This is a genomic window from Actinacidiphila sp. bgisy167 (assembly GCF_057707665.1).
Genome location: NZ_JBYIQP010000020.1, coordinates 1 through 91,761 on the forward strand (window position 1 = coordinate 1; position 91,761 = coordinate 91,761).

Annotated in this window: 67 protein-coding genes, 1 tRNA gene and 2 pseudogenes; 48 read left to right on the plus strand and 22 right to left on the minus strand. The window is 72.3% G+C overall.

Features of this window, described 5'->3' with window-relative positions:
• The first annotated feature begins 192 nt into the window (after positions 1 to 192).
• Positions 193 to 1,167: a DegT/DnrJ/EryC1/StrS family aminotransferase gene (locus AC3ET4_RS10630; RefSeq protein WP_431948498.1), complete on the plus strand. Its 975-nt coding sequence runs from the start codon at positions 193 to 195 to the stop codon at positions 1,165 to 1,167.
• Positions 1,168 to 1,248: 81 nt separating this feature from the next.
• Positions 1,249 to 1,321, plus strand: a tRNA-Thr gene (locus AC3ET4_RS10635).
• Positions 1,322 to 1,391: 70 nt separating this feature from the next.
• On the opposite strand, the gene AC3ET4_RS10640 is transcribed toward AC3ET4_RS10635, so the two are convergent.
• Positions 1,392 to 4,007, minus strand: a complete 2,616-nt coding sequence (locus AC3ET4_RS10640) for a SpoIIE family protein phosphatase (RefSeq protein ID WP_431948412.1) — start codon at positions 4,005 to 4,007, stop codon at positions 1,392 to 1,394.
• 446 nt (positions 4,008 to 4,453) lie between these two features.
• On the opposite strand from AC3ET4_RS10640, the gene AC3ET4_RS10645 reads away from it, so the two are divergent.
• From AC3ET4_RS10645 to AC3ET4_RS10690, 10 genes are all read left to right on the plus strand, one after another.
• The gene (locus tag AC3ET4_RS10645) at positions 4,454 to 9,766 is read left to right on the plus strand and encodes a HAMP domain-containing protein (protein ID WP_431948499.1); all 5,313 of its coding nucleotides are present in this window, start codon (positions 4,454 to 4,456) and stop codon (positions 9,764 to 9,766) included.
• A gap of 265 nt (positions 9,767 to 10,031) precedes the next feature.
• On the plus strand, positions 10,032 to 10,703 hold the full coding sequence (locus AC3ET4_RS10650) for a response regulator (RefSeq protein WP_431948414.1): 672 nt from the start codon (positions 10,032 to 10,034) through the stop codon (positions 10,701 to 10,703).
• Positions 10,704 to 10,817: 114 nt separating this feature from the next.
• Positions 10,818 to 13,484 carry a DNA translocase FtsK gene (locus AC3ET4_RS10655; protein ID WP_431948416.1) on the plus strand — a complete coding sequence of 889 codons (2,667 nt, stop codon included), beginning with the start codon at positions 10,818 to 10,820 and terminating at the stop codon, positions 13,482 to 13,484.
• A gap of 220 nt (positions 13,485 to 13,704) precedes the next feature.
• On the plus strand, positions 13,705 to 14,505 hold the full coding sequence (locus AC3ET4_RS10660; RefSeq protein WP_431948418.1) for a helix-turn-helix domain-containing protein: 801 nt from the start codon (positions 13,705 to 13,707) through the stop codon (positions 14,503 to 14,505).
• A gap of 114 nt (positions 14,506 to 14,619) precedes the next feature.
• Complete coding sequence (gene rimO / locus AC3ET4_RS10665) at positions 14,620 to 16,116, plus strand: 30S ribosomal protein S12 methylthiotransferase RimO (protein WP_431948420.1); 1,497 nt, start codon at positions 14,620 to 14,622, stop codon at positions 16,114 to 16,116.
• Positions 16,113 to 16,850: a CDP-diacylglycerol--glycerol-3-phosphate 3-phosphatidyltransferase gene (gene pgsA / locus AC3ET4_RS10670; protein WP_431948422.1), complete on the plus strand. Its 738-nt coding sequence runs from the start codon at positions 16,113 to 16,115 to the stop codon at positions 16,848 to 16,850. Before rimO ends, pgsA begins: the two co-directional genes overlap by 4 nt.
• Complete coding sequence (locus AC3ET4_RS10675) at positions 16,847 to 17,392, plus strand: CinA family protein (RefSeq protein ID WP_431948424.1); 546 nt, start codon at positions 16,847 to 16,849, stop codon at positions 17,390 to 17,392. Before pgsA ends, AC3ET4_RS10675 begins: the two co-directional genes overlap by 4 nt.
• Before the next feature lie 90 nt (positions 17,393 to 17,482).
• Positions 17,483 to 17,866, plus strand: coding sequence for a helix-turn-helix domain-containing protein (locus tag AC3ET4_RS10680; protein WP_089228334.1), 384 nt, complete (start codon positions 17,483 to 17,485; stop codon positions 17,864 to 17,866).
• A 212-nt stretch (positions 17,867 to 18,078) separates the two neighbouring features.
• Positions 18,079 to 18,549 (plus strand): Dps family protein, encoded by a 471-nt coding sequence (locus AC3ET4_RS10685; RefSeq protein WP_431948426.1) that lies wholly within the window; start codon positions 18,079 to 18,081, stop codon positions 18,547 to 18,549.
• A 549-nt stretch (positions 18,550 to 19,098) separates the two neighbouring features.
• Positions 19,099 to 19,458 (plus strand): hypothetical protein, encoded by a 360-nt coding sequence (locus tag AC3ET4_RS10690; protein ID WP_431948428.1) that lies wholly within the window; start codon positions 19,099 to 19,101, stop codon positions 19,456 to 19,458.
• 267 nt (positions 19,459 to 19,725) lie between these two features.
• On the opposite strand, the gene AC3ET4_RS10695 is transcribed toward AC3ET4_RS10690, so the two are convergent.
• Both AC3ET4_RS10695 and AC3ET4_RS10700 read right to left on the minus strand, forming a co-directional pair.
• Positions 19,726 to 20,553, minus strand: a complete 828-nt coding sequence (locus AC3ET4_RS10695) for a DNA-formamidopyrimidine glycosylase family protein (protein ID WP_431948430.1) — start codon at positions 20,551 to 20,553, stop codon at positions 19,726 to 19,728.
• Between the two features lie 27 nt (positions 20,554 to 20,580).
• Positions 20,581 to 25,290 (minus strand): ATP-dependent helicase, encoded by a 4,710-nt coding sequence (locus AC3ET4_RS10700; RefSeq protein ID WP_431948432.1) that lies wholly within the window; start codon positions 25,288 to 25,290, stop codon positions 20,581 to 20,583.
• Positions 25,291 to 25,548: 258 nt separating this feature from the next.
• Between AC3ET4_RS10700 and AC3ET4_RS10705 the strand changes: the two genes are divergently transcribed.
• Positions 25,549 to 26,769 (plus strand): PucR family transcriptional regulator, encoded by a 1,221-nt coding sequence (locus tag AC3ET4_RS10705; protein ID WP_431948433.1) that lies wholly within the window; start codon positions 25,549 to 25,551, stop codon positions 26,767 to 26,769.
• Positions 26,770 to 26,775: 6 nt separating this feature from the next.
• Here the strand turns inward: AC3ET4_RS10705 and AC3ET4_RS10710 are convergent, their stop codons facing one another.
• From AC3ET4_RS10710 to AC3ET4_RS10730, 5 genes are all read right to left on the minus strand, one after another.
• On the minus strand, positions 26,776 to 27,678 hold the full coding sequence (locus tag AC3ET4_RS10710; RefSeq protein ID WP_431948435.1) for a hypothetical protein: 903 nt from the start codon (positions 27,676 to 27,678) through the stop codon (positions 26,776 to 26,778).
• 267 nt (positions 27,679 to 27,945) lie between these two features.
• The gene (locus tag AC3ET4_RS10715) at positions 27,946 to 29,046 is read right to left on the minus strand and encodes a sensor histidine kinase (RefSeq protein ID WP_431948437.1); all 1,101 of its coding nucleotides are present in this window, start codon (positions 29,044 to 29,046) and stop codon (positions 27,946 to 27,948) included.
• Positions 29,043 to 29,708 (minus strand): response regulator, encoded by a 666-nt coding sequence (locus tag AC3ET4_RS10720; protein ID WP_431948439.1) that lies wholly within the window; start codon positions 29,706 to 29,708, stop codon positions 29,043 to 29,045. The genes AC3ET4_RS10715 and AC3ET4_RS10720 overlap by 4 nt, the downstream gene beginning before the upstream one ends.
• 436 nt (positions 29,709 to 30,144) lie before the next feature.
• The gene (locus tag AC3ET4_RS10725) at positions 30,145 to 31,353 is read right to left on the minus strand and encodes a PP2C family protein-serine/threonine phosphatase (protein ID WP_431948441.1); all 1,209 of its coding nucleotides are present in this window, start codon (positions 31,351 to 31,353) and stop codon (positions 30,145 to 30,147) included.
• A 129-nt stretch (positions 31,354 to 31,482) separates the two neighbouring features.
• Positions 31,483 to 32,064 carry a TMEM165/GDT1 family protein gene (locus tag AC3ET4_RS10730; protein ID WP_431948443.1) on the minus strand — a complete coding sequence of 194 codons (582 nt, stop codon included), beginning with the start codon at positions 32,062 to 32,064 and terminating at the stop codon, positions 31,483 to 31,485.
• A 349-nt stretch (positions 32,065 to 32,413) separates the two neighbouring features.
• On the opposite strand from AC3ET4_RS10730, the gene AC3ET4_RS10735 reads away from it, so the two are divergent.
• The 5 genes and pseudogenes from AC3ET4_RS10735 to rny all read left to right on the plus strand — a co-directional run bounded on the left by AC3ET4_RS10735 (position 32,414) and on the right by rny (position 37,425).
• Positions 32,414 to 32,608, plus strand: coding sequence for a DUF3046 domain-containing protein (locus AC3ET4_RS10735; protein WP_431948445.1), 195 nt, complete (start codon positions 32,414 to 32,416; stop codon positions 32,606 to 32,608).
• A gap of 134 nt (positions 32,609 to 32,742) precedes the next feature.
• Positions 32,743 to 33,921 carry an AI-2E family transporter gene (locus AC3ET4_RS10740; RefSeq protein WP_431948447.1) on the plus strand — a complete coding sequence of 393 codons (1,179 nt, stop codon included), beginning with the start codon at positions 32,743 to 32,745 and terminating at the stop codon, positions 33,919 to 33,921.
• 187 nt (positions 33,922 to 34,108) lie between these two features.
• Positions 34,109 to 35,248 (plus strand): recombinase RecA, encoded by a 1,140-nt coding sequence (gene recA, locus AC3ET4_RS10745; RefSeq protein ID WP_431948449.1) that lies wholly within the window; start codon positions 34,109 to 34,111, stop codon positions 35,246 to 35,248.
• A pseudogene (gene recX / locus AC3ET4_RS10750) lies at positions 35,203 to 35,844 on the plus strand (recombination regulator RecX); the annotation flags it as partial. The gene recA and the pseudogene recX, both read left to right, overlap by 46 nt.
• Positions 35,845 to 35,982: 138 nt before the next feature.
• Complete coding sequence (gene rny, locus AC3ET4_RS10755; protein ID WP_431948451.1) at positions 35,983 to 37,425, plus strand: ribonuclease Y; 1,443 nt, start codon at positions 35,983 to 35,985, stop codon at positions 37,423 to 37,425.
• 60 nt (positions 37,426 to 37,485) lie between these two features.
• On the opposite strand, the gene AC3ET4_RS10760 is transcribed toward rny, so the two are convergent.
• The 5 genes from AC3ET4_RS10760 to AC3ET4_RS10780 form a co-directional block, all read right to left on the minus strand.
• Positions 37,486 to 39,141: an FAD-dependent monooxygenase gene (locus AC3ET4_RS10760; protein ID WP_431948453.1), complete on the minus strand. Its 1,656-nt coding sequence runs from the start codon at positions 39,139 to 39,141 to the stop codon at positions 37,486 to 37,488.
• 105 nt (positions 39,142 to 39,246) lie between these two features.
• Positions 39,247 to 40,095, minus strand: a complete 849-nt coding sequence (locus AC3ET4_RS10765; RefSeq protein WP_431948455.1) for an amino acid ABC transporter permease — start codon at positions 40,093 to 40,095, stop codon at positions 39,247 to 39,249.
• Entirely contained in the window at positions 40,092 to 40,739 is a 648-nt protein-coding gene (locus AC3ET4_RS10770) for an amino acid ABC transporter permease (protein WP_431948457.1), read from the minus strand. Before AC3ET4_RS10770 ends, AC3ET4_RS10765 begins: the two co-directional genes overlap by 4 nt.
• Before the next feature lie 111 nt (positions 40,740 to 40,850).
• A complete protein-coding gene (locus AC3ET4_RS10775) occupies positions 40,851 to 41,771 on the minus strand; it encodes a glutamate ABC transporter substrate-binding protein (protein ID WP_431948459.1) in 921 nt (306 codons plus the stop codon).
• Between the two features lie 40 nt (positions 41,772 to 41,811).
• Complete coding sequence (locus AC3ET4_RS10780) at positions 41,812 to 42,588, minus strand: amino acid ABC transporter ATP-binding protein (RefSeq protein WP_431948461.1); 777 nt, start codon at positions 42,586 to 42,588, stop codon at positions 41,812 to 41,814.
• Positions 42,589 to 42,876: 288 nt separating this feature from the next.
• On the opposite strand from AC3ET4_RS10780, the gene AC3ET4_RS10785 reads away from it, so the two are divergent.
• Together AC3ET4_RS10785 and AC3ET4_RS10790 are read left to right on the plus strand one after the other, a co-directional pair.
• Entirely contained in the window at positions 42,877 to 43,584 is a 708-nt protein-coding gene (locus tag AC3ET4_RS10785; protein ID WP_431948463.1) for a response regulator transcription factor, read from the plus strand.
• A gap of 14 nt (positions 43,585 to 43,598) precedes the next feature.
• Entirely contained in the window at positions 43,599 to 44,987 is a 1,389-nt protein-coding gene (locus AC3ET4_RS10790; RefSeq protein WP_431948465.1) for a sensor histidine kinase, read from the plus strand.
• On the opposite strand, the gene AC3ET4_RS10795 is transcribed toward AC3ET4_RS10790, so the two are convergent.
• Positions 44,962 to 45,729 carry a GntR family transcriptional regulator gene (locus AC3ET4_RS10795; RefSeq protein WP_431948466.1) on the minus strand — a complete coding sequence of 256 codons (768 nt, stop codon included), beginning with the start codon at positions 45,727 to 45,729 and terminating at the stop codon, positions 44,962 to 44,964. The two genes, AC3ET4_RS10790 and AC3ET4_RS10795, sit on opposite strands and share 26 nt — an antisense overlap.
• 272 nt (positions 45,730 to 46,001) lie before the next feature.
• Between AC3ET4_RS10795 and AC3ET4_RS10800 the strand changes: the two genes are divergently transcribed.
• From AC3ET4_RS10800 to AC3ET4_RS10820, 5 genes are read left to right on the plus strand one after another with little or no spacing between them, the layout of a single operon-like run.
• Complete coding sequence (locus tag AC3ET4_RS10800) at positions 46,002 to 47,162, plus strand: ABC transporter substrate-binding protein (RefSeq protein ID WP_431948467.1); 1,161 nt, start codon at positions 46,002 to 46,004, stop codon at positions 47,160 to 47,162.
• Positions 47,163 to 47,170: 8 nt separating this feature from the next.
• On the plus strand, positions 47,171 to 48,070 hold the full coding sequence (locus AC3ET4_RS10805; protein WP_431948468.1) for an ABC transporter permease: 900 nt from the start codon (positions 47,171 to 47,173) through the stop codon (positions 48,068 to 48,070).
• Positions 48,058 to 48,894, plus strand: coding sequence for an ABC transporter permease (locus tag AC3ET4_RS10810; protein WP_431948469.1), 837 nt, complete (start codon positions 48,058 to 48,060; stop codon positions 48,892 to 48,894). Before AC3ET4_RS10805 ends, AC3ET4_RS10810 begins: the two co-directional genes overlap by 13 nt.
• A gap of 7 nt (positions 48,895 to 48,901) precedes the next feature.
• Positions 48,902 to 49,993 carry an ABC transporter ATP-binding protein gene (locus tag AC3ET4_RS10815; RefSeq protein ID WP_431948470.1) on the plus strand — a complete coding sequence of 364 codons (1,092 nt, stop codon included), beginning with the start codon at positions 48,902 to 48,904 and terminating at the stop codon, positions 49,991 to 49,993.
• 30 nt (positions 49,994 to 50,023) lie between these two features.
• The gene (locus AC3ET4_RS10820) at positions 50,024 to 51,823 is read left to right on the plus strand and encodes an HAD-IA family hydrolase (protein ID WP_431948471.1); all 1,800 of its coding nucleotides are present in this window, start codon (positions 50,024 to 50,026) and stop codon (positions 51,821 to 51,823) included.
• 32 nt (positions 51,824 to 51,855) lie between these two features.
• Here AC3ET4_RS10820 and AC3ET4_RS10825 read toward each other — a convergent pair whose 3' ends face one another.
• Positions 51,856 to 53,667 (minus strand): bifunctional serine/threonine-protein kinase/glutamate ABC transporter substrate-binding protein, encoded by a 1,812-nt coding sequence (locus AC3ET4_RS10825; protein WP_431948472.1) that lies wholly within the window; start codon positions 53,665 to 53,667, stop codon positions 51,856 to 51,858.
• Between the two features lie 183 nt (positions 53,668 to 53,850).
• Positions 53,851 to 54,834: a TAXI family TRAP transporter solute-binding subunit gene (locus tag AC3ET4_RS10830; protein WP_431948473.1), complete on the minus strand. Its 984-nt coding sequence runs from the start codon at positions 54,832 to 54,834 to the stop codon at positions 53,851 to 53,853.
• Positions 54,835 to 55,155: 321 nt separating this feature from the next.
• Between AC3ET4_RS10830 and miaB the strand changes: the two genes are divergently transcribed.
• The 3 genes from miaB to AC3ET4_RS10845 all read left to right on the plus strand — a co-directional run bounded on the left by miaB (position 55,156) and on the right by AC3ET4_RS10845 (position 57,777).
• Complete coding sequence (gene miaB, locus AC3ET4_RS10835; RefSeq protein ID WP_431948500.1) at positions 55,156 to 56,646, plus strand: tRNA (N6-isopentenyl adenosine(37)-C2)-methylthiotransferase MiaB; 1,491 nt, start codon at positions 55,156 to 55,158, stop codon at positions 56,644 to 56,646.
• Between the two features lie 80 nt (positions 56,647 to 56,726).
• Complete coding sequence (locus AC3ET4_RS10840; protein WP_431948474.1) at positions 56,727 to 57,071, plus strand: hypothetical protein; 345 nt, start codon at positions 56,727 to 56,729, stop codon at positions 57,069 to 57,071.
• A 10-nt stretch (positions 57,072 to 57,081) separates the two neighbouring features.
• Complete coding sequence (locus tag AC3ET4_RS10845; RefSeq protein ID WP_431948475.1) at positions 57,082 to 57,777, plus strand: class III extradiol dioxygenase subunit B-like domain-containing protein; 696 nt, start codon at positions 57,082 to 57,084, stop codon at positions 57,775 to 57,777.
• A 59-nt stretch (positions 57,778 to 57,836) separates the two neighbouring features.
• Here the strand turns inward: AC3ET4_RS10845 and AC3ET4_RS10850 are convergent, their stop codons facing one another.
• Positions 57,837 to 58,076 (minus strand): antitoxin, encoded by a 240-nt coding sequence (locus AC3ET4_RS10850; RefSeq protein WP_431948476.1) that lies wholly within the window; start codon positions 58,074 to 58,076, stop codon positions 57,837 to 57,839.
• 126 nt (positions 58,077 to 58,202) lie between these two features.
• On the opposite strand from AC3ET4_RS10850, the gene miaA reads away from it, so the two are divergent.
• From miaA to hflX, 6 genes are all read left to right on the plus strand, one after another.
• Positions 58,203 to 59,144: a tRNA (adenosine(37)-N6)-dimethylallyltransferase MiaA gene (miaA, locus tag AC3ET4_RS10855; protein WP_431948477.1), complete on the plus strand. Its 942-nt coding sequence runs from the start codon at positions 58,203 to 58,205 to the stop codon at positions 59,142 to 59,144.
• 103 nt (positions 59,145 to 59,247) lie between these two features.
• Positions 59,248 to 59,721, plus strand: a complete 474-nt coding sequence (locus AC3ET4_RS10860; RefSeq protein ID WP_431948501.1) for a hypothetical protein — start codon at positions 59,248 to 59,250, stop codon at positions 59,719 to 59,721.
• A 16-nt stretch (positions 59,722 to 59,737) separates the two neighbouring features.
• Positions 59,738 to 60,622, plus strand: a complete 885-nt coding sequence (gene dapF, locus AC3ET4_RS10865; protein ID WP_431948478.1) for a diaminopimelate epimerase — start codon at positions 59,738 to 59,740, stop codon at positions 60,620 to 60,622.
• Positions 60,623 to 60,770: 148 nt separating this feature from the next.
• The gene (locus AC3ET4_RS10870) at positions 60,771 to 62,903 is read left to right on the plus strand and encodes a RelA/SpoT family protein (RefSeq protein WP_431948479.1); all 2,133 of its coding nucleotides are present in this window, start codon (positions 60,771 to 60,773) and stop codon (positions 62,901 to 62,903) included.
• 72 nt (positions 62,904 to 62,975) lie between these two features.
• Positions 62,976 to 64,460 carry a M1 family metallopeptidase gene (locus AC3ET4_RS10875; RefSeq protein ID WP_431948480.1) on the plus strand — a complete coding sequence of 495 codons (1,485 nt, stop codon included), beginning with the start codon at positions 62,976 to 62,978 and terminating at the stop codon, positions 64,458 to 64,460.
• 141 nt (positions 64,461 to 64,601) lie between these two features.
• Positions 64,602 to 66,113: a GTPase HflX gene (gene hflX, locus AC3ET4_RS10880; RefSeq protein WP_431948481.1), complete on the plus strand. Its 1,512-nt coding sequence runs from the start codon at positions 64,602 to 64,604 to the stop codon at positions 66,111 to 66,113.
• 60 nt (positions 66,114 to 66,173) lie between these two features.
• Here the strand turns inward: hflX and AC3ET4_RS10885 are convergent, their stop codons facing one another.
• Positions 66,174 to 67,331, minus strand: a complete 1,158-nt coding sequence (locus tag AC3ET4_RS10885; protein WP_431948482.1) for a trypsin-like serine peptidase — start codon at positions 67,329 to 67,331, stop codon at positions 66,174 to 66,176.
• Between the two features lie 384 nt (positions 67,332 to 67,715).
• Between AC3ET4_RS10885 and AC3ET4_RS10890 the strand changes: the two genes are divergently transcribed.
• From AC3ET4_RS10890 to AC3ET4_RS10905, 4 genes are all read left to right on the plus strand, one after another.
• Positions 67,716 to 69,098 (plus strand): diaminobutyrate--2-oxoglutarate transaminase family protein, encoded by a 1,383-nt coding sequence (locus tag AC3ET4_RS10890; RefSeq protein ID WP_431948502.1) that lies wholly within the window; start codon positions 67,716 to 67,718, stop codon positions 69,096 to 69,098.
• Positions 69,099 to 69,171: 73 nt separating this feature from the next.
• On the plus strand, positions 69,172 to 71,088 hold the full coding sequence (locus tag AC3ET4_RS10895; protein WP_431948483.1) for an IucA/IucC family protein: 1,917 nt from the start codon (positions 69,172 to 69,174) through the stop codon (positions 71,086 to 71,088).
• Between the two features lie 21 nt (positions 71,089 to 71,109).
• A complete protein-coding gene (locus AC3ET4_RS10900; protein ID WP_431948484.1) occupies positions 71,110 to 71,829 on the plus strand; it encodes a GNAT family N-acetyltransferase in 720 nt (239 codons plus the stop codon).
• Positions 71,830 to 71,908: 79 nt separating this feature from the next.
• Complete coding sequence (locus AC3ET4_RS10905) at positions 71,909 to 73,906, plus strand: ATP-dependent DNA helicase (RefSeq protein ID WP_431948485.1); 1,998 nt, start codon at positions 71,909 to 71,911, stop codon at positions 73,904 to 73,906.
• A gap of 178 nt (positions 73,907 to 74,084) precedes the next feature.
• On the opposite strand, the gene lexA is transcribed toward AC3ET4_RS10905, so the two are convergent.
• Positions 74,085 to 74,855, minus strand: a complete 771-nt coding sequence (gene lexA / locus AC3ET4_RS10910) for a transcriptional repressor LexA (protein ID WP_431948486.1) — start codon at positions 74,853 to 74,855, stop codon at positions 74,085 to 74,087.
• 537 nt (positions 74,856 to 75,392) lie between these two features.
• Here lexA and nrdR point away from each other — a divergent pair.
• From nrdR to AC3ET4_RS10925, 3 genes are all read left to right on the plus strand, one after another.
• Positions 75,393 to 75,908, plus strand: coding sequence for a transcriptional regulator NrdR (nrdR, locus tag AC3ET4_RS10915; protein ID WP_431948487.1), 516 nt, complete (start codon positions 75,393 to 75,395; stop codon positions 75,906 to 75,908).
• A 126-nt stretch (positions 75,909 to 76,034) separates the two neighbouring features.
• A complete protein-coding gene (locus AC3ET4_RS10920) occupies positions 76,035 to 78,950 on the plus strand; it encodes a vitamin B12-dependent ribonucleotide reductase (RefSeq protein ID WP_431948488.1) in 2,916 nt (971 codons plus the stop codon).
• Between the two features lie 219 nt (positions 78,951 to 79,169).
• A complete protein-coding gene (locus tag AC3ET4_RS10925; protein ID WP_431948489.1) occupies positions 79,170 to 79,778 on the plus strand; it encodes a YdbC family protein in 609 nt (202 codons plus the stop codon).
• A 36-nt stretch (positions 79,779 to 79,814) separates the two neighbouring features.
• Here AC3ET4_RS10925 and AC3ET4_RS10930 read toward each other — a convergent pair whose 3' ends face one another.
• Entirely contained in the window at positions 79,815 to 80,606 is a 792-nt protein-coding gene (locus tag AC3ET4_RS10930) for a VOC family protein (protein WP_431948490.1), read from the minus strand.
• Between the two features lie 245 nt (positions 80,607 to 80,851).
• On the opposite strand from AC3ET4_RS10930, the gene AC3ET4_RS10935 reads away from it, so the two are divergent.
• The 5 genes from AC3ET4_RS10935 to AC3ET4_RS10955 all read left to right on the plus strand — a co-directional run bounded on the left by AC3ET4_RS10935 (position 80,852) and on the right by AC3ET4_RS10955 (position 86,212).
• On the plus strand, positions 80,852 to 81,517 hold the full coding sequence (locus AC3ET4_RS10935) for a phosphoglycerate mutase family protein (protein ID WP_431948491.1): 666 nt from the start codon (positions 80,852 to 80,854) through the stop codon (positions 81,515 to 81,517).
• Between the two features lie 55 nt (positions 81,518 to 81,572).
• Complete coding sequence (locus AC3ET4_RS10940; RefSeq protein WP_431948492.1) at positions 81,573 to 82,475, plus strand: ADP-ribosylglycohydrolase family protein; 903 nt, start codon at positions 81,573 to 81,575, stop codon at positions 82,473 to 82,475.
• Positions 82,476 to 82,875: 400 nt separating this feature from the next.
• Positions 82,876 to 84,366 carry a DUF4153 domain-containing protein gene (locus AC3ET4_RS10945; protein ID WP_431948493.1) on the plus strand — a complete coding sequence of 497 codons (1,491 nt, stop codon included), beginning with the start codon at positions 82,876 to 82,878 and terminating at the stop codon, positions 84,364 to 84,366.
• A gap of 437 nt (positions 84,367 to 84,803) precedes the next feature.
• Complete coding sequence (gene rnhB / locus AC3ET4_RS10950) at positions 84,804 to 85,499, plus strand: ribonuclease HII (protein ID WP_431948494.1); 696 nt, start codon at positions 84,804 to 84,806, stop codon at positions 85,497 to 85,499.
• 59 nt (positions 85,500 to 85,558) lie between these two features.
• Positions 85,559 to 86,212, plus strand: coding sequence for a hypothetical protein (locus AC3ET4_RS10955; protein ID WP_431948495.1), 654 nt, complete (start codon positions 85,559 to 85,561; stop codon positions 86,210 to 86,212).
• Here AC3ET4_RS10955 and AC3ET4_RS10960 read toward each other — a convergent pair whose 3' ends face one another.
• The gene (locus AC3ET4_RS10960; protein ID WP_431948496.1) at positions 86,213 to 86,812 is read right to left on the minus strand and encodes a hypothetical protein; all 600 of its coding nucleotides are present in this window, start codon (positions 86,810 to 86,812) and stop codon (positions 86,213 to 86,215) included. It abuts the gene before it with no gap.
• Positions 86,813 to 87,009: 197 nt separating this feature from the next.
• Positions 87,010 to 88,785: pseudogene (locus AC3ET4_RS10965) on the minus strand (helicase-related protein); the annotation flags it as partial.
• A 197-nt stretch (positions 88,786 to 88,982) separates the two neighbouring features.
• On the opposite strand from AC3ET4_RS10965, the gene AC3ET4_RS10970 reads away from it, so the two are divergent.
• Together AC3ET4_RS10970 and AC3ET4_RS10975 are read left to right on the plus strand one after the other, a co-directional pair.
• Positions 88,983 to 91,136 (plus strand): RecQ family ATP-dependent DNA helicase, encoded by a 2,154-nt coding sequence (locus tag AC3ET4_RS10970; protein WP_431948497.1) that lies wholly within the window; start codon positions 88,983 to 88,985, stop codon positions 91,134 to 91,136.
• A gap of 133 nt (positions 91,137 to 91,269) precedes the next feature.
• On the plus strand, positions 91,270 to 91,761 hold a 492-nt coding region (locus AC3ET4_RS10975), incomplete at its 3' end, for a cytochrome P450 family protein (protein WP_488175932.1).

The following is a 91,761-nucleotide window of genomic DNA, read 5'->3' on the forward strand; positions in this document are numbered from 1 at the left end:
CCTTTCAGCGCCGATGGTACTGCAGGGGGGACCCTGTGGGAGAGTAGGACGCCGCCGAACAATCATTGAAAGCGGTGCCCCCGGACCTGGTCCGGGGGCACCGCTTTTTGGCGTATCCACACCCTCTGTTCATGTGCAGATCAGGAGCGCATCATCCGCTGCGGCAATCCTTGCCGGACCGGGTACGTGGAGGTGAGCCTGATGCAGCAGTCTCTGGTTCGGGGTGCGGAAGTGGCCGCGCTGGAGGACGAGTTCTCAGCCGCGGTGGACGGGCGTCATGCCGTTGCCGTGGATTCCACCACCTCCGCTCTGAGGCTGGCGCTGGTGTCGCTCGGCATCGGTGCCGGCGAGGAAGTGATCCTGCCGTCGTTCGCGCCGGTGGAGACCGCGGCAGCGGTGCGGCAGGCCGGTGCGGTGCCGGTCTTCGCCGACATCGACCCGCAAACGTTCTGCCTCGACCCGGAGGCTGTCGCCGCGGTGACCTCCCCCCTCACGGCGGCGATCCTGCCAGTGCACCTCTTCGGACACCCCGCGGCCGTGGACCAGATCGTCGACGTCGCGGCTCGGCACGGTCTGGCGATCGTCGAGGACGCCACGCAGGCCCAGGCGGCGACACTGGCCGGACGGCGGGTGGGCACCTACGGCGCGCTGAGCGTGTTCGCCGTCGAGGAGGGCGCCGTGGTGACCACGGAGCACCCCGAACTGGCCGGCGCGGTCAAGCGGCTCCGGGACACCGTGCACATGAGGGCCAGGATGACCGACGCCAAGGCGGCTTCCGGCCGGGGGTCGTTGGCGAAGCTCCCCGGGGCCGTGGCCAGGCAGCGGGCCAACTGCCGGTACCTGGACTCGGCGCTCACCGGCGTCCTCGTGCCGTATGTGGAGCCCGGAGCCCACCACGTCTACCACCGGTACACGGTCCGCATACCGGGCAACGGAAGGCCGGACCGGGACGCGTTCGCCATGGCTCTGGCCGGCCGGGGCGTGCGGGCGGACGTCAGTATCCGGACGCCCCTGCACCGTATGCCGGAGTACCGGTCGAGCTCGTATCTGCCCAGGACGGAGAAGGCGGCCGGCGAGACGCTGTCGCTGCCCGTCCACCCGGGGCTGACGGAGAAGGAGTTGGAGCGGTTGGCCACGGCGTGCAACACGCTCGGCGGTCTGCTCTGAGCCGTGGCCTTCGGGCCGGCCGCGCGTCGAGCGGATTTCCGGACCAGGGCGTGCATGGGTTAAGATCCTTCACGTCGACGCGCCCCAATAGCTCAGTCGGCAGAGCGTCTCCATGGTAAGGAGAAGGTCTACGGTTCGATTCCGTATTGGGGCTCTGAAGAGGAAAGGCCCCCGCCCGATGGCGGGGGCCTTTCCTGTTTCCGTGCGCTGTGGGACCGGCCCCGTCAAACCGGCAGTTCCGGGACGCGCATCGCCAGGATGGCCATGTCGTCCGAGGGCGCGTCCGACGCGAAGCGCTCCACGGCCCGCTGGATGCGGGCGGCGACGGCTCCGGCGGTGAGGCCGGTGCAGGTCGCGAGGACGTCGGCGAGACCGTCGTCGCCGAGCATACGGGCGCCCTCGCGGCGTTCGGTGACGCCGTCGGTGACGCAGAGCAGGACGTCGCCGGGGTCGAGGGTCACACTCTGCTCGACGAGTTCGAGGTCCTCGATGACGCCCAGCAGCGGCTGCGGTTCCGCGGCGGGTTCCACGACGCCGTTCTGCCGCAGTCGCAGCGGCAGCGGGTGACCGGCGCAGACGACCTTCAGGAGGGCGCTGCCGTCGCTCTGCGGCCACATCTCGCCGTAGAGCAAGGTGAGGAAGCGGCTTCGTGCCCCCTCGTCCAGAATGGCCGCGTTGAGTCGCTCCAGCACCGAAGGGCCGCTGAAGCCCTCACGGGCGAGCAGACGCAGCGCGTGCCGGGCGAGACCGGTCACGGCCGCGGCCTCGGGGCCCGTGCCGCACACGTCGCCGATGGCGAAGCCCCAGCAGCCGTCCCTGATGGGGAACACGTCGTAGAAGTCGCCGCCGACCTCGTTGCCCTCACCGGCCGCGCGATAGACGACCTCGACCTCGACGCCGGGGATCGCCGGCACGCCGGGCGGCAGCAGGCTGCGCTGGAGGGACTGGCTGATGGCCGTGCGCTCGCTGTAGAGGCGGGCGTTGTCCAGGGCGAGGGCGGCGCGGCGGGAGAGGTCCTCGGCGAGTTCGAGGATCTCCTGTCGGAAGCGTTCGTCGGCGGACTTGCCGAGTGTGAGCATGCCGATGACGCGGTTGCGGGCCACCAGCGGCAGGACGACCGTCTCGCCGCCGACGGCGGCAGCGGTGGCCAGGGCCGTGCCGGGCCCTGAAGCGGGCCGCCCGGCCTCGCCGAGGCCGAGGCTGCGCAGGGAGGCGCGCAGGGCCGTGGAGTGGGCGGCGTCGGTGGGGGCCGTCCACGTCCGGGCCCCGGGGGTGGGGTCGGGCTCCGGAGGGGCGAGGCGGGAGAGCAGGGCCTTGATGCCGTCGATGCGGTCCTCGTCCTCGTGGAGGACGAAGGCGAGCTCGGGCTCCGAGGACTGGTCGGCGATCGTGTACACGGCACACCAGTTGGCGAGGGTGGGCACCGTCATCTGGGCCATCAGGGCCAGCGTCTGGTCGCGTTCCAAGGTGCCCGCCAGCAGGTCGGAGGCCTCGACCAGGAAGGACAGCGAGCCGCGGCGCAGCCGTTCGAGCTCGGTGAGGCGGGCGCTCTCCACCGCGAGCGCGATGCGGTCGGCGGCGAACTGCAGTCGCAACGCCTCCTCGTTGGTGTAGCGGCCGGGGCTTTCCGCGGCCACGCCGAGCGAGCCGGTGAGGCGGCCCTCGACCTTGAGGGGGACGGTGACCACGGAGCGCATGCCGGTGCCGGCGAGCAGCGGGACGGCCCCGGGCACCGCTGTGAGGTCCTCGTGGACGGCGGGCATGCGGGCGCTGCCGTAGCGACCGGTGCCGGCCTCGACGGGGACGCGTGCGAAGCGCTGCCGGGCGGACGGGAGGCCGGTGGAGGCCCGCACCTCCAACTCGGTCTCGTCGTCGGTGGCGAGCAGCAGGTAGGCGGCGTCGCCGTCGAGCATGTCGCGGGCGCGCTCGACCGTGCGCTGCAGCAGCCCGTCGAGGTCGTCGGGCGCGGGGGAGCCGATGAAGGACTCGAAAGGGTCCACGGCCTTGCCGCGTTCGACGCCGCCCTCGACGGCGACCATGCCGCGCCCCGGGTTCTGCAGGACGGCGCGCTCGCCCTCGCGCACCAGCAGGCACACGGTGGACGGATCTCCGGAGGAGTCGCGCACCCGCAGGTGCGTGCCGTAGACGGGGAGGATCCGGCCGTCGGCATCGCGGACGCCGTAGCTGCCCTCCCAGCGGGACAGCCGCAGTGCCTCCGCGATGCCGTGTCCGGTGCCCGGGGTCTGCGGCCAGGCGGCGAAGTCGCCGAGGGGCTTGCCGGTGACCTGGTCGCCGGGGTGGCCGAAGAGTTCCGCGGCGTCCTGGTTCCAGCGGGTGATGATGCCGTCCCGGTCGACCTGGACGACGGCGACGCGGACCCGTTCGTCGGCCAGCGGCAGCGCCTGGACCGGCAGGGCCGGTCCGGCCGAGCGGGTTCCCGCGGGGCGCCGGGGGAGGTCGAGGCGGAACCAGACCTGCTTGTCGGCCGAGGTGTACTCCACGCCCCAGCGGCTTGCCAGCGCCGAGCACAGGAGCAGCCCGCGGCCGCCCTCGTGGTCGGGGTGGACCTGCTTCTTGGCGTCGTGGAGCGGGAGCTCGCGTTCGGGGTAGCGGTCGGCGACCTCGATCCGTACGGCGGACTCGAAGCGCAGACACCGGACGTCCGCCGCGGTGCCGGCGTGGACGACGGCGTTGGTGACGAGTTCACTGGTGAGGACGACGGCGTCGTCGACCACCTCGGAGAAGCCCCATCCCTGGAGGGTGTCCCGGACGAACGCGCGTGCGGTGGCGACCGAGCGTCCCACGGGTTCGAAGGTGGCCGCCGCGCGCGCCGTGATCACTGATCTCCTTGTTTGTCCCGGGACGTCACCGTTTGTCGTCCGCTGTACTGTCACCACCGGCCCCCACTTCGAGGTGTACGCCCGGCCCAAGGTGGGCAACCGCATGCCAGGTTACTTACCCCCGGCGACCGCATGTGTGCCGGTTGGGCGTGTTCCTGCCCCGATCGTGACGCCGGTCATATGCGATGCTGCCGAACTGTTATGGCCGGGCCCGGGCATGGTGAAACACTGGTCATGCCTGAACGAGGCACCTGCAGGTCGGTCGACCCTCCGGGAGGGACACGGTGGAGTCTGGCGCATCGGCGCGAGGCGGCGCGGCATCCGCGGCGAAGCGGGGCGGTACCGCACGGGTCAAGAACGTGCGGTCGCGTCCGAGCGGGGCCGGCGCGGGGACGGTGGAGGTCGACTCGGCGGCCCTGCACCGGTTGCTGTCCGCGCTCGAATCCATGCGGGACGGCAACTTCCGCAAGAGGCTGACGGTCACCGGCGACGGGCTCATGGCGGAGATCTCCGCGGTGTTCAACGAGGTGGCCGACCGCAACCAGCACCTGACGGGGGAGCTGGCGCGGGTGAGGCGGGTCGTGGGCCGCGAGGGCAAGCTCGCCGAGCGCCTGGAGACGGGAACGTGCGAGGGCGCCTGGGCGGCGGCCATCGACGCCTCCAACGCGCTCGTCGACGATCTCGTACGCCCGGTGTCCGAGGTCGGCCGGGTGCTGTCGGCGGTCGCGGAGGGCGACCTCGAGCAGCGGATGGACCTGCGCTCGCAGGGCGCCGACGGGTCCGGGCACCCGCTGCGCGGAGAGTTCCTCAAGGTGGGCCGCACCGTCAACGGGCTGGTGGACCAGCTCTCCACGTTCACCGACGAGGTGACCCGGGTGGCGAGCGAGGTCGGCACCGAGGGCAAGCTGGGCGGTCAGGCGCGGGTGCGTGGCATGTCCGGTTCCTGGAAGGACCTCACCGACTCGGTCAACACCATGGCGTCCCGTCTGACGGCGCAGGTCCGCGACATCGCTCTCGTCACGACGGCGGTCGCCAAGGGCGACCTGTCGCGCAAGGTCACCGTGCACGTGGACGGCGAGATGCTCGAGCTGAAGAACACCGTCAACACGATGGTCGACCAGCTCTCCTCCTTCGCCGCCGAGGTGACCCGCGTCGCGCGCGAGGTGGGCACCGAGGGGCAGCTGGGCGGGCAGGCCAAGGTGGCCGGCGTCGACGGGGTGTGGAAGGACCTCACGGACTCCGTCAACCTGATGGCCGGCAATCTCACCGCCCAGGTGCGCGACATCGCGCAGGTGACCACCGCGGTCGCCAACGGCGACCTGTCGCAGAAGATCACCATCGGCGCGCGCGGCGAGGTCGCGCAGCTCGCCGAGACCGTCAACGCGATGACCGAGACCTTGCGCACCTTCGCCGACGAGGTGACCCGGGTCGCGGGCGAGGTCGGCGCGGAGGGCCGGCTCGGCGGTCAGGCGCAGGTGCCCGGTGCCGCCGGCACCTGGAAGGACCTGACGGACTCGGTGAACACCGCGTTCCGCAATCTGACCGGCCAGGTGCGCGACATCGCGCAGGTGACGACGGCGGTAGCCAACGGCGACCTGTCGCAGAAGGTCACGGTGGACGTCTCCGGCGAGATGCTGGAGCTGAAGAACACCGTCAACACGATGGTCGACCAGCTGTCGGCTTTCGGCGCCGAAGTGACCAGGGTGGCGCGTGAGGTCGGTGTCGAAGGTGAGCTGGGCGGTCAGGCGCAGGTGCCGGGTGCGGCGGGTCTGTGGAAGGACCTGACGGACTCGGTGAACACCGCGTTCCGCAATCTGACCGGCCAGGTCCGCAACATCGCGCAGGTGACGACGGCGGTCGCCAACGGCGACCTGTCGCAGAAGGTCACGGTCGACGTCTCCGGCGAGATGCTGGAGCTGAAGAACACCGTGAACCGCATGGTGGACCAGCTGTCCTCCTTCGCCGGACAGGTCACGCGCATGGCCCGGGACGTGGGCACGGAGGGCCGCCTCGGCGGTCAGGCCCGCGTCGACGGCGTGAGCGGGGTGTGGAAGGAGCTCACGGACTCCGTCAACTTCATGGCGGGCAACCTCACCTCGCAGGTCCGCCAGATCGCCCAGGTGACGACAGCGGTGGCGCGCGGCGATCTGTCGCAGAAGGTCGACGTCGACGCGCGCGGCGAGATCCTGGAGCTGAAGAACACCATCAACACGATGGTCGACCAGCTGTCCTCCTTCGCCGAGCAGGTGACCCGGGTGGCCCGCGAGGTCGGCACCGAGGGCCGGCTCGGAGGCCAGGCGCAGGTGCCGGGCGTGGCCGGCGTGTGGCGCGACCTCACCGATTCCGTGAACGGCATGGCGGGCAACCTGACCGCGCAGGTCCGCAACATCGCCCAGGTGGCCACGGCGGTGGCCCGCGGCGATCTGTCGCAGAAGATCGACGTCGACGCGCGCGGCGAGATCCTGGAGCTCAAGAACGTCCTCAACACCATGGTCGACCAGCTGTCGGCCTTCGGCGACGAGGTGACCCGGGTGGCCCGCGAGGTCGGCACCGAGGGCATCCTGGGCGGTCAGGCCGAGGTGAAGGGCGTGTCGGGCACCTGGAAGGACCTGACGCAGTCCGTCAACTTCATGGCGAACAACCTCACGATGCAGGTGCGCAACATCGCCGAGGTCACCACCGCCGTCGCCCAGGGCGACCTGTCCAAGAAGATCACCGTCGACGCCAAGGGCGAGATCCTCGCCCTGGTCACCACCGTCAATACGATGGTCGACCAGCTCTCCGCGTTCGCCGACGAGGTGACCCGGGTGGCCCGCGAGGTGGGCACCGAGGGCCAACTGGGCGGCCAGGCGCGGGTGCGGGACGTCTCCGGCATCTGGAAGGACCTCACCGACAACGTCAACCTGATGGCCAACAACCTGACCAGCCAGGTGCGTTCGATCTCCTCCGTCGCCACCGCCGTCGCCAACGGCGACCTCACCAAGAAGATCACCGTCGAGGCACGCGGCGAGGTGGCCCAGCTCGCCGAGACCATCAACACGATGGTCGACACGCTCTCCGCCTTCGGCGACGAGGTGACCCGGGTGGCCCGCGAGGTGGGCACCGACGGCATCCTCGGCGGTCAGGCGCGGGTGCCGGGCGTGTCCGGCTCGTGGAAGGACCTCACCGAGTCGGTGAACAACATGGCCTCCAACCTGACCGGCCAGGTCCGCAACATCGCCATGGTCACCACGGCGGTCGCCCGCGGCGACCTGTCCAAGAAGATCGACGTCGACGCGCACGGCGAGATCCTGGAGCTGAAGACGACCATCAACACGATGGTCGACCAGCTGTCGGCCTTCGGCGACCAGGTGACCCGGGTGGCCCGCGAGGTGGGCACGGAGGGCCGCCTGGGCGGTCAGGCGCGGGTGCCGGGCGTGTCCGGCATCTGGAAGGACCTCACCGAGTCGGTGAACCTGATGGCGAACAACCTGACCCGTCAGGTGCGCAACATCGCCCAGGTGGCCACCGCCGTGACCCGCGGCGACCTCAACATCCGCACGGACGTGGACGCGGCGGGCGAGATCCTGGAGCTGCAGGACTACATCAACACCATGATCGTCCGACTCCGCGAGACCACGCTCGCCAACAAGGAGCAGGACTGGCTCAAGGGCAACCTCGCCCGCATCTCCGGCCTGATGCAGGGCCGCCGGGATCTCAACGACGTGGCGGCGCTCATCATGAGCGAGCTGACGCCGGTGGTCTCCGCCCAGCACGGGGCCTTCTTCATCGCGGAGGAGCCGGCCGGCGGGGAGGAGCACGAGGAGGGCTACGAGCTGAGGCTGTGCGGCTCGTACGGCTTCTCCAAGCGGACGATGCCGACGGTGTTCCTGCCGGGGGAGGGGCTGATCGGCACGGCGGCGATCGAGAAGCGCTCGATCCTGGTGGAGGACGTGCCGCCGGGCTATCTGAAGATCACCTCGGGTCTCGGCGAGGCGTCGCCGGCGCATGTCATCGTGCTGCCGGTGGTCTTCGAGGACCGGGTGCTCGGGGTGATCGAGCTGGCCTCCTTCCAGCCGTTCACGCAGATCCAGAAGGACTTCCTGGGCCAGATCACCGACATGATCGCGGTCAGCGTGAACACCATCAGCGTGAACACCAAGACCGAGTACCTGCTGGAGCAGTCGCAGGAGCTGACCGAGCAGCTGCGCGAGCGCTCGGCGGAGCTGGAGAACCGGCAGAAGCAGCTGGAGATGTCCAACACGGAGCTGGAGGAGAAGGCGGAGCTGCTGGCCCGCCAGAACCGGGACATCGAGGTGAAGAACACGGAGATCGAGGAGGCGCGGCAGGTCCTGGAGGAGCGCGCCGAGCAGCTGGCGGTCTCGATGCGCTACAAGTCCGAGTTCCTGGCCAACATGTCGCACGAGCTGCGCACCCCGCTCAACTCGCTGCTGATCCTGGCGAAGCTGCTCGCGGACAACGCCGAGGGCAACCTCTCGCCCAAGCAGGTCGAGTTCGCCGAGACCATCCATGGCGCCGGTTCCGACCTGCTGCAGCTCATCAACGACATCCTGGACCTGTCCAAGGTCGAGGCGGGCAAGATGGACGTCAGCCCGACCCGTATCGCCCTGGTCCAGCTGGTCGACTACGTGGAGGCCACCTTCCGCCCGCTCACCGCGGAGAAGGGCCTGGACTTCTCGGTGCGGGTCTCCCCCGAGCTTCCCGCGACGCTCCACACCGACGAGCAGCGGCTGCTGCAGGTGCTGCGCAACCTGTTGTCGAACGCGGTGAAGTTCACCGACAGCGGTTCGGTCGAGTTGGTCATCCGCCCCGCCGGCCCCGACGTGCCGCAGGCGATCCGGGAGCAGTTGCTGGAGTCCGGTTCGCTGCGGGACGCGGACGAGCCGCTGGTCGCCTTCTCGGTGACCGACACGGGCATCGGCATCGCGGCGAGCAAGATGCGGGTCATCTTCGAGGCGTTCAAGCAGGCGGACGGCACCACCAGCCGCAAGTACGGCGGTACGGGCCTGGGCCTGTCGATCAGCCGGGAGATCGCCCGGCTGCTCGGCGGCGAGATCCACGCCGACAGCCAGCCCGGCCGTGGCTCGACCTTCACCCTGTATCTGCCGCTCAACACCACCGATCTGCCGCCGCAGGGCTACCCGCAACTCCCCTCCGCCGAGGCCGAGGACGTCGAGGGGGCGCCGGCCGAGTCGCTGCCCGTCCCGGCGCACGGCCACATGGCGGTGCGCGGCCGGGGCGCGGGCAGCAGCCTGGCCAGGCTGCGCCGGCGTTCGGCGGCGCAGCGGCCCGCGGCGGCCGGCCCGGCGGAGCGCCACGCGCTGTCCGAGCCGTGGGCGGAGGGCGCGCACAGCGACGCCTACACCGGCTTCGCGGGCGGCTTCAGCGGCGAGAAGGTGCTCATCGTCGATGACGACGTCCGCAATGTGTTCGCCCTCACCAGCGTGCTGGAACAGCACGGACTGACCGTGCTGTACGCAGAGAACGGCCGGGAGGGGATCGAGGTCCTGGAGCAGCACGACGACGTCGCGGTGGTCCTGATGGACATCATGATGCCCGAGATGGACGGCTACGCGACGACGGCGGCGATCCGCAGGATGCCCCAGTTCGCCGGGCTGCCGATCATCGCGCTGACGGCGAAGGCGATGAAGGGAGACCGGGAGAAGAGCATCGAGTCGGGGGCGTCCGACTACGTGGCCAAGCCGGTGGACACCGATCACCTGCTGGCGAAGATGGAGCAGTGGATGCGGTCCAGGTGACGCCGCCCCGTCACCTCCCGGCGACCGGGCGGCGACGGGCGGTGAGCCGCCCCTGAGCCGTGTGTGCGGACAGGTGTGGAAGTGCGTGAGTCCGGGAACCTTCTGGACTCCGCTTTCGTTTCGGCTACGTGCGCAGTGACATGGCGGTGACAGGGTGTGGCGGACGCGGGGTACGGCTACCATGACCGGCACAAGGACGGACGGCGCTCAGGAGTCGTCCATGGGGGCGGCGACCGGTGCAGTGCCGGGGCGAGGAGGGCGGGCCATGGTGCAGAAGGCCAAGATCCTCCTGGTCGATGACCGGCCGGAGAATCTGCTGGCGCTGGAGGCCATCCTCTCCGCGCTCGATCAGATGCTGGTGCGGGCATCGTCCGGGGAGGAGGCGCTCAAGGCGCTGCTCACCGACGACTTCGCGGTGATCCTGCTCGATGTCCAGATGCCGGGCATGGACGGGTTCGAGACCGCGGCGCACATCAAGCGGCGAGAGCGTACCCGGGACATCCCGATCATCTTCCTCACCGCCATCAACCACGGTCCGCACCACACCTTTCGCGGCTATGCGGCCGGCGCGGTGGACTACATCTCCAAGCCTTTCGACCCGTGGGTGCTGCGCGCCAAGGTCTCGGTCTTCGTCGACCTCTACAAGAAGAACTGCCAGTTGCGGGAGCAGGCGGGCCTGCTGCGGCTGCAACTGGAACAGGGCGCGGGGTCCGGCGGCGGCAAGGAGTCCGTGGGCCTGCTGGTGGAGCTCTCCTCACGGCTGTCCGCCGTGGAGGAGCAGGCGGAGGCGCTGTCCAAGCAGCTGGACGAGTCCGCGGACGCCGCGGCGGTGGCCACGGCGGCCCACTTGGAGCGCAAGCTGACCGGGCTGCGCCGCGCGCTGGACGCGCTGAAGCCGGGCGCCGGCGGCGACAAGAAGATTCCCCCGCAAGAGTGAAGCGGATGCGCCATATGATGCAAAGTCATCCTTGGCGCGCCAGAGGCACGACACGAATGGCGGTACGCGTGGTCCCACGTGTCGTGCGCGGGACGGAGCGGTAACCTCACCGTCATGGCCTCACGTACGTCCGGCACCGCCAAGAAGGCTGCCGCCACACCTGCGGCCAGGCCCGCGGGGAAGAAGGCCCCCGTGAAGAAGGCGGCGGCCAAGAAGCCTCCTGCCAAGAAGCCGCCGGCCAAGGCGGCGCCGAAACCGGCGGCCAAGCCCGCGCCCTCCCCGACGGGGGGCGTGTACCGGGTCGCCCGGGCGCTGTGGCTCGGCCTGGCGCACACCGTGGGCGCCCTCTTTCGCGGCGTCGGGCGCGGCGCACGCGGACTGGACCCGGCGCACCGCAAGGACGGCCTGGCGCTGCTGCTGCTCGGCCTCGCGCTGGTCGTGGCCACCGGCACCTGGTCGGATCTGCGCGGCCCGGTGGGCGAGCTGGTCGAGATACTGGTCACCGGGCTGTTCGGGCGGCTGGACCTGCTCGTGCCGTTCCTCGTCGGCGCCGTGGTGTGGCGGCTGATGCGCCATCCGCAGAGGACCGACGCCAACGGGCGCATCGTCATCGGCCTGACCGCCCTCAGCGTCGGTGTGCTGGGCCTGGTGCACATCGGCTGCGGTTCCCCGGGCCGCAGCCAGGGCACCGAGGCGATCCGCGACGCGGGCGGGCTGATCGGCTGGGCCGCGTCCGCGCCCCTCGACTACACCGTCGGGGCGCCGCTGGCGGTGGCGCTGCTGGCGCTGCTGGCCTTCTTCGGACTGCTGGTCACCACCGCGACCCCGGTCAACGCCATCCCTCGCCGACTGCGCGAACTCGGCATCCGGCTGGGCCTGGTGGAGCAGGAGGGCGCCGCCGAGGCCGAGGAGGACGCGGTGCCCTTCAGCGACCTGCTGGAGGAGGGGAGCGGCTCCCCGGAGGCCGCCGACAAGCCGCGCCGCCGCTCCAGGCGCCGCCAGGAGCAGACGGACCTGCCCGATCTGACGCCCAGCGACGGACTGGGCGCCGTCGACCTCGCCTACGGGGTGGCCGCGGACCTCGACGGCGCCCTCACCTACGGAGTGCCCGGCTCGTCGGTCGTCGCGGACCTCGTCAGCCACTCCCTGCCGCAGATCCGGGGCACCGCTGAGGCGGACGCGTCCGAGGCCGCCCCGGGCGCCGCCGAGGCGTCGGGGCCGGCCGTGCCCGACCTCACCAAGGCCGCCCCGCCCGAGCGGGGCGCGGCGCTGCCGCCGCGTGCTGAGCAGCTCCAGTTGTCCGGGGACATCACCTATGCCCTGCCGTCCCTGGACCTGCTGGAGCGCGGTGGTCCCGGACGTACCCGCAGCGCCGCCAACGACGCCGTGGTCGAGTCGCTGACGAGCGTCTTCTCGCAGTTCAAGGTCGACGCGCGGGTCACCGGTTTCACCCGCGGACCGACGGTGACCCGCTACGAGGTGGAGCTGGGCCAGGCCGTCAAGGTCGAGCGGATCACGGCCCTCGCCAAGAACATCGCGTACGCCGTGGCCAGTCCGGACGTGCGGATCATCAGCCCGATCCCCGGCAAGTCGGCGGTCGGCATCGAGATCCCCAACAGCGACCGGGAGATGGTCAACCTCGGCGACGTGCTGCGCTCGGCGGAGGCCGCCGGCGAGGAGCACCCGATGACGGTGGGTCTCGGCAAGGACGTCGAGGGCGGCTACGTCATGGCCAACCTCGCGCGCATGCCGCACATCCTCGTCGCGGGCGCCACGGGGTCGGGCAAGTCGTCCTGCATCAACTGCCTGATCACCTCCGTCCTGGCACGCTCCACACCCGACGAGGTGCGGATGGTGCTCGTCGACCCCAAGCGCGTCGAGCTCACCGCGTACGAGGGCATCCCGCACCTGATCACCCCGATCATCACCAACCCCAAGCGGGCCGCCGAGGCGCTGCAGTGGGTCGTGCGCGAGATGGACCTGCGCTACGACGACCTGGCCGCCTACGGCTTCCGGCACATCGACGACTTCAACGCGGCCGTGCGCGGCGGCAAGGTGAAGCCGCCGGAGGGCAGCGAGCGGGAACTGGCGCCCTACCCCTACCTGCTGGTGATCGTTGACGAGCTCGCGGACCTGATGATGGTGGCGCCGCGCGACGTGGAGGACGCGATCGTGCGCATCACCCAGCTCGCCCGGGCCGCCGGCATCCACCTCGTCCTGGCCACCCAGCGGCCCAGCGTCGACGTCGTCACGGGTCTGATCAAGGCCAACGTGCCTTCCCGGCTTGCCTTCGCGACCTCCTCCCTGGCCGACAGCCGGGTCATCCTCGACCAGGCCGGCGCCGAGAAGCTGATCGGAAAGGGTGACGGTCTGTTCCTGCCGATGGGCGCGAACAAGCCGGTCCGCATGCAGGGCGCCTTCATCACGGAGGAGGAGATCCACGCCGTCGTCGCCCACTGCAAGGCGCAGTTGACCCCTTCCTACCGTGAGGACGTGGTCGTCGGCTCGGGACCGAAGAAGGAGATCGACGAGGAGATCGGCGACGACCTGGACCTGCTGTGCCAGGCCGCGGAGCTGGTCGTCTCCACGCAGTTCGGCTCGACCTCGATGCTCCAGCGCAAACTGCGTGTCGGCTTCGCGAAAGCGGGAAGGCTCATGGACCTGATGGAATCGCGCGGGATCGTCGGCCCCAGCGAGGGGTCGAAGGCCCGGGATGTTCTGGTCAAGCCGGACGAGATGGACTCCGTGCTCGCGGTGCTCCGCGGCGAGGCCGGTTCGTAGCCGTTCCGTGGCTCACTCGTAAGTGGGTCGCGCGCAACCGTTGCTCCTGCCCGCACGTCAAGTTATTGCAGGAGGAAGGCGTATGGCCGACTGCCATCGGCGCCGGTGAGGACGGCAATCCTGATGGCCGACAAACCACGCCCGCCCGCTTGCCCGTCCGTTTGCACACCCCCCTAGACTGGGTCTCCAGCAGGTGGCTAGACGCTCGAAAGGCGCCCCCGTGTCCATCGGCAACCCGCCCCCCGACGACCGGATCCCGGTCGGTCGTGCCCTCGCACAGGCCCGCGTCGCCGCGGGCCTGACCGTCGAGGAGGTCAGTACCACAACGCGTGTACGCGCGCCCATCGTGCACGCGATCGAGCAGGACGACTTCTCCCGCTGCGGCGGCGACGTGTACGCCCGCGGCCACATTCGTGCGATCGCGCGCGCCGTGGGCCTCGATCCCGAGGCCCTGGTCGAGCAGTTCACGGCGGAGCACGGCGGTGCGCCCGCCCCGACGCCCGTGGCCCCGTTGTACGAGGCGGAGCGGATGCGTCCCGAGCCGCGCCGCCCCAACTGGACCGCCGCCATGGTGGCGGCGATCGTCGGCGTCGTCGGCTTCGTCGGCTTCACCCTCTTCAACGGCGGCGAGGAAGGCGGCAAGGAGCCCGTGGCGGGCAAGCCGAGCGTGGCGAGCCCGGCGGCCACGACGCCCGGCAACACCACGAGCACCACACCGAGGCCCGAGGAGTCCGACAGCGCGATCGCCGCCGCGCCGGCCGACAAGGTCACCGTCAAGCTCACCGCCACGAACGCCAAGAGCTGGATCCAGGCGGTGGGCAGCAACGGGAAGCAGCTCTACCAGGGCAGTCTGGAGCCGGGCGACTCCAAGACCTTCACCGACAAGAGCAAGATCAACCTGATCATCGGCAACGCGGGCGCGGTCGACCTCTTCGTCAACGGCAAGGACCTCGGGCCGGCGGGCGACCCCGGTCAGGTCCAGCGCCTCGCCTTCACCCCCGGCGATCCGGAAGCAGGGTGACGCCCCCTTCCACGGGCGCGCACGGACACCGCGGCGCCCGGCGCAGGACACCCGTCCCGGCGCCGGGCGCCGCTGCGCGTCGGAGCCCCGTCGGGGACAAAGTAGGCTGAGCCTATGTCCGAACCCCGTACCGTCGCTCTTGTCACGCTCGGCTGCGCCCGTAACGAGGTGGATTCCGAGGAGCTCGCCGGCCGGCTGGCGGCGGACGGGTGGCAGCTCGTCGACGACGCCGCCGCCGCCGACGTCGCCGTCGTGAACACCTGCGGCTTCGTCGAGGCCGCCAAGAAGGACTCCGTCGACGCCCTGCTGGAAGCCAACGACCTCAAGGCCCATGGCCGTACCCAGGCCGTGGTCGCGGTCGGCTGCATGGCCGAGCGCTACGGCAAGGAGCTGGCCGAGGCCCTTCCCGAGGCGGACGGCGTGCTCGGCTTTGACGACTACGCGAACATCTCCGACCGCCTGCAGACGATTCTCTCCGGCGGCATCCACGCCTCGCACACCCCGCGCGACCGCCGCAAGCTGCTTCCGATCAGCCCGTCCGACCGGCAGGCAGCGAGTGAGGTGGCGCTGCCCGGCCACGCGCAGGCCGCCCCCGAGCCCGCTTCCGCCCCGCAGGACCTGCCCGAGGACCTGCCCGAGGGGCTCGCACCCGCCTCCGGACCGCGCGCCCCGCTGCGCCGCCGCCTGGACGACAGCCCGGTCGCCTCGGTGAAGCTGGCCTCCGGCTGCGACCGCCGCTGCTCCTTCTGCGCCATCCCTTCCTTCCGGGGCTCGTTCATCTCCCGCCGCCCCTCCGACGTGCTCGGAGAGACGCGCTGGCTGGCCGAGCAGGGCGTCAAGGAGATCATGCTGGTCAGCGAGAACAACACCTCGTACGGCAAGGACCTCGGCGACATCCGGCTGCTGGAGACGCTGCTGCCCGAACTGGCCGCCGTCGACGGCATCGAGCGCGTGCGCGTCAGCTATCTGCAGCCCGCCGAGATGCGCCCCGGCCTGATCGACGTGCTCACCTCGACGCCGAAGGTCGCGCCCTACTTCGACCTGTCCTTCCAGCACTCCGCTCCCGGGGTGCTGCGCGCGATGCGCCGCTTCGGCGACACCGAGCACTTCCTGGAGCTGCTGGAGACCATCCGCTCCAAGGCGCCGGAGGCCGGGGTCCGCTCCAACTTCATCGTCGGCTTCCCGGGGGAGTCGGAGGCCGACCTCGAGGAGCTGGAGCGTTTCCTGGGCGCGGCCAGGCTGGACGCCATCGGCGTCTTCGGCTACTCCGACGAGGAGGGCACGGAGGCGGCCGGCTACGCGGACAAGCTCGACGAGGACGTGGTGGCCGAACGGCTGGCCCGGGTGTCCCGGCTGGCCGAGGAGCTGACCGCGCAGCGCGCCGAGGAGCGGCTCGGCTCCACGGTGCACGTGCTGGTCGAGTCCGTGGACGAGGAGGAGGGCGCGGTCGGCCGCGCCGCCCACCAGGCGCCGGAGACCGACGGCCAGGTCGTCCTGACCTCACAGGAGGGCCTGGCGCCCGGTACGTTCGCCGCGGCGAAGGTGGTGGACACCGAAGGCGTCGACCTGGTCGCGGAGCCGCTTGGCACGACGGAGGAGGCCCGCAGATGACGGGAGTCCCGGCGTCCGCCGCCGGCGATCACGGGACCGCGCCCGCCGTCCAGGCGGCCGCGGCCCGGCGGCCCTCGCTGTGGAACATCGCCAACGTCCTGACGATGGTGCGGCTGCTCCTGGTGCCGGGCTTCGTCGTGCTGCTGGTGCACGACGACGGGCACGACCCGGCGTGGCGCTCCTTCGCATGGGCGGCGTTCGCCATCGCGATGATCACCGACCTCTTCGACGGCGAGCTGGCCCGGCGCTACGGGCTGGTCACCGACTTCGGTAAGATCGCCGACCCCATCGCGGACAAGGCGATCATGGGCGCGGCGCTGATCGGGCTGTCCGCCCTCGGCGACCTGCCCTGGTGGGTCACCGCGGTGATCCTCTTCCGCGAGCTGGGCATCACCCTGATGCGGTTCTGGGTGATCCGCTGGGGCGTCATCCCGGCCAGCCGCGGCGGCAAGCTGAAGACGCTCACCCAGGGCGTCGCCGTCGGCATGTACATCCTCGTCCTCACCGGGCCGCTGGCGACGTCGCGGGCGGTGCTGATGGGCGCCGCGGTGGTGCTCACCGTCGTGACGGGCCTGGACTACGTGCGCCAGGCGGTCGTCATGCGCCGGGCCGGACGGGCCGCGCAGCGCGCGGACGCCGCGCGCCGGGCGCACGAGCGGGCGACCGGGACGGAGGGGAGGCTCGCGCAGGACACGCCGCTGGAGCTCCCGGAGGAGCAGGGAACGGGCGCGTGAACACCGCCGCCGACGTCCTGGGCCTGCTGCAGGCGCGGCAGGAGTCGCTGGCCGTCGCCGAGTCGCTGACCGGCGGCCTGGTGGCGGCCGAGTTGACCTCGGTGCCGGGCGCCTCCCGGTGCTTCCGCGGCTCGGTCACCGCCTACGCCACCGAACTGAAGCGGGACGTCCTGGGCGTGGACGGCACGCTGCTGGCCGAACGTGGGGCCGTCGACCCCGAGGTCGCGCGAGAGATGGCGGTGGGTGTGCGGGGCGTGCTGCGCGCCGACTGGGGGCTGGCGACCACCGGTGTCGCCGGACCCGATCCGCAGGACGGGCAGCCGGTCGGAACGGTCTATGTGGCGGTCGCCGGGCCGGCCGGCACGCGGTGCGAGGGACTGCGGTTGGACGGCGACCGCGCCACCATCCGTGCCACCACGGTGAACGCCGCTCTGACCCTCCTGCGGCAGACGCTTGTGAAGGGCCGGGATACCCCCGACGGATCCGCGGCGGCGAGGGTAGGGAAGACGGCGGGGGGAAGGGATGTTTGCAGCCCTGAGTGAACACGTCATCGCTCCCCGCACGGCCGGTGCCGGAGGCGGTACGGTGGGGCGAGAAGGTTGCGAATTCGCGGTCCGAGGAGGGAGCCACCGATGATTCTGCTCCGTCGCCTGCTCGGTGACGTGCTGCGTCGGCAGCGCCAGCGTCAGGGCCGCACCCTGCGTGAGGTCTCCTCATCCGCCCGGGTCTCCCTGGGCTATCTGTCGGAGGTCGAACGAGGGCAGAAGGAGGCTTCCTCCGAACTGCTCTCCGCGATCTGTGACGCCTTGGACGTCCCGATGTCCGAGGTGATGCGGGAGGTCAGCGACGATCTGGCGCTTGCCGAGCTTGCCGAGTCGGCTGCTGTCGAGTCGGCAGCCGCGCCTATGCGGCCGCTGCTGGGCGCGGTTCCGTCCGTACCGTCCGGTCCGGACGAGCGGGTCACCATCAAGGCGCCGAAGGCGCCCACCGAGGCCGTGGACGTCGTCGCGGCCTGAGCGACACCAAGCGGTTCCGAACCATGGCCCCGGCCGGTGGACCACCGGCCGGGGCCATGGTGTGTCCGGGGGCGGCGGGCGGCGGTGTCGGTCGGTCCGTCGGTGTCGGTGGGTCGGCGGCGTTTGGTTCGCGGATCCGGGGAAGGCGCTCATATGACGGGTTCCGCCGAGAGGCGGTCCCGCTACGTGAGCAATTCCCGAGGAGGAGCGGCATGACATTCGTGAAGAGCACGCTGCCCGAGGCCGACCGCCGGATCGTGGGCGAGGCGCTCCAGCACACCCTCAGCGACCTCATTGACTTGTCGCTCGTCGCCAAGCAGGTGCACTGGAACGTTGTGGGGGCGCGGTTCCGGTCCATCCACCTTCAGCTCGACGACGTGGTGACCACCGCGCGGACCTACGCCGACACCGTCGCGGAACGGGCGGCCGCCATCGGCGTCACGCCCGACGGGCGTGCCGGGACGGTGTCCAAGGGCAGCAGGATCGACGAGGTGTCGGACGGCTGGATCAAGGACGACAAGGTGGTCGCGGTCATGATCGCCGCACTGGACGCCGTGATCAGGCGGGTGCGCGCGGGGATCGAGGCGACGGAGAAGCCCGATCCGGTGACCCAGGACATCCTGATCGGCCTGGCCGCCGATCTCGAGAAGCACCACTGGATGTTCCAGGCGGAGAACGTGTGACCCGATCAGGGCCTCGCACGTGACTCACACGTGTCTGAACTGCGGAAACGACGGTTTCGAGGTGTGCCGGCGCGTCTCACGGCGTGCCGTGGGTTATCGGGTAGCGGAAGGATCCCGGAATCCTTCCGGCCGGCCGGAACGCGACCGGAAGACGGGTGGAGCGTTCCGCTCACACCCCCGTGCCGGCGTTGCTGTCCTTTTCGGGCGTGCCGTGGTGGGGGCGGACGGGCGGCGGCACCGGCCGGGTCTTCGGGGTACGGGCCGCACGGGCGTCGACGGGTCGGCTGAGCGACGAGACCGGCGGGGGCCCGGAGGTCACCCCGGGGCTAAGGGCAGGCTAAGGGCGTCGTCGCCCTGGGTCGCCGTCCGCCGCAAAATGTCGCAGGTAGTAGCGGTATGCGTCCTCCGTTCGAGTGAACGCGGTCCGAGGCCTACCGGCGGAGGTCTAGAGATCTTGCCGGCAGGGGATCGCACCTGTGTACGGGGAAAGCCCGGGACTGGGTCCTTGGTGATTCCCGCCGCAACCTCGGGGCTCCGAAGGAGGCGGCCATGTATGTTCTCCGCCTGTTTCACGAGCTGTGGGCCCAGCGGGCGGTCCGCTGGGCGATCGCTTTCGTCGCGGGTGTGGTGTGGTGGTGGGCCCTGCTGAGGCTCGTCGCCCAGCCCGCACAGGCAGGCTCCTTCGAGGGCCTGGTCGTCGCCGGTGGCTGGGGGCTCAGCATCGTCCCCCTGCACACGGCGAGGTGGTCACGGGGATCATCGTCCGCCGCCCGGGCGGCCGTCCGCGAGGTTGAGGGCCCGGTGCCGGGAGGGCTTCCGGGAAGAGTGCCGGGACCCCGGAGCACGTCACGGCTCGGCCATGACGACGCCCCCGTCAGGGCGCGGGGTGCGGCCGGTCGGCAGGGCTGACACGGGGCACGGGTGACCGGTTGTGGAAGCCGGTGCGAACGCGGGTGCCCGCGCCCGGGCCCTCTCGCGGTCCTCGGGCGCGGCGCACACCGGTGCCTGCGGCACCTCGCACCTCGCACCTCGCACCTCGCACCGAGCCCCCGAGACGGGCGCGGGACGGGGCTGGATGACGGAAGCCCTCGGTGACGCCGCCACCGGTGTGCGGGGTGACGGCCGGGCGAGGGCCTCCGCCGTCGGAGCCGACGGGGCCGGTCACGCCGATTGTCCTCAGCGGGACCGCGGCGCCGGCCGGGAGGATGGCGTCGGTGCCGGCCCCCGCTGGCAGTGCGGGCACCAGTACGTCACCCGGGGCTGCCCGGGCGGTCCCAGTTCGGCGACGCGGATCTGCGTGCCGCAGCGCAGGCAGCCGTGCCGGTCGCGGCCGTACACCCAGTGGGTACGGCCGCGCCGGGTGTCGCCGGTGGTGATGTGGCCGTGCCGGGTCTTGTTGGCCTGCAGCAACTTTCTGGCGAGTGCGACGACCCGTTCCGGTTCGGGGACGTCGCCGACCGGCGTCCAGGGCGTGACGCCTCGCAGGAAGCACACCTCGCACTTGTAGACGTTGCCTATGCCGGCGAGATTGCGCTGGTCCAGCAACGCGTCACCGACCGGCCTTGCCGGGTCGGCGGTCAGCCGGCGCACCGCCTCCACCGGATCCCAGTCCGGGCCGAGCAGATCCGGCCCGAGATGGCCGACCGCCCGATCCTCCTCGGCAGACCGCAGCAGCTCCAGCACGGGCAGCCGGTAACCGACCGCGACCCGTTCGGCATGGGCGAGGACCGCCCGGACCTGGTGGTCGGGGCCGCCCCGCCAGCGCTCGCCGGGTGCGTACACCTGCCAGGAACCGTCCATGCGCAGATGTGAGTGGAGGGTCAACCCGCCCTCGATCCGGATCAGCAGGTGCTTGCCTCGGGCCACGACCTCCTGCACGTGGCGTCCCGACAGGTCGGTCGTGGCCAGCCGCGGCACGCGCAGGTCCGCGCGGAGCAGGACGTGGCCCGCCAGCGCCCGGTGCAGCCGGTGCGCGGCCAGCCAGATCGTGTCGCCCTCGGGCACGGCTCCCCCTGTTCCCGTCGTGTGCGTTCAGGACCGCAGCCGCAGGCCGCGGGGTGTCGCGTGGAAACCGGCCGCCTCCAGGGCGCGGCCGAGCGCCGAGGTGAGAGCCGACTCGCCGTTGGTGCGCTCCACGGTGAGCCGGCCGAGCGCCCCGTCCCGCACAGCCAGGGCGAGTGCGTCGGCGGCCGCCTGCAACCGCTCCTCGTCCGCGCCGCCGCCCTCTCGGCCGTCGGCCGCCGCCCCGGCGGGCCCGGGCCAGGCCAGCAGTGTCTTCCCGCCGCGCTCCACGTACAGCGTGAGCTCGCCGTCGACCAGGACGACCAGCGCCCCCGCCTTGCGTCCCGGCCGGTGGGTCACCCCCGCGGGCTGTTCGGGCCACGGCAGGGCGGCCCCATAGGCGTTGGCCGGGTCGGCTGCGGCCAGCACAACGGTGCGCGCCTTGTCGTGCCGGGCCTCCTCGCGCTCCCGCGCGTTGCTGATGGCCCGCAGCCGGTCCACGGCGCCGTCCATGGCGAACTGCGCCGCGCCCAGGCCCTCGACGACGTAGCCGCGGCGCGCCTGGCCGGTCTCCTCGAAGGCCGAGAGCACCCGGTACGCGGCCGAGAAACCGCCCTCCACACCCTCGGCGGCCACCGCGCCGCGGGTCACCACGCCGTGCCGGTCGAGCAGGGTGTGGGTGAGTGCGTGCGCCCGGTGCGTCGCGTCGGGCTCCACGGCCGGCACCAGGGACCAGCGGCCGGCGGTCGTCGGCGGGCCGCTCCGCGAGGCCGTCGCCCTTGGCGAGGGCCGGCCGGTACGGGCCGTGAAGGCGCCGTAGCGGCCTCGGGGCACCGCACGCGGTGCCCGGTGCGCGGTGGAGCCGGCCGTGCGGCCGGAGCCGAGCAGGGCGCGCAGCGGCGCGAGCGTGTCATTGGTCAGCCGGCCCGACCAGGCCAGCTCCCAGAGCACCTCGGCGAGTTCGGGATCGGACACCTCGTGCCCGGCGGCGCGGACCTGCTCGCAGATCTGGCGGAAGAACAGCCCGTAGCCCCCCGAGAGGCCGTCAAGGACCGCGCGGTGGACCGGGGAGAGCTCCAAGGGCTGCGGCTGCGGCAGCAGCAGTGGTGCGGAGTCGGCGAGATACAGCGACACCCAGCCGTCCTTGCCCTGCAGGGCGCCGGCCCCCGCCCACACGATCTCGCCGGCCGACGTGAGCTCGTCCAGCATCGCCGGGGTGTAGTCCGCCACGCGGGCCGGCAGGACCAGCTTCTCCAGGGCCGAGGCGGGCACCGCGGCGCCCTGGAGCTGCTCCACGGCCCGCACCAGGCCGTCGAGACCGCGCAGACTGTGCGTGCCCACGTGCTGCCACTGCGGCAGGAAGGCGGCCAGGGTGGTCGGCGGCACGGGTTCCAGTTCCTGCCGCAGCGCCGCCAGCGAGCGCCGTCGCAGCCGCCGCAGCACTCCGGCGTCGCACCACTCGTGGCCCGCGCCGCCCGGCCGGAACTCACCCTGCACGATCCTGCCGGACGCGGCGAGCCGGTGCAGGGTGCCGTCCGCGACGGCGGTGCCCAGGCCGAAGCGCTGGGCGGCCTCGGCCGAGGTGAACGGGCCGTGGGTACGCGCGTACCGGGCCAGCAGATCCGCCAAGGGGTCCCGGACGGGCTCGGTGAAGGCCTCCGGCACGCCGACCGGCAGCGCGGTGCCGAGCGCGTCCCGCAGCCGCCCGGCGTCCTCCACGGCGGCCCAGCGGTCCGCGCCCGCGACACGGACCCTGATCACCCGGCGCGCGCCCTCCAGCCCGGCCGCCCACCCCGGCTCCGCTCCGCGGGCGGCCAGCTCGGCGTCGTCCAGCGGGCCGAGCAGCCGCAGCACGTCGGCGACGCCCTCGGGATCCTTGATCCGCCGGTCCTCGGTGAGCCACTGCAGCTCGCGCTCCAGCTCCACCATGACGTCGGCGTCCAGCAGTTCCCGCAGCTCCGCCTGGCCCAGGAGCTCCGACAGCAGCCGGGAGTCCAGCGAGAGGGCCGCGGCGCGCCGCTCGGCCAGCGGCGAGTCGCCCTCGTAGAGGAACTGCGCCACATAGCCGAAGAGCAGCGACTTGGCGAACGGCGACGGCTCGGGTGTCGTCACCTCGACCAGCCGTACCTTGCGGGACTCGATGTCGCCCATCAGCTCGACCAGCCCGGGGACGTCGAAGACGTCCTGCAGGCACTCGCGGACGGCCTCCAGCACGATGGGGAAGGAACCGAACTCCGAGGCCACCTGGAGCAGCTGGGCGGCCCGCTGGCGCTGCTGCCACAGCGGGGTGCGCCGGCCAGGATCGCGGCGGGGCAGCAGCAGCGCGCGGGCCGCGCACTCCCGGAACCGCGACGCGAACAGGGCGGAACCGCCGACCTGGTCGGTGACGAGCTGTTCGACCTCGCCCTTGTCGAAGACGACGTCGGCGGCGCCCACCGGTGACCGGTCGGCGTCGTACTCGGCGCCCTGCCGGGCGGGCTCCGCGTCCAGCAGCTCGAGGCCCATCAGGTCCGCGTCCGGAAGGCGCAGCACGATGCCGTCGTCGGCGTGCATCACCTGCGCGTCGAAGCCGTACCGCTCACCGAGCCGGGCGCCCAGCGCGAGCGCCCACGGGGCGTGGACCTGGGCGCCGAAGGGGGAGTGGACGACCACCCGCCAGTCGCCCAGTTCGTCCCGGAAGCGCTCGACCACGATGGTACGGTCGTCCGGCACATGGCCGCAGGCCTTGCGCTGCTCCTCCAGGTAGGCCAGCACATTGTCGACAGCCCAGGGGTCCAGGCCCGCGGCGGCCAGCCGAGCCCGTCCCTTTCGCGGATCGAGGGCGGCGACCTCCCGGAGGAAGGCGCCGAGCGCGCGCCCCAGCTCGAGTGGACGGCCGAGCTGGTCGCCCTTCCAGAACGGCAGCCGCCCCGGCACACCTGGGGCAGGGGAGACCAGCACCCGGTCGCGGGTGATGTCCTCGATCCGCCAGGAGGTCGTGCCCAGGGTGAAGACGTCGCCCACCCGTGACTCGTAGACCATCTCCTCGTCCAGTTCGCCGACTCGGCCGCCGCCCTTCTTCGGGTCGGCGCCGGCCAGGAACACCCCGAACAGCCCGCGGTCGGGGATGGTGCCGCCCGAGGTCACCGCCAGACGCTGCGCGCCCGGCCGGCCCGTCACGGTGTTCGCCACCCGGTCCCACACCACGCGCGGGCGCAGCTCCGCGAAGGCGTCGGAGGGGTAGCGCCCGGCCAGCATGTCGAGCACCGCGGTGTACGCCGAGTGCGGAAGCGCCGCGAAGGGCGCCGCTCGGCGCACCACCGCCAGCAGTTCGTCGACGTCCCAGGTGTCCAGCGCCGTCATCGCGACGAGTTGCTGCGCCAGCACGTCCAGGGGATTGGCCGGGACGCGCAGCGCCTCGATCGCCCCCTCCCGCATCCGCTCGGTGACGACCGCCGACTGCACCAGGTCGCCGCGGTACTTGGGGAAGACCACTCCCGTCGAGACGGCGCCCACCTGGTGTCCGGCCCGGCCCACGCGCTGCAGTCCGGACGCCACCGAGGGCGGGGACTCCACCTGCACGACCAGGTCGACCGCGCCCATGTCGATGCCCAGCTCCAGGCTGGACGTGGCGACGACGGCCGGCAGCCGGCCGGCCTTGAGATCCTCCTCCACCAGGGCGCGCTGCTCCTTGGAGACCGATCCGTGGTGGGCCCTGGCCAGCAGTGGGGGTGCCCCCTGCGCCGCCCCGGACTGCGCCATGATCTGCGCGGGCGGCGCTCCCTCAGGCAGGGGTGCGCCCATGGCCCGCTCGTACGCGATCTCGTTGAGCCGGTTGCACAACCGCTCGGCCAGACGGCGGGAGTTGGCGAAGACGATGGTCGAGCGGTGGTCCTGCACCAGGTCGGCGATGCGCTCCTCGACGTGCGGCCAGATCGACGGCCTCGGGTCGTCGCCCTCGGTGGCCGGAGAGCCGCCGAGCTCGCCCAGATCCTCGACGGGGACGACCACCGACAGGTGGAACTCCTTCTGCGACGGGGGCTGGACGACCGTCACCTTGCGCCGCGGCGACAGGAAGCGCGCCACCTCGTCCACCGGGCGGACCGTCGCCGACAGCCCGATGCGCCGCGCGGGGCGCTCCAGCAACTCGTCCAGCCGCTCCAGCGACAGCGCCAGGTGCGCGCCGCGCTTGGTGCCCGCCACGGCGTGCACCTCGTCCAGGATCACGGTCTCGACGCCGCGCAGCGACTCCCTGGCCGAGGAGGTGAGCATCAGGAACAGCGACTCGGGGGTCGTGATCAGGATGTCCGGTGGCCGGGTCGCGAGCGCGCGCCGCTCGGCGGCCGGGGTGTCGCCCGAGCGGATCCCCACCCGCACCTGCGGCTCCGGCAGCCCCAGCCGCACGGACTCGTGCCGCAGACCGGTCAGCGGGCTGCGCAGATTGCGCTCCACGTCGACGGCGAGTGCCTTCAGCGGCGACACGTACAGCACGCGGCAACGACGCTTTGCCTCGGCCGGCGGCGGCGTCGACGCCAGCCGGTCCAGGGCCGCCAGGAACGCCGCGAGCGTCTTGCCGGAGCCGGTGGGGGCGACCACGAGCACGTCCGAACCGCCGGCGATCGCCCGCCACGCTCCCGCCTGGGCGGCCGTGGGCGCGCTGAAGGCCCCCGTGAACCACGCGCGGGTGGCGGGGGCGAACGCGTCGAGGGCCCCCGCGGGATCCGGCTCCTGCGGGGTGCGCCCAGTGCTCCGTGGCGACATGTCATCCATCCTGCCTCGCCGCACTGACAAAGCGCCCTCGCCTCGGGCCCGTGCCCCTCTCACCGGCCGGGACGGGCGGGGAGGCGACGGCCTGGATTCGGCTCCCGCGACGGCCCGGATTCGGCTCCGGTACCGGGGCGCGATCCTTGGCGCCGGCCGTCGCCGTGGCCGCGGAGGTGACCGCAGGACAGCGCAACGTCACCGGGTGACGGGTTAATGTGACCCGTCACAACAGGCGCGTACGTGAGGGGTGGGACGATGGCGGCCGACACCCTGCCGCTCCTGTCCGACGCGGCCCGCGCCCTCGCCGCGCGCTGCGAGCGCAAGGTGAACGAGATCGCCCGCTCCATGACGACGGGCGCCCCCTCCACCGATCTCAGCGGTCACGCCGAGCCGCCCGCCGGCGCCGAGGACGGGGAGATCGCCGCCACCGCGCGCGACTGCCTGCGGCTCTTTCTGGGCCGGGGCGCCGAGGGCGGCCCCACCGAGCGGCCGGAGCCCGCCGGCGTCGACCGTTTCAGGGAATGCGCCGCGCGGTATGCCGAGGAAGGGGCGCCCCCGCACCTCGTGCTGCGGAGCCGTCTGCGCGGCACCGCCGTGCTCTGGCGGGCGCTGCGCGCGGTGGCCCGCCCCGGGGAGGAGGCCGCGCTCGCCGAACTCGCCGACGTCCTCATCCATGTCCAGGAGGGCATCGTCGGCGCCGTCTGCGAGACGTATCCGGACGAGCGGAGCACCCGTGCCAGCGAGCGCCGTGAGGAACGCCGCGCCCTGGTGCGGGCGCTGCTGGACGGCTTCCTGCCCCCGGAACGCTTCCCCGCCGGGCTGTTGGGCCTGACCGGCGGCGCCCTTGTGCTGGCCCTCCACTTCCCGGCCGAGGGCTCCGACGCACGCCCCCCGGCCGCCGCGTACCGCAGGCCCCGCCGCGTCCAGGCCGCGCTGGACCGCGCATTCGGCATCGAGGTCCCGGCTCTGCTCGACGAATGCGGCGGCCACGCCGTCGTGCCCGCCCGCCTGGCCCCGTCCGCTGACGACGCGCTGCTCGCCGCGCTGCGCCGCGCCTGCTCCCCGGACATACGGCTGGCCGCCGTCCGGGCGGCCGGCCCCGAAGAGATCCCGGGCGCTGCCCGCACGGCCTCGGAAGTGCTGCGGGTGGCCCGCGCGGGCGGGCTGCCGCCGGGGCTTCACCGGCTCGACGACGTACTGCTCGAGTACCACCTGTCGCGGCGTGACGAGAGCAGCGGACGCATAGCCGCCCTGCTCGACCCGATCGCGCACCGCGAGGATCTGGTCGAGACGCTGCGGACCTACCTCGGCTGCCGCCAGGAACGGCGCAGCACGGCCCGGCAGTTGGGACTGCACCCCAATACCGTCGACAACCGGCTCGCACGGATCGGCGAGCTCACCGGGCTCGACCTCGCCGCGCCGCACGGTACGACCCTGGCGCTGGCCGCGCTGCTGCTGCGCGACGCCGCCGGTTGAGCGGGTTCAGGCGAGACGCCCGTACGCCCGCAGGGTGAGCAGCGCGTCGAGGGTGGCCAGGGGCCGCCACTCCAGGGACGACGCGGGTGTCCATCCGGGCCGGCGCGCGGGCCAGCCGCCGTCCTCGTGCTGGCATGCCGCCAGGTGGTCGAGAGCGCGGTCCATCTCGGCGTCCGTGAACCATTCCCGCGCCAGGGACTGGGGAGTACGGGCGTAGTCGTACGCGCAGCGCGGCGAGCCGCCGGGGGAGCCCGTTCGTGACGCGCGCTCCGTGGGCCGGCCGGGGTCCAGCGCGACGAGCCGCTGCTCGCGCACGATCCGTCCCAGCCGCGCCGCCGCGTCATGGGCCCGCGCGTGGTCGGGCGCGTGGTCCAGGAAGGCCATCGCGGCCACGGCCTCGCCGGGGTGGGTCTTGTCGAGGGTCTCGACCGTCGCCCAGCAGAAGTCCGTCGCGCGGAACAGCCAGGCGTGCCACACCTGGTTGCGGTGCAGGGTGCCCACCACGGGCCCGGTCGCCAGCAGGTCGCCCGGAGGACTCTCGACCGGAGTCAGCCACGGGGCGGCCGGGAAACCGCGCAGGGAGGGGTGGAGGGCGGGCAGCGCGCCCTCCGGGGTCGATGCGGCCGTCACATAGCGGCAGATCTGTTCCGCGCGCCGGCCACCGCACCTGCCGATCTCGTCGAGCACGCGCAGTGCGTGGACCACGTGCCGCGGTTGGCTGGCCGTGCCGCGCAGGTCGGGGTCGAGGGCGTGGCCGTAGCCCTCGTCGGCGTTGCGGTAGGCGGACAACGCGGTCTCCACCGCGTCCGCCGGGCCGTTCCGGAAGTGGTACGCGAACCTGTGCTGCTCGAGAACCCGTGCGGTCAACCACACGAAGTGCTCGGCGCGATCTAGCGGGTTGGCTGGCATGTGCGCACAGTAGGCCTCCGTGAGCGGCCCGCACGCGCAGGTGCGCAGGGAGCACCCGGGTGTGCGACCGCGCGCCCCCGGTACGGGTCACGGGCCGCCTGCGCCGTTGACGACCCCGCCGCTCCCCCAACGCAGCACGCGGCGCCGCTGGCGGCTGCGCGCCGTGCGGGGCCCTGGTCGTACCGGCGAGGCCCCGTGCGGGGCCCGGGCGCCGTGTCGGGGCACGGCCGGCGGCGCTCGTTCGGGCCAGGCGGCGGTGGCGCCGCTTCAGGCGCCCGCGGCGGGCAGCTCCAGCCTCAGCTCGTAGCCGCCGTCGGCTGTCGGGCCCGAGGTGACGGTGCCGCCGAGCAGCGCCGCGCGCTGCCGCAGGCCGACCAGGCCGTAGTGGGCGCTGGGCAGCGGGAGCGCCGGCCGGGTGGGCGCGGTGTTGGTGACGGTGACCCGGACGGTGCCGCCCTGGTGGTTGATCCGGACCCGCGCCGAGGCCCCGGGCGCGTGCTTGCGCACGTTGGTCAGCGCCTCCTGCACGGTGCGGTAGACCGCGCGCTGCACTGTCGGCGGCAGCCCGCCCGGCAGGTCCGGCTGGAGGTCGGCCTCGATCCCGCTGCCGCTCACCAGCCGTTCCAGGTCGGCCAGCGAGGGCTGCGGGGTGAGCTCCGTGGGTCGGCCGCCGGCGGCGCGCAGCACGCTGACCATGTGCCGGAGCTCGTCCAGGGTCTGCACGCTCAGCCGCCGGATCGTCGCCGCGGCCTCCTTGACCTCGGCGTCCCGCGTGCCGACCTGGAGCGCACCGGCCCGTACGGCGATCAGGCTGACCTGGTGGGAGACCACGTCGTGCATCTCCCGGGCGAGCTGCGCGCGTTCCTTGGCGAGGACCGTCTGCGCGGTGAGCAGCCGCTCGTGGTCGCGGGCCTCCGAGATCTCGGCGAGCCGCAGCGACAGGTCTCGCCGGGCCTGGACCAGCTGGCCGAGGAAGACCGGGGCCGCGGCCGTCGCCGCCGTGTAAGTCAAGGTGATCAGCGTCGACGGCTCCAGCAGGTCGACCTTCGGCGCGGGCCACGGCACCATGTCCGCGATGGTGAAGCACAGCGCGCACACCGCCAGCAGCCACCGGCGGCGGGTGAGCGAGGCGAGGGTGTAGAGCGCGGCCAGCGTGGCGAAGGCCGCGTCCGAGACCAGCACGGCGGGCACCGTCAGGACGAAGGTGACCAGCGGCACGCGGCGGCGCAGCATCAGGGCGACGGCGCCGCCGAGGGCGCAGCCGAAGCGCACCGACTCCTCGGGGTCGACGTTGGCCCAGATGTCGAACAGCGAGACCGCGACGACGGCGAGGTCCATCGCCACGGGCGACGGACGCCGGAATCTCATGCGCCCTCACCGTCCTGCGGCCGTCTGAGCAGCCCCGCGCGCTCGGCGAGCAGCGCCGCCTGCACCCGGCTGCCCACCTGCAGTTTGGTCAGGATGGCGCTCACATGGTCCTTGACCGTGCCCGTTCCCAGGTGCATCCGCCCGGCGATGTCCGCGTTCGACAGCCCCTCGGCGACCAGGAGCAGGACGGCGCGCTCGCGCTCGGTCAATCGGGCCACGCCGCGGGCGGCCGATTCCTGCGGGCCCGCGCCCAGGTACCCGTCCACGACCGTCCGGGTGACCTTGGACGACAGTACGGCGCCGCCGCCCGCCAGGCTGCGCACCAGGAACGGCAGTTCCTCGGGGTCCGTGTCCTTCAGCAGGAAGCCGGCAGCGCCGGAACGCAGCGCCGTGGCCACGTACTCGTCCATGTCGAAGGTCGTCAGCATCGCCACCACCGGAGGACGCGGCAGCCGCCGGAGCCCGGCCAGCACGGTCAGCCCGTCCACGTCGGGCATCCGGATGTCCAGCAGGACGACGTCGGGCTGGGTCTCCTGCGCGGTGCGGATCGCCTGCCCGCCGGGCACAGTGGCCACGACCTCGATGTCGTCCGCCGCATCCAGGATGCGCTGGAAGCCCGTACGGATCAGCGCCTCGTCGTCGACCACCAGTACCCGGATCACGCGTGCTCCACTCGCCACCGGACCCCTGCCCGATTCCTACCATGCCTCGGGCCGTCCGGCGCGCGGAGCAGGGCGTCCGGCCGGGGCGGGGAGGGCGCCGCGAGCGGAAGGCGGTCGCGGGCGACCGGGACGGGACCCGGGCGGTTCGCATGCGCACGGTGACCGCTCCGGCCGTCGCGACCCCGGCGGTCGGCGCCCCGGCGCCGGGCGTTCACGACCGCAAGGAGACGACGTGGAGGTCTACCGCCGTCCCACCGTCCGCGGCCGCCAGGCCGTGGGACGCTGCCGGCCGCCTGGGCGACGTCCGTGCCCGCGCCCACCTCCGGTTCCGCAGGAGCCCCGCCCGCGGCCGGTACGGCGGCCTCCCGGGCAACGGGGCGCTGTCGGCGGTCGGCTGGCCGACACCGGTCGGGCAAGGGCCCATCCGCCCGGTCCCTCAGGAGGTGAGCAGCCGATCGCCGGACGTGGCCGGGGAGGCCGGGCGGTACCCGTCGCCGTACTGCACCGCGATCATGGCGATGTCGTCCTCGAGCGTGATGTCGCCGCCCACGTGCGCGGAAAGTCCGTCGAACACGTGCTGGATCAGCTCCTCCGGCTGGGAACCGGGCCAGGCGGCCACGGTCGCGGCCAGGTCGTAGAACTGACCCTCGCCGTTGCGGGCCTCGAGGGCGCCGTCGGTGTAGAGCAGCAGCGTCGGCCCGCTGCCGAAGGGGAAGGTGTCGACGACGTAGTCCTCGGCGTTCAGGCTGCCCAGGCCGAGTGGGGGAGAGGGCTCGGCCGGGGAGAGCAGCCGGGTGCGGGACCGGTGCGCCATGTAGGGCGGGGGGTGCCCGCAGCTGACCATGTGGATCTCGGCGCAGTCGTCGGGAACCTCCAGGACCAGTGCGGTGATGAACCGCTCCAAGGCGTTGGCGTCGGTCCGGCCGCTCTCCTCGAAATGGCCGCGCACCGTGTGCTCCAGGTCGGCCACCAGTTCCGGGAGCGAGTCGATCCTGCGGGCGGCCCCCCGGAACGCCCCGAGCAGGGCCTCCGCGTCCTCGACCGCGGTCAGCCCCTTGCCCCTGACGTCCCCGATGAGGAAGCGCACCCCAGTCGCGCTCCGGGCCACGGCGTACAGGTCCCCGCCGATCTGTGCGTAGGGATGGGAGGCGTGGTACGCCGCCCGCACGAGCAGCGGCCCGATGCGCGGAGGCAGCGGGCGCAGCAGGACGCGCTGGATGGTGTCGGACACGATCCGTACCTCCATCAGCTCCCGGACGCTGCGGTCACGGATGTTGCGGGAGGCGATGACGAACGCCGAGACGAGGAGGATCTCCAACTGGTGCACGGCGGGGATGGTCGTGCCCAGCAGGTTGTCGTGGACGTCCAGCACAAAGGCGGCGACGCACGACAGGGCGGCGCTCAGGGCCGTCGTCCAGGCCCCCGCCAGCACGGCCGTGGTGGCGGGGACCACCACCATCAGCGAGGCCAGGTGCTCGGTGGGCGGCAGGATGAAGCCGGCGGCGACGATGGAGCCGATCATGAACAGGGCCAGACCCAGCGGCCCGTGGCCCTGGGTCAACAACGTCACCCATGAGGTGCCGGTCCGCGCGCCGGGCGGGGCCGCCCGGCGCCGGGGCAGCCGCCGTAGGATGCCGCCCTTCATCGCGGCTCCGGGCCCCCGGCGGGAGCCGAAGCACGGAGGTCGCCCTCCAGCGCCGGCGGTCGCATAAACCGAATGTACGCCCTGCAACATCACCGGTCATCACGCTGCTCGACAGGGCCGTCGGGAACGTCAGCCCGTGAACGCCTCGACCAGGGTCCAGACGGCCAGGCCCGCCATGCAGACGCCTCCGGCGCGCTGGATGGTCTGCAGGGGGACCTTCTTCGCGATGAAGCGGCCCACCACCAGGGCGAGGGCGGAAACCGCCATCAGGGCGGCGGCCGATCCGATCGCGGTCGGCAGCCAGCCGTTGGTGGCGGCGAGGTTGGCGGTGGTGATCTGCGTGAGATCGCCCCACTCGCCGATGAAGACGGCCGTGAACGCGGTGGAGTACACCGGCCAGAACCCGGACACGGTCCTGCCGGCCTCGTCGTGATCGTCGTCGCCCCCGCCCCGCAGCAGTACCACGGCGCCGAAGGCGAACAAGGCGGCGGAGACCAGTTTCACCGCCATGCTCGGCAGCAGGCTGATCAGGCTGCCGGCGCCCACCGCGATGGCCACGTGCACGATGAAGGCGGTCGAGGTCCCGAACCAGACGTACAGCGGGCGCATGCGCGTGCCCATCGCCAGCGAGGCGAACATCGTCTTGTCCGGGAGTTCGGCGAGGAAGATCAGCCCGAAGGCGGTGACGAGCGCCAGGGGGTCGAAGGTCATTCCGGTGCTTTCTGCTGGGGCCGGACCGCAGACTCGACGGCACCCAGAGGGCGACGGGAAGCGCCAACGGCCCGGCACGACGGAGTGGCCCGCACACTGGTGCGGGCCAGGTCTTGCCTTGGCCGAAGGTCTCGTCCACCCCGCACCCGGTGCGGCGGCCCGGCGGCCGGGACGTCCACGGACGTCCAGTATGTCGACCAGCCGGTATTGCGGGACTACTCCCCTTCGCTGCGCCCAGTCTACCCGAGGCGCCGACGGGCCCCCGCGGGTGCGGCGGGCCTGGTAGCCGGCGCCTGCGCCTCAGTGCGACGCCCGCCCGTTCGGTCGGTGGCGCGCGATAATGGGGCACATGAAGCTGACGGTGTTCTGGGAACGGATGCGCGCGCACTTCGGCGAGGCGTACGCCGACTCCTTCGCGCGCGACCACGTGATGTCCGAGCTCGGCGGCCGGACCGTGCACCAGGCACTGGACGAGGGCTGGGAGACCAAGGACGTGTGGCGGGCGGTGTGCGCGGCCGTCGACGTTCCGGCGTCCCGCCGCTGAGCCGGGGTGGGGCTGACGCCGTGGCGGGAAGAGACGAGACGATAGCCGGGGCGAGCGAGGGGACGCGGTCGCCGGGGGAGCCCGGGGATCCGGGACGGGGGACGGGGGCGGGGGAGGGCGCCGGGGGTTCCGGTATGCCGCGCTGGCTGCCGAAGGCGATGCTGCTGGCTTTCGCGCTGCTGGCCGTCTTCCAACTGGCGAACTGGGCATTCCACCAGGTCATCGGTTTGCTGGTGAACATCCTGCTGGCCTTCTTCGGAGCCCTGGCGATCGAGCCGGCGGTGGACTGGATGGCCGCGCGCGGTATGCGCAGGGGATGGGCGACCGGGCTGGTCTTCCTGCTCGTGCTGGCCGCCGGCGGGATCTTCGTGGTGCTGCTCGGCTCCCTGCTGGTGGACCAGATCACCACGATCGGCCGCAACCTGCCGGAGTACGTCGACGACGTGGTCGTGTGGATCAACCAGACCTTCGGCACCGACTTGTCCGTGGGCAAGCTGCAGGAGAACGTGCTGCACTCCGACTGGCTGCGCACTTACGTGCAGCGGCAGGCCGGCAACGTGTGGGGACTGTCGGCGACGGTGCTCGGCGGGGTCTTCCAGGTGCTGACGATCAGCCTCTTCACCTTCTACTTCGCCGCCGACGGCCCCCGGATGCGCCGTGCGGTGTGCTCGGTGCTGCCGCCCGCCCGGCAGGCCGAGGTGCTGCGGGCCTGGGAGATCGCGGTGGCCAAGACCGGCGGCTACCTGTACTCGCGGGCGCTGATGGCGCTGATCTCGGGCACCGCCCACTACGTGCTGTTCGTGGTCGTCGGGGTGCCGTACGCGCCGGCGCTGGCGGTCTGGGTCGGCGTGGTCTCGCAGTTCGTGCCGACGGTCGGCACCTACCTGGCAGGGGCGCTGCCGATGCTGATCGCCTTCACGCAGGACCCTTGGGACGCGGTGTGGGTGCTCGGCTTCGTGGTGCTCTACCAGCAGTTCGAGAACTATGTGCTGCAGCCGCGGATCACCGCGCGCACCGTCGACATCCACCCCGCGGTGGCCTTCGGATCGGTGATCGCCGGCGCCGCGCTCCTTGGCGCGGTGGGCGCTTTGGTGGCGATCCCGGCGACGGCGACACTGCAGGGCTTCCTCGGGGCGTACGTGAAGCGGTACGCCGTGACGGATCCGCGCGCGCACGGGCCGCAGCGGCGGCCGCTGTTTCGCCGGCGATCGCACGAAGGCGGTCCGGGCGGGGCGGACGGCGGAAGCGAGGACGGCGACACCGGCGGGGCCGCCGGGACCGGCCGTGGCGGGGCGGACGGCGGGGGCGCCTGAGGCCGGGTCGCTTGACATGAAAATCGAACATCCATTCTCATGGATGTCCGGGCCCGGTTTCCCAAGGGCTTCCACGGACTCCCGTGGGGTTGTCCACAGGCCGGGGCGGCGTCGGGGCGCATTGTCAGTGGCAGGCAGTAGCGTCATGGACGTGAAGCGAACGACTCAGACACCCAGGGTGGAACCCATGGCAGGAACCGACCGCGACAAGGCGCTCGACGCCGCGCTCGCACAGATTGAACGACAGTTCGGCAAGGGTGCTGTCATGCGCCTCGGTGATCGGCCGAACGAGCCCATCGAGGTCATCTCGACGGGGTCCACCGCCCTGGACGTCGCCCTCGGTGTCGGCGGTCTCCCGCGCGGTCGTGTGGTGGAGGTGTACGGCCCGGAGTCCTCCGGAAAGACGACCCTGACCCTGCACGCGGTGGCCAACGCCCAGCGAGCCGGCGGCAAGGTCGCCTTCGTGGACGCCGAGCACGCCCTCGACCCGGAGTACGCCCGCCGCCTCGGCGTGGACGTGGACTCGCTGCTGCTGTCCCAGCCGGACAACGGTGAGCAGGCCCTCGAGATCACCGACATGCTGATCCGCTCCGGCGCGCTGGACCTCATCGTGATCGACTCCGTGGCTGCCCTCGTGCCGCGCGCCGAGATCGAGGGCGAGATGGGCGACTCGCACGTGGGTCTGCAGGCCCGTCTGATGAGCCAGGCGCTGCGCAAGATCACCGGTGCGCTGAGCCAGTCCAAGACCACCGCGATCTTCATCAACCAGCTCCGTGAGAAGGTCGGCGTGATGTTCGGCTCCCCGGAGACGACGACCGGTGGCCGGGCGCTGAAGTTCTACGCCTCCGTGCGTCTGGACATCCGCCGCATCGAGACCCTCAAGGACGGCACCGAGGCGGTGGGCAACCGCACCCGTGTGAAGATCGTCAAGAACAAGGTCGCGCCGCCCTTCAAGCAGGCCGAGTTCGACATCCTGTACGGCCAGGGCATCAGCCGCGAGGGCGGGCTGATCGACATGGGTGTGGAGCACGGCTTCATCCGCAAGTCCGGCGCCTGGTACACGTACGAGGGCGACCAGCTCGGTCAGGGCAAGGAGAACGCGCGGAACTTCCTGCGTGACAACCCCGACCTCGCCGACGAGATCGAGAGGAAGATCAAGGAGAAGCTCGGCATCGGCGTCCGGCCCGAGGCCCTGGCCGAGGAGTCCGGCACCGCCGCGGGCGCTCCCGCCGACGCAGCGGCGGCTGACCCGGCCAAGGCCGATGCAACGACCATCCCGGCGCTCAAGGCCACCAAGGCCACCAAGGCCGCGGCCGTCAAGGCCTGACGGTGGCGTCCGGGCACAAGGGTCGCGGAGCCTTCTCTCCCTCCTCGCCTGCCTTCGGGCAGGAGAGGCCCGGGGTCGAGCCGGAGCGCCCGCTGGACCCCGTGGAGCAGGCGCGGGCGCTCTGCTTGCGCCTGCTCACCGGGACCCCGCGTACTCGCAAGCAGCTTGCGGACGCCATGCGCCGCCGGGAGATTCCGGAGGAGGCGGCGGAGCATGTGCTGGAGAGGTTCGAGGACGTCGGGCTGATCGACGACCAGGCGTTCGCCAACGCCTGGGTGGAGTCCCGGCACCACGGCCGGGGCCTGGCCCGACGCGCCCTCGCCCAGGAACTGCGCACCCGGGGGGTGGACGCCGAGGCGATCGGTCACGCGGTGGGGCAGCTCGACGCGGAGCAGGAGGAGGAGACGGCGCGCGCTCTCGTCGACCGCAAGCTCCGAGCCACTCGCGGCCTGGAGAGGGAGAAGCGGATCCGCCGGCTCGCCGGGATGCTGGCCCGCAAGGGGTATGCCGAAGGGCTCGCCCTGAGAGTGGTCCGCCGCGCCCTGGAGGAGGAGGGCGAGGATGCGGAATCGCTGGCGCAGTACCTGCCCGACTGAACCTCCGTTGAGGTTCCTTGACCGTACCTGTGTGTCCACTTAGCCTCACAACGGGTGAGGGATTGGGGCCTCGCAGATACGGGAGTTGGTGCCATGGGCATCGCGCTGGGGACCGAATCCGTTTTCACGGTCGTGGCCGTGGCTGTCACCGTGTCCGTCGCCGTCCTCGCGGGCGTGCTGCTCCAACGGCTCCATGCGGAGCGTGAGCGGCTCAGGGCGGCCGCCGAGCGCGAGGCCCGGGAGATCCGGGCCACCGCGAAGGAGGAAGTCCGCGAGATCCGGGCCGACTTGGAACGGCGCGAGCAGCGGCTCGCAGACCGGGAGTCCCGTATCGACGCCGAGTCGGAGCAACTCCACCGGCGGCGCCGCGAACTGGCCGAGGAACGCGAGGAACTGGAGCACCGCCGCGCCGAGCTCAACCGGCTGGAGGACGAGCGGCGCGAGGTCCTGGAGCGCGTGGCCGCCTATACCGCCGCCGAGGCCCGCGCCGACCTTGTGCGCTCCGCCGAGCAACAGGCCAAGCGTGAGGCGGCGGTGATCGTCCGCGATATCGAGCGGGCCGCCCGTGACCGCGGAGAGGAACGCGCCCGGCGCATCGTCGCCGGGGCCATCCAGCGAGTGGCCACCGAGCAGACCGCCGAGTCGGTGGTCTCGGTGCTGCACCTGCCGGGCGACGAGATGAAGGGCCGGATCATCGGCCGCGAGGGCCGCAACATCCGTGCTTTCGAGGCCGTCACCGGGGTCAACCTCATCATCGACGACACGCCCGAGGCGGTGCTGCTCTCCTGCTTCGACCCGGTGCGCCGCGAGGTCGCCCGGCTCGCCCTCGACGCGCTCGTCACCGACGGCCGCATCCACCCGCACCGCATCGAGGAGGTCTACGAGCGCAAGCAGGCCGAGGTCCAGCAGTTGTGCGTGCGCCACGGCGAGGACGCGCTCACCGAGATCGGTATCACCGACATGCATCCCGAACTGGTCGCCCTGCTCGGGCGGCTGCGCTACCGCACCTCCTACGGCCAGAACGTGCTCGGCCACCTTCTGGAGTCCGCCCACATCGCAGGCATGATGGCCGCCGAGCTCGGTATCGACCCGTCCGTGGCCAAGCGCGGCACGCTTCTGCACGACATCGGCAAGGCACTCACCCACGAGGTCGAGGGCAGCCACGCCCTCATCGGCGCCGACCTGGCGCGGCGGCACGGGGAGTGCGAGGACGTCGTCCACGCCATCGAGGCTCATCACAACGAGGTCGAGCCCCGCACCGTCGAGGCGGTCCTCACCCAGGCCGCCGACGGCATCTCCGGGGGGCGTCCCGGCGCACGGCGCGAGTCCCTGGAGAGCTATGTGCGCCGGCTCAAGCGGCTGGAGCAGATCGCCGCCGCGCACCCGGGCGTCGTCAAGGTCTTCGCCATGCAGGCGGGCCGCGAGGTCCGGGTCATGGTGAGTCCGGAGGACGTGGACGACATCCAGGCGCAGGTCATCGCCCGCGACGTGGCCAAGCAGGTCGAGGAGGAGCTCACCTACCCGGGCCAGATCCGCATCACCGTCGTCCGGGAGTCCCGCACCACGGAGTGCGCCCGCTGAACACACCGCGGACGGGTCCTGGACGGGTGTGCGAGCGGAGCCCGGCCAGGGCACGGACGGTCAGTGCGGCACCCGGTCCTGGACCGGGGTCGGCGGGCCGCCGCGGGCAAGGTCGGCGTAGGCGTACAGCTCGGTCGGGCGGCAGCCGGTCATCACCGTCACCAGATGGCCGTCCGGGCGGATCAGCAGCACGCTGTGCGCCGTCGACCCGGGATAGGCCTCCGCGACGAGCAGTTCCGCCGTGGTGGGCAGAGCCGCCACCGCCTTGGCCAGCCGGGGCATCAGGCCCGCGGTGAGCCAGTGCCGGCTCTCCCACACGCCGGTGCCGGGCGCGACCAGGACGACCAGCAGGTCCCGTCCGAGGCGCTCGTACAGGCGCGCTCTGGAGCCGTCCAGTGCCGTGACGGGGACGTCCACGACCGCACCGCCCACTGGAGTGGCACAGGACCCCAGGAGAGGTGACGGCGCGGCCGCCGAGGAGGCCGAGGTCGCCGCGCCCGAACCGCGGGGCGCGGGCAGAGCGAGCGGTGAGCGGGCGTACACCGGCGCAGCGCCGAGCGGGCCCCGGCCGAGGTGGCCGTCGGTGAGCAGTTCGGCGTGCCGCCGGGCGGAACCGGACAGCACGGAGCGCCGCACCGTGTGCCAGACACCTCCGGCCCGCAGCAGCGGCAGCACTTGGTCGGTGGCCCGCAGCCGGGCGCCCACGGCGCCGCGCCGTTCGGCCTGGTAGCTGTCGAGCAGGGTGTCCGAGGCCCCGTGGTGCCAGGCCAGGGAGAGCTTCCAGGCGAGGTTGTCGGCGTCGCGCAGGCCCTCCTCCAGGCCCTGCGCGCCCAGCGCGCCCATGAGGTGCGCCGCGTCGCCCGCCAGGAAGACCCGTCCGGCGCGCCAGCGCCGGGCCAGCCGCTGGTGCACCGGGTACTCCGAGGAGCCCAGCAGTTCATAGGAGGGCACGCTTCCGCACCAGGCCATGAGGGTCCCGCGGATGCGTGAGACCAGTTCGTCGGAGGTGAGCGGCCCGCCGCGTGCGGGAAGCAGCCAGTCCAGGCGCCACACCCCGTCCGGCAGCGGACGGGCCGTCACCTCGGTGCCCGCGCCGGGCCCCGGCGGCTCGCGGTGCAGCAGCGCCACGCCCTTGTCGGGCAGCGCCACCCGCAGGGCGGCCACGGCGTGCCGGTCGACGGCTGTGCGGCCGGGGAAGCGCACCCCCAGCAGCTTGCGTACGGTGGACCGCGGGCCGTCGCAGCCGATGAGATGACTCCCGCGCCACCAGGTGGCGTTGGCGCCCTTGGTGCGGACGCTGACGCCCCGGTCGTCCTGCTCGACGGCGTCGACGCGTGCCCCGGGGACGATCCGTGCCAGCGCCTGCTCGGCGAGGGCTTCCCGCAGCCCGCGCTCCAGGTGCTCCTGCCCGATGTGCAGCGGGGAGGGGCCCTGCCCACCGGACGCCGGGTCGCCGAACTCCACGCGCACGACCTCCTGCCGGCGGCGCAGCGTCCGCCACGCCTCCCAGGTGGCGCCCGACGCGTGGAGTCCGCGATGGCCCAGCCGGACGAGCAGTCCGGCGGTCTCGGGACTCAGGACGGCCGTGCGTTCCGCGGAGAGCGAGGGCGCGTGGTCGTGTTCGCCCAGCACGATGCTCGGCACGTCGTGCCGAGCCAGGCAGAGCGCGAGGGCGAGCCCGACCGGGCCCGCCCCCGCGATGATCACCGGGTCCACTGCGCGGTCCCGGGAAGGTGTGCGGTCACATTGCGTATGCAACCTACTGCGCGTGCCCGCGTCAAGTGACCACACCCGTCGTGCGGTGGTGCGCCTGGCGCACCGTCACTCCGCCGCGGCCTCCACCGCCTTGATGTCCCCGGCCTTCGGCGGCGCGCCCTTGCGGCTGCGCCGGCCGCGGCGCTCGATCCAGTTGGCCAGGGAGCTGAGGGCCAGGCACATCAGGATGTAGATCGGCGCCACGATGATGATCATCGGGATGAAGGGGAAGCCCGTGCTGTTCTTGGCGATGAGGTTGCCCACGTAGAGCAGTTCCTCGTACGTGATGATGTAGCCGAGCGAGGTGTCCTTCAGGGTGACCACCAGCTGGCTGATGATCGACGGCAGCATCGCCCGGACCGCCTGGGGGATCAGCACGAAGACCATGACCTGCGTCTTGCGCAGGCCGATGGCGTAGGCGGCCTCGCGCTGCCCCTTCGGCACGGCGTTGATGCCGGCCCGGAAGATCTCGGCCTGAACGGAGCCGTTGTAGAGCGTCAGGCCGATCACCAGCGCCCACAGCGGGGCGGTGGTGAAGAGGCCCACGTACAGCGCGAAGATCATGATCAGCAGCGGCATCGCGCGGAAGAACTCCACGATGACGGTCGCCACCCACCGCACCGGGGCGTGGTCCGACAACCGGCCCGCCGCCAGCGCGGCGCCCAGCAGCAGCGAGAAGACCGCCGCGAGCGCGAAGGCCTTCAGTGTGGAGACGAGACCGTCGACGAGGCGCTGCTGGATGTCGGTGTACTGGAAGGGCTCCCACAGGTACGCGGCGAACTGCCCGGAGTCGTCCAGCCGCCGGTAGACGAACCACAGCAGGGCGAGGATCGCGAGGGCGGCGATCGCGCCGACGATCCGGTTGCGAGCCCTGCCCCGGGGGCCGGGTGCGTCGAAGAGGACGTTCGCGCTCATCGGGCCACCGCCAGCCGGTTCTCGAGCAGTCGGAAGACCGCGCTGATGAAGAGGGTGATGACCAGGTAGGCGACTGCCACCCAGATGAAGGTCGCGAAGATGTCGAAGCCGTTCTCGCTGAGCTCTTTCTGCACGCTGAACAGCTCGGTGACGCTGAAGCCACCGGCGATGGCGGAGTTCTTGGTGAGCGCGATCAGCAGGCTGCCGATCGGCGGCAGCACCGTCCGGGTGGCCTGCGGCAGGATGATCAGCCGCAGGGTCTGGGCGAAGGTCATCCCGAGGCTGCGGGCGGCCTCCGCCTGCCCGAGCGGGACGGTGTTGATGCCCGAGCGCACGGCCTCGCAGATGAACGCCGAGGTGTAGCAGCTCAGGGCGAGCACGGCGAGCCGGAAGAAGCTCCAGGTGTTCAGCCCCAGCCGGGGGAGCACCAGCACCGCGATGAAGAAGAGCAGGGTCAGCGGGGTGTTGCGCAGCAAGGTCACCCACGCCGCGCCGAAGGCGCGCAGGGGCGGCACGGGGGACACCCGGAACGCGGCCATGATCACCCCGAGCACCAGGGCGATCGCCCCGCTGAGCGCGGTCAGCTCGACCGTGCCGAGGAACCCCTCGCGGAAGAGCGCGAAGTTGTCCAGCAGTACGTTCATCGATTCTCCGAAAGGGGTGCGCCGACGGCCGCTCCGGGCCGCCGGCGCATCAGGCTCGGGCTGTGCCGGGGAGGAAGGTCGGGACCCGGGTCAGGCCGGGTCCCGACCGCTTCAGGACTGGAGCTGCGGGATCTCGGCGCTCACGCCGGACTTGCCGAGCGTGGCGTCGTACGCCTTCTTCCAGTCGCCGTTGTCCTCGTGGTTCTTCAGGGCGTTGGTGACCGCGTCCTGCATGACCTTGTCGTCCTTGAGCAGGCCCACGCCGTAGGGCTCCTCGGAGAACGGCTTGCCGAGGACCTCGAGGTTGGCCGGGTCCTGGGCGGCGTAGCCCTTGAGGATGGCGTCGTCGGTCGTCACCGCGTCCACCTGGCCGGAGAGGAGGTTCTGCACGCACAGCGAGTACGAGTCGTACTCGACCGGCTCGGCGCCGTAGCCGCCCTCCTTGATGCGCTGGATGGAGGTGGAACCGGTCGCCGAGCAGACCTTCTTGCCCTTGAGGTCGTCCGTGCTCTTGATGTCGCCGCCCTTCTTGACCAGGAGGTCCTGGCCCGCGACGAAGTAGGGGCCGGCGAAGGAGACGACCTTCTTGCGCTCGTCGTTGATCGTGTACGTGCCGACGTAGTAGTCGACCTGGCCGCCGGAGATGGCGGTCTCACGGTTGGCCGACTGGATCGTCTTGAACTCGATCTTGCTTTCGTCGAAGCCGAGGTCGGCGGCGATCATCTTGGCGATCTCGATGTCGAAGCCGGAGTACTTCTTGCTGCCCGGGTCCTGGTAGCCCAGGTTCGGCTGGTCGGCCTTGACGCCGACGACGAGCTTGCCGTTCTTCTTGATCCGGTCCCACGTCTTCGAGCCGGCCAGGTCCACACCGGTCTTGACGGTGTAGGCGGGCAGCGCGGCGGCGGGCGCGCTGCTGGAGGCGCCCTTGTCGGTGGAGCCCGAGGAGGGCGAGCCCTCCTTGCCGCACGCGGTGGCGGTGGCGGTCAGTGCCAGGACGGCCAGAGCGGCGGCGGCAGTGGTCTTGAACCTCATCGTGATCATCCTTAGAGTCGGCGAACCGTCGGTGTCGCTCTCAGTGGTGAAGGATCTTCGAAAGGAAGTCCTTGGCCCGGTCGCTCCGGGGGTTGCTGAAGAACTGGTCGGGCGTCGCCTGCTCGACGATCCGTCCGTCCGCCATGAAGACGACGCGGTTGGCGGCGGACCGGGCGAAGCCCATCTCGTGGGTGACGACAACCATCGTCATACCGTCGCGTGCGAGCTGCTGCATGACCTCCAGCACCTCGTTGATCATCTCCGGGTCGAGCGCCGAGGTCGGCTCGTCGAAGAGCATCACCTTCGGCTCCATCGCCAGCGCCCGGGCGATCGCCACGCGCTGCTGCTGGCCACCGGAGAGCTGCGCCGGGTACTTGTCCGCCTGGCTGCCCACGCCTACCCGGTCCAGCAGGGCGCGGGCGCGTTCCTCGGCGGCCTTCTTGCCGACCTTGCGCACCTTGATCTGGCCGAGGGTGACGTTCTCCAGGACCGTCTTGTGGGCGAAGAGGTTGAAGGACTGGAAGACCATGCCTACGTCGGCGCGCAGCCGGGCCAGCTCCCTGCCCTCCTGGGGCAGCGGCTTCCCGTCGATCGTGATCTTGCCCGAGTCGATCGTCTCCAGGCGGTTGATCGCCCGGCACAGCGTCGACTTGCCCGACCCCGAGGGGCCGATGACGACCACCACCTCGCCGCGGCCGATGCTGAGGTCGATGTCCTGGAGCACGTGGAGCGCGCCGAAGTGCTTGTTCACGTCCTTCAGTACGACCAGGTCGTCGGACGCCGGCACGGCGTCCTCGGTCACCGGGACTTCGGTCATCGGCGTGTGCTCCATCCTCGTCGGTTGACCAGACCTTGGTGATCACCCTATTGACGCTTGGTAAACCGAGTCAGCACATCTGAGGGGAACTTGAGCATTACGATCCGGTCACCGACTGGCGCAAAAGGCGCACTGTGGGTGAGCCCGGCCGGTTGCCGCAGCGTACCGGCTCAGTAACAGTCACCGCGCGGGCCCGGGCGGCGCTTGACGCGAACGTGGCCCATCGGCGTGTATTCGGGGGAGCACGACCGACGGGGCGTGCGGGGCCGAGCCGTGGGAGGTCACCGGATGAGGCTGCTGCTCGTGGAGGACGACCACCGGGTCGCCGCCGCGCTGTCCGCCGTGCTGGCCAAGCACGGGTTGCAGGTCACGCACGCCCGCAGCGGCGAGGAGGCGCTGCACGCGCTGCTGCCCGACCACGGGCCCGGCTTCGACGTGGTGCTGCTCGACCTCGGCCTGCCCGACCAGGACGGCTTCGAGGTGTGCAGTCGCATCCGGGTGCGCACCGCCGTTCCCGTGATCATGGTGACCGCCCGGGCCGACGTGCGCTCCCGCATCCACGGCCTCAACCTCGGCGCCGACGACTACGTGGTGAAGCCGTACGACACCGGGGAACTGCTCGCGCGCATCCACGCCGTCTGCCGTCGCAAGGCGCAGTCGGTGCCGGCGGAGGCCGTCGCGGAGGGCGCGCGGACGCCCGGCGTGATCGCACTCGGCCCGGTCCGGGTGGAGTTGGCCACCCGCCAGGTCACCGTCGGCGAGGATCCGGTCGCACTGACCCGCAAGGAGTTCGACCTCCTCGCGATGCTCGCGCAGCGGCCGGGTGTGGTCTTCCGCCGTGAGCAGATCATCACCGAGGTGTGGCGCACGAGTTGGGAGGGGACGGGGCGCACGCTGGAGGTGCATGTGGCGTCGCTGCGGTCCAAGCTGCGTCTGCCCGCCCTGATCGAGACCGTGCGCGGGGTCGGGTACCGCCTCGTCGTGCCCTCTTCCTAGGAGACCGCCCTTCCGTGCGTACCCGGCTGCTGCCGCTGCTCATCGTGCTGATGGCCGGTGTGCTGCTCGCGCTCGGCTTCCCGCTCGCCGCCAGCCTTGCCACCGCCGAGCAGCAGCGGGTCGTCGTCGACCGCATCGACGACACCGCGCGCTTCGCCGCGCTCGCGCAGTACGTCAGCACCGACGGCGGTGGCGAACGGGAGGCCACGCTGCGGGCGGAGATGCTGCAGTATCACGACGTGTACGGCATCAGGGCCGGCGTCTTCGACCGCGACGGCAAGCCGATCACCTCCGCCCCGTCCGGCTGGACGCTGCCGACCGGCGGCGAGGCCTTCACCGCGTACCGCGAGGCCCTCGCCGGGCGGCGCAGCCACGACGCCGGGCAGATCTGGCCCTGGCAGCACCGTTCGCTGCCCGTCGCCTCCCCGGTCGTCCGGGACGGGGACGTCGTCGCGGTGGTGCTCACCGACTCGCCGGCCGGCGCCATGCGCTCGCGCATCCTGCGCGGCTGGCTGCTGCTGGCGGCCGGGGAACTGGCCGCGATGGCCGTGGCCGTCATGGCCGCCTTCCGGCTGACCGGCTGGGTGCTGCGCCCGGTGCGGATCCTGGACCGGGTCACCCACGACATCGCCACCGGCCGCATGAAGTCCCGGGTGGCGGTCTCCGGAGGGCCGCCCGAGCTGCGGCGCCTGGCGCGTTCCTTCAACGAGATGGCCGACAACGTCGAGGAGGTCCTCGACCAGCAGCGGGCTTTCGTCGCCGACGCCTCCCACCAGTTGCGCAACCCGCTGTCCGCACTGCTGCTGCGGATCGATCTGCTGGCCCTGGAACTGCCCGACGGCCACGCGGAGGTCGCCTCGGTCCGGGAGGAGGGCAAGCGCCTCGCCTCGGTCCTGGAGGACCTGCTGGGCCTTGCCACCGCCGAGCACGCGGAGGCCAACCTCGCTCTGACCGACATCGCCGCCCTCGCCGCCGAACGCGTCGAGGCATGGCGGCCGGTCGCCGAGCGCGACGGCGTGGAACTGCGCTACGGGGGCGCGGCCGCCGTGACCGGCTGGGCAGACCCGGTGGCGCTGTCCAGCGCCCTCGACGCCGTGATCGACAACGCCGTGAAGTTCACGCCGAGCGGTGAACGGGTCACGGTCACCACCGCACCGCGGGGCGGCCCCGGCGCCGTCGACGTGACGGTCTGCGACGGCGGCCCTGGCCTGACCGAGGACGAACTCGTCCGGATCGGCGACCGCTTCTGGCGCAGCCCCCGCCACCAGAACGTCGACGGCTCGGGCCTGGGACTGTCCATCGCGCGGGTCCTGCTGGCCCAGGGCGGGGGCCGCATCGCCTATGCCCCGAACGAGCCCTACGGGCTGCGGGTCACTCTCACGGTGCCGCGCACGGCTCCCTGAGCCCGGGGCCGGCCTGGCGGGCCAGGGGGTTGGAGCCGATGGAGTTGTGGATGCTGAAGTTGACGGCGTCGGAGCGGTAGCGGTCGTCCGACCACTCCACCGGGCGGCCCTGACGGGTGGTGGTGACCCGGCGGACCCGCAGCAGCGGGCTGCCGCGTCGCACGCCCAGCAGTGCGCTGTCCCGGGTACCGGCCGCGACCGCGTCGATCAGGTGCTCCCCGTAGGCGAAGACCAGACCGGTGTCGTCGTACAGCCGCTGGGTGACCGACTCGCAGTCCGGCTCTATGCGCAGCACGGCCGGAGCGATCCAGTCGGCGTAGGTCGTGCGCTCCACCAGGACGCGTTCACCGTCCAGGCCGCGAACCCGCAACACGTACAGGACGTCGGCGCCCGCGCGCAGGTGAAGGCGGGTGGCGTCCTCGGCGGTGGCAGGCCGGGTCTCGGTGTGCACCACGGCGCCGGTTGCGGCGCGGCCCATGGCCCGCGCCCACTGGGCGAAGCTGCGCAGCTCCGCGAAGCTCTGGCTGCGCCGGCTGGCCAGCACGACCCGGCGGGCGCCCTGGCGGGAGCCGATCAGCCCCTCCGCGGTCAGCGCGGCGACCGCCTGGCGCACGGTGCCGCGGGAGACGCCGTAGCGGGCGGCCAGTGCGGTCTCCGCGGGGAGCAGGGCGCCGACCGTGTACTCCTCGTCGTCTATGGCCCGCCGGAGCTCCTCGGCGATCTGCTCATGCCGCGCCGCCACCGCGCCCCCTTCTGTTCAACCGCAATCTGCGCACAACACCGCTCAGCGTAGACGAGTCGGGCGACGGTCGCTCGCGGGGCTGCGCGGCGGCCGGACATCTCCGCCGGCTCCGTGACGGAAGAAGGGACGACCGCCCTCTGCGGGCTCGTCCCGGTTAGCCCGCCGTTCACGGACAGGCCATCGGAGCACGGCCTACTGAGAGCCAACTTGTTCGGACAAGTCGAATTGCTCGCCGACCTCCCAGGACCCGACTTCCCCCTCAGGAGACTTCCGTGCCCGCGTCCCTTCCGAAGGCGGCAGCCCTCGCCGCCGGCCTCGCCGTGACCGCGCTGGCGCTCAGCGCATGCGGCTCGGCTCCCACCACTCAGACCACCACCGGCGGAAAGAACGGCACGAGTGCGGCCACCGCGACCTCTGCCGAGGAGTTCGGCGGCATGGACGCGTTGATCGCCGCCGCCAAGAAGGAGGGCACGCTCAACGCGATCGCCCTGCCCCGCGACTGGGCGAACTACGGCGCGCTGATCGACGGCTTCACCAAGAAGTACGGCATCAAGGTCCAGGTGGAGAACCCCGACGGTTCCAGCCAGGACGAGATCAACGCCGTCACCTCCCGCAAGGGCCAGGGCCGTGCCCCCGACGTCCTCGACCTCGGCACCTCCTTCGCCATCAGCGCCGCCCAGCAGGGTCTGCTCGCCCCCTACGAGGTCGCCGCTTTCGACGGCATCCCCGCCGCCCAGAAGGACGCCCGGGCCCGCTGGTACAACGACTACGGCGGCTACGTCTCCATCGGGTGCGACGCCAAGCGCGTCAAGAACTGCCCGACCTCCTTCGCCGATCTCCTCAAGCCCGAGTACAAGGGCAAGGTCGCCCTCAACGGCAACCCCACCAAGGCCGCCTCCGCTTTCGGCGGCGTCTTCGCGGCGGCGCTCGCCAACGGCGGTTCCCTCGACGACATCCAGCCCGGCCTGGACTTCTTCGGCAAGCTCAAGAAGAACGGCAACTACAACCCCGTGGAGTCCACCCCGGCCACGATCGAAAAGGGTGAGACCCCGATCAGCATCGACTGGGACTACCTCAACGCCGGCTACGCCGAGGAGTTCGCCGGCAAGGGGGTGGACTGGAAGGTCTCCGTCCCGACCGACGGCCAGTACGCCCAGTTCTACGCCCAGGCGATCAACAAGGACGCCCCGCACCCGGCGGCCGCCCGCCTGTGGCAGGAGTACCTCTACAGCCCCGAGGGGCAGAACCTCTGGCTCGCCGGCTTCGCGCGCCCCGTCCTGATGCCCGCCATGGACAAGGCCGGCACCCTCGACAGGACCGCCGCCGCCAAGCTCCCCGCGGTCACCGGCACCCCGTCCTTCCCGACCGAGGACCAGCAGGCCAAGGCCAAGGAAGTGCTGGCCCAGGGCTGGGGCAAGGCCGTCTCCGGATGACCGGCCCGATGACCGCCACCGAGGCGCCCGTCGCCGCCACTGCCGGGGCCGCCGCCCCGGCGCGGCGGCGGCGCTCGGCCGGCCGGCTCGCGGTGCTCCCGCTGCTCGTCTTCGTGGCGATCGGCTTCGGGGCCCCAGCGGTCGCCATGCTGAACGGCGCCTTCACCGTCAAGGACCCCGCGAGCGGGGCCTCCTCGTACACCACGGCGAACCTGACGGCCTCACTGCAGGGCGCTTACCTCACCGCCCTGTGGGGCAGCGTCAAGCTGTCCGCGGTCTCCGCCGCCATCGGCGCGTTGCTCGGGCTGCTGCTCGCGCAGGCAGTGGTGACCTCGCGGTACCGCGCGCTGCGCGAGGCCGTGCTCACCGCCTCCGGTGTGCTCGCCAACTTCGGCGGTGTGCCCCTGGCCTTCGCCTTCGTGGCCACCCTGGGCAACTCCGGCGTGCTCACCCGTCATCTGGGCCTCGCGGACCACGGATGGAGCCTCTACAGCTTCTGGGGCCTGGTCATCGTCTACCTCTACTTCCTCATCCCGCTCATGGTGCTCACCGTGACCCCGGCGCTGGAGGGGCTGCGGGTCCAGTGGCGCGAGGCGGCCCAGAACAACGGCGCCACCAACGCCCAGTACTGGCGGCACGTGGCCCTGCCCGTGCTGGCCCCCGCGCTCCTCGGCGGCCTGGTGCTGCTCTTCGGCAGCGCCTTCGCCGCCTACGCCACCGCCGCGGCGATGGTCGGCAGCTCGGTGCCGCTGGTCACGCTGCAGATCGCCGACGCCATCTCCGGCAACGTCCTGGTCGGGCAGGAGAACGTCGCTCTCGCTCTCAGCCTGGACATGGTCGTCGTCGCCGGCCTGGTCATGGCGGTCCATCTGCCCCTGCAACGACGGAGCGCGCGATGGCTGGTCTGACCCGAGCACCGTTCCGGCCCGGGCGAAGCCTCGTCCTCGCGGGCGCCGGTCTCTATTTCCTGCTGCCGCTGGCGGCCTCGATGGTCTTCACGGTCGACGTCCCCGGCGAAGGCGTCACCTTCGACGCGTATGGGCAGATCCTGGGTGCCGAGGGCTTCACCTCCAGCCTGCTTCTCTCTCTGGAGCTGGCGGCCGCCACCATCGCCGTCGTCCTGCTGCTGATGGTCCCGGCCATGGTGGGCCTGCGGCTGTCCGCGCCCCGGCTGCGCCCGGTGGTCGAGATCGTCTGCTCGCTGCCTCTGGTCGTGCCGCCGATCGCGCTGGTCGCCGGGGTGAGCAGCGTTCTCCGCTGGGGGCCCGAGCACCTGGCCAGTACGCCGCTGTACCAGACCTTCGTGGCCGTACAGAACCCCTCCTTCCCGGTCGTCCTCGTCCTCACCTACGTCGTGATGGCGCTGCCCTTCGTGTACCGCGCCCTGGACGCCGGACTTCGGGCGGTGGACGTCCGCACCCTGGTCGAGGCGGCCCGCTCCTGCGGCGCCGACTGGCCGCGCGCGCTGGTCCGGGTCGTCCTGCCCAACCTGCGCGGGGCGCTGCTGAGCGCCTCCTTCCTCACCCTCGCCCTGGTGCTCGGAGAGTTCACCGTCGCCCAGGTGCTGGGCTTCCAGCCCTTCGCGGTGTGGATCGTCACGGTCAGCGGCTCGCAGGCCCAGCTCTCGGTGGCCGTCTCGGTGCTCAGCCTGCTGGTCACCTGGGCTCTGCTGCTCGTCCTGGCCGCCGTCGGCGGACGCCGTCCCATCTCGCGTACCGACTCCCGGAAGTGACGAAGACATGACCGACACCGTCCCTGCCCCGGCCGACGCGGCCCCGGCCGTGCCCGGCGGCGCCACCGTCGAGTTCCGGGCGCTGCGCCGCGCCTTCGGCCCCACCACCGCCCTCGACGGGCTGGACCTGACCGTCCGGCCCGGTGAACTCCTCGCCCTGCTCGGTCCTTCCGGTTGCGGGAAGACCACCGCGCTGCGGATGCTCGCCGGCTTCGAGCACCCCGACTCCGGTCAGGTGCTGGTCGACGGCAAGGACGTCACCAGGATTCCCGCGCACCGCCGGGACGCGGGCATGGTCTTCCAGTCCTACAGCCTCTTCCCGCACCTGAGCGCCGCCGACAACGTCGCCTTCGGGCTGCGCATGCGCAAGGTAGGCGCCGCCGAGCGGCGCGCCCGCGCCGCCGAACTGCTGGAGCTCGTCGGCCTGCCGGACCACCGGGACCGCTACCCTCACCAGCTCTCCGGCGGCCAGCAGCAGCGCGTGGCGCTCGCCCGCGCCCTGGCGCTGCGGCCGCGCGTCCTGCTCCTGGACGAGCCGCTCAGCGCGCTGGACGCCAAGGTGCGCACCGCCTTGCGCGAGGAGATCCGCCGCCTGCAGCGCGAACTCGGCATCACCACGCTCTTCGTGACGCATGACCAGGAGGAGGCGCTGTCCATGGCGGACCGCGTCGCCGTCATGAGCGCCGGGCGGCTGGAGCAGTGCGCCGCCCCCGCCGAGCTGTACGGCCGCCCCGCCACCGCCTTCGTCGCCGAGTTCGTCGGCACCAACAGCCGTCTGCCGGGCCGGCTCGTCGGCGACGGCCAGGTCGAGGTCCTCGGCCGGCGACTCCCCGCCCAGGGCGATCTGGCCGCCGGCGCCGAGGTGGACGTCCTCGTCCGGCCCGAGGCGGTGCGCGTGAACGCCGACTCCGACGGCGACGCACGTGTCGTGGCGGCCTCCTTCCTGGGCGCCGTCACCAGGGTGACCGTGCGACTGGCCGACGGCACCCCGGTCAAGGCGGACCTGGCCGGCGACGAGGCCGCCGCCCTGCCGCCGGGCGCCCTCGTCACCGTGTCCCTGCCCGACCGTCCCGTCCTGGTCACCGCGCGCGCCGTCTGACCGGCTGCACCGCCGGCCCCCTCACCCCCCATGAAAGAGAACCCCGTGACCCACCCACCGCGGCACGCGCTCCAGGCCGTCCTGTTCGACATGGACGGCACCCTCGTCGACACCGAGGAACTGTGGTGGGAGGCGGTCGCCGAGGTGGCCGCCGGGCTGGGGCACGAACTCGGCGACGCGGACGTGGCCGAGGTCCTCGGCCGCGCCGTCGAGCACACCGCCGCCCACCTGGCGGCCACGACCGGGACGGCGACCGGCGCCGGCGAGCTGGCCGCCGTCCTGCACCGCGAGTTCGCCGAGCGGGTCCGCGTACGCACGGTGCCCCGCCCCGGTGCGCTGGACCTGCTGGACGAACTCGCCCGCCAGGGCATCCCCATCGCGCTGGTCTCGGCCTCCCCCCGCGAGGTCGTGGACACCGTGCTCGGCGTACTCGGCCGGGAGCGCTTCGCGGTGTCCTTCAGCGCCGACGACACTCCCCGCACCAAGCCAGCCCCCGACCCCTACCTCGCCGCCGCCCGCGCCCTGGGCGCGGACCCCGGCGGGTGCGTGGCCGTGGAGGACACCCCGACCGGTGTCGCCTCCGCCGAGGCCGCCGGCTGCCGGGTGCTCGCCGTGCCGTCCCTGGCGCCCATCGGACCCGGTGCAGGCCGCATGGTGCTCGCCAGCCTGGAACGGGCCGACGTCCCCTTGCTGCGGGCCCTGGTCGGCCGACCGCCGTCCTTCCTCGTGCCCGCCTTCACCAGCCGCCGCGCCCGTGTCGGTGAGCCGGTGCGGGTCACCGTGGCCGGGCTGCTGCGCGACGCCCCCTCCGTCGCGTACGCCAAGGCCGCGGGCCCCGGCTGGGCGCGGGTCTCTTCCGACGGCTCCGTCACAGGGACTCCCGACGAACCCGGCGACGCGGAGGTCGCCGTGACCGCCACCGACGCCGCCGGCCGCTTCGCGACCGTCACCGTGCGCGTGCCGGTCGGCGGGGCGGACGAGCCCATGGTGCGGCGCCTGCGCGTCATGAGCTGGAACCTGTGGCTCGGCGGCAGCCGCGTCGACGACCACCGCGACAAGCAGTTGCGCGTGCTGCTGGACGCCGATGTGGACGTCGTCGGCCTCCAGGAGACCTGGACGCACTCCGCCAGGGAACTCGCCGAGGCGCTGGGCTGGGACCACCACCAGGCCGGCGACAACCTCGGCGTCATCAGCCGCTACCCGATCGTCCCCCGCCACGGAGTGCCCGCGGCCCCGTTCTACGGCGGCCTCGGGGCGACCGTCCGGCTCGACGAGGGCCGCGACGTCACGCTGTGGAGCGCCCACCTCGGCTGCACGCCGTACGGCCCCTACGGTGCCCTCCACGACCGGCAGCCGGTCGAGGAACTCGTCGCGCACGAGGCCGCGTCCGGACGCCTGGGCCAGATTCGGGGAATCCTGCGCGACATGGCCGCCGACCTCGCCGCCCGCGACACCACCCCGGTCGTCCTCGTCGGCGACTTCAACGCCCCCTCCCACCTGGACTGGACAGCCGAGGCGGCGCCCCTGCACGGCGGGTACGGAGCCGTGCCCTGGCCCGTCACCCTCGCCACCGAGGCCGCCGGACTGCGCGACTCCTACCGCGAGGCCCACCCGGACCCGGTGCGCGACCCGGGCGCCACATGGTCCCCGGTCAACCCCGTGCCCGAGCCGCAGGACCGGATCGACTACGTGCTGTACGCCGGGCAGGCCCTGCGGGTGCTGGACTCCACGACCCTGGTCACCGGAAAGCCCCTCCCCGAACCGCACGTGGCGGCCAACGACTGGCCCTCCGACCACGCCGCCGTGGTCACCACCTTCGCCGTGTCATAAGGCGCGGGCCCGGCCGGCGCGGTCGCGCGGGCCTACAGGCACTCGGACATCTCGTCCAGGCGCGGGCGCTGGTCCGCCAGCTCCTGCGACGTCAGCGGTTTGAGGTGCTTGACGTACGACGCGCGCCAGGCGCCCGAGGTGATCTCCTCCTTTATCGCGTCGCAGATGGCCCGCTTCAGTGCGGGCTCGTTCTTCTGCAGGCCGACCCCGTACTCCTCGTTCCCGAAGGGCGCGCCCAGCAGCCGCAGTCGCTCGGTGTGCTGGGCCCGGTAGCCCGCCAGGATGATGTCGTCGGTCGAGACGGCGTCGACCTCGCCCGCGAGCAACTCGTCGACGCAACGCCCGTACGAGGCCTGCAGCGCGGTCCTTATCTGCGGGTACTCCTCGCGCAACCGCTGCGCGGGTGTCGAGTCGGTGACGGTGCAGACCTTGCGGCCGAACAGGTCCTGAACGCTGTGGACGGGGGCGTCGGTGCGCACCAGGAAGTCCTGGCCGGCTTGGTAGTAGGGACCGGCGAAGTCGACCTTCTCCTTGCGCGCCTTCGTGATCGAGTAGCTCGCCACTATGAAGTCAACGTTTCCGGCACTCAGGCGGTACTCGCGCGACTGCGTGTCCACCACCGTGAACTGCACCTTGCCGAACCCCAGATGCCTGGCGATCGCCCGTGCGAGATCGATGTCGAAGCCCTCGTAGCCGTCCTCGGCGGTGCTCGAGGCCTCGCTGAGGCCCGGCTGGTCACTCTTGACCCCCACCACCAGGTAGCCGCGGTCACGTGCCGTCCGGTAGGTCGGCGAGCTGGAGAGCGGGGGCACGTCGTCGCGCATGCGGTCGACGGCGAACCAGCCCGCCACGGCCAGGAGCACCAGGGCGGCTCCGCCTGCCACGAGCGTGGACCACCGGCGCGCAGCCCTGCGCCACCACGTCCGCCTCGCCGGATGCGACGGAGTCGCGCCGTCCGTGTCCGTCACCGTGGCGTCGGGGTCGTCATCCCGGTGTACGTCCATGGGGAACCGCGGGGTCTCCTGTGCCACATGCTGCAGCAGCTGCTCGGCGCGCCGCGCCGACAGCCGCGCCCCCGGCTCCTTGACCAGCAGCCCGTCGATCAGCGGGCGCAGCGGCCCCGCGTGCGCCATCGGAGGCGGCTCCGCGGTGCGGACGGCCTCCAGCACCTCGTACGGCGTCGGCCCGCGGAAGGGGGTCCGGCCCTCGACCATCTCGTAGAGCGTGACGCCCAGCGACCACAGGTCGGCGGCGGGCGTCGGCGTCAGCCGGTCGGCCAGCTCCGGCGCCAGATACTGCGGCGTGCCGACGGTCTCGTGCGTTCGCGTCACCTGGGCGGCGCCCTCGAAGGTGGCGATCCCGAAGTCCATCAGCACCGCCCGCCCGTCCCGGCGGAACAGGATGTTGTGCGGTTTCACGTCGCGGTGCAGCACGCCGGCCGCGTGCACCGCGCGCAACCCGCGCAGCACCTCCAGACCGATCCGTGCCGCCTGCAGCGCCGGCATGCGGCCCCTCTCGCGCAACTGGTCGGCCAGGGAATGCGGGTTGACCTGCTCCATGACGATCCAGACCTGGCCGTCGGCCTCGATCACGTCGTGCACCGCGACCACGTGCTCGTGCCCGATCCGGGCGATGGCCCGCGCCTCCCGGCGCGCCCGCTCCACCCACTGCGCCTGCGTCTCCGGGTCCAGCGCGCCCCGGAACAGCAGTTCCTTGACGGCGACCTGACGACTGAGCCGGTTGTCGTACGCCTCCCACACCACACCCATGCCGCCGCGCCCCAGCTGCCGGCGCAGCTCGTAGCGGCCGTCCACGAGGGTGTGCGGCGGACCCCCAGAACTCATGCGTATGCCCCCATCGATACGTGGTCCGCTACAGGTTAGGGGGCTGCGACGGGGATGAACATCGCCCCCGGGGACGCAGAACGATCACATCTCGGGCGGAATGGTCCGTACCGGTCCAGCAGGCGGTCGGGCCGGTCCCGCCGCCGAAGGCCCCGCGGGCGAGGGCCTGCTGCGACGGGCCCTTCAGGGCTTCACGGAGCGGTAGTAGCGCTCGGCGCCCTCGTGCAGCCGCAGCGGGTCGGTGAAGACCGCCGTCCGCAGGTCCATCAGCTGGGCGGCGTGCACCTCCTGCCCGATACGGTCGCGGCTGTCGATCACGGTCCGGGTGAGGCGCTCCACCAGCCCGGTGTCCATACGGTCGGTGGTGATCAGCAGATTGGCCACGGCGATCGTCTGCACCGCCCGCCCGCCCTGGATCATGGGGTAGGCGTCCGCGGGCATGACCGCCTGCCGGTAGTACGCCGATTCGTCGCTCCCGGCGTGCAGCGGGGCCACCAGGTCGCCGAGCTGGACCAGCTTGACGTCGGTGGTCTCCGCCAGGTTCGCGACGGCCTTGGTCGGCAGTCCGCCCGACCAGAAGAACGCGTCCAGTTCCCCGTCGCGCAGCATCTGCGGCGCACGGTCGATGCCCACCGGCCGGCGCACCACATCGTCTGGCCGCCCGAGGCCCGCCGCCCCCAGCAGCCGCTGCGCTATCAGGTTCACCCCGGAGCTCGGCTGGCCGATCCCCACCCGCAGCCCGCGCAGGTCCTTCGCCGACCGCACAGGGGAGCCGGCGGGCACCACGAGCTGCATGTAGTCGTCGTACAGCCGGGCGCAGGCACGCAGCCGCTCCGCGCCCGGGCCGTCGTAGTCGGCGACGGCGTCAGCCGCGGCGATCGCGAATCCGGCCTCGCCCGTCGCCACCCGCCGGACGTTGTCCACGGACCCCTCGGACCGCACGAGGCGCACCGTCACCCCGGGAAGGTCCGTGCGCAGGTAGAGCTGGAGCCGCTTCCCGTAGGTGTCGTACACCCCGTTGCGGACGCCGGTGGCGAAGTCGACCCCGTCCTTCGGGTACGACGGCCCGTCGGACGGCAGGACCCACCACAGCAGCAGCGCGGCGGCCGCCGCCACCGCCAGTGCGACCTGCAGGGCACGGCGTCTGCCGGTAGGGGGGAGATCCATCCGGGAGATGGTGCCAGTCCCGGCGCCGCCCTGGCCAGGGGCCACCGCGGCCGACCGGCCCGCTGCCCGCCGCCCCGCCTCCCGCCCGCCGCCCTGGACCGGGGAGCCGCCCGCCGCGGAAGCCGGCGCAGGGGACGCCCGGCGCCCCGGCGGCAGGCGGCCTGTGCCGACGGCGGCACCTGGAGTCGTCCACCCGGGCCCGGCGCCCGCTTTCCCGTGCCGAACGGGACCACCGGGTGCGGTCCGCTCCGGGGCCGGGCCAGGGTAAGGGCGCGGACGAAGCGCCCGTACCCTGGATGGGTGCAGCGTGAAGAGCAGGGTGTGAAGAGCTACGAGATCCGCACCTACGGGTGCCAGATGAACGTCCACGACTCCGAGCGGCTGGCAGGCCTCCTGGAGGCGGCCGGCTACGTCCGCGCGCCCAAGGGCGCGGACGGCACGGTCTCCGCAGATGTTGTCGTCTTCAACACCTGCGCGGTCCGGGAGAACGCCGACAACCGCCTGTACGGCAACCTCGGCCGCCTGGCGCCGCAGAAGGCCGCCCGCCCAGGCATGCAGATCGCCGTCGGCGGCTGCCTCGCGCAGAAAGACCGGGACACGATCGTCAAGAAGGCGCCCTGGGTCGACGTCGTCTTCGGCACCCACAACATCGGAAGCCTCCCGGTGCTGCTGGAGCGCGCCCGGATCGCCGAAGAGGCGCAGGTCGAGATCGCCGAGTCGCTGGAGACCTTCCCGTCCACGCTGCCGACCCGGCGCGAGTCGGCCTACGCGGCCTGGGTGTCGATCTCGGTCGGCTGCAACAACACCTGTACCTTCTGCATCGTCCCCGCGCTGCGCGGGAAGGAGAAGGACCGCCGCCCCGGCGACATCCTCGCCGAGGTCGAGGCGCTGGTCGCCGAGGGCGTCATCGAGGTCACCCTGCTCGGCCAGAACGTCAACGCCTACGGCTCGGACATCGGCGACCGCGAGGCCTTCAGCAAGCTGCTGCGCGCCTGCGGGCGGATCGAGGGCCTGGAGCGGGTCCGCTTCACCTCGCCGCACCCGCGCGACTTCACCGACGACGTGATCGCGGCCATGGCCGAGACCCCGAACGTGATGCACCAGCTCCACATGCCGCTGCAGTCCGGCTCCGACGCGGTGCTGCGCGCGATGCGCCGCTCCTACCGGCAGGACCGCTACCTCGGCATCATCGAGAAGGTGCGCGCCGCCATGCCGGACGCGGCCATCTCCACCGACATCATCGTGGGCTTCCCCGGCGAGACCGAGGAGGACTTCGAACAGACGCTGCACGTGGTGCGCGAGGCGCGCTTCGCGCAGGCCTACACCTTCCAGTACTCCAAGCGCCCGGGCACGCCCGCCGCGGAGATGGAGGGGCAGGTGCCCAAGGAGGTCGTCCAGGAGCGCTACGAGCGGCTGGTCGCGCTGCAGGAGGAGATCTCCTGGGCCGAGAACAAGAAGCAGGTCGGCCGCACCCTGGAGGTGCTGGTCGCCGAGGGCGAGGGCCGCAAGGACGACGCCACGCGGCGCCTGTCCGGCCGTGCCCCCGACAACCGTCTCGTGCACTTCGCGCCGCCCGCCGAGCCGGTCCGCCCCGGCGACGTGGTGATGGCGGAGATCAGCTACGCCGCGCCGCACCACCTGCTCGCCGAGAGCCCGGCGTTCGGCGTCCGCCGCACAGCGGCGGGCGACGCATGGGAGCGGCGGAACTCGGCCGCGGCCGCCAAGCCCGCGGGTGTCATGCTGGGCCTGCCGACGATCGGCGCGCCGGTGACGGCGCCTGCCGGGGCAGCACCCGGCTGCGGCTGCGACTGACGCGGGACCGCGAGGAACGCGAGGACGACGACGGGGCCGCGGGGGCCGAGAGGACCGCGCGGCCGACGGAGGGGGCATGGATGGCTCGTTGGGGGCTCTTCGCCGAGGAGACGGTGGGCAGCGGCGATGCCCGGCGCTGGGAGTTCGAGCTCCTCGGCCACGCCGACGGAACGCGTGAGGACGCGCTGCACAGGCTGGAGGAGGCGGCGCTCGCCTACCGTCCCAGCAAGCCGTTGCGCGTGCGGCGCAGCCGACTGTACCGCTCGGGGGAGGGGTTCGTGCAGGTCAACGAGGGTATGACCACGACCTACCTGTGCCGCTTCACGGTCGCCGAGCTGATCCGGGACAGCAAGGACCCGAAGTCCGCCGCAGCGGCGGACCTCCAGGGCCGTGTGCCCGGGGGCTTCTCCGAGGGCGCACGGTAGGGTTCCGATCATGCTGGTCGCCGCCGCCGTCTGCCCCTGTCCGCCACTGCTCGTGCCCGGGGTCGCGTCGCACGCCGCGCCGGAACTGGACCCCCTGCGCGCCGCCTGCGCGGACGCGCTGGCCGTTCTGGCCGCCGCGCGCCCCGACCTGCTGGTCGTCGTGGGCGCCGCGGCCTCCGCCCACGTCTGGGAGGGCGGTGGTACGGGCTCGCTGCGCCCGTATGGCGTGAACCTGACGGTTCGGCTCGGCGACGGAAGCGACCCCGAGCCCCTGGCCCCGTCGTTGACGCTCGCGGCCTGGCTCCTCGAGCAGGCCGGCTCCACAGCGCCCCTGCACGCCTGCGGCGTGCCCGCCACCGCGCCGGCGGCCCGGATGCTGGAGCTGGGGCGGGGCCTGGCGGAGCTGGCCGACCGGGTGGCGCTGCTGGTCATGGGCGACGGCAGCACCTGCCGAACGCTCAAGGCGCCCGGATACCTGGACGAACGCGCCGAACCCTTCGACGCGTCCGTGGCCCGGGCCCTGGGAGCCGCCGACACCGAGGCGCTGGCCGCCCTGGACGCGCCGCTGGCCGCCGAACTCGGGGCGGCCGGGCGCGCCCCCTGGCAGGTGCTCGCTGGCGCCGCCGAGGGCGCCCGACTCGACGCCGCCCTGCTGTACGACGAGGCGCCGTACGGCGTCGGCTATTTCGTGGCGGCCTGGTCCTAGCCCTGCCGGCCCCGGCGCCCGCAGCCATCCCGTGGGCGTCGCCTTGGAGCCGCGCTCCTTCAGGGCGTCGCCTTGGAGCCGCCCTCCTTCAGGTGCTCCATAGCGCCCTTCGTCTTGTCCACGCCCTTGTGGATCGTGCCGCTGTACTTGTGCTTGGTCTTCTCGTCGACCGTGCGCGCCACCTTGTCGAGTCGGGAGCCGATCGTCTCGCCGTGCTGCTCCATGAAGTCGCCGGCCTTGGCTCCGGCCACGGCCCGGGCGTGCTCGGCCTTGGCCTTCAGCGTGTCCTTGAGGCTCATGCGTCACCGTCTCCCCGTGATGCCGTTGTGCGGTGTGATGCCTTAGTCGGGAATATCCCCTTCCCCGTAACGATCTTACTCGTCCACGGGTGAAACCGCGCCGCCGGAATTTGCGAAACTGTGCACGTGAGAAACGACGTCCCCCACGTGATCGCCGTCGTCGGCCCGACCGCGGCCGGCAAGTCCGACCTCGGGGTCGCCCTTGCCCAGGCCCTCGACGGCGAGGTGATCAACGCGGATTCCATGCAGCTCTACCGCGGCATGGACATCGGCACCGCCAAGCTCACCGCGGACGAGCGACAGGGTGTGCCGCACCACCTGCTCGACATCTGGGACGTCACCCAGGCCGCCAGTGTCGCCGAGTACCAGCGTCTCGCCCGCGCCGAGATCGACCGGCTGCTGGCCGCCGGGCGCACCCCTGTGCTCGTCGGCGGCTCCGGGCTCTACGTCCGTGCCGCCATAGACGCGCTGGAGTTCCCCGGCACCGATCCGCAGGTGCGCGCCCGGCTGGAGGCCGAGCTCGACGCGCTCGGCTCGGGCCCGCTGCACGCCCGCCTGGCCGCCGTGGACCCGGAGGCGGCCCGCGCGATCCTGCCCAGCAACGGCCGACGGATCGTCCGTGCGCTGGAGGTCGTGGAGATCACCGGCCGTCCCTTCACCGCGAACCTGCCCGGCCACGACTCCGTGTACGACACCGTCCAGATCGGCGTCGACGTCCCGCGCCCGGCGCTCGACGAACGGATCGCGCTGCGGGTCGACCGGATGTGGGACACCGGGCTGGTCGGCGAGGTGACCACCCTCGAGGCGGCCGGCCTGCGCGAGGGGCGCACGGCCTCCCGGGCGCTGGGCTACCAGCAGGTGCTGGCCGCGCTGGCCGGGGAGTGCACGCAGGAGCAGGCGCGCGCCGAGACCGTCCGCGCCACCAAGCGCTTCGCGCGCCGCCAGGACTCGTGGTTCCGCCGGGACGGCCGGGTGCACTGGCTCGCGGGCCGCGGGCAGGAGCTGGTCGGGCAGGCGCTCGCCCTGCTCGGTACCGCCCGGTCGGGCGGTCACAGCCTGATCACGTGATGGCATCGGGACGCCCCAGCGACACTTGACGGCACCTCGGCCATGCCATCATCGAGCATCGAAGCCAGCTACGGTGTCGGACGTCTTGGGAGGGCGCGTGGCGATGGAAGCCGGCCCTCGCAGCGGTCCGCAGCCGGAACGCGCCGAGCGCTCCTCCGGCGGTGAGCTCGACGGGCGCGAGCGCCTCGTCGTCGACGGTCCCCTGGAGGACCCGCTGGAGGAGCAGTCCCTCGCGGAGGGCGAGTCCTTCCAGGAACTGCGTCCCGAGCGGCGCCTGCGCGTGTGGCAGATCGCCCCGATCGTCGCCCTCGGCGTGCTGGGCTCGCTCATGTTCGCCTTCCCGCTGGCCTTCGAGGCCGGTGATGGCGGCCCCGTCGTCGCGATGCTCGGGCTCCTGCTGGGCTGCTGCTCCGCGGGCTGGGGGATCATGGCGGCCCGCCGGGTCGGCTACACCTGGCCGGGGCTGCCGGCCCGCGGTTCCGGCCGCCGCCCGGACTGGCGCTTCGTGGCGCTGTACGCGGCGGTCACGGTGGTGCTGGCGCTGCTCGCCTTCTGGCGGGTCGCCCGTCTGCGCTGACCCGTAGACTCAGGCCATGACCAGCGCAGCACGGCAGGGCCTGCCTTTCCTCAAGGGGCACGGCACGGAGAACGACTTCGTGATCATCCCCGACTTCGACGGGGCGCTCGACCTGACCTCCGATGCCGTCGTGCGACTGTGCGACCGCCGCGCCGGGATCGGCGGCGACGGGGTGCTGCGGGTCGTGCGCTCGGCCAGGCACCCGGAGGCCGCCGCCATGGCCGCAGAGGCCGAGTGGTTCATGGACTACCGCAACAGCGACGGCAGCGTCGCGGAGATGTGCGGCAACGGCGTGCGCGTCTTCGCCCGCTACCTCCAGCGCTCCGGTCTCACCGAGGCCGGAGACGTCGCCGTGGCGACCCGCGCCGGCGTGCGCCGGGTCCACATCGACAAGGACGGCGACATCACCGTCGACATGGGCCGTGCCGCGCTCCCTGCCGGCGAGGTCGAGGTCGAGGTCGCGGTCGGCGAGCGCCGCTGGCCCGCCCGCAACGTGAGCATGGGCAACCCGCACGCCGTCGCCTTCGTCGACGACCTCGCCGACGCCGGCAAGCTGCTGGACCCTCCGGCGTGGGCGCCGGCCGCGGCCTATCCGGACGGTGTGAACGTGGAGTTCGTCGTCGACCGGGGTGAGCGCCATGTCGCGATGCGCGTCCACGAACGAGGCTCCGGCGAGACCCGTTCCTGCGGCACCGGCGCCTGCGCCGTGATGGTCGCCGCGGCCCGGCGCGACGGCCGCGACCCGGCGGTGACCGGCCGCCCCGAGACGTACCGGGTCGACCTGCCGGGCGGCACCCTGGTGATCACCGAACGTCCCGACGGCACCGTCGAGATGACCGGACCCGCGGTGATCGTCGCCGAAGGCGTCATCGATCCCGCCTGGCTCGGCGACGGGGGCTGAGGTCGCCCTCCGAGGCCGGGATTCGCTCGAACGGGTGATGCCGATCACGCTGGGCGAGAGCGCGGCGGCGGCACGTGATGGGCTCGGTAGCATCAAGCACCGGCACGGAAGCCATCCCGCCGGTGGGTGACGCTGCCGGAGGTGCCGCATGAGACCGGACAACGCAGTGGAGACCGCGCCGGGCGCCGCAGGACGCAGGCGCATCCCCCGGGCCGCGGACCTGCGCCGGCTGGGGCGCGCGGCGCTGCTGGGCCCCGGAGGGCGCGCCGGCCGGCTGCCGGAGTCCATCGAGCACATCGCCAAGGTGCACCGCGGCCGCCATCCCGGCGCGGATCTCGCCATCCTGCGCAAGGCGTACGTGCTCGCCGAGTCGTCGCACCGCGGCCAGATGCGCAAGAGCGGCGAGCCGTACATCACGCACCCGCTCGCCGTGACCCTGATCCTCGCCGAACTCGGCGCGGAGACCACCACCTTGACGGCCTCACTGCTCCACGACACGGTCGAAGACACGGAGGTGACGCTCGATCAGGTCAGGGAGGAGTTCGGCGAGGAGGTGTGCTTCCTCGTCGACGGCGTCACCAAGCTGGAGAAGGTGGACTACGGCGCGGCCGCCGAGCCGGAGACCTTCCGCAAGATGCTCGTCGCCACCGGCAACGACGTCCGCGTCATGTCCATCAAGCTCGCCGACCGGCTGCACAACATGCGCACCCTCGGCGTCATGCGCCCCGAGAAGCAGGCCCGGATCGCCAAGGTCACCCGGGACGTGCTGATCCCGCTCGCCGAACGCCTCGGCGTCCAGGCGCTGAAGACCGAACTCGAGGACCTGGTCTTCGCGATCCTCCACCCCGAGGACTACCTGCGCACCACCGAACTGATCCTGGAGCACGCCGCCCTGCCCGACCCGCTGCGCGCCGTCGCCGAGGAGGTCCGCACGGTGCTCCGCGAGGCCGGCATCAGCGCCGAGGTGGAGGTGCGGCCCCGGCACGTGGTCTCCGTGCACCGGGTCCGGCTCAAGCGCGGCGGCGCGGTGCCGGGCGGCAGCGACTTCGGCAGGGTACTCATCCAGGTCGCCGAGGACGCCGACTGCTACGCCGTCCTCGGCGAACTGCACACCTGCTTCCCCCCGGTGATCGCGGAGTTCAAGGACTTCATCGCGGCGCCCAAGTTCAACCTCTACCAGTCGCTGCACACCGCCATCCGCGACGGCGAGGGACGCGTCGCCGAAGTCCTGATCCGCACCCGGCAGATGCACCACGTTGCCGAGGCCGGCGTCATCGCGCTCGGCAACCCCTACGCCGCCGCCGAGACCGCGGACTGCGAGGACGGCGAGCGCGTCGACCCCACCCGCCCCGGCTGGCTCGCCCGGCTGCTGGAGTGGCAGCGCGAGGCTCCCGACCCGGACTTCTTCTGGAGCACCCTGCGCGACGAACTCGCCCAGGACCGCGAGGTCACCGTCTTCTCGGCCGACGGCGGCACCGTGGGCCTGCCCGACGGCGCCACGTGCACCGACGCCGCGTACGCACTGCACGGCGAGGGAGCCCACTCCTGCGTCGGCGTGCGCGTCAACGGGCGGCTCGCCCCGCTCGGCACGGTCCTGCGGGACGGCGACACCGTGCAACTGCTGATGACCGAGGTCACCGACGGGGACGGGGACGACTACGGGCCCTCGCCCGAGTGGCTGGAGCATGCCCGCACCCCCGCCGCCCGGATCGCCATCGCCCGCTGGCTGGAGGCCCATCCGCCGGCCGCCACCGAGGAGGAGCCGGCCGCGCCCGCCGTCCGCGCCGGCGCCACGGGCGCCCGCAGGGCCGCCGAGCCGCACGCGGACACCGATCCGCCCGGTGCCGCCGTGCGCATGGCCCGCTGCTGCACCCCCGTGCCGCCGGACGGCATCACCGGCTTCCCCATCCGCGGCGGCACCGTCGCGGTGCACCGCAGCGGATGTCCCGTCGCCGCGCGCATGGCCGCCTCCGGCCGGGCCAGGGTCGCCGTCCACTGGCGCTCCGACGCGCCCGTCAGCGGTCACCGGGCCACTCTCTACGCCGAGGCGCTCGGGCGCCCCCGGCTGCTCGCCGACCTCACCGAGGTGATCGCCACCCAGGGCGTCGCCATCGTGTACGCCGCCGTGGAGCCGCCGCAGGAGCACCGCGTACGCCATACGTACACCGTCGAACTGCCCGACCCGGGAGCGCTTCCCGCGCTCATGCGCGCCATGCGCGCCGTCCCGGGGGTGTACGACGTGTACCGCGCCCAGGAGACGGTGGCAGCCGCGCAGCCGTAACGGAGTACCCGATCGGGTGGGGTACTGACGCGCCGCCGACAGGAGCGCACGCGGCGCTGATAGCCGTATCCCATGATCGGATCCTTTGCGCGCCGTGCCACCGTCACCGCGGCGGCCGTGGTGGCGCTTGTCGCGGCCGCACAGCCCGGCGACACGACGTCCGCGGGGCTCGGCGACCGGCTCTACCCCGAACTCGGCAACCCGGGGTACGACGTCCTCGACTACGACATCTCGTTCACCTACCGCGGCAACGACCGGCCCCTGGACGCCATGACCCGGGTCGACGCCCTCGCCACGGACACCCTGAGCCGTTTCCACCTCGACTTCCGCGGCGACGTCCGCTCCGTCGAGGTCAACGGCCGCCCGGCGGAGTTCCACGGCTGGCGCGAGGAACTGGTCGTCACCCCCGCCGTCCCCGTCCCCCGCGGCGAGCGCCTGCTCGTCACGGTCGTCCACACCAGCGACCCCGTGGTGAAGGGCGACACCGGCTGGATCCGCACCAAGGACGGCCTGGCCATGGCCAACCAGGCCGCCGCCGCCCACACCGTCTTCCCCTGCAACGACCACCCCTCGGACAAGGCCCGCTTCACCTTCCACGTCACCGCGCCCAGCGACCTCACCGTCGTCGCCAACGGCCTGCCCGAGACGGCCGTCCGCAAGGGTCCCGTGACGACCTGGAACTACCGCACCGTCCACCCGATGGCCACCGAACTCGCCCAAATCTCCATCGGCCGCTCCGCCGTCCTGCGGCGCACCGGCCCCCGCGGCCTCCCGCTGCGCGACGTCCTGCGCTCCGCCGACCCCGACCGGGCCAGGCTCGAGAAGCGCCTGGCGATGACCGCAGAGCAGATCGCGTGGATGGAGGAGCAGGTAGGCCCGTACCCGTTCGAGACCTACGGCGTCCTGAGCGCCGACACCGTCACGGGCTTCGAGCTGGAGACCCAGACCCTCTCGCTCTTCGAGCGGCGGGTGCTGCTGGCGCGGGAGGCCGACGCCGCGCCGGTGATGGTGCACGAGCTGGCCCACCAGTGGTTCGGGGACAGCGTCTCGCCCGCGACCTGGTCAGACCTGTGGCTCAACGAGGGGCACGCCACGTGGTACCAGTGGCGCTACGCGGCCGAGCACTACCGCGAGGTCACGCTCGAGCAGCTCGCCGAGGCCGCCTACGGCGCGGACGCCCGCTTGCGCCGCGACGGCGGACCGGTCGCCGCCCCCAAGCCGCCCGGCAGCGACGGCAAGCTCGGCATCTTCCGCGGCAACGTCTACTACGGCGGGGCGCTCGTGCTGTACGCGCTGCGCCAGGAGATGGGCGCCGACGCCTTCCAGCGCCTGGAGCGGGCCTGGGTCGCCCGGCACCGCGACGGGGTCGCCTCCACGGGGGACTTCATCGCCCTCGCCTCCGAGATCGCCGACCGTGACCTGGGCGGATTCCTGCGGGCCTGGCTCTACGGGCCCACCACGCCGCCGATGCCCGGCCGCCCCGGCTGGAAGCGCTCGGTGCCCGCCAAACCGGTGCCAGGTCACACACACCGGCGCGAGGCGGGGAAAGTCGCGTGACCCGGCGGTGACGGTCGTGCGACCATCTACCCACGGCGACGACACACCCGGCAGGGGAATCCTCCGGGCCCGCGCGACGTTGTCACCGTACGAGGGGTCGAGCGCCCCCCGTTCCCGTCGATCATCCGAGCAAAGGATCCAATGACCTCCTTCGCCTCCTCCTCTTCTTCTGCTTCTTCTGCCCGCAGCCGCCAGCGCCTCCCCGAGAGCCTTCGGGCCGACGCCCTGATGGAAGAGGACGTCGCCTGGAGTCACGAGATCGACGGAGAGCGTGACGGCGACCAGTTCGACCGCGCCGACCGTGCGTCGCTGCGACGGGTCGCCGGCCTCTCCACCGAACTCGAGGACATCACCGAGGTCGAGTACCGCCAGCTCCGCCTGGAGCGGGTCGTGCTCGTCGGCGTCTGGACGGACGGCACGGTGCAGGACGCCGAGAACTCCCTCGCGGAGCTCGCCGCCCTCGCCGAGACGGCCGGCGCCCTCGTCCTGGACGGTGTCATCCAGCGCCGCGACAAGCCGGACCCGGCCACCTACATCGGTTCCGGCAAGGCCCAGGAACTGCGCGACATCGTCGTGGAGAGCGGGGCCGACACCGTCGTCTGCGACGGTGAGCTCAGCCCCGGCCAGCTCATCCACCTCGAGGACGTCGTCAAGGTCAAGGTCGTCGACCGCACCGCGCTGATCCTCGACATCTTCGCCCAGCACGCCAAGAGCCGTGAGGGCAAGGCACAGGTCTCGCTGGCCCAGATGCAGTACATGCTGCCGCGGCTGCGAGGCTGGGGCCAGTCGCTCTCCCGGCAGATGGGCGGCGGCGGCTCGGGCTCCTCGGGCGGCGGCATGGCCACCCGTGGTCCCGGTGAGACCAAGATCGAGACCGACCGGCGCCGCATCCGCGAGAAGATGGCCAAGATGCGCCGGGAGATCGCGGAGATGAAGACCAGCCGCGACCTCAAGCGCCAGGAGCGCAAGCGCCACAAGGTGCCCTCGGTCGCCATCGCCGGGTACACCAACGCGGGCAAGTCCTCGCTCCTCAACCGGCTCACCGGAGCGGGCGTCCTGGTGGAGAACGCGCTGTTCGCCACCCTCGACCCGACCGTGCGCCGGGCGGAGACCCCGAGCGGCCGGCTCTACACCCTGGCGGACACCGTCGGTTTTGTGCGGCACCTGCCGCACCACCTTGTCGAGGCGTTCCGCTCGACGATGGAGGAGGTCGCCGAGGCCGACCTCATCCTGCACGTGGTGGACGGCTCGCACCCCAACCCGGACGAGCAGCTGGCCGCCGTGCGCGAGGTGTTCCGCGACGTCGGCGCGCTGGACGTGCCGGAGATCGTGGTGATCAACAAGGCTGACGCCGCCGACCCGGTGCTGCTTCAGTCGCTGCTGCGCCGCGAGAAGCGTTCGATCGCCGTCTCCGCCCGCACCGGACGGGGCATCGCCGAGCTGCTCGGCATGATCGACGACGAGCTGCCGAGGCCCGCCGTCGAGATCGAGGCCCTGGTTCCGTACACGCGCGGCGCGCTCGTCGCCCGCGCCCACGCGGACGGCGAGGTCCTCTCCGAGGAGCACACCGGCGAGGGCACCCTGCTCAAGGCGCGGGTGCACGACGAGCTCGCCGCGGAGCTCGAGCCGTTCGTGCTGGCCGCGCGCCGCTGACCCGAAGCCAGGAGGTCCGCCCCACGGGGCGGACCTCCTGGCGTACACGGGGACGGTCCCTCAGCCGCGGACGGCGTCGAAGACCTTCTCGGCCTCGGAACCGAGGCGCGGGCCCGCCAGCCAGCGCGGACCGCTCTGCGGGCCGATGGACGTGTTGCTGAGCAGGGCCGGCCGTCCGCCGGGACCGCGGGCGAACCAGCCGCCGCCGGAGGAGCCCGCCGTCATGGTGCAGCCGAGCCAGTGCATGGTCGGCGCGTCCACGTCGAGGGCGAGGCGGACCGGGTCGCCGGAGCAGTGGTACTGCTGGTAGCCGAAACCGTTGAAGGGAGCCGCGGCCGGGTAGCCGAGGACGTCCATGGCGTCGATGCCGGCCGAGTCGGGCGCGTCGAACCAGACCGGAACCGAGGCGCCGACCGTCTCCTCCAGTGATCGGCCCGTATCCGGGTTGGTCACCTTCAGCACCGCGAAGTCGTAGGGGTAGGCGGAACCGGTGGCCGAGGACTCGCCGCCCCCGTCGATCCACTGCTGGGAGGTCCCCGCCTTCGTCGCCCACCAGGTGCCGTAGGGGGCGAGCCGCTCCTCGCCCGCGGTGCGCAGCGCGGCGCCGGCGAGGCCCGCGTCGTTGAAGGACGGGACGAAGACGATGTTGCGGTACCAGCCGCCCCGGGCACCAGCGTGCACGCAGTGGCCGGCCGTCCACACCAGATTGCTGCGCCCCGGGTTCGCCGGGTCGCTCACCACGGTAGCCGAGCAGACCGCCTGGCCGTCGGGCATGTCGAAGAGCAGCTTGCCCGTGGCCGGGGAGGCCTGGTGGTACGGGGTCGGCAGGCGCTGTGCCCGGATCGCCGCCGGCTCGGGATCCGTGGTGCCCTCGTGCGCCTGCGCCAGGTCGGGCCGTTGCTCGTCGTCCGGGGTCCTGCCGGCGTCGCGGAGCCGGTCGGCGTCCCAGAGGTCCTTGATGATGGGGTTGACGAAGTCGGCCGCGTCGCGCAGCCACGTGTCCTTGTCCCAGTTCTTCCAGCCGCCGTCCTTCAGCGCGTCGGCCCACTTCTCCAGGTCGTCGAGGCTGGTGGGCAGGGCTGTCGGCAGGCCGAGGCCGCCGTCGCCGGCGGTCGCGGTGGGTGCAGGGCTCGGCTTGGCGTCGGCGTTGTCGTCGGACGGGCCGCAGGCCGTCGCGGTCACGGCGAGCAGCGCCGCGGCGACGGTGGCCGCGGCCAACCGGCTCAGAGGCCGCGCGGACAGGCGGGCCGGCGTCGCGGGTCGATGGCGCTCGCCGGGCGGAGTCGTCGTCGGTGGCCGCGGCTGCGCTGCGTCTTCCTTCTCCGCCTTGCCGGACTCGGCCCTCGACCCGCTCCTCGCTCCACCCCGCCTGTCCGCGCGGCCTCTTGTGGATGCCATGGGTTGCGGCCCCCCTGTTGTCGACACGTCGTCTGCCCGCTCGAGGTCAACGCCCCACTATGCCCTCGAAGGGGAGGACGGCGGCTGCCGCGGGGGCGGTTCCTCGCCACGATCTCGGCCACGGGCAGTTGCCGGTGCGCGGGTACGTCGTTGGTAGCTCCGGGGACGCAAGCGCCGAGACCGAGGAGTGAGCACGTGGCCGCCATGCCGAGCGCGAGGAGCCGACCGGCGGTGCACCGGGGCGAGTCCGACGACAGCGAGGGCATCCTGCGGCGCCAGTCGCTGCGCGAGTCCGCCGCCCGCACCTACGCCCGCTCGCTGCCCGTCGTCCCCGTGCGCGCCCGCGGCATGACCATCGAGGGCGCCGACGGCGGCCGTTACCTCGACTGCCTGTCCGGCGCCGGCACCCTCGCCCTCGGCCACAACCACCCCGTCGTCCTCGAGGCCATCCGCGCGGTCCTCGACTCCGGCGCCCCGCTGCACGTGCTGGACCTCGCCACCCCCGTCAAGGACGCCTTCACCACCGCCCTGTTCGAGACCCTGCCGCGTCAACTCGCCGAGCACGGCCGCATCCAGTTCTGCGGCCCGGCCGGCACCGACGCCGTGGAGGCCGCCCTCAAACTCGTCCGGACCGCCACCGGCCGCCGCGGACTGCTGGCCTTCTCCGGCGGCTACCACGGCATGACCGCCGGCGCCCTCGCCGCCACGGGCGACACCGCGGTCCGCGGCGCGGCCGGCGCCGCCGACGCGCACATCACCCGGCTCCCGTACCCCTACGACTACCGCTGCCCGTTCGGAGTCGGAGGGGAGTACGGCGCCGAGCTCTCCGCCCGCCTGACGGAAAGCCTGCTCGACGACCCCAAGGGCGGCATCCAGCCTCCGGCTGGGATGCTCGTCGAAGCCGTCCAGGGCGAGGGCGGTGTCATCCCCGCGCCCGACCCGTGGATGCGGCGGATGCGCGACCTGACCGCGGCGCGCGGCATCCCGCTGATCGCCGACGAGGTGCAGACCGGTGTGGGGCGGACAGGGGCCTTCTGGGCCGTCGAGCACAGTGGTGTCGTCCCGGACGTGATGGTGCTGTCCAAGGCGATCGGCGGCAGCCTCCCGCTCGCGGTCGTCGTCTACCGCGAGGAACTCGACGCCTGGCAACCCGGCGCCCACGCCGGCACCTTCCGCGGGAACCAGCTCGCCATGGCCGCCGGCACCGCCACCCTCGCCTATGTGCGCCGCAACGGCCTCGCCGAGCATGCCGCGCTGCTCGGGGCCCGTATGCTCACCCGGCTGCGGGCGCTGGCCGCGGAGCACCCCTGCGTCGGCGACGTCCGCGGCCGCGGCCTTATGCTTGGCGTGGAACTCGTCGACCCTGAGGCGGCCCCCGGCCTCGGGGGCGTGCCGCCGACCGCCCCGCGCCTGGCGGCGGCCGTCCGGCGGGCCGCCCTCGACCGCGGGCTCATCGTCGAACTCGGTGGCCGGGACAGCAGCGTGATCCGGCTGCTGCCGCCGCTGACCATCACCGAAGAACAGTCAGAAGCCGTCCTCGAACGCCTCGCCGACGCCCTTGCCGCGGCGGTGGCGATCAGGGCGTGACCTTGCGCCCGCCGGGTCCCCGCCGCCCCGGGGCGGAGACCATCGGGAGCCGACCCCCTCAGGGAGCGAAGCGATGACCGTACGTCCTGGCGAAGAAGCCACCGTGGCCGTTCCCCAGCAACGCGCCACAGCAGCCGGACTGCCGGACGGCGGTGATCTGCCGGGCCGGGCCGATCCGCTGGGCCGGGCCGATCCGGTGGGCCGCGCCGTACCGTCGCGGCCGCCCGCCCCGGAGCCGGACGCCGACCCAGTTCATCAGGCCGACCCGCTCGAGCAGGCCGACCCGTGGGCCGCCGCCGACGCAGCGGGCACGGAGGCCCTGCTGCGCTGCTGGGTCCGCGAGACGGGGCGGCCGGCCGAGCCGGACGGCCGCACCCTGCGGGTGCCGCTGCCGAAGAGCGGCACCGAACTGCTCGTCCCGGTCCGCCACTGGTCGGCCGTCGGGCACCACCGCTTCGGCGCCCCCCGGCCCACCGCCGGAGGCGCCCCTCTGGACGCTGTCACCCTTGCCGCGCTGCTCGCCCGGGAGACCGCCGCGACCGGTCCTGACGCGTCCGGCCTCGTCGCACGCGTCGCCGACTCCGTCCGCCAGACCGCCGGATTCCTCACCGCCCGCCGCGCTCGCCCCGCCGCCCCCGAGGGCACCCACCCCTTTCTCGACGCCGAGCAGGACCTCGTCCTGGGCCACCCCCTGCACCCCGCGCCCAAGAGCCGGGAAGGGCTCACCGAGGCCGAGGCCGCGGTGTACGCCCCGGAGTCACGCGGAGCCTTCGCCCTGCACTGGCTGGCCGTGCACCGCTGTCTTCTGGCCACCGAATCCGCCTGGACCGAACGCGGCCGCCCCGTCCCCGCCGCGCGCCTGCTGGCGGCCCTCGCCGGCCCGGAGCTCACCACCCGGCTCCCCGCGGACACCGTGCCCCTGCCGCTGCACCCATGGCAGGCCCGCGAGGTCGCCCACCGCCCCGGGGTGCGCGCACTGCTGGAGGCCGGACTCCTCCACGACCTCGGCGCCGCCGGCGAGCCCTGGCATCCGACGTCCTCGCTGCGCACCGTGTACCGGCCCGGCGCCCGGGCGATGCTGAAGCTGTCGCTGGGCCTGCGGATCACCAACTCACGCCGGGAGAACCTCCGCAAGGAACTCCACCGGGGCGTCGAGGTGCACCGCTTGCTCCGGGCCGGGCTCGCCGTGCGCTGGCACGCCGCCCACCCCGGCTTCGACATCGTCCGCGACCCCGCCTGGCTGGCCGTCGACACCGCTTCCGGCGTCCCCGTACCCGGTCTCGACGTCGTCGTGCGGCACAACCCCTTCGGCCCCGGCGACCGTGTCCGCTGCCTCGCCGGCCTCACGGCCCCGCGACCCGTGCCGGACGGCGGCGCCCTGCGGTCCCACCTCGCCGAACTGCTGTCCCGGCTCGCGGCCCGTACCGGACGGCCGATGACGGCGGTCGCCACCGAGTGGTTCCTGCGCTACCTGGACGCAGTGGTCCGGCCCGTGCTGTGGCTCGACGGCGAGGCGGGCATCGCCCTGGAGGCCCACCAGCAGAACACCCTGGTCGTCCTCGACGCCGACGGCTGGCCGGCGGGCGGCCGCTACCGCGACAACCAGGGCTACTACTTCCGCGAGTCCGCGCGCGCCGGCCTCACCGCCCTGCTGCCCGGCGCCGGCGAGAAGAGCGACACCTTTGTGGCCGACGCCGTCGCGGACGAGCGTTTCGCCTACTACCTCGGGGTCAACAACGTTCTCGGCCTCGTCGGGGCTTTCGGCTCCCAGCACCTCGCCGACGAACGCGTGCTCCTCGCGGCCCTCCGCCACTTCCTGGCACGGGCCGCCCGGAACGGCCGCTCCGGACTGCCCGCTCGGCTTCTGGGAGAACCCCTGCTGCGCTGCAAGGCGAACCTCCTCACGCGGCTGCACGGGATGGACGAGCTGGCCGGCCCCGTCGCCACCCAGTCCGTCTACGTCGCCGTCCCCAACCCGCTGACCGTCTGACCAGAGGAGGCCGCGACCGCCGTGCCGACCGCAGACCCCACACCCGCGCCTGTGGCACCGCCCGGCAGCGCCGACGACACCCTCGATCTGGAACTCCCGCCCGAGGTCCGCGCGCTGTTCGACGAGGATGTCACCGCCGACGACCGGGCCGGCGGTCCGGCCGCGCTCGACGACCTCCTCGACGGCGTCGCCGACTGGGGCCCGGTCGGCACGCCCGCGGGCACCTTCCAGCTCGTCCCCGTACGCCCCGAACGCGACCTGCGCGTCATCGCCCAGTGGATGAACGACCCCGCCGTCGCGGAGTTCTGGGACCTCGCGGGCCGGCCCGAGGTCGCCGAGGGCCATCTGCGCGCCCAGCTCGACGGCGACGGACGCAGCGTGCCCTGCGTCGGGGTCCTCGACGGGGCGCCCATGAGCTACTGGGAGGTCTACCGCGCCGACCTCGACCCGGTGGCCCGCTACTACCCGGCCCGCCCCCACGACACCGGGCTCCACCTGCTCATCGGCCCCGTCGCCGACCGGGCCCGCGGCCTCGGCGGCACCCTGCTGCGGGCTGTCGCCGACCACGTCCTGCGGCAGCGCCCCCGGTGCACCCGGGTGATCGCCGAGCCGGACCTGCGCAACACCCCGTCCGTCGCCGCCTTCCTCACCGCCGGCTTCCGCTTCTCGGCGGAGGTCGAGCTGCCCGGCAAGCGGGCCGCGTTGCTGGTCCGCGACCGCGCGCTGCGTCACGTCCTGTGATGCGGCCCGCCTGCGGGGGGATCGGACCGGGGCCGGCGGCGACCGCGTTGTCGGTGTCGCCCCGTAAGGTGGAGCTCCTATGACACAGCCCGCGAAGCCCGCTCTCACCGACCTCCTCCACGCCGCCGTCAGCGCGGTCGGCGGGGTGGAGCGGCCCGGCCAGGTCGCCATGGCCGAAGCCGTCGCCGATGCCGTGGACAACGGCTCCCACCTGCTCGTCCAGGCCGGCACCGGAACCGGCAAGTCGCTCGGCTATCTGGTGCCCGCGCTGGCTCATGGCGAACGCGTGGTGGTCGCCACCGCGACCCTCGCCCTGCAGCGCCAGCTCGTCCAGCGCGACCTGCCGCGCACCGTCGCCGCGCTGCATCCGCTGCTGCGCCGCGAGCCGCAGTTCGCGATGCTCAAGGGGCGTTCCAACTACCTGTGTCTGCACCGGCTCCACGAGGGCGTGCCGCAGGACGAGGGCGACGGCCTCTTCGACCAGTTCGAGGCCGCCGCGCCGACCAGCAAGCTCGGCCAGGACCTGCTCCGGCTGCGCGACTGGTCGGACGAGACGGAGAGCGGCGACCGCGACGACCTGACCCCCGGCGTCTCCGACCGCGCCTGGCAGCAGGTCTCGGTGACCTCCCGCGAGTGCCTGGGCGCCTCGCGCTGCGCGTACGGCGCCGAGTGCTTCGCGGAGGCGGCGCGCGAGCGGGCCAAGCTGGCCGACGTCGTCGTCACCAACCACGCGCTGCTCGCCATCGACGCCCTCGAGGGCGCGCCCGTCCTGCCCAGCCACGAGGTGCTCATCGTCGACGAGGCCCATGAACTGGTCTCGCGCGTCACGGGGGTCGCCACCGGCGAGCTCACCCCCGGCCGGGTCAACCGGGCGGTGAAGCTCGCGGCCAAGCTGGTCGACGAGAAGGCCGCGGACGCGCTGATGAGTGCCTCGGACGGCTTCGAACGGCTCATGGAACTCGCCCTCCCCGGGCGTCTCGAGGAGCTCCCCGAGGATCTGCGCTACGCCCTGATGGCACTGCGCGACGCCTGCCGCCAGGTGATCACCTCCCTCGGCGAGACCCGTGACCGCTCCGTGCAGGACGAGGACGCCGTGCGGAAGATGGCCCTCGCCGCCACGGAGAACGTCCACGAGGTCGCCGAGCGCATCGTGGCGGGCTCCGAGTACGACGTCGTCTGGTACGAGCGCCACGACCGCTTCGGCGCCTCACTGCGGGTCGCCCCGCTCAGCGTCTCGGGGTTGCTGCGGGAGAAGCTGTTCACCGAGCGCTCCGTCGTCCTGACCTCCGCCACACTCCGGCTCGGCGGCGATTTCAACGGGGTCGCCGCCTCGCTCGGACTGGCCCCGGAGGGCACGGTGGCCGCCGAGGGGGAGGAGGAGCCTCCGGTCTGGAAGGGCGTCGACGTCGGATCTCCCTTCGACTACCCCAAGCAGGGCATCCTCTACGTCGCCCGCCATTTGTCGCAGCCCGGCCGGGACAGCGGCCGTGAGGACATGCTGGACGAGCTCGCCGAGCTGATCGAGGCCGCGGGGGGCCGCACACTCGGGCTGTTCTCGTCCATGCGCGCTGCCCAGGCCGCCGCCGAGGCACTGCGCGGCCGCATCGACCACCCGATCCTGCTCCAGGGTGAGGAGACGCTGGGCGAGCTGATCCGCCGCTTCGCCTCGGACGCCCGCACCTGTCTCTTCGGCACCCTCTCGCTCTGGCAGGGCGTGGACGTGCCCGGGCCGAACTGCCAACTGGTGGTCATGGACCGGATCCCGTTCCCCCGCCCCGACGACCCGCTGATGAGTGCACGGCAGAAGGCGGTGGAGGAGCGCGGCGGCAACGGCTTCATGGCGGTCGCCGCCACGCACGCGGCCCTGCTCATGGCCCAGGGCGCCGGCCGGCTGGTGCGCGCCTCCGGGGACCGCGGGGTCGTCGCCGTGCTCGACCCCCGACTGGTCACGGCACGCTACGGCAGCTTCATCAAGGCCTCGATGCCGGATTTCTGGCAGACGACCGACCGCAACCAGGTCCGTCGATCGCTGGCCGCCATCGACGCCGCCGCATCGGCCGCCTCGGCGGCCGAGTGACGCCGCTGGCTGGGGGAGCTAGGGCAGCCCGCACGCGGGAGCCCGGGCCCACAGCGGCGTCCCGGTGGGCGCAGCGTGGTCCGGGCAGTGGGGCCGCGGTGGGCAGAGCCACCGGTACACAGCGGGGCCCCGGAACCGGCGCAGAGGTCCCGGGGCCCGGTCACGGGCGGGTCGTGGGTCAGACCCGGCGCAGCACCGCCACCACCTTGCCGAGGATGGTTGCCTCGTCCCCGGGGATGGGCTGGTACGCCGCATTGTGGGGCAGCAGCCATACGTGCCCGTCCTCGCGCTTGAAGCGCTTGACCGTGGCCTCTCCCTCGATCATCGCCGCGACGATGTCGCCGTTCTCCGCGACCGGCTGACGGCGCACGGTCACCCAGTCACCGTCACAGATGGCGGCCTCGATCATCGAGTCGCCGACGACCTTCAAGACGAACAGCTCGCCGTCACCCACCAGCTGGCGGGGCAGCGGGAACACGTCCTCCACGGACTCCTCGGCGAGGATCGGGCCACCGGCCGCGATCCGGCCCACCAGGGGCACATACGACGCGGACGGCTTGCCCGCGGTGTCCGTGGGCTGCGCCTGCGTGGAGTCGGAGGCCCGTACCTCGTACGCGCGGGGCCGGTGCGGGTCACGCCGGAGGAAGCCCTTGCGCTCCAGGGCCATGAGTTGGTGGGCGACCGACGATGTGCTCGACAGCCCGACGGCCTGACCGATCTCACGCATGGAGGGCGGGTACCCGCGCCGTTGGACGGAATCGCGGATGACCTCGATGACGCGCCTTTGGCGGTCGGTGAGTCCGGAGCTGTCCGCCCGGATTCCTGGAGGTCGTCCTGGCAGCGCTCGCGCGGGCTTTGTCGTTTCCTCGTTCATCGCTTCCGTCGGGCGTACCCGGTCCTGGGGGCGGTCATGGGCGGTCAATGTGGCGCTGTCGGCGGTGGTGGTCACGGCGGCCCCTCTCGAGATGTTCTCCCTAGTAGGACAACGGTAGTTGCTTTCGAAAGGTTGCGCCAAACGCACGTTCGAGTGAATTTGCGCGAATCCATCGCCGTCAGGAAGCTGGAGATGGTATTGATCGAATGGAATTTCGAATGACTTTGTTCGTTCGGCGCCCGAACCGCCCGGCGACGGCACTCCGTATTCCGGTGAGCGCCCCGTTCCTCGCCCGCGGTCATGGGGCCGCCCGTCGTGACGATCCGTACACCCAGTGTGTCACCCGCGCCCCGGCTCTCCCGCCAGGCGCCGCGTCGCGTAGGCTCCCCTCCGGTCGGCGGCCCTCGACACGCGGTTCGCGCGATGGGCGCATGGGGTCGTCGCGGCACCAGATCTAGTGGTTGGATGGTGTGCAGCCCCCACAAGTAGTGGTCCCGGGTCAATCGGCCCTCTCGGATCGCCTATGCTTGTGGCTGCTTCGCGGGGCCGTCACCGGCCCCTCGGGCCGATACGTCGTGCGCTCACCGTGGGTGAGGAAGGGAGAGGGAAACGATGCACTGCCCCTTCTGCCGACACCCCGACAGCCGCGTCGTCGACAGTCGGACGACCGACGACGGCACGTCGATCCGCCGCCGTCGGCAGTGCCCCGACTGCGGCCGCCGGTTCACCACCGTGGAGACGGCCTCGCTGATGGTGATCAAGCGCAGCGGGGTCACCGAGCCCTTCAGCCGCAACAAGGTCATCGCCGGGGTCCGCAAGGCCTGCCAGGGCCGGCCCGTCACCGAGGACGCCCTCGCCCAGCTCGGGCAGCGCGTCGAGGAGGCGGTGCGCGCCACGGGCAGCGCCGAACTGTCGACCCACGACGTCGGACTGGCCATACTCGGCCCGCTGAAGGACCTGGACCTGGTCGCGTACCTGCGGTTCGCCTCGGTCTACCGGGCCTTCGACTCGCTCGAGGACTTCGAGGCGGCGATCGCCGAGTTGCGCGACCAGAGGCCTCCGGGCGACACCGGCGGGCGGGAGCGGGGCGGCGGCGTCCCCTCCACCGCCGCCGTTGCGGCGCGGTAGCGGCGGCGCACCGGCACCAGACTTGCCGGGCACCCGTGGGTGTACCGGCCGTGAGAGACACCGACGCGGGAAGACCGCGGCGTTTCAGGGCGTTTTACCTGTAATGCCTGTAATGGGAGGCGGCACATGACAGAGACGGCGAGCGGTCCGGCACGAGGTTCCCGAGCCAAGGCCGGCAAGGCGGCCTCGGCGGCCCCGGCTGCCAATGGACTGCGCATGGAGCGCATCCACACCACCCCGGGGACGCACCCCTACGACGAGGTGGTCTGGGAACGCCGTGACGTCGTCATGACCAACTGGCGCGACGGCTCGATCAACTTCGAGCAGCGCGGCGTGGAGTTCCCCGACTTCTGGTCGGTGAACGCGGTCAACATCGTCACCAGCAAGTACTTCCGCGGCGCCGTGGGTTCCCCTCAGCGCGAGAGCAGCCTCCGCCAGCTGATCGACCGCGTGGTCAGGACGTACCGCAAGGCCGGGGAGGACTACGGCTACTTCGCGTCGCCCGCCGACGCGGAGATCTTCGAGCACGAGCTCACCTGGGCCCTGCTCCACCAGGTCTTCAGCTTCAACTCGCCGGTCTGGTTCAACGTCGGCACGACCCAGCCGCAGCAGGTCTCGGCGTGCTTCATCCTCTCGGTCGACGACTCCATGGAGTCCATTCTCGACTGGTACAAGGAAGAGGGGATGATCTTCAAGGGCGGTTCGGGCGCCGGCCTGAACCTCTCCCGCATCCGCTCCTCCAAGGAGCTGCTCTCCTCCGGCGGCAACGCCTCCGGCCCCGTCTCCTTCATGCGCGGCGCCGACGCCTCCGCCGGCACCATCAAGTCCGGCGGCGCCACCCGCCGCGCGGCCAAGATGGTCGTCCTGGACGTCGACCACCCGGACGTCGAGGCCTTCATCGAGACCAAGGTGAAGGAGGAGGAGAAGATCCGCGCCCTGCGCGACGCGGGCTTCGACATGGACCTGGGCGGCGACGACATCACGTCCGTCCAGTACCAGAACGCCAACAACTCCGTCCGCGTGAACGAAGAGTTCATGAAGGCGTACGAGAACGGCGGCACGTTCGGCCTGCGCGCCCGGATGACCGGCGAGGTCATCGAGGAGATCGACGCCAGGGCGCTCTTCCGCAAGCTGGCCGAGGCCGCGTGGGCCTGCGCCGACCCCGGCATCCAGTACGACGACGTCATCAACCACTGGCACACCACGCCGGAGACCGGCCGTATCACCGCGTCCAACCCCTGCAGCGAGTACATGCACCTGGACAACTCGTCCTGCAACCTCGCCTCGCTCAACCTGATGAAGTTCCTCGACGACGACGGCAAGGGCAACCAGCGCTTCGACGCCGTGCGTTTCGCCAAGGTCGTCGAACTCGTCATCACCGCGATGGACATCTCCATCTCCTTCGCCGACTTCCCCACCCAGAAGATCGGCGAGACCACCCGCGCCTTCCGCCAGCTGGGCATCGGCTACGCCAACCTCGGCGCGCTGCTCATGGCGACCGGCCACGCCTACGACTCCGAGGGCGGCCGCGCTATCGCCGGCGCCATCACCTCCCTGATGACGGGCACCTCCTACAAGCGTTCCGCCGAGCTCGCCGCGGTCGTCGGCCCGTACGACGGCTACGCCCGCAACGCCACCGCCCACCAGCGCGTCATGAAGCAGCACTCCGACGCCAACGCCGTCGCCACACGGATGGACGACCTCGACACGCCGGTCTGGGCCGCGGCCACCGAAGCCTGGCAGGACGTGCTGCGTCTCGGTGAGAAGAACGGTTTCCGCAACGCGCAGGCGTCCCTGCTGGCCCCGACCGGCACCATCGGCCTGATGATGGACTGCGACACCACCGGCATCGAGCCGGACCTCGCCCTGGTCAAGTTCAAGAAGCTGGTCGGCGGCGGCTCCATGCAGATCGTGAACAACACCGTCCCGCAGGCCCTGGTCCGCCTCGGCTACCAGCCGGAGCAGATCGAGGCGATCGTCGCGCACATCTCCGAGCACGGCAGCGTCATCGAGGCGCCCGGCCTCAAGCCCGAGCACTACGAGGTCTTCGACTGCGCCATGGGCGAGCGCTCCATCGCGCCGATGGGCCACGTCCGGATGATGGCCGCGACCCAGCCCTTCCTGTCCGGGGCCATCTCCAAGACGGTCAACATGCCGGAGTCGGCGACCGTCGAGGAGATCGAGGAGATCTACTACGAGGGCTGGAAGCTCGGGCTGAAGGCGCTCGCGATCTACCGCGACAACTGCAAGGTCGGCCAGCCGCTCTCCGCCAAGAAGAAGGCGGATGCGAAGAAGACCGAGGAGGCGGAGCCCACCGCCCCCGCCGCGGTCGAGAAGGTCGTCGAGTACCGCCCGGTCCGCCGCAGGCTCCCCAAGGGCCGCCCGGGGATCACCACGTCGTTCACGGTGGGCGGCGCCGAGGGCTACATGACCGCCAACTCCTACCCCGACGACGGTCTCGGCGAGGTGTTCCTGAAGATGTCCAAGCAGGGCTCGACCCTCGCGGGCATGATGGACGCCTTCTCCATCGCCGTCTCCGTGGGCCTGCAGTACGGCGTGCCGCTGGAGACCTACGTCTCGAAGTTCACCAACATGCGCTTCGAGCCGGCCGGCCTCACGGACGACCCGGACGTGCGGATGGCGCAGTCGATCGTCGACTACATTTTCCGCCGCCTGGCGCTGGACTTCCTGCCCTTCGAGACCCGTTCCGCCCTCGGCATCCACTCCGCCGAGGAGCGTCAGCGCCACCTCGACACGGGTTCCTACGAGCCCGCCGCTGAGGAGGTCGACGTCGAGGGTCTGGCGCAGTCCGCCCCGCGCCGGACCGAGGCGCCCAAGCCGGCCGCCACCGCCGCACCTGAGCCCGAGGCCGCCGCCGCGACGCCGGCTCCGAAGACCGCGCACAATTCGACGGAGCTGCTGGAGATCCAGCTCGGTCTGAACGCCGACGCTCCGCTCTGCTTCTCCTGCGGCACCAAGATGCGCCGCGCGGGCAGCTGCTACCTCTGTGAGGGCTGCGGCTCCACCAGCGGCTGCAGCTGACGCCGAGGCCGATCCGGCCGTCGTCCGTGCCCTCCGGAGCCCCGTGCTCCGGAGGGCACGCGCCGTCGTGCGCCGGATGAGGGGCACCGGGCGGAACGAGGTGCTGACGCGAGCCGCCCGACGTGCGGCAGGCGCAGTGGCGCCCTGCCGCTTGCACGTTCAGGGGAGTTGCCCCTTCGATGCGACGGAAGGTCCTGCGGCGGGCCATAGGATGGCGCGGTGCTGGTGAAGTGGATTCGATGCGGAATCGTCGATCGCTCCGGATTCGAGCGCGGGCAGCGTCGATGGGCCAACGGGCTCATGGGGGAGCCGGGGTTCCGGGGGCAGGGCGGCGGCTGGAGCCGCAGTCAGCCGGGCGTCGCGCACCTCTTCGCCTTCTGGGAGGACCGCGACTACTACGAGGCCTTCATGGCCGGCGCGCATGACCGCCTCGCGGCGGTCCAGGCCGGCACCTATGAAAGCCTCGGCGTCAAGCTCTTCGAGCACCGCCTGGACGTGAAGGTCGGCTTCCGGCCGCGCTTCGCCGACGGGGATCTGCTGCGCCTGGCCCACTGCAAGGTGCGTCCGGAGCGCGTCGAGCACTTTGTGCTGATGCAGGAGAAGGTGTGGAACCCGGCCATGGCCGGTTCCCCGGGCATGCTGCGCGGGGTCTTCGCGCAAGGGGCCGCGTCCGACTTTCTCGTGCTGTCGATGTGGGATTCGGCTGCGGAGCACGCCAAGTACCGGGATGGCTCCCTTCTGCGACTGTCCGAGCGGGCCGATCTGGAAGCCGACGTCCTCACCGTCGCCGGTGACGTCGTCGACCTGGAGCAGGCCTGGTCGATATGACGGCACGGCGCAGGGGCTCCCTCCCGCCCGCGCGCCTCAGCCCGTCCCGCCCTGAACGGGACGGGTGATCACCGAGAAGTACGCGCCGTGCAGGTCGTCGAGAACGGCGATCCGCCCGACGCGCTCGAGGTCGAACGGCGGCACGGAGACGCTGCCCCCGAGCTCGGTGGCCCGCGCGGCGGCCGCGTCGGTGTCGTCGACGGAGAAGTAGTGCATCCAGTGCTGGGGTATCTCCGTCGGCCAGGCGTCGTCCATCAGCAGGATGCCGCCGAACTTCCGCTGTGCGCCCTCCACTTCGAGCTCCGTGTAGGAACTGTCCCCGGCGAAGGGCTGAGTCTCGCCCGTCCAGCCGAAGACGTCGCGGTAGAAGACGCGGGAGCCGTCCACGTCCCGGGTATTGAGCTCGACCCAGCACAGCGTGCCCGGTTCGTCGAGCAGGCCCGCGCCACGGAACCCGCCCGGCTGCCATGCGCCGAACTCCGCTCCGTGCGGGTCCGTGAACTGTGCGAAGCTGCCCTGGTCGAAGACGGCCATCGGTGGAACGCACACCGAGCCGCCCGCCGCCTCGACCGCCTTGGCCGTGTCGGTCACGTCGCTCGTGGCCATGTAGGCGATCCACCGCGGCCGGTCGCCCTCGGCCATCACCGGACCGACGGCCGCCACGGGCTCGCCCCGCAGGGTGAAGAAGGTGTAGCCGCCGGCCTCCGCGGGACCCGCCTGCGAGTCCCAGCCGAACAGGCCCCCGTAGAAAGCGCGGGAGGCTTCGATGTCAGGACTGCTCAGATCGGTCCAGCAGGGTGTGCCTGGAACGAACGACGTGGTCTTCATGACTGCCTCCCGTAGTGGCGCGCGAAGGCGTCCCCCTCTTCATGCTGAGTGTGGGGCACGCCACTGACAATCGGGGGAGAGGACGCCCGGCCTGTGGACGCGGGACCGCGGCGATCGCCGCGGACGCGGTGGGAGTGGGTGGATGGACGGTGGAGTGGGAGGACGGGCGGTTGGGCGGCGTGGGCAATCGGATGCGGCGAGCGCCCGCCGCGACCTCGCCCGCCCGCACGAATTACAGTGAGGCCATGGCCCGACCGCGTCGCATAGTGCTCATCAGGCACGGAGAGTCCCAGGGCAACGCCGATGACACGATCTACGAGCGGGTGCCCGACCACGCGTTGACCCTCACCCCCCGGGGCGAGGAGCAGGCCCGCGCGGCCGGCCGGGAACTGCGCGAGCTGCTCGGCGGGGAAAGGGTGCAGGCCTTCGTGTCGCCATATCGCCGGACGCATCAGACCTTCCACCTCCTCGGCCTGGACCCTAGCCGTACCCGCGCCAAGGAGGAGCCCCGGCTGCGCGAGCAGGACTGGGGGAACTACCAGGACGCCGACGACGTGCAGCGGCAGCGCAAGGCCAGGGACGCCTACGGTCACTTCTTCTACCGCTTCGCCCAGGGAGAGTCCGGGGCGGATGTCTACGACCGTGTCGGGTCCTTCCTGGAGACGCTCTACCGCGCCTTCGACAAGCCAGAGTTCCCGCCGAACGTCCTGTTGGTCACGCACGGTCTCACCATGCGGCTGTTCTGCATGCGGTGGTTCCACTGGACCGTCGACGAGTTCGAGTGCCTGTCGAATCCCGACAACGGAGAGACCCGGATGCTGCTGGCCGAGCCCGACGGCCGGTACCGGCTGGACCGGCCCTTCGCCCGCTGGCGGTCCACCGAGTCGGACCTGGCGCGATATCACGGGTGAGATTGCGCACAGGATGATTGACCCGGGTGGCACCGGATGCCAGAGTTCTCCCGCCATGACCGCTGACCTCCATGACCTCCCACGCCGCCGCGCGCTGTCCAGCCTGCGCGGTCTCGCCCTGGGCGACGCCTTGGGCTCCCAGTTCTTCGTACCGGCGCACTATCCGGCTCTGCAGAGCCGTACGCTGCCCCCGGGAGCCTGGCAGTGGACGGACGACACCGAGATGGCCTGCTCGGTCGTCGCGGTCCTGGGGTCACACGGCGCGATCGATCAGGACGCCCTGGCCGCATCCTTCGCGGCGCACCACGACTTCGACCGCGGCTACGGCCCCGGGGTGAACCGGATGCTGCGGTTGATCCGGCAGGAAGGCGCCGACTGGCGAACCCTCGCGGCCGAGATGTTCAACGGGCAGGGCTCCTGGGGCAATGGCGCCGCCATGCGCGTGGCGCCGTTGGGCGCCTGGTACGCGGGCGAGCCGGAGAAGGCAGCCGAGCAGGCCGAACTGTCCGCCTACGCCACCCACCAGCACCGCGAGGCCGTCGTCGGAGCGATGGCCGTCGCGGCAGCGGCCGCGCTCGCCGCGGACCCGGCGGGCCCCGGCGCCCCCCAGGACCTCATCACCCGCGTCGTGGCGCTGCTGCCGCGCAGCGCGGTCCACGCCGGGCTGAGGCGCGCTGTCGACATGCTCGACTACGACGACGTCGCCACGGTCGCGGCCGTACTCGGCAACGGCCGGCGCACCAGCGCCCACGACACCGTCCCCTTCGCCCTGTGGTCCGCTGCCCGGGGGCTCGGGGACTACGAGGGCGCGTTCTGGACCACGGCCCGGGCGGGCGGTGACGTGGACACCACCTGCGCCATCGTCGGCGGGATCGTCGCCGCCGGGGCCGGCGGCGAGCCCCCGCGCGAGTGGCAGGAGCGCTGCGAGGCCCTGCCGGAGTGGCTGCCCGCCGACTGACCGGGCTCCGGTCGTACCGCGGCCCCCTCTTTCACATTGTCACGGCCCTGTCACAGACTGGGCCGCCGGGCCCTCGCCGCGTTCGTTCGGTCGGCCGGCGCGCCTAGCCTGTCGGCCACGCTGTCCGGCCGATCTTCGCCGGACGAGCAGTCGAGCACCGGTCCCGCGCGCCGCCCCGGCCGCCGCGCGACCGGCGGGGAGGGGTTCCATGTCCGACACGCCGTCCGACGCCGCACCGGCGGCACAGGCCCGATCACAGACGTCCCAGCAGGCCCGACCGGAGGCGTCCGCGCAGACGCCACCGCAGGCGCCGGCGCGCACGCACGGCCCACCCGTCGGCCCGGGTACGCCCTACCCGCGCCCCTGGACGCCCCCACCTCCGCCTCCGCCCCCGGCGTGGGTGACCGCGAGCCGGGCCCGCACCCCGCGCGTGGTGCGCCCAGCCGTGCTCTGGGCCGCCCTGCTCACCGGTGTGCTGACCGCGATCCTTCTGCGCGGCGGCCTGGGGATCAACCTGCTGCTGATCACGATCCCCGCCGCCGCGGCGGCCGCGATCGCCGCCCTCGACCACGGGCGGCGGCTTCGCCCATGGTCGGTGGTCTGGGCGGTGGCCGGCCTGACGCTGCTGCTGATCCCGGCCCTGCGGGACGCCTGGTGGCCGTCGTTCCTGGCCGTCGCCGCCGCCGCATTCCTGGGTTCCCTGGCCCTGCACGGCGGCCGCAACTGGCCGAGTGTCCTGCTCGGCGGCGTGGGGCTGTGGTTCGCCCCGGTGCCCGCGATCGGCTGGGCGCTGCGCGGGATGCGCGAGCGCGCCGGGCGCAGCCGGAGCCGGCTGCTGCCGATGTTGAAGACCGCCGGCGTGACCGCTGCGCTGCTTGTCGTCTTCGGCGCCCTCTTCGCGGGGGCCGACGCGGCGTTCGCCGACCTGCTGGCCGGCGCCATGCCCGATGTGACCGTCACCGACGCGCCGCTGCGCGTCCTGCTCCTCGTGGTCGGCACGCTGTTCGCGCTGAGCGCCGCGTGGACCGCGGCGGCGCCGCGCCGCTGGGACCGGATCGAGGTGAAGCCGGGACGTTCCCGCCGGCGCGCCGAGTGGGCGCTTCCGCTGGTCGTGCTCGCCGCGCTGTTCGCCGCTTTCAACGCCGTCCAGCTTGCGGTGCTCTTCGGCGGCTACGAGAAAGTGCTCGCCACGACGGGTCTGACCTATGCGGAGTACGCGCGGCAGGGATTCTGGCAGCTGCTCGTCGTCACCCTGCTCACCGTGGTGGTGATCGGACTCGCGTCGCGCTGGGCCCCACGGGACACCGACCGCGACCGTGTGCTCGTGCGGTCCGTCCTCGGCACGATCTGCGTGCTGGCCCTGATCGTGGTCGCCTCCGCGCTGCGCCGCATGGACCTGTACGTCGACGCGTACGGACTGACCCGGCTGCGGATCTCCGTGGCGGGGATGGAGCTCTGGCTCGGACTGCTGATCGTCCTCATCATGGCGGCCGGCGTGCTCGGCGCGCGGTGGCTGCCGCGAGCCGTGGCGGTGAGCGCCGCGGCGTCCGTCCTCGTCTTCGGGCTGGTGTCGCCCGACGCGCTCATCGCCGACCAGCAGGTGAGCCGCTTCGCGAGCACCGGCAAGATCGACCTGGCGTATCTGCGCAACCTCTCCGCGGACGCCGTCCCGGAGCTGGACCGGCTGCCGGAGCCGCAGCGCTCCTGCGCCCTGGAGAAGATCGTGAAGCACCTCCGCGGGGACACCACCGAGGCCTGGTACACCACGAGCCTCGGCGAGGTCCGGGCGCGGTCCCTGCTGGACGGACGTCCGCCGCGCGACATCAGGCCGTGTGACGCGGCAGGGCTGGAAGGCTACTACGACGAGTGGCGCGACCCGTCACTGCCGTGACATGCAGGCGCGTGCCGCCGCCCGGACCCCTCGAACGGGCGGCGGCTCGGCCGCCCGGTGGCCTATGCGGCGGCATTGCGCCGTGCGTCAAGCCCGCCGTCATGGCGATAGCGGGGCGGCGCGAGCACGTCCCGGAGGACTTCGGTCGCATTGCCGCGGCTCGAAAGGGTTCGACAGACCTGTCGACGTCACCGGCGCGAAGACCCGGGCGAGCGGCCCGCCGGCCGCACCGCGTCGAGCCACCGCAGGCGCGGCGACCCCTCGTGCGGGGCGGCGCCATCCTCGCCGACGAGGTGCCCGCGCCGCCGCCGCACCTCGTGACGCGGTCGCGCAGGACGCGTCGGCCCGGTGCGGGCGCGGCTCACGCCGCGTCGCGGACGCGCATGTCAGACCTGCCCCGAGGGGGCTCAACGCGGGGGCGTAGGCTAAGCCTTGCCATGGTCCATGAACCTCCCACCCACGCCGTCGAGCGCTCGCTGCGCGCGACCACCGGCGCCAAGGTCATCGCGGGCGTCGACGAGGTCGGACGGGGCGCCTGGGCCGGGCCGGTCACGGTGTGCGCGGCCGTCACGGGTCTGCGACGGCCCCCGGACGGACTCACCGACTCCAAGCTGCTCACCGTCAAGCGCCGTTCCGAGCTTGCCGGGGTGCTCACCGGATGGGTGAACTCCTTCGCGCTCGGTCACGCGTCCCCGCAGGAGATCGACGAGCTCGGGATGACCGCAGCGCTGCGGCTCGCCGCGACGCGCGCCCTGGACGCCCTGCCCGTGCGGCCGGACGCGGTGATACTCGACGGGAAGCACGACTACCTCGGGGGACCCTGGCACGTGCGGACGGTTGTCAAGGGCGACCGCTCGTGCGTGGCCGTGGCGGCCGCGTCCGTGATCGCCAAGGTCCGGCGGGACACGATGATGGCCGAACTGGGCCTGGACTATGCTCCGTTCGGTTTCGAGGCCAATGCCGGGTACCCTTCGCCGGTGCACCGGGCGGCGCTGGAGGAGCTGGGGCCGACCCCCCTCCACCGGCTGTCCTGGGCATATCTCGATACCCTGCCGCGTTGGCAGCACTTGAAGAAAGTCCGGGAGACCGTCGTGGCGGGGGATACGGGTGAGCAACTCGGGTTCGACTTCTGAGCCGAGTTGTGACCTACCCGCCGCTGCGTTGTTCCGGCGCATTTGATAGACATCAGCACATGCCTCTCACCCCCGAGGAGCCTCAGATTCACGAGAGTGTCCCGGGTCCCCGCGTAGCCCCGGCCGCCGGCCGGCCCGCGCCGACCCCCCGCCCCGTACCGGGCTCCGGCCCGCGTCCTGTGCCTCCGCGTCCCGCGCCGCCGCGTGGCGCTCCGGCGGCGAACGCCCGTCCCGGCCGCCCCGGTCCGGCCCGCGGGTCCGTCGTACCGCCGCAAGCACGCTCGCCGAGGGAGTCCGAGGCCGCCGCCTCCGTCCCCGCCGGGCCGTCGGCGCAGATCCAGCTCATCCCCGCTTCGGTGGACGGCGCCCTCGACGCCGCCGACGAGGCCGTTGACCTGCTGTTGGACAGTGGGCGCGCTCCGGGTGAGGTCCTGGTGCTCACCACCGGCGAGCAGCACCCCTGGGCGGCCCACGAGCTGAGCTTCGGCGAGGCGTCCTACTGGGCCCAGCACGACGCCGGCGACGACGTCTTCTACGCCGCCCACAACGCCGACCGCGTCACGGGCCGGCCTGTCGTGGTCGTGGCCGTCAACGGCGGTTCCGACGAGACGGTGGCGGGTGTGCTGCCCTCCGCCATGGCGCGGGCAGGGAAGCTGCTGGTCGTCTGCGGCGACCCGCAGCGGATCAACGCGCTGCTCGGCGTCAGCGCCTGATCACCGCGCCGCCGCGCGGCGCAGGGGCGGCGTCCCGCTGGGACGCAGGCTCGCTGCGCCGCGGCTCGTGGCAGCCGCCCAGGAGGCGGCGTTGGGGGTGCGTCCGGCACGGTTCTCGCCCTGCACCCGCCAGCCGTCGTCGGTCACGGTGATGTACGACCCGGGGCGCAGCCCGTACAACGAGCAGGCGTCACGCAGTCCCCACATCCAGGCGCCGTCCACCTCCGTCCAGCCCGCTCCGCCGTCCCGGCACACGAGCAGGACCGCGGTGCGCACCGGCCTGCGCCGCTTGAGGTCGTCCGCGGTGATCCGGCGCAGATGGGCGAGGATGGCGTTGCGCCGTTCCCAGCCGTCGGTGACGAGGGGGCGCTGCGCGAAGGACGCGCTGGCCGTCAGCCGTTCGTCGGGGGAGTAGACCGCGACCACGGCGGTGCCCGGGGCCGGGAGATGGCGCGAGTGGAGGTCGGTGACCACCTCGCGAGGATTGATCAGCAGCGGGATGCCCGCCGCGGTCCAATCGGCAGGCTCGATGGTGCGATGGCGTCCGGCAGGGCGGGAGGCATTCACGGAAGCGGTTTCCGGAGCGAAGCCGATGGCCACGGTCCTCCCTTCGGGTATGCGTCCGCGACCGGGCGTGCGTGGGCATGCCGGTCGTGGGGCTCCAAGAGCCGATGCGGGGATCCAGGCTCAATTGTTCCTGTCGCACACGCGGGCGGCAACGGTCATTTCACCGACCTGTCTGTTATCTGGCCCTCCGCCGCTTAGATTCCACCCCCGTCTCACATCGTGAGTACCGCTCAGCCCTGCACAGCCAGGACCAGCGGAAACACCGCGGTGGCACCGGCATGACGCAACAGCCGTGCCGCGACGGCCACGGTCCACCCTGTTTCGGTGAGGTCGTCGACCAGCAGTACCGGTCCCGCGGCAGCGGCGAGGGTGCCGGAGAGTGCGGACGGAAGGGCGAACGCCCCGTGCAGCGTCCGCAGCCGCTGGGCGCTGTTGCTGCGCGGCGCCCGGGAGGGTTCCAGTTCGCCGCTGTGCGCGACTTCTCCGAGCAGCGGTATGCGCCCGATCTCGGCGATGCGCGCGCCGAGCGACGCGATGAGCTGCGGCCGGGTGTGCGAGGCGATGGTGACGACGCCGACGGGCCGCTGCGGGGCGTCGGGTTCACCGCTCGCCCAGCCGCCCGGACCCTTGGCCCAGTCGGCCAGCACCTGCACCACGGCCTGCGCCACGTCGTCGGGAACAGGCCCGTCCGCCGCGTTCTGTGCGAACAGCGGGCGGAGCCGGTTGCCCCAGCCGATGTCGGAGAGCCGTCCCAAGGCCCGTCCTGTGGCGGCCTGTTCGCCCGGCGGGATCTTCCCCTTCAGCTCGATGCCGATCGCGGGCAGGCCGGTCGGCCACATTCTGCGGGGCTCGATCTCGACCCCCGGGCGCCCGAGGGCGGACCGCGCGGCCTCCAGGGCCTCGCGGGACACCTCCGCGGTGAAGCGGGCCCCGGCGCAGTTGTCGCAGCGGCCGCAGGGCGCGGCCTCCTCGTCGTCGAGTTGCCGGCGCAGGTACTCCATGCGGCACGACGAGGTCGTGGCGTACTCGCGCATCGCCTGTTGCTCGGCCTTGCGCTGCCGGTCGACCCACGCGTACCGCTCGGTGTCGTAGGTCCACGGCCTGCCCGTCGCCGTCCAGCCTCCGCGCACCCTGCGCACGGCGCCGTCCACGTCGAGGACCTTGAGCATGGTCTCCAGCCGGTTGCGGCGCAGGTCCACCCGGGTCTCGAGCGCGGGGACGGACATCGGGCCCTCGGCGGCGGCCAGGGTCTCCAGTGTGCGCCGCACCTGCTCCTCCCGGGGGAAGGCCAGCGAGGCGAAGTAGCGCCAGATGGCCTCGTCCTCGGGCCCGGGGAGCAGCAGCACCTCCGCATGGTCGACACCGCGTCCGGCACGGCCGACCTGCTGGTAGTAGGCGATGGGGGAGGAGGGAGAGCCCAGGTGCACCACGAAACCCAGGTCCGGCTTGTCGAACCCCATGCCCAGCGCCGAGGTGGCGACCAGCGCCTTGACGTCGTTGCCGAGCAGTGCGGCCTCGGCGGCCCGGCGGTCGGCGTCCTCCGTGCGCCCGGAGTAGGCGGCGACCCGGTGACCGCGCTGCCGGAGGAAGGCGGTGACCTCCTCCGCGGCCGCCACCGTCAGGGTGTAGACGATGCCCGAGCCAGGGAGGTCGCCGATGTGGTCGGCGAGCCGGTGCGCGGCGTCGGGCATGCGCAGCACCCCGAGCGACAGGCTCTCCCGCTCCAGCGGACCGCGCAGCACCAGGGCGCCCTCGTGGTCGCCGGTCCCCAACTGCTCGGCGACGTCGGCCGTCACACGGGCGTTGGCGGTGGCGGTCGTCGCCAGCACCGGAACGCCTGGGGTGAGGTCGGCGAGCATCGTCCGCAGCCGCCGGTAGTCGGGCCGGAAGTCGTGGCCCCAGTCGGAGATGCAGTGGGCCTCGTCGACCACGAGCAGCCCCGTGGCCGAGGCCAGCTTGGGCAGCACCTGGTCCCGGAAGTCCGGGTTGTTGAGCCGCTCCGGGCTGCAGAACTGGGAAGGCATTCAAATTCCAGGCGCAGCTGGAGCCCTGACCTGCACAAACGTATCGATCGAGGGTGGTCGTGACCGAGCACTCGACCCTGGCCATCCTCGATCAGTGCGTGGCCGTTAGACCTTAGGTGAGATGTCCGGCACGCTGAGTGAAGTGGCTGATTGTCCTTGCCATCGGGTTGCATGGGGGCATGGACAACCTGGAGCTCCGCACTGAAGCCGACGCCATCCTCGCTGAGCTCGTCGGTGACCCCGGGGGTTCGGCGCGGCTGCGGGAAGACCAGTGGCAGGCGGTGGCGGCTCTGGTGGAGGAGCGCCGGCGCGCACTGGTGGTGCAGCGCACCGGCTGGGGCAAGTCGGCGGTGTACTTCGTTGCTACCGCTCTGCTGCGCCGGCGTGGCTCCGGTCCCACGGTGATCGTCTCGCCGCTGCTGGCATTGATGCGTAACCAGGTCGAGGCGGCGGCGCGGGCCGGTATCCGGGCACGCACGATCAACTCGGCCAACCCGGAGGAGTGGGACGCCATCCACGAGGAGGTCGAGCGAGGCGAGACCGACGTTCTTCTCGTAAGTCCGGAACGCCTTAATTCTGTGGATTTTCGCGAGCAGATGCTGCCCAAGCTTGCGGCCACGACCGGTCTGCTGGTGGTCGATGAGGCGCACTGTATCTCCGACTGGGGCCACGACTTCCGGCCTGACTACCGACGGCTGCGGGCGATGCTTGCTGAGCTTGCCCCCGGCGTGCCGGTGCTGGCCACGACGGCGACGGCCAACGCGCGGGTCACTGCGGATGTTGCCGAGCAGTTGGGTACGGGCGCCGGTGAGGCCCTGGTGCTGCGGGGCCCGCTTGAGCGCGAGAGCCTGCGGCTGGGTGTGGTCCAGCTGCCGGACGCCGCACACCGCATGGCCTGGCTTGCCGAACATCTGGACGAGCTGCCGGGTTCGGGGATCATCTACACGCTGACGGTGGCCGCGGCCGAGGAGGCCACCGCCTTCCTGCGGCAGCGCGGCTTCCGGGTCGCCTCCTACACGGGGCGCACGGAGAACGCCGACCGGCTGCAGGCCGAGGCTGACCTGCTGGAGAACCGGGTCAAGGCGCTGGTCGCGACCTCGGCGCTAGGGATGGGCTTTGACAAGCCGGACCTGGGATTCGTGGTGCACCTCGGCTCGCCGTCCTCGCCGATCGCCTACTACCAGCAGGTGGGGCGTGCGGGTCGCGGTGTGGAGCACGCCGATGTGCTGCTGCTGCCGGGCAAGGAGGACGAGGCCATCTGGCGCTACTTCGCCGATACCGCCTTCCCGCCCGAGGAGCAGGTCCGCCAGACCCTCTCGGCCCTTGCCGGCGCGGGACGGCCGCTGTCCGTGCCAGCTTTGGAAGCCATGGTGGACCTCCGGCGCACCCGTCTGGAGGCCATGCTCAAGGTGCTCGACGTGGACGGGGCGGTCAAACGGGTCAAGGGCGGCTGGATCTCCACCGGTGAGCCGTGGGTCTACGACTCCGAGCGGTACGCCTGGGTGGCGCGGCAGCGGGCCGCCGAGCAGCAGGCCATGCGCGATTATGCGAGCACGTCCCAGTGCCGCATGGAATTCCTGCGCCGACAGCTGGACGACGAGGGGGCGACCGCCTGCGGCCGCTGCGACAACTGCGCGGGAGCCTGGGCCGACTCTTCCGTCTCGGCGGAGATGCTGACGGGGGCGGCGAAGGAACTGGACCGCCCAGGGGTGGAGGTTGAGCCCCGCCGGATGTGGCCGACAGGGATGCCCGCACTGGGCATCGACCTCAAGGGACGTATCCCCGCCGGCGAGCAGTGCTCCACCGGACGCGCCCTGGGGCGGCTCTCGGACATCGGCTGGGGCAACCGACTGCGCCCGCTGCTGGCCGAGAACGCCCCCGATGGTCCGGTCCCCGACGATGTCCTGCGGGCCGCGGTGGCGGTCCTCGCCGACTGGGCTCGCTCCCCGGGCGGCTGGGCATCCAACGTCCCGGACGCCTCTGCCCGGCCGGTGGGAGTCGTCGCCGTGCCGTCCCTGGCCCGCCCGCAACTGGTCGGCTCCCTCGCCCAGGGAATCGCGACCATCGGCCGCCTGCCCTATCTGGGCACGCTGACGTACACCGGGCCGAACGGCGCGCACGCGGCACGTCGCAGCAACTCCGCTCAACGGCTTCGGGCACTGGCCGCTGCCTTCGCCCTCCCCGAGGACCTGGCCGGCGCCCTGGCCGGTGGGCCCGTCCTGCTCGTGGACGACTACACCGACTCCGGCTGGACCCTCGCGGTTGCCGCTCGCCTGCTGAGGCAGACGGGGGCCGGACAGGTACTGCCGCTGGTGCTTGCTTCGGCGGGCTGACTACGTCCTGCTTGCCGGCCCGAAACCGGCGGACTTCGTGTCGGAGTTCGCCCTGCCGATGCCGTCCGGGGCATCTGCCACGTGCTCGGCGTCCCCTTCCAGCACCACGACTTCTCACCACGCCATCAGGTCGGTGACCGAGAGCGATGTCCCGGCCGACATCGCGAGCAAGTCCGAGCGCGAGCTGTACCACTTCCTGGCCAAGCTGATTAATCACAAGCTCGCCCACCCTGATGACGGCCTGCTGTCCCAGCTCGCCACCGAACGGCTGTCCACCGGCCAGCTGAACCGGCACGAACTGGTGATGCTGGTCCTGTTCCTGCTGATCTCGGGGCACGAGACCACGGCCAGCATGATCGCGCTGGGCACGCTGGCCCTGCTGCTCCATCCCGAGCAGATCGCCGTGCTGCGGGACGCCGACGAAGCCGGGGTCGCCGGGGCCGTCGACGAGCTGCTGCGGTACCTGACCACCGTCCAGCCTGGCCGCCGCCGCGTGGCCGTGGAGGACATCGAGATCGCCGGACAGCTGATCCGCGCCGGCGAGGGGCTGATCCTCCCGGAGGAGATCGGCAACCGTGACGACAGCGTGTTCCCCGGCGCCGAGGCGCTGGACTTGCGCCGTGAC

Coding starts and splice junctions, on each gene's coding strand:
- AC3ET4_RS10645 (WP_431948499.1), top strand. CDS start 4,454: ATGCGGGACGGCAACTTCCGCAAGAGGCTGACGGTCACCGGCGACGGG.
- AC3ET4_RS10650 (WP_431948414.1), top strand. CDS start 10,032: ATGGTGCAGAAGGCCAAGATCCTCCTGGTCGATGACCGGCCGGAGAAT.
- AC3ET4_RS10655 (WP_431948416.1), top strand. CDS start 10,818: ATGGCCTCACGTACGTCCGGCACCGCCAAGAAGGCTGCCGCCACACCT.
- rimO (WP_431948420.1), top strand. CDS start 14,620: ATGTCCGAACCCCGTACCGTCGCTCTTGTCACGCTCGGCTGCGCCCGT.
- pgsA (WP_431948422.1), top strand. CDS start 16,113: ATGACGGGAGTCCCGGCGTCCGCCGCCGGCGATCACGGGACCGCGCCC.
- AC3ET4_RS10680 (WP_089228334.1), top strand. CDS start 17,483: ATGATTCTGCTCCGTCGCCTGCTCGGTGACGTGCTGCGTCGGCAGCGC.
- AC3ET4_RS10685 (WP_431948426.1), top strand. CDS start 18,079: ATGACATTCGTGAAGAGCACGCTGCCCGAGGCCGACCGCCGGATCGTG.
- AC3ET4_RS10690 (WP_431948428.1), top strand. CDS start 19,099: ATGTATGTTCTCCGCCTGTTTCACGAGCTGTGGGCCCAGCGGGCGGTC.
- AC3ET4_RS10700 (WP_431948432.1), bottom strand. CDS start 25,290: ATGTCGCCACGGAGCACTGGGCGCACCCCGCAGGAGCCGGATCCCGCG.
- AC3ET4_RS10705 (WP_431948433.1), top strand. CDS start 25,549: ATGGCGGCCGACACCCTGCCGCTCCTGTCCGACGCGGCCCGCGCCCTC.
- AC3ET4_RS10710 (WP_431948435.1), bottom strand. CDS start 27,678: ATGCCAGCCAACCCGCTAGATCGCGCCGAGCACTTCGTGTGGTTGACC.
- AC3ET4_RS10715 (WP_431948437.1), bottom strand. CDS start 29,046: ATGAGATTCCGGCGTCCGTCGCCCGTGGCGATGGACCTCGCCGTCGTC.
- AC3ET4_RS10725 (WP_431948441.1), bottom strand. CDS start 31,353: ATGAAGGGCGGCATCCTACGGCGGCTGCCCCGGCGCCGGGCGGCCCCG.
- AC3ET4_RS10730 (WP_431948443.1), bottom strand. CDS start 32,064: ATGACCTTCGACCCCCTGGCGCTCGTCACCGCCTTCGGGCTGATCTTC.
- AC3ET4_RS10735 (WP_431948445.1), top strand. CDS start 32,414: ATGAAGCTGACGGTGTTCTGGGAACGGATGCGCGCGCACTTCGGCGAG.
- AC3ET4_RS10740 (WP_431948447.1), top strand. CDS start 32,743: ATGCCGCGCTGGCTGCCGAAGGCGATGCTGCTGGCTTTCGCGCTGCTG.
- recA (WP_431948449.1), top strand. CDS start 34,109: ATGGCAGGAACCGACCGCGACAAGGCGCTCGACGCCGCGCTCGCACAG.
- AC3ET4_RS10765 (WP_431948455.1), bottom strand. CDS start 40,095: ATGAGCGCGAACGTCCTCTTCGACGCACCCGGCCCCCGGGGCAGGGCT.
- AC3ET4_RS10770 (WP_431948457.1), bottom strand. CDS start 40,739: ATGAACGTACTGCTGGACAACTTCGCGCTCTTCCGCGAGGGGTTCCTC.
- AC3ET4_RS10775 (WP_431948459.1), bottom strand. CDS start 41,771: ATGAGGTTCAAGACCACTGCCGCCGCCGCTCTGGCCGTCCTGGCACTG.
- AC3ET4_RS10780 (WP_431948461.1), bottom strand. CDS start 42,588: ATGACCGAAGTCCCGGTGACCGAGGACGCCGTGCCGGCGTCCGACGAC.
- AC3ET4_RS10785 (WP_431948463.1), top strand. CDS start 42,877: ATGAGGCTGCTGCTCGTGGAGGACGACCACCGGGTCGCCGCCGCGCTG.
- AC3ET4_RS10805 (WP_431948468.1), top strand. CDS start 47,171: ATGACCGCCACCGAGGCGCCCGTCGCCGCCACTGCCGGGGCCGCCGCC.
- AC3ET4_RS10810 (WP_431948469.1), top strand. CDS start 48,058: ATGGCTGGTCTGACCCGAGCACCGTTCCGGCCCGGGCGAAGCCTCGTC.
- AC3ET4_RS10815 (WP_431948470.1), top strand. CDS start 48,902: ATGACCGACACCGTCCCTGCCCCGGCCGACGCGGCCCCGGCCGTGCCC.
- AC3ET4_RS10820 (WP_431948471.1), top strand. CDS start 50,024: ATGAAAGAGAACCCCGTGACCCACCCACCGCGGCACGCGCTCCAGGCC.
- AC3ET4_RS10825 (WP_431948472.1), bottom strand. CDS start 53,667: ATGAGTTCTGGGGGTCCGCCGCACACCCTCGTGGACGGCCGCTACGAG.
- AC3ET4_RS10830 (WP_431948473.1), bottom strand. CDS start 54,834: ATGGATCTCCCCCCTACCGGCAGACGCCGTGCCCTGCAGGTCGCACTG.
- AC3ET4_RS10840 (WP_431948474.1), top strand. CDS start 56,727: ATGGCTCGTTGGGGGCTCTTCGCCGAGGAGACGGTGGGCAGCGGCGAT.
- AC3ET4_RS10845 (WP_431948475.1), top strand. CDS start 57,082: ATGCTGGTCGCCGCCGCCGTCTGCCCCTGTCCGCCACTGCTCGTGCCC.
- AC3ET4_RS10850 (WP_431948476.1), bottom strand. CDS start 58,076: ATGAGCCTCAAGGACACGCTGAAGGCCAAGGCCGAGCACGCCCGGGCC.
- AC3ET4_RS10860 (WP_431948501.1), top strand. CDS start 59,248: ATGGAAGCCGGCCCTCGCAGCGGTCCGCAGCCGGAACGCGCCGAGCGC.
- dapF (WP_431948478.1), top strand. CDS start 59,738: ATGACCAGCGCAGCACGGCAGGGCCTGCCTTTCCTCAAGGGGCACGGC.
- AC3ET4_RS10870 (WP_431948479.1), top strand. CDS start 60,771: ATGAGACCGGACAACGCAGTGGAGACCGCGCCGGGCGCCGCAGGACGC.
- AC3ET4_RS10875 (WP_431948480.1), top strand. CDS start 62,976: ATGATCGGATCCTTTGCGCGCCGTGCCACCGTCACCGCGGCGGCCGTG.
- hflX (WP_431948481.1), top strand. CDS start 64,602: ATGACCTCCTTCGCCTCCTCCTCTTCTTCTGCTTCTTCTGCCCGCAGC.
- AC3ET4_RS10890 (WP_431948502.1), top strand. CDS start 67,716: ATGCCGAGCGCGAGGAGCCGACCGGCGGTGCACCGGGGCGAGTCCGAC.
- AC3ET4_RS10895 (WP_431948483.1), top strand. CDS start 69,172: ATGACCGTACGTCCTGGCGAAGAAGCCACCGTGGCCGTTCCCCAGCAA.
- AC3ET4_RS10905 (WP_431948485.1), top strand. CDS start 71,909: ATGACACAGCCCGCGAAGCCCGCTCTCACCGACCTCCTCCACGCCGCC.
- nrdR (WP_431948487.1), top strand. CDS start 75,393: ATGCACTGCCCCTTCTGCCGACACCCCGACAGCCGCGTCGTCGACAGT.
- AC3ET4_RS10920 (WP_431948488.1), top strand. CDS start 76,035: ATGACAGAGACGGCGAGCGGTCCGGCACGAGGTTCCCGAGCCAAGGCC.
- AC3ET4_RS10930 (WP_431948490.1), bottom strand. CDS start 80,606: ATGAAGACCACGTCGTTCGTTCCAGGCACACCCTGCTGGACCGATCTG.
- AC3ET4_RS10935 (WP_431948491.1), top strand. CDS start 80,852: ATGGCCCGACCGCGTCGCATAGTGCTCATCAGGCACGGAGAGTCCCAG.
- AC3ET4_RS10940 (WP_431948492.1), top strand. CDS start 81,573: ATGACCGCTGACCTCCATGACCTCCCACGCCGCCGCGCGCTGTCCAGC.
- rnhB (WP_431948494.1), top strand. CDS start 84,804: ATGGTCCATGAACCTCCCACCCACGCCGTCGAGCGCTCGCTGCGCGCG.
- AC3ET4_RS10955 (WP_431948495.1), top strand. CDS start 85,559: ATGCCTCTCACCCCCGAGGAGCCTCAGATTCACGAGAGTGTCCCGGGT.
- AC3ET4_RS10970 (WP_431948497.1), top strand. CDS start 88,983: ATGGACAACCTGGAGCTCCGCACTGAAGCCGACGCCATCCTCGCTGAG.